The 92,195-nt window shown below is 66.2% G+C and carries 77 protein-coding genes; 34 read left to right on the top strand and 43 right to left on the bottom strand.

All coding sequences use genetic code 11. The features are described from left to right. Window positions 1-8: 8 nt before the first annotated feature. Window positions 9-1,967 (bottom strand): glycoside hydrolase family 2 protein, encoded by a 1,959-nt coding sequence (locus ACM9LZ_RS10110; RefSeq protein WP_416619272.1) that lies wholly within the window; start codon window positions 1,965-1,967, stop codon window positions 9-11. Between the two features lie 327 nt (window positions 1,968-2,294). Here ACM9LZ_RS10110 and ACM9LZ_RS10105 point away from each other — a divergent pair, with 327 nt between their 5' ends. The 4 genes from ACM9LZ_RS10105 to ACM9LZ_RS10090 all read left to right on the top strand — a co-directional run bounded on the left by ACM9LZ_RS10105 (window position 2,295) and on the right by ACM9LZ_RS10090 (window position 9,660). Next, complete coding sequence (locus ACM9LZ_RS10105; RefSeq protein WP_416619271.1) at window positions 2,295-4,007, top strand: arylsulfatase; 1,713 nt, start codon at window positions 2,295-2,297, stop codon at window positions 4,005-4,007. Window positions 4,008-4,111: 104 nt separating this feature from the next. Further along, window positions 4,112-5,029, top strand: coding sequence for a Gfo/Idh/MocA family protein (locus tag ACM9LZ_RS10100; RefSeq protein ID WP_416619270.1), 918 nt, complete (start codon window positions 4,112-4,114; stop codon window positions 5,027-5,029). A gap of 46 nt (window positions 5,030-5,075) precedes the next feature. Further along, window positions 5,076-6,497 carry a sulfatase family protein gene (locus tag ACM9LZ_RS10095; protein WP_416619269.1) on the top strand — a complete coding sequence of 474 codons (1,422 nt, stop codon included), beginning with the start codon at window positions 5,076-5,078 and terminating at the stop codon, window positions 6,495-6,497. 415 nt (window positions 6,498-6,912) lie between these two features. Then, complete coding sequence (locus ACM9LZ_RS10090) at window positions 6,913-9,660, top strand: TonB-dependent receptor (protein WP_416619268.1); 2,748 nt, start codon at window positions 6,913-6,915, stop codon at window positions 9,658-9,660. A 169-nt stretch (window positions 9,661-9,829) separates the two neighbouring features. On the opposite strand, the gene ACM9LZ_RS10085 is transcribed toward ACM9LZ_RS10090, so the two are convergent. The 12 genes from ACM9LZ_RS10085 to folD all read right to left on the bottom strand — a co-directional run bounded on the left by ACM9LZ_RS10085 (window position 9,830) and on the right by folD (window position 25,533). After that, a complete protein-coding gene (locus ACM9LZ_RS10085) occupies window positions 9,830-10,948 on the bottom strand; it encodes a glycoside hydrolase family 43 protein (protein ID WP_416619267.1) in 1,119 nt (372 codons plus the stop codon). 145 nt (window positions 10,949-11,093) lie between these two features. Then, window positions 11,094-12,515 carry a helix-turn-helix domain-containing protein gene (locus ACM9LZ_RS10080; RefSeq protein WP_416619266.1) on the bottom strand — a complete coding sequence of 474 codons (1,422 nt, stop codon included), beginning with the start codon at window positions 12,513-12,515 and terminating at the stop codon, window positions 11,094-11,096. A gap of 151 nt (window positions 12,516-12,666) precedes the next feature. Further along, a complete protein-coding gene (locus ACM9LZ_RS10075; RefSeq protein ID WP_416619265.1) occupies window positions 12,667-14,214 on the bottom strand; it encodes a PepSY-associated TM helix domain-containing protein in 1,548 nt (515 codons plus the stop codon). A gap of 32 nt (window positions 14,215-14,246) precedes the next feature. Continuing rightward, window positions 14,247-16,643: a TonB-dependent siderophore receptor gene (locus ACM9LZ_RS10070; RefSeq protein ID WP_416619264.1), complete on the bottom strand. Its 2,397-nt coding sequence runs from the start codon at window positions 16,641-16,643 to the stop codon at window positions 14,247-14,249. A gap of 194 nt (window positions 16,644-16,837) precedes the next feature. After that, window positions 16,838-17,836: a FecR family protein gene (locus tag ACM9LZ_RS10065; protein ID WP_416619263.1), complete on the bottom strand. Its 999-nt coding sequence runs from the start codon at window positions 17,834-17,836 to the stop codon at window positions 16,838-16,840. A 130-nt stretch (window positions 17,837-17,966) separates the two neighbouring features. Continuing rightward, a complete protein-coding gene (locus ACM9LZ_RS10060) occupies window positions 17,967-18,479 on the bottom strand; it encodes a sigma-70 family RNA polymerase sigma factor (protein ID WP_416619262.1) in 513 nt (170 codons plus the stop codon). A 205-nt stretch (window positions 18,480-18,684) separates the two neighbouring features. Further along, complete coding sequence (gene purU, locus ACM9LZ_RS10055) at window positions 18,685-19,524, bottom strand: formyltetrahydrofolate deformylase (RefSeq protein ID WP_416619261.1); 840 nt, start codon at window positions 19,522-19,524, stop codon at window positions 18,685-18,687. Further along, the gene (locus ACM9LZ_RS10050; RefSeq protein WP_416619260.1) at window positions 19,521-20,105 is read right to left on the bottom strand and encodes a sarcosine oxidase subunit gamma; all 585 of its coding nucleotides are present in this window, start codon (window positions 20,103-20,105) and stop codon (window positions 19,521-19,523) included. The genes purU and ACM9LZ_RS10050 overlap by 4 nt, the downstream gene beginning before the upstream one ends. Beyond that, the gene (locus tag ACM9LZ_RS10045; protein ID WP_416619259.1) at window positions 20,098-23,031 is read right to left on the bottom strand and encodes a sarcosine oxidase subunit alpha family protein; all 2,934 of its coding nucleotides are present in this window, start codon (window positions 23,029-23,031) and stop codon (window positions 20,098-20,100) included. The genes ACM9LZ_RS10050 and ACM9LZ_RS10045 overlap by 8 nt, the downstream gene beginning before the upstream one ends. Then, window positions 23,028-23,312 carry a sarcosine oxidase subunit delta gene (locus ACM9LZ_RS10040; RefSeq protein ID WP_416619258.1) on the bottom strand — a complete coding sequence of 95 codons (285 nt, stop codon included), beginning with the start codon at window positions 23,310-23,312 and terminating at the stop codon, window positions 23,028-23,030. The genes ACM9LZ_RS10045 and ACM9LZ_RS10040 overlap by 4 nt, the downstream gene beginning before the upstream one ends. Before the next feature lie 11 nt (window positions 23,313-23,323). After that, window positions 23,324-24,571: a sarcosine oxidase subunit beta family protein gene (locus tag ACM9LZ_RS10035; protein WP_416619257.1), complete on the bottom strand. Its 1,248-nt coding sequence runs from the start codon at window positions 24,569-24,571 to the stop codon at window positions 23,324-23,326. 62 nt (window positions 24,572-24,633) lie between these two features. Then, a complete protein-coding gene (gene folD, locus ACM9LZ_RS10030) occupies window positions 24,634-25,533 on the bottom strand; it encodes a bifunctional methylenetetrahydrofolate dehydrogenase/methenyltetrahydrofolate cyclohydrolase FolD (RefSeq protein ID WP_416619256.1) in 900 nt (299 codons plus the stop codon). 625 nt (window positions 25,534-26,158) lie between these two features. Here folD and ACM9LZ_RS10025 point away from each other — a divergent pair. Further along, window positions 26,159-26,806 (top strand): TetR/AcrR family transcriptional regulator, encoded by a 648-nt coding sequence (locus ACM9LZ_RS10025; protein ID WP_416619255.1) that lies wholly within the window; start codon window positions 26,159-26,161, stop codon window positions 26,804-26,806. 34 nt (window positions 26,807-26,840) lie between these two features. Here the strand turns inward: ACM9LZ_RS10025 and ACM9LZ_RS10020 are convergent, their stop codons facing one another. From ACM9LZ_RS10020 to ACM9LZ_RS10000, 5 genes are all read right to left on the bottom strand, one after another. Next, window positions 26,841-27,701 (bottom strand): metal-dependent hydrolase, encoded by an 861-nt coding sequence (locus ACM9LZ_RS10020; RefSeq protein ID WP_416619254.1) that lies wholly within the window; start codon window positions 27,699-27,701, stop codon window positions 26,841-26,843. Window positions 27,702-27,797: 96 nt separating this feature from the next. Next, window positions 27,798-28,343 (bottom strand): MarR family winged helix-turn-helix transcriptional regulator, encoded by a 546-nt coding sequence (locus ACM9LZ_RS10015; RefSeq protein ID WP_416619253.1) that lies wholly within the window; start codon window positions 28,341-28,343, stop codon window positions 27,798-27,800. Between the two features lie 45 nt (window positions 28,344-28,388). Continuing rightward, window positions 28,389-29,375: an NADP-dependent oxidoreductase gene (locus tag ACM9LZ_RS10010; protein WP_416619252.1), complete on the bottom strand. Its 987-nt coding sequence runs from the start codon at window positions 29,373-29,375 to the stop codon at window positions 28,389-28,391. Between the two features lie 13 nt (window positions 29,376-29,388). After that, a complete protein-coding gene (locus ACM9LZ_RS10005; protein WP_416619251.1) occupies window positions 29,389-30,255 on the bottom strand; it encodes an acyl-CoA thioesterase in 867 nt (288 codons plus the stop codon). Then, window positions 30,252-31,217: an SDR family NAD(P)-dependent oxidoreductase gene (locus ACM9LZ_RS10000; RefSeq protein WP_416619250.1), complete on the bottom strand. Its 966-nt coding sequence runs from the start codon at window positions 31,215-31,217 to the stop codon at window positions 30,252-30,254. The genes ACM9LZ_RS10005 and ACM9LZ_RS10000 overlap by 4 nt, the downstream gene beginning before the upstream one ends. Window positions 31,218-31,417: 200 nt before the next feature. On the opposite strand from ACM9LZ_RS10000, the gene ACM9LZ_RS09995 reads away from it, so the two are divergent. Beyond that, window positions 31,418-32,389 carry an alpha/beta fold hydrolase gene (locus ACM9LZ_RS09995; RefSeq protein ID WP_416619249.1) on the top strand — a complete coding sequence of 324 codons (972 nt, stop codon included), beginning with the start codon at window positions 31,418-31,420 and terminating at the stop codon, window positions 32,387-32,389. Between the two features lie 3 nt (window positions 32,390-32,392). Here ACM9LZ_RS09995 and ACM9LZ_RS09990 read toward each other — a convergent pair whose 3' ends face one another. Continuing rightward, a complete protein-coding gene (locus ACM9LZ_RS09990) occupies window positions 32,393-32,956 on the bottom strand; it encodes a nuclear transport factor 2 family protein (protein ID WP_416619248.1) in 564 nt (187 codons plus the stop codon). A gap of 83 nt (window positions 32,957-33,039) precedes the next feature. Beyond that, a complete protein-coding gene (locus ACM9LZ_RS09985; protein ID WP_416619247.1) occupies window positions 33,040-34,023 on the bottom strand; it encodes a GlxA family transcriptional regulator in 984 nt (327 codons plus the stop codon). Window positions 34,024-34,149: 126 nt separating this feature from the next. On the opposite strand from ACM9LZ_RS09985, the gene ACM9LZ_RS09980 reads away from it, so the two are divergent. Together ACM9LZ_RS09980 and ACM9LZ_RS09975 are read left to right on the top strand one after the other, a co-directional pair. Further along, window positions 34,150-35,121, top strand: coding sequence for a phytanoyl-CoA dioxygenase family protein (locus ACM9LZ_RS09980; protein WP_416619246.1), 972 nt, complete (start codon window positions 34,150-34,152; stop codon window positions 35,119-35,121). A 2-nt stretch (window positions 35,122-35,123) separates the two neighbouring features. Then, entirely contained in the window at window positions 35,124-35,942 is an 819-nt protein-coding gene (locus tag ACM9LZ_RS09975; RefSeq protein ID WP_416619245.1) for an SDR family NAD(P)-dependent oxidoreductase, read from the top strand. Window positions 35,943-36,040: 98 nt separating this feature from the next. Here the strand turns inward: ACM9LZ_RS09975 and ACM9LZ_RS09970 are convergent, their stop codons facing one another. Together ACM9LZ_RS09970 and ACM9LZ_RS09965 are read right to left on the bottom strand one after the other, a co-directional pair. After that, window positions 36,041-37,612 (bottom strand): AMP-binding protein, encoded by a 1,572-nt coding sequence (locus ACM9LZ_RS09970; protein ID WP_416619244.1) that lies wholly within the window; start codon window positions 37,610-37,612, stop codon window positions 36,041-36,043. A gap of 5 nt (window positions 37,613-37,617) precedes the next feature. After that, entirely contained in the window at window positions 37,618-37,938 is a 321-nt protein-coding gene (locus tag ACM9LZ_RS09965; RefSeq protein WP_416619243.1) for a 2Fe-2S iron-sulfur cluster-binding protein, read from the bottom strand. A 239-nt stretch (window positions 37,939-38,177) separates the two neighbouring features. Between ACM9LZ_RS09965 and ACM9LZ_RS09960 the strand changes: the two genes are divergently transcribed. After that, window positions 38,178-39,395 carry a cytochrome P450 gene (locus ACM9LZ_RS09960; protein WP_416619242.1) on the top strand — a complete coding sequence of 406 codons (1,218 nt, stop codon included), beginning with the start codon at window positions 38,178-38,180 and terminating at the stop codon, window positions 39,393-39,395. 53 nt (window positions 39,396-39,448) lie between these two features. On the opposite strand, the gene ACM9LZ_RS09955 is transcribed toward ACM9LZ_RS09960, so the two are convergent. Beyond that, window positions 39,449-40,252, bottom strand: a complete 804-nt coding sequence (locus ACM9LZ_RS09955; RefSeq protein WP_416619241.1) for an enoyl-CoA hydratase/isomerase family protein — start codon at window positions 40,250-40,252, stop codon at window positions 39,449-39,451. A 189-nt stretch (window positions 40,253-40,441) separates the two neighbouring features. Between ACM9LZ_RS09955 and ACM9LZ_RS09950 the strand changes: the two genes are divergently transcribed. Both ACM9LZ_RS09950 and ACM9LZ_RS09945 read left to right on the top strand, forming a co-directional pair. Continuing rightward, window positions 40,442-41,353, top strand: a complete 912-nt coding sequence (locus ACM9LZ_RS09950; protein WP_416619240.1) for a crotonase/enoyl-CoA hydratase family protein — start codon at window positions 40,442-40,444, stop codon at window positions 41,351-41,353. A 49-nt stretch (window positions 41,354-41,402) separates the two neighbouring features. Beyond that, window positions 41,403-42,644 carry an MFS transporter gene (locus tag ACM9LZ_RS09945; RefSeq protein ID WP_416619239.1) on the top strand — a complete coding sequence of 414 codons (1,242 nt, stop codon included), beginning with the start codon at window positions 41,403-41,405 and terminating at the stop codon, window positions 42,642-42,644. A 44-nt stretch (window positions 42,645-42,688) separates the two neighbouring features. Here the strand turns inward: ACM9LZ_RS09945 and ACM9LZ_RS09940 are convergent, their stop codons facing one another. Next, entirely contained in the window at window positions 42,689-43,642 is a 954-nt protein-coding gene (locus ACM9LZ_RS09940) for a TauD/TfdA dioxygenase family protein (protein WP_416619238.1), read from the bottom strand. 108 nt (window positions 43,643-43,750) lie between these two features. Between ACM9LZ_RS09940 and ACM9LZ_RS09935 the strand changes: the two genes are divergently transcribed. The 3 genes from ACM9LZ_RS09935 (at window position 43,751) to ACM9LZ_RS09925 (ending at window position 47,020) form a co-directional block, all read left to right on the top strand. After that, window positions 43,751-44,677 carry a LysR family transcriptional regulator gene (locus tag ACM9LZ_RS09935; protein WP_416619237.1) on the top strand — a complete coding sequence of 309 codons (927 nt, stop codon included), beginning with the start codon at window positions 43,751-43,753 and terminating at the stop codon, window positions 44,675-44,677. A 181-nt stretch (window positions 44,678-44,858) separates the two neighbouring features. Beyond that, window positions 44,859-46,577: an N-acyl-D-amino-acid deacylase family protein gene (locus ACM9LZ_RS09930; RefSeq protein ID WP_416619236.1), complete on the top strand. Its 1,719-nt coding sequence runs from the start codon at window positions 44,859-44,861 to the stop codon at window positions 46,575-46,577. Between the two features lie 17 nt (window positions 46,578-46,594). Then, complete coding sequence (locus ACM9LZ_RS09925; protein WP_416619235.1) at window positions 46,595-47,020, top strand: carboxymuconolactone decarboxylase family protein; 426 nt, start codon at window positions 46,595-46,597, stop codon at window positions 47,018-47,020. A gap of 150 nt (window positions 47,021-47,170) precedes the next feature. Here ACM9LZ_RS09925 and ACM9LZ_RS09920 read toward each other — a convergent pair whose 3' ends face one another. Genes ACM9LZ_RS09920 through ACM9LZ_RS09905 form a run of 4 tightly spaced genes read right to left on the bottom strand, consistent with a single transcriptional unit; the run spans window position 47,171 to window position 50,167 of the window. Then, window positions 47,171-47,914, bottom strand: a complete 744-nt coding sequence (locus ACM9LZ_RS09920) for a 2-oxo acid dehydrogenase subunit E2 (RefSeq protein WP_416619234.1) — start codon at window positions 47,912-47,914, stop codon at window positions 47,171-47,173. A 7-nt stretch (window positions 47,915-47,921) separates the two neighbouring features. After that, window positions 47,922-48,152, bottom strand: a complete 231-nt coding sequence (locus ACM9LZ_RS09915) for a biotin/lipoyl-containing protein (protein ID WP_416619233.1) — start codon at window positions 48,150-48,152, stop codon at window positions 47,922-47,924. A 27-nt stretch (window positions 48,153-48,179) separates the two neighbouring features. After that, a complete protein-coding gene (locus ACM9LZ_RS09910) occupies window positions 48,180-49,184 on the bottom strand; it encodes an alpha-ketoacid dehydrogenase subunit beta (RefSeq protein ID WP_416619232.1) in 1,005 nt (334 codons plus the stop codon). After that, on the bottom strand, window positions 49,184-50,167 hold the full coding sequence (locus ACM9LZ_RS09905; protein ID WP_416619231.1) for a thiamine pyrophosphate-dependent dehydrogenase E1 component subunit alpha: 984 nt from the start codon (window positions 50,165-50,167) through the stop codon (window positions 49,184-49,186). Before ACM9LZ_RS09905 ends, ACM9LZ_RS09910 begins: the two co-directional genes overlap by 1 nt. Before the next feature lie 234 nt (window positions 50,168-50,401). Between ACM9LZ_RS09905 and ACM9LZ_RS09900 the strand changes: the two genes are divergently transcribed. Beyond that, on the top strand, window positions 50,402-51,964 hold the full coding sequence (locus ACM9LZ_RS09900; protein WP_416619230.1) for a class I adenylate-forming enzyme family protein: 1,563 nt from the start codon (window positions 50,402-50,404) through the stop codon (window positions 51,962-51,964). After that, window positions 51,961-52,647 carry an SDR family NAD(P)-dependent oxidoreductase gene (locus tag ACM9LZ_RS09895; RefSeq protein ID WP_416619229.1) on the top strand — a complete coding sequence of 229 codons (687 nt, stop codon included), beginning with the start codon at window positions 51,961-51,963 and terminating at the stop codon, window positions 52,645-52,647. Before ACM9LZ_RS09900 ends, ACM9LZ_RS09895 begins: the two co-directional genes overlap by 4 nt. A gap of 9 nt (window positions 52,648-52,656) precedes the next feature. Here ACM9LZ_RS09895 and ACM9LZ_RS09890 read toward each other — a convergent pair whose 3' ends face one another. Beyond that, window positions 52,657-53,838 (bottom strand): acetyl-CoA C-acyltransferase, encoded by a 1,182-nt coding sequence (locus ACM9LZ_RS09890; protein WP_416619228.1) that lies wholly within the window; start codon window positions 53,836-53,838, stop codon window positions 52,657-52,659. 172 nt (window positions 53,839-54,010) lie between these two features. Between ACM9LZ_RS09890 and ACM9LZ_RS09885 the strand changes: the two genes are divergently transcribed. From ACM9LZ_RS09885 to ACM9LZ_RS09865, 5 genes are all read left to right on the top strand, one after another. Beyond that, on the top strand, window positions 54,011-54,781 hold the full coding sequence (locus tag ACM9LZ_RS09885) for an enoyl-CoA hydratase/isomerase family protein (RefSeq protein WP_416619227.1): 771 nt from the start codon (window positions 54,011-54,013) through the stop codon (window positions 54,779-54,781). A gap of 3 nt (window positions 54,782-54,784) precedes the next feature. After that, entirely contained in the window at window positions 54,785-55,144 is a 360-nt protein-coding gene (locus ACM9LZ_RS09880) for a Zn-ribbon domain-containing OB-fold protein (protein WP_416619226.1), read from the top strand. Continuing rightward, entirely contained in the window at window positions 55,141-56,301 is a 1,161-nt protein-coding gene (locus tag ACM9LZ_RS09875; protein WP_416619225.1) for an acetyl-CoA acetyltransferase, read from the top strand. Before ACM9LZ_RS09880 ends, ACM9LZ_RS09875 begins: the two co-directional genes overlap by 4 nt. 113 nt (window positions 56,302-56,414) lie before the next feature. Then, window positions 56,415-57,563, top strand: coding sequence for a Gfo/Idh/MocA family protein (locus tag ACM9LZ_RS09870; protein WP_416619224.1), 1,149 nt, complete (start codon window positions 56,415-56,417; stop codon window positions 57,561-57,563). Between the two features lie 164 nt (window positions 57,564-57,727). Then, complete coding sequence (locus tag ACM9LZ_RS09865) at window positions 57,728-58,960, top strand: amidohydrolase family protein (protein WP_416619223.1); 1,233 nt, start codon at window positions 57,728-57,730, stop codon at window positions 58,958-58,960. An 85-nt stretch (window positions 58,961-59,045) separates the two neighbouring features. On the opposite strand, the gene ACM9LZ_RS09860 is transcribed toward ACM9LZ_RS09865, so the two are convergent. After that, window positions 59,046-59,864: an IclR family transcriptional regulator gene (locus tag ACM9LZ_RS09860; protein ID WP_416619222.1), complete on the bottom strand. Its 819-nt coding sequence runs from the start codon at window positions 59,862-59,864 to the stop codon at window positions 59,046-59,048. A gap of 279 nt (window positions 59,865-60,143) precedes the next feature. On the opposite strand from ACM9LZ_RS09860, the gene ACM9LZ_RS09855 reads away from it, so the two are divergent. The 4 genes from ACM9LZ_RS09855 to ACM9LZ_RS09840 all read left to right on the top strand — a co-directional run bounded on the left by ACM9LZ_RS09855 (window position 60,144) and on the right by ACM9LZ_RS09840 (window position 64,378). Next, complete coding sequence (locus ACM9LZ_RS09855) at window positions 60,144-61,016, top strand: IclR family transcriptional regulator (RefSeq protein WP_416619221.1); 873 nt, start codon at window positions 60,144-60,146, stop codon at window positions 61,014-61,016. A gap of 89 nt (window positions 61,017-61,105) precedes the next feature. Continuing rightward, entirely contained in the window at window positions 61,106-61,942 is an 837-nt protein-coding gene (locus tag ACM9LZ_RS09850; protein ID WP_416619220.1) for an alcohol dehydrogenase catalytic domain-containing protein, read from the top strand. Window positions 61,943-62,045: 103 nt separating this feature from the next. Then, window positions 62,046-63,233, top strand: coding sequence for an acyl-CoA dehydrogenase family protein (locus ACM9LZ_RS09845; protein ID WP_416619219.1), 1,188 nt, complete (start codon window positions 62,046-62,048; stop codon window positions 63,231-63,233). An 11-nt stretch (window positions 63,234-63,244) separates the two neighbouring features. After that, a complete protein-coding gene (locus ACM9LZ_RS09840; protein ID WP_416619218.1) occupies window positions 63,245-64,378 on the top strand; it encodes an acyl-CoA dehydrogenase family protein in 1,134 nt (377 codons plus the stop codon). Window positions 64,379-64,503: 125 nt separating this feature from the next. Here ACM9LZ_RS09840 and ACM9LZ_RS09835 read toward each other — a convergent pair whose 3' ends face one another. The 3 genes from ACM9LZ_RS09835 to ACM9LZ_RS09825 are packed head-to-tail and all read right to left on the bottom strand — an operon-like array spanning window position 64,504 to window position 68,392. After that, window positions 64,504-65,493, bottom strand: a complete 990-nt coding sequence (locus tag ACM9LZ_RS09835) for a 3-hydroxyacyl-CoA dehydrogenase NAD-binding domain-containing protein (protein ID WP_416619217.1) — start codon at window positions 65,491-65,493, stop codon at window positions 64,504-64,506. After that, window positions 65,450-66,259: an enoyl-CoA hydratase/isomerase family protein gene (locus ACM9LZ_RS09830; RefSeq protein WP_416619216.1), complete on the bottom strand. Its 810-nt coding sequence runs from the start codon at window positions 66,257-66,259 to the stop codon at window positions 65,450-65,452. Before ACM9LZ_RS09830 ends, ACM9LZ_RS09835 begins: the two co-directional genes overlap by 44 nt. 21 nt (window positions 66,260-66,280) lie before the next feature. Next, a complete protein-coding gene (locus tag ACM9LZ_RS09825) occupies window positions 66,281-68,392 on the bottom strand; it encodes a 3-hydroxyacyl-CoA dehydrogenase NAD-binding domain-containing protein (RefSeq protein ID WP_416619215.1) in 2,112 nt (703 codons plus the stop codon). A gap of 247 nt (window positions 68,393-68,639) precedes the next feature. Here ACM9LZ_RS09825 and ACM9LZ_RS09820 point away from each other — a divergent pair, with 247 nt between their 5' ends. The 7 genes from ACM9LZ_RS09820 to ACM9LZ_RS09790 all read left to right on the top strand — a co-directional run bounded on the left by ACM9LZ_RS09820 (window position 68,640) and on the right by ACM9LZ_RS09790 (window position 79,041). Next, entirely contained in the window at window positions 68,640-69,785 is a 1,146-nt protein-coding gene (locus tag ACM9LZ_RS09820; RefSeq protein WP_416619214.1) for an acyl-CoA dehydrogenase family protein, read from the top strand. Between the two features lie 115 nt (window positions 69,786-69,900). Continuing rightward, a complete protein-coding gene (locus ACM9LZ_RS09815; RefSeq protein WP_416619213.1) occupies window positions 69,901-71,226 on the top strand; it encodes an aromatic ring-hydroxylating oxygenase subunit alpha in 1,326 nt (441 codons plus the stop codon). Further along, on the top strand, window positions 71,226-72,872 hold the full coding sequence (locus tag ACM9LZ_RS09810) for an FAD-binding protein (RefSeq protein ID WP_416619212.1): 1,647 nt from the start codon (window positions 71,226-71,228) through the stop codon (window positions 72,870-72,872). Before ACM9LZ_RS09815 ends, ACM9LZ_RS09810 begins: the two co-directional genes overlap by 1 nt. A gap of 164 nt (window positions 72,873-73,036) precedes the next feature. Next, window positions 73,037-74,206 (top strand): bifunctional 2-methylcitrate synthase/citrate synthase, encoded by a 1,170-nt coding sequence (gene prpC, locus ACM9LZ_RS09805; protein WP_416619211.1) that lies wholly within the window; start codon window positions 73,037-73,039, stop codon window positions 74,204-74,206. Window positions 74,207-74,215: 9 nt separating this feature from the next. Further along, window positions 74,216-76,852, top strand: a complete 2,637-nt coding sequence (gene acnD / locus ACM9LZ_RS09800; RefSeq protein WP_416619210.1) for a Fe/S-dependent 2-methylisocitrate dehydratase AcnD — start codon at window positions 74,216-74,218, stop codon at window positions 76,850-76,852. Next, complete coding sequence (gene prpF / locus ACM9LZ_RS09795) at window positions 76,852-78,051, top strand: 2-methylaconitate cis-trans isomerase PrpF (protein WP_416619209.1); 1,200 nt, start codon at window positions 76,852-76,854, stop codon at window positions 78,049-78,051. The genes acnD and prpF overlap by 1 nt, the downstream gene beginning before the upstream one ends. Before the next feature lie 129 nt (window positions 78,052-78,180). Then, entirely contained in the window at window positions 78,181-79,041 is an 861-nt protein-coding gene (locus ACM9LZ_RS09790) for an isocitrate lyase/PEP mutase family protein (protein ID WP_416619208.1), read from the top strand. A gap of 43 nt (window positions 79,042-79,084) precedes the next feature. Here the strand turns inward: ACM9LZ_RS09790 and metE are convergent, their stop codons facing one another. Further along, a complete protein-coding gene (gene metE, locus ACM9LZ_RS09785; RefSeq protein ID WP_416619207.1) occupies window positions 79,085-81,379 on the bottom strand; it encodes a 5-methyltetrahydropteroyltriglutamate--homocysteine S-methyltransferase in 2,295 nt (764 codons plus the stop codon). 137 nt (window positions 81,380-81,516) lie between these two features. Between metE and ACM9LZ_RS09780 the strand changes: the two genes are divergently transcribed. Continuing rightward, entirely contained in the window at window positions 81,517-82,434 is a 918-nt protein-coding gene (locus ACM9LZ_RS09780; protein ID WP_416619206.1) for a LysR family transcriptional regulator, read from the top strand. A 20-nt stretch (window positions 82,435-82,454) separates the two neighbouring features. On the opposite strand, the gene ACM9LZ_RS09775 is transcribed toward ACM9LZ_RS09780, so the two are convergent. Next, window positions 82,455-82,865, bottom strand: a complete 411-nt coding sequence (locus ACM9LZ_RS09775; protein ID WP_416619205.1) for an acyl-CoA thioesterase — start codon at window positions 82,863-82,865, stop codon at window positions 82,455-82,457. Between the two features lie 135 nt (window positions 82,866-83,000). Between ACM9LZ_RS09775 and ACM9LZ_RS09770 the strand changes: the two genes are divergently transcribed. Continuing rightward, window positions 83,001-84,422, top strand: coding sequence for a short-chain fatty acyl-CoA regulator family protein (locus ACM9LZ_RS09770; RefSeq protein WP_416619204.1), 1,422 nt, complete (start codon window positions 83,001-83,003; stop codon window positions 84,420-84,422). 36 nt (window positions 84,423-84,458) lie between these two features. Here ACM9LZ_RS09770 and ACM9LZ_RS09765 read toward each other — a convergent pair whose 3' ends face one another. The 8 genes from ACM9LZ_RS09765 to ACM9LZ_RS09730 form a co-directional block, all read right to left on the bottom strand. Beyond that, complete coding sequence (locus ACM9LZ_RS09765; RefSeq protein ID WP_416619203.1) at window positions 84,459-85,562, bottom strand: alpha-hydroxy acid oxidase; 1,104 nt, start codon at window positions 85,560-85,562, stop codon at window positions 84,459-84,461. A 52-nt stretch (window positions 85,563-85,614) separates the two neighbouring features. After that, window positions 85,615-85,770 carry a hypothetical protein gene (locus ACM9LZ_RS09760; RefSeq protein ID WP_416619202.1) on the bottom strand — a complete coding sequence of 52 codons (156 nt, stop codon included), beginning with the start codon at window positions 85,768-85,770 and terminating at the stop codon, window positions 85,615-85,617. A gap of 150 nt (window positions 85,771-85,920) precedes the next feature. Continuing rightward, window positions 85,921-86,247 (bottom strand): hypothetical protein, encoded by a 327-nt coding sequence (locus tag ACM9LZ_RS09755; protein ID WP_416619201.1) that lies wholly within the window; start codon window positions 86,245-86,247, stop codon window positions 85,921-85,923. A gap of 26 nt (window positions 86,248-86,273) precedes the next feature. Further along, complete coding sequence (locus tag ACM9LZ_RS09750; RefSeq protein WP_416619200.1) at window positions 86,274-87,866, bottom strand: sigma-54-dependent transcriptional regulator; 1,593 nt, start codon at window positions 87,864-87,866, stop codon at window positions 86,274-86,276. 391 nt (window positions 87,867-88,257) lie between these two features. Beyond that, window positions 88,258-88,701 (bottom strand): hypothetical protein, encoded by a 444-nt coding sequence (locus ACM9LZ_RS09745; protein WP_416619199.1) that lies wholly within the window; start codon window positions 88,699-88,701, stop codon window positions 88,258-88,260. A gap of 130 nt (window positions 88,702-88,831) precedes the next feature. After that, window positions 88,832-89,596, bottom strand: coding sequence for a type I methionyl aminopeptidase (gene map, locus ACM9LZ_RS09740; RefSeq protein WP_416619198.1), 765 nt, complete (start codon window positions 89,594-89,596; stop codon window positions 88,832-88,834). Then, entirely contained in the window at window positions 89,593-89,805 is a 213-nt protein-coding gene (locus tag ACM9LZ_RS09735; RefSeq protein WP_416619197.1) for a ParD-like family protein, read from the bottom strand. The genes map and ACM9LZ_RS09735 overlap by 4 nt, the downstream gene beginning before the upstream one ends. 102 nt (window positions 89,806-89,907) lie before the next feature. After that, the gene (locus tag ACM9LZ_RS09730; RefSeq protein ID WP_416619196.1) at window positions 89,908-92,091 is read right to left on the bottom strand and encodes a TonB-dependent siderophore receptor; all 2,184 of its coding nucleotides are present in this window, start codon (window positions 92,089-92,091) and stop codon (window positions 89,908-89,910) included. Window positions 92,092-92,195 lie beyond the last annotated feature (104 nt).

Genomic DNA, 92,195 nt, shown 5'->3' with positions numbered 1-92,195 from the left:
CCCGGCTGTCAGCGCGGGGTATAAAGCGGGTCCGCCATGGACTTCAGCGTGGCGGGGGTCAGTTTTTCCACCGCCCGGTCATAGGTCAACAGGCCGTTCAACTCGCTTTCGACGTCCGTGGTCTGGGTATAGACCGCGGCGGCCAGGCCCTCCTTGCGATATTGCCGCACGATCTCGTCGAATTTGGTGCGATAGCGCGCTTCGTAGTCTGTCTGGTCCTTGGCGATCTGATAGATGCGCAGGTCGCGGTCGGGGAACCAGAGATGGCCCCGCTTGGCCAGCCCGACGCCGCCATATTCGCCGATCACCCGCACCCGGCCACCGCTGGCCTCGGGCACCAGCGGCACTTCCTCGTAAGTGTGGATGTCGTACACCTGCGATACATCGCCCGCCGTGTCCAGCCAGCCGCTGGTGGCATTGATGATGCGGCTGGGGTCCATATTATGGACCAGGGTGGCAACGGTGCGGGCATCATACTGGCCCCAGCCTTCGTTGTTGGTGACCCACATGACGATCGACGGGAAGGCGCGCAGGGCGCCAACGATGTTCGCGGCTTCCAACTGGTATTGCGCCATGGCCTGCGAGGTGAAGACCGCCTCGCGGTCGCTTTCCCGCCGCACGGCCTGATCCGCGAAGCCGCCCGAAGGCAGGTCCTGCCAGATCAGCATGCCCAGCCGGTCGGCATCATAATAATAGCGGGCCGGTTCAACCTTGATATGCTTGCGCAGCATGTTGAAGCCGGCCTTCTTCAGGAAGACCATGTCGCTTCTGGCGGCCTCCTCCGAAGGCGGGGTCAGCAGGCCGTCCGGCCACCAGCCCTGATCCAGGACGCCATTGTGGAACAGGGGCTTGTTGTTCAGCAACAGGGCGGGATGGCCCGTGGACGGGTCCTTCCCGACCGATATCTTGCGCATCCCGAAATAGCTTTCGACCCTGTCGCCCGCCCCGGCGGCCGGCGTCAGGGCGGCATAGGTCGCCGCTTCCCGGGCTGAATGCGAGGGCAATTGCCGTTCGGGCCGCTCGGCCCCCGCTGTCGGGTTGGGTACCTGCACCAGCTCGGCGGTGAGGTCGTAGAGGAAGGGATTGTCGGGCGACCAGAGCCTGGCATCCGGGATGGCCAGTTCCGCCCTGCGGTTGCCCCGGATCAGGGTGGAGGCCACGGTTTTGCCGCCGCTGCGCACGGTCAGGCGGACGGCGTCGATAGGCCTGGCCGGACCGCTCAATGCCACATCAACGGCCACGATGCCGCGGTCGATATCGGGGGTGGCGCGCACCTCGGTGATGTGCAGGTCGGGAACCGGTTCCAGCCAGACGGTCTGCCAGATGCCGCTGACGGCCGTGTACCAGATGCCCCGCGGGTCCAGCACCTGCTTGCCGCGTGGCTGGTCTCCGGCCGAGGTGGGGTCGGCGACCAGGACGGACAGGCTGTTCGCCCCGTCACGCAGATAGGGGGTCACGTCGAAGCTGAACGGATTGGACCCGCCGCGATGGCTGCCGACCAGCCTGTCATTGACCCAGACCGTGGCCTCGAAATCCACGGCCCCGAAATGCAGCAATGTCCGCTTGCCGGACCAGTCGGCCGGCACCGTGAAGTCGCGCCGGTACCACAGCCTGTCGTCGGGCAGCAATTTGCGCGCAACGCCCGACAGTTTCGATTCCACGGCGAAGGGCACAAGGATACGGCCATCCATCCGGTCGGGCTGCGGCGCGCTGGCCTTGGTGATGGCGTAATCCCACATGCCGTTCAGGTTCTGCCACTGTTCGCGGGCCATCTGGGGGCGGGGATAGCTGCGCCAGGCGTTTTCCGCCGTCACCTCCCGGCCCCATCTGGTCATGATCGGCCCCACATAGGCACCGTCGCTGGCTACCGCCGTGCCGGGCTTTGCCGTGGCGGGCTGGGCCGATACCGGGGCCGTCGCCAGATGGAAGAGTGCCGCGGCACCCGCCAAGAGCAGAATTTTCCGCACTGCCTGTCCTTTCCTGTCCCTGTAAGCGACCTTCTGCCGCTTTGTGTGAATATAAATACGATATATTGAAGGGTGCTGTGCTTCAACGCCTTTCCACCTCCAGCCTTTCCGACCGGGCGCGGTTGCCCGGTAAAACGGCTAAAGCCAGGGGCGGCATTGCCCGGCGGAGGAGCCGGCTTCCCTTTTCTTTCCTGTTGCGGAAACGATCCGACCAAATATTATTGATATTATCAATATTGCCAGAAGGCCGACCTATGCTACGGTGGGGCGGCAAAGGCCGGTCACAGGCCATGACGGGGAAAACCCAGGGGGAGGAGAACGGGTCCGGTGAAAGCGCATCGCATTGCCCGGTTGCTGGCGGGTGTCAGTTGCATGGTTGTCGCCTTTGCGACGGGGATGGGCACGGCAATGGCCGCCGACGCAATGGCCGCCGACACGCCGGCCGCATCCCGCCCGAACGTCGTGGTCATCCTGCTGGATGATGTCGGCTTTTCCGATGTCGGCGCCTTCGGCGGGGAGATCCCGACACCGCGCATCGATGCGCTGGCCAGGAACGGCCTGGCCTTCACCCAGTTCTATAACAGCGCACGCTGCAGCCCGTCGCGGGCATCGCTGCTGACCGGCACCTATCCGCATCAGGCGGGGCTTGGCCATCTTGAAGGGGTGGACGTGCCCGGCGCGCAGGGGCTGCGCAGCCGGTTGACCGACCGTGTCGTCACGCTGGCGGAAGTGCTGAAACCCGCCGGCTATTTTACGGCGATGGCCGGCAAATGGCATGTCGGCATGTCGCGCGGGGTCGGGCCGTGGCAGCGTGGCTTCGACCGGTCGCTGGCCACGCCGTTCGGGGAGCTTTATTATCCGGAGCAGTCGCAGCCCATCGCGCAATGGGTCTATATCGACGGGCGCAGGGTGCCCGCCAACGCCCCCGAGGTGGGGGAGGGCGACTGGTATTCCTCCGACATGTATGTCGATTGGCAGGCCCGTTTCATCACCCAGGCCCAGGCGGAGGGAAAGCCCTTCTTCCTTTACATGCCCTTCACGGCCGCGCATTTCCCGCTGATGGCGCCGGCGGCCGATGTGGTCAAGTTCAAGGGCCGGTACCGGGAAGGCTGGGATGCCCTGCGCCGCGCCCGTTTTGAGCGGCAGAAGACGCTGGGCATCATTCCCGCCAACGCCGAACTGCCGCCACCATTGCCGAACAGCTATGATTGGGACAGGCTGACCGATGCGGACAAGGAGCGGTTCGATACGATCATGGCCGTCTATGCTGCTGTGATCGCCCGCGTCGACCACGCCATCGGCACGCTGGTGGACCGGCTTGAACAGGCCGGCGAACTGGACAATACCCTGATCCTTTTCATGTGCGACAATGGCGGCAATGCGGAGAGCGGGCCCGATGGCCGCCTGTCCGGCAAGGGTAAGCCCGGCGGACCGGACAGCGTGGTCTGGGCCGGCATGAACTGGGCCACCTTGCAGAACACGCCCTTCCAGTATTTCAAGCATTTCACGGAAGAGGGCGGGATCGCCACGCCGCTGATCGCCCATTGGCCGGATGGGATCGACCCCGCGCTCCGTGGCACCCTGGTCGATGCGCCGGGTCATCTGATCGATGTGATGCCGACCGTGGTGGAGATCAGCGGCGCCACCTATCCCGCCCGCCATAATGGTCACGCGATCCTTCCGATGCAGGGCCGTTCCATGCTTCCCGCATTCCATGGCGAGGCGCTGGCGCGTGACAAGCCCCTCTTCTGGGAGCATGAGGGCAATCGCGCCGTCCGGGACGGCAAATGGAAGCTGGTGGCCCGCTTCGAGCAACCCTGGCAATTGTTCGACATGTCGACCGACCGGGCGGAAATGCACGACCTGTCGGCAAGCCGGCCGGACCTTGTCCGTGCGATGGCCCGGCAATGGGACGACTGGGCCGCGCAAAGCTTTGTCGATCCGTGGCGCCCTGAATATGACCGTCATCTGAAGGGGCGCAAACGCCAGAACTGGGGCGGCGCCGACAGGATCGACCGGCCCTATGCGGTGATCGAATAGCGGCCGGCCTGCTGGCGGCACCGGCCCCGCCGGGTCGCGCGTTGAAGATAGCCCCGGTTCTGGGGTAGATGCTGATATATCTTATAATAGAGGTTCCGGACCAGATGATCAGACTTGGACTTGTCGGGATCGGCAAAATCGCACGGGACCAGCACGTGCCGGCCCTGGCAAACAGTGGCGATTTCGACCTGGCCGCCACGGCCAGCCGCCATGGCCGGGTGGAAGGTGTGGAGAGCCACAGCACGGTTGCGGCAATGCTGGCGGCGCGTCCCGATATCCGGGCCGTATCGCTCTGCACCCCGCCCGCCGGGCGGTTTGAGCAGGCGCTGGACGTGATCCGGGCCGGCAGGGACCTGATGCTGGAGAAGCCGCCGGCCGCCACCGTGTCGGAGGTGGAGGCGCTGGCGCAGGAGGCGCGCCGGCAGGGGACGGTGCTGTTCACCACCTGGCATTCCCGCGAGGCGGCGGAGATCGATGCGGCGCGTGACTGGCTTGCCGGACGGCGGATCGACGCCGTACGCATCCGCTGGATGGAGAATATCCGCCAGTGGCATCCCGGCCAGGACTGGATATTGGCGGCCGGTGGTTTCGGCGTGTTCGATCCCGGGATCAATGCGCTGTCCATCGCCACCCGCATCCTGCCGTCGCCGCTGACCGTCCTGGATGCGGTGCTGGAGGTGCCGTCGAACCGCGCCAGCCCCATCGCGGCCCAGATCCGTTTCCGGACCGGCGACGCCACCGGTGATGCCCGGCTGGATTTCCTGCAGACCGGGCAGCAGACCTGGGATATCGAGGTGGATACCGATGCGGGCATGCTGCGCCTGGGTATGGGCGGCAGCGTCCTGGAATTGCCCGGCGAGATACCGATAAGCGGCGAGAACCAGGAATATCCGCGTCTCTACAGCCGCTTTGCCGAACTGGTGCGCAGCCGGCAGAGCGATGTCGACCTGCGCCCGCTCCAGTTCGTGGCCGATGCCTTCATGATCGCCGACCGGCGGATCGTCCAGCCTTTCGAGTTCTGACAAGGCGGTTCCGGCAAACCGCCCAACCAAGTCGCGGAGACTGATAATGTCCAATCTTTCTCGCCGTAAGCTGCTGCTGGCCTCGGCGGCCCTTTCCCTGACCCTTGCGGCCCCCTTCGCGGGCCGGGCCGCGGTGGCGGCAGAGCCGCCCGCCCGTCCCAACATCGTCGTCTTCCTGGCCGATGATATCAGCTATAATGACGTCTCGATCAGCGGTGACCGCAATGTGCGCACGCCGGCGCTGGACCGGCTGGCGTCGCAGGGCATGACGTTCGACCGGGCCTTCGTGGCTTCCCCGACCTGCGCGCCGAGCCGTGCCGCATTGTTGACCGGCATGATGCCCGCCCGCAACGGGGCGGAGGCGAACCATGACCGGACCAGCGCCGTGGTCCGCAAGCTTCCCTCCTTCCTGCAGGAGCAGGGCTATCAGGTCGTCGCCTTCGGCAAGGTCGCGCATTACCAGCATACGGGTACCTATGGGTTCGACTACTACGCCAACGATACGTTCCACGACCATAAGGGCATTGCCGCCGCGGCCGAATGGCTGAAGGCGCGCAAGGACAAGCGGCCGCTGGCACTGTTCGTCGGCAGCAACTGGCCGCATGTGCCCTGGCCCCGCACCACCGAGGGTTACGCACCCGACGCCATCACGCTGCCGCCCAAGACGGTGGACACGCCGGAAACGCGCGAGGCGCGGGCCCGGTTCTATGCCGCCGTGACGCGCATGGACCAGGACCTGGCCACCACGATGGATGCGGTGGACAGCATTCTGGGACCGGAAACCTTCGTCCTTTATTCGGCGGATCACGGGACGCAATGGCCGTTCGGGAAGTGGAACCTGTATGATACGGGCACGCGCGTGCCGATGGTCGTGCGCTGGAACGGCCGGGTGCAGGCGGGAACCCGGACGAATGCCATGGTCAGTTGGGTCGATATCCTGCCCACGCTGGTGCAACTGGCCGGCGGCAGGCAGCCCGAGGGGATCGACGGGGTTTCGTTCTCCAGCCTGTTCGGTGTCGGCAGCGGGCCGGCGGGCCGGCCGGAGATTTACACGACCCACAATAATGACGGTCGCATCAACACCTATCCCATGCGCAGCATCCGCACGGAACGCTGGAAATACATCCAGAACCTGCTGCCCGACACGCTGCACACCACCCATATCGACCTGAAGGTGGCGCGCACGGATTCCGGCGTCTATTTCCCGTCCTGGCGGGAAGCGGCGGAGCGGGACCCGGCGGCCAAGGCGATCGTTGATGCCTATTACAAGCGCCCGGCGGAGGAATTGTACGACCTTCAGGCCGATCCGGACGAGCAGGTGAACCTGGCCGCGGACCCACGCCACGCCAAGCAGTTGAAAGAACTGCGCACCAGGCTTGATCGCTGGCGCAAGGCGCAGGGCGATACCGGCCGTATTCCGGTCCAGCCCCGCGTCGAGCGGGGCCCGATGCAAGGCGAGGATGATTGAACCGTCCGGCCCTGATCCCGGCGGGCAGTGATGAAAGCCGGGATCAGGGCATTCACCGCTCTGGCCCCTGGGGTCGGTACCCCGAGCCGGCCCCGCAAGGGGCGCCGATACAAACGCCCCGCGGTTCATTGCCTCTGATGGGGGGCATCGGGTCCTCATCGGGAAGGGCGGAGGAATGCCAGGGTGACCCGCGTGTCGGGGGCGGAAACGGCGATGCGCCTGTTCCGCTTTCCCCAAGACAAACCGGGGCCCATCAACGCAATGCGAAGGGGGCATTGCTGTCCAGCGTGCTTACGCTTCAAATTATCATATTGGACCTATTTATATGATTGATGAGCGTACAGGCATTTGTTAGTTCGGCAGTGTGTGAGAAAGGGGCTTCCGGGGAAGGGGGCCTGTGACAAGGGAGACGAAGATGCGCCTTGGATATCTGGTCACGGTCTCGGCCGTTGCATTGTGCGCGGCGATGCCCGTGGGTGCGCAGGAGACGAGGGGGACGACCAGCGCCGCGGAGGCCGATCCCGACGCGGAAGCCTCGCAGGGGACAGTGTTCCAGGAAGTGGTTGTGACCGGCATCCGGCGCAGTCTGGAAAGCGCGCAGTCGATCAAGCAGAATTCCGATCAGATCGTGGATTCCATCGTTGCTGAGGATATCGGCAAGCTGCCGGACATCACGGCGGCGGAATCGGCATCCCGTATCACCGGCCTGCAGGTCGAGCGGGCCCAGGGCGAGGCGTCCGGCGTGCGCATCCGCGGTCTGCCGGATTTCACCACGACCTTCAATGGCCGTGACATCTTCATCGCTGATGGCCGGACGATGAACCTGCAGATCTTTCCGTCGGGCAGCATCTCCCGCCTTGATGTCTATAAATCCTCCACGGCCGAACTGGTCGAGCCCGGTATCGCCGGCCTGGTCGATGTGCGCTCCCGCAAGCCGCTCGATTTCAAGCGCGACCGCGTGTTCGGCGGCATTGCCGGCGTGCGGCTGCACCAGTCGCGGGAAACGGATGTTGAAGGGAACCTGCTGATCAGCAAGCGCTGGAACACGGGCATCGGGGAGATCGGTTTTCTGGTGAACGGCTCCTATGCGTCGGCCAGCTATGTCGATTCAACCCGTGCCAATGCCCAGACCATCGCCCGCCGCGTGATCGCCGGTACGTCCGAACCGATCCGCCATCCCGATTTCGTCAATGTGAATTATGCCGTTGCCAGCCGGGAACGGCCGTCGGCCAATTTCGCCCTGCAATGGCGCCCCCATAGCGACCTTGAGGTCTATGTGGACGGCATCTATCAGGGGTTCCGCAACAGGGGCCAGGGCCGGAACCTGCAGGTCACGGTCGGGCCGGCCGCGCAATTGTCGAATATCGAGTTCTTTCCGGGCACCAACCTGGTCAAGAGCATGGATGCCACGGGCGGCGCCTTTCCAACGGGCACGCAGAACGTGGTCAAGACCGACACCAACACCTATCAGGGTGGCGGCGGCTTCAAATGGAAGCATGACGACCTGAAGCTTTCCGGTGACGTCGCCTATACCAAATCGACCTACACGATCCTGACCACGGGCTTCAATTTCACGCTGCAAGGCGCCCCGCTGAAACAGTTCGACTTCGATACGGACAAGGGTGCGGGCGGCGGCACCGTGTTGCTGTCCAATTTCGACATGACGGCGCCGGCCAATTACCGCATGGTCGGCCTGGCGGAGACGGGGTCGCGTTCCGGCCGCAAGGGCATGCAGGCCCGGCTGGATGGTGAATACCAGATTTATAGCCCGTTTCTGGATACTTTGCAGGCTGGTATCCGCTTCAGCGACCATGATGCCTTTGCCTACAACTACAACCAGAACAATATCGCGCAGCCCGGCTCGCTCTACTCGATCCTGCCCCTTCAGTTCGAACAGGCGAAGGCCGGTTTCCGCAATGACAAGGCCGATTCCCTGAAGACCTTCCTGGTGCCCACGCGCGCCTCGCTCGTGGACCAGATGGACTATCTGCGCGGCCTTGCGCGCCTGCCGACGCCGGGCTTCGCCGATCCCACCTATCTCAGCAACGAGAAGGATTATGCCGGTTACATCCAGGCGCGATATTCCTTCGATGCGGGTTTCCCCGTCGATGGTGTCGTCGGTGTGCGCGCTGTGCGCACGGAAGACCGGATCAACGGCTTTGCGCGGGAAACGATACTCAATCCCGCGGGCGGCCAGACCGTGGTGACGACCCCGATTTCGCGCAAGAACGGCTATACCGACATCCTGCCCAATATCAGCGCGCGGCTGCGTCCGTTCGATGATTTTCAGGTCCGCACGGCCTTCACCAAGACGCGCACGCGGCCCAGCTTCGGCAATCTCAACCCGACGCTGACCATCGGTCTGCCGCCGACCATCTGTATCGAGGATCCGGCCCTGCCGGAGAACGGCCCGGACAATCCAGGCTGCGTGCGCACGGCGTCGGGCGGCAATGCCGATCTCGACCCCATCACCTCGTCCAACTACGACATGTCCTTCGAATATTATCCGTCGCGATCGACGTCGGTGACCTTCGGGCTGTTCCGGCGCGACGTGAAGGGCTTCATCTCCACCTACACCGTGGAGGTGGACGACGCCCAGTTCCGTCGCCTGCGCATCACGCGGCCGGACAATGGCGGCAAGGGCCGGATGCAGGGGATCGAAACCGGCTTCACGACATTGTTCGATGCCGACTGGATACCCGGCTGGCTGCATAATTTCGGAACGCAGGCCAACTACACCTATATCGACCATTCGTCCGAACTGCCGGCGGAACTGGCGCAGTTCCTGCCCGGTCAGCAGAAGATCGCCGGCGTTTCCAACCACACCTACAACCTCGTCGGCTTCTACGAGACCAAGGTGCTTTCGGTTCGCGTCGCCTACAATCACCGTTCAAACTTCATCGTGAACTATCAGCGGCTGAACGATCCCGGCATTGGCGGCCTGGGGCCGGTGCTGCCATTGATCGAGGATGGGCGCGGAACGCTGGATCTGGCGACGACCGTGACGCCGACAGAAAATGTCTCCTTCTCCTTCAATGTGTCCAACATCCTGGGAACGGCGGCCAAGAACCATCGCCAGTTCAATGAACAGGGCGATGCCTATCGTTTCCAGACGCGCTTCCTTGAAACCGTGTACCGGGCGGGGATGCGCTTCAATTTCTGATGCGGCGGACCACGGGCCCCGGCAATGACGGGGCCCGTGGGAGTGCCCACCAACCTGCCCCACCAACCTGCGATATGTCCTCCTTACCGCGGGCTTTCATTTCATGGCTGCCCCGATCGGGGATGTGGGCCGCGGGGAAACCCCGCGGCCCTTGCCGTTCCGGATTGGGTTATCTGCTGCCCGACGGTACGGGCAGGGGGGTACCGGCGCCCACCGGCTCACCGAACCGGGGCCAGCCCTCCTCGGTCCAGTCGAAGCGCTGCATGTGGGGGGCGCGCTTGGGCGTGCATTTCATTCCGGGGCCGGGATTGGCGTGGTAGATGATCCAGTGCTCCTTGCCGTCCGGCGACATGAAGAAGCCGTTATGGCCCGTGGCATAGACACCGTTGGCGCTGCGGAACACGGGTTGTGCGGACTTGGTCCAGGCCGCGGGGTCCAGCGGGTCGGCACCCGGCGCTGCGTGCAGCAACCCCAGCGCGTAATCATCCGACCAGCAGGCGCTGGCGGAATAGACGATGAACAGGTCGCCCTTGGGTCCCAGCAGGAATTCCGGTCCCTCAACGATCTGTCGGCCGCCCTTCTGTTCCCAGGGCTGGTCGGCCTGGGTCAGGATGCTTTCCTTGCCCTTCAGCGTCCAGGGGTTCTCCATCTCCGCGATGGCCAGCCCGCTGGTCGGTCCCACATAGGGGGAATAGACGAAATACCGTTTGCCGCCATGATCGAAGACGGAGCCGTCGATCCCCGGAAGGGCGGTATTGATGCGGCCGCGATCCACCCAGTTCCCTTTCATCGGGTCCGGACCGGTATTCTCAAGAACGAAGACAGCCCGGTGGGCGTCATCCTTGTGACCGCTGGCGGTGGCAGAGTAATAAAGATACCATTTCCCGTCCAGCCGGTGCAGTTCCGGCGCCCAGATGGAATGGGCGTTGGGGCCTTTCTTTGGCGGAGTCCAGATCACGGCCTTTTCTGCCTTGGCAAGATTGGCGATATTGTCTGTCCGCCACAGGGCGATTTCCTTGCCAAGTGTGTGCATATAATAATAGACGCCATCCACCTGGGTGATCCAGGGGTCCGGTCCGGACGGCAGCAGGGGGTTCGTGAAACGGGCGCTGTCGCTGGCCGTTTCCGTTTGCGCGCCGGCGGATGGCGCCGTCAGGCATAGTCCTGCGGTCAGCAGCGGCACCGCCATCAGCAGGGCCAGGGACCGGCGGCCGCCGCGCCCTGTGGCCGCAACCTTCCCGTCAAGCCAGGGACCCGTCGCGGATTTTTCCAACTGTCGTGTAAGCACGTCGCTTCTTCTCCTTCTTGGACGATCGTTTTATCATATTAATGATATCGAAAGCCGCAAGGATTAGTTTGATCCGGCCGTGCCTGTTTCCCCCGGCGGAGCGACCCCTCCGGCGATGTTCAGGGGCCGCGTACCGCCGGTCGCGTCATGTGACGCTGTAGGGCACAACCCGTCTTTCGTGCGCATCCACGCGCAGGGCGCGGCCAATGGGCGGAAAGGCCCGGTGACGGCAGTCCTCGCGGTCGCAGACCTTGCAGTTCGATCCGATGGGAACGGCCGCGTCGGCATCACGCAGGTCCAGGCCGGCGGAATAGACGAGCTGGTCGGCATAGGCGATTTCACAGCCCAGGCCCACTGCTGCCTCACGCGGGCGGGAAAGATAGGAGTTGCCGCGGCTGACCACCGTGCGCGCGATGCACAGATAAGTCGCCCCGTCGGGCATCCGCGCCTGCTGCACCAGGATGCGGCCGGGCTGGGCGAAGGCCTGATGCACGTTCCACAAGGGGCAGGCCCCGCCGAAGCGGGCGAACTGGAACCGTGTGGCGCTGGAACGCTTGGCAATGTTGCCGGCCATGTCCACCTTCACGAAATAGAAGGGCACGCCCGGCATGCCCGGCCGCTGCATGGTGGACAGGCGGTGGCATACCTGTTCGAAGCTGACATTGAAATGGGCCGACAGGCGGTCGATGTCGTGCCGCATGCGCTGCGCTTCCGTCAGGAACCGCTTGTAGGGCAGGATCAGGGCGCCCGCGAAATAGTTGGCCAGGCCGACACGCAGGATCGACCGTGCCTCGATGCTGGACAGTCCCGCCTCGGCCACCAGCCGTTCGATCTCCACCCCATAATCCAGCAGCGCGATCTGGTGGGCAGCGAAGAAGGTCCGGCTTTCGCGCGGTGTGCCTTCGGACACCAGCAATTCCTTGTCGTCCGGATCATATCGCCACAGCACGTCATGGCGGGCCAGCATGGTCGACACCCGGATCGTCACGCCGTGCCGGTCGGCCAGGTGCTGGGCCAGATGCTCCAGCAGCCGGTCCTTGGAGAAGTGCCCCCCTTCGAACAGATCCTCGGCGGCATGGTCCAGCGTTTCGAAATGGTTGCGCTGCTGCTGCACGAAGTCGCGCACCTCGTCATAGGGAAAGGCGGCGGGTCCCGCCACATTGTCTCCGCCGCCGACCTTGTCGACCAGCGCCTTGTATTCCTCGTCCAGCCCCTGATAGGCGCGATAGAGCTTCAGCAGCGATCCCATGATGGCCGGCGCGGCGCGCACGGCATCACGGATGCCCGCGAACGTGACGGAGGCATCCCCGAACAGCGGGTCGCCAAGGACCTCGCGCAGTTCGGAGGCCAGGCGCGTGTCGCTGTCATCGGCGAAATGGCTGGGTTCGACCTGGAAATAGGTGGACAGCCGGATCACGGCCGCCGCAGACAGCGGCCGCTGGTTGTTTTCGATCTGGTTCAGATAGGACGTGGACAGCCCGACCTCGGTCGCCAACTGCGCCTGGCTGATGCCCCGCGTCTCCCGAAGGCGGCGGATACGTTCGCCGGCATAGATTTTTACCGTCATGCTCGTCCCCTGCGGCGCCGGCCAATGCGGGCCGGGCGCCTGTCACCTGCTCCCCGTCAGATAGCATATTTTTCATTTCCATGTGTCGGGGTGTCGTCGGCGGGACAAAACGCTCCGGTGATGAGGTGCTTGAAAGGCCCGCCGGCCCCCGTCAGGGGCCGGGTACGGCTGCCGTCCCGCGGCCCCGTTTCCGTGTCCCCCTGGCGATGGCGGCCTGCCGTGCCGCGCTTGCGAAGGCCGCTGCGAAGGCAAGCATGGAAAGGTCGAAGGCAGCGAAGACCCGGTCGCCGGTCAGCAGGCTGGGCAGCAGGCCGCGTGACGTGGTCAGGGCGTTTACCAGGGGCACCAGCGCCAGCAGCAGGGCGCAGGCCGACAAACCCTCCACCCAGGCGCGCCTGGGGGGGCGGGCGAGGGTCCAGGCCGCCAGGACGGCCCATGCCAAGAACAGGCAATGGATTTCCCATTCCGCCCGGCCGGCCATCGCCGGCGGCAACAGCCGGTTGGCCAGGAAATAGACGGCCAGGCCGGCGGGGGCGCCGGCCATCACCGCGATGTTCAGCCGTTCGACCAGGCGGAAGCCGGCCGGTGGCTGTGCCGGGTCGGGCAGGCGCCCGCGTCGCTTCACGGTCCACAGGACCAGGCCCGTGGCGATCATCGCCGTACCCGCAACCCCGGACAGGAAGTAGAGCCAGCGCAGCAGGGGATCGGCGAAGCGGGCGGCGTGCAGGTCCGTCATCACCCCATGGGTGGCAAGGCCCGGTCCTGCCGCCGGTGGCCTGTGCAGGGGCCGGCCATCGACCGCGTCCAGCAGCAGCGCGCCGTAGCGGTCGCCAAGGCGTTCCACGCGCGGAATGACCGCTGCCACGGCGGCCGCGTCGCCGGGATGATGGATGGTGATGCGATAGGGCAGGGGGTCACCCGACGCCGCCCCGGACCGCCGGATCAGGTCGGGCAGGGGCAGCAGGGGGGCAGCCTCGCCCATCGGGGCCGGCGGCGGCGGCGGGCGCAGGGCGGCGCGGAAGGCGGCGGGATCGGGAAAATTGGCGGCCACGGCCCAGGGCATCAGCGTGAACAGCAGGGTGACCAGACCGGTATAGGTGATCATCACATGGAAGGGCAGGGCCAGCACGGCCGTCAGATTATGGGCATCCAGCCACGAGCGCTGGCCCCTGCCCGGCCGCAGGGTGAAGAAATCGACCAGGATTTTCTTATGGGTGATCACCCCGGTGACCAGCGCCACCAGCATCGCCACCGACGCGATGCAGACCAGATAGCGGGCCAGCCACCAGGGCATGTAATGCAGATTGTAATGGAAGCTGTAGGGGAAGCCGCCGCCGCGAGTGTCGCGCACCATGATCCGGTCCCCGCTGGCGGGATCGAAGGCCGTTTCCCCCGATCCCGCCGCCGGCGGGGCCGCGCCCTGCCAGGCGGCCAGGACCGGTTCCCCACCGCGCGGGGGCGGCAGGGTGATGGTCCAGGCCGTGGCGCCGGGCGCGGTCTCGGCCAGATACGACATGATTTTATCCAGGGCGGTGTCGGTCACCGCCCCCCGGCCCAGTTCGGGCCGCATCCAGGCCGATATCTCCTGGGTGAAGAAGGCCACGGTCCCGAACAGGAAGATGATGAACATCAGCCAGCCGAACAACAGCCCGGCCCAGGTATGCAGCAGGGCCTGCGACTGTCGCAAACGGCTTTCCATGCGGGCGGTTTCCCCTTGACCAATGACCGGGATCAGAAATCGGCCGTGACGGATACCAGGACGGTGCGCGGCGGACCGACCGTCAGCCCCTCGCGCGCGGCCGACTGCCAGTAATCCTTGTCCAGCACATTTTCCAGCGTGGCCCGCAGGGTCAGCGGCGTGCCGCCGGCATCCACGGCATAGCGCAGCCCCAGGTCCCACCGGGTCCAGTCCGGCAGACGCTGTGTATTGCCCACATCCACGAATTGCGGGCTGGTGTAGGTCACGCGGCTGGTCAGGGTCAGCGCCTCCAGGAAAGGCACGTCCCATTCGCCGGCAAGGTTGAACTGGCGCTTGGGCACGGCGGGCGCAGTCCTGCCGTCATTGACGCCGCCCTGCGTGCGGGTCAGCTTGCCCCGGGTGAAGGCCGCACCGCCCAGCAGGCGCACATCCTCGCCCAGCGCGCCATAAAGGCTGAGTTCCAGGCCACGGTTGCGCTGGTTGCCATCCACGTCGAAGCGCAGGCTGACGGGATCGACATAGGAGCTGGGCCGGTCGATCTGGAACAGGCTGACCGTTCCGCCGAAATCACCGAAATCATACTTGGCGCCGACCTCGTATTGTTTGGTGATGAAGGGAGCGAACACCTCGCCGGCATTGACGGCCGCCGTCGGTGCCGTTGGCCCCTGGCTCAACCCCTCGATATAATTGCCATAGAGCGACAGGCGCTCCAACGGCTTCACCACCAGCGCCACGGCCGGGGTGTTGGCCGATTTGTCGTAATGGGAGGTGCGGGCCCCCGTGACGGCATCGAAATTGGCCGTTTCGACCTTTTGATGACGCAGGCCCAGCGTCAGTTGCACATTCTCCCCCGCCGTGGCGATGGTATCGGCCACGGCCAGGCTGGTGATGTCGGCCGTGCCCACCTTGGGGATATGGGTGATGGCGGCCAGGGCCGGCAGCGGATTGCCGGCCGGATTGTACAGGTTGGAGAAGATGGTCGTGCCGCGCACCCGCGCCTGGCCCGACTTCTGGTCCAGCCGGCTGGCGCTGATCACGGGGCTGTGGACCAGCGATCCCGTCGTGAAGCGCCCCCGCAGCCCCGCTTCCGCGGTTGTCGTGTTGATATATTCATCCAGACGCGCCGGCACCGCCCCGATGGAGCCGGCGGCATCCAGCAGCAGCCAGCTTGTCTGGATGCTCTCGAAATCATATTCCCGCGCCCCGGCCGCCGCGAAAAGCGTCAGGTCCGGGGTGATGTCGAACTCCCCCCGCACGGCGCCCGACCGTTCATCGGTCTTCCAATAGGTCCAGTCGGGAAAGAAATTGCCGTCGGCGTCGGGGGCCTTCGGGATGGCCACGCCGGCGGCGGGCGGGAACAGCAGGCCACTGCGCGCATGGGTCAGGCGATACTGGTAGTTCAGATCCGCTTCCAGCCGGAACCGTTCCGCCTGATAATCCAGGCCCAGCGTCGCGGCCTTCAATTCCTCGCTGCTGCGCGCGGGTGCCGTGTCGCCATCGCGGTAAAGCGCATTCAGGCGCACGCCGACCTGTTCGGCCTCGCCGAAGCGCCGGCCGAGGTCGGCGTGCAGGCCCCATTGGCTGTCGCTGATATGGGAGGCGGTCAGGCGGGTAATGGGCACCGATCCGGCCCGCTTGGGCACGAGGTTCACCGACCCGCCCACCGAGCCGGACGGCGCCATGCCGTTCAGCAGCGCGTTGGGGCCACGCAGCACCTCCACCCGTTCCACACCGATCATGGTGCTGGAATTGCGGGGGGAGATGCCATAGAGCCCGTTGAACGCGACATCATAGTTGAACAGGGTGAAGCCGCGGACATTGAACTCGTCCCGGCCCGACCCGCGGGAATAGGTGTTGCGGATCGACGGGTCGCCGGCCAGCACGTCGCCCAGGTTCTGGGCCTGCTGGTTGTCGATATACTGCGCCGTGTAGTGCGTGACGTTGAAGGGCGTGTCCATGATGTCGCGGCTGCCCAGCAGCCCGACCTTGCCGCCGCGCGCCACCTCTCCCCCGGCATATTCGACGGGCAGGCTGCCGATCTCCCCCTGTCGCGGCACGGCGAAGCCGTGAAGCGCATCGCCTTCCACACGCAACGGGCCCATCAGGATGGCGCCATCCGCCGTCTGCGGGGCGCGGTCGATGGTCGCCACCGTGCCTTCCATCCGGAAGGTGAAGCCCGTGCCGGCCAGAAGCCGGCCCAGCGCTGTGGCTGCCGGCAAGGCACCCTGCACCGCATTGCCCTGAACACCCTGGATGGCGGCGCCGTCGGCGGCCACCTGATAGCCCGATTGCGTCGCGAAAAGCAGCAGGGCGTCGGCCAGGGGCTGGGCCTGGATATCGAACCGGCTTTCAGCGGCCGCCTGTGCCTGTGCCGGCAGGGTGGTCAGTATCGGCCCCATGGCCGCCGTCGCCATCCAGAATGCCGTCATCGCCGACCGGCGCGCCCGTTGTCCCGAATTCCTTTGCCCGATACGCACGGTTCCGTCTCCACTCGTTGAGCTTGCCTGGAATGCTAATGCGTCGCAATCCTAAGGTCTGCCAACTCAACGATGGAGCGGAAGCTTTTTACAAAAAAAGTCGATAGCGAGCAGAGGTTCTAAAAAATCATCATCATATCAATAAATTACGATGCAGAGACAACCAGCAGCCAGGGTGTGACGCGCCGGACCTTGCCGCCCAGCGGGCCGGTTATGGTCTCCACGGCCCGGACGGGGTCGCGGACATCATAGGAACCGGTGACGATCCGCCCACCCAGTTCCGGGTCGGTCAGCACGATGGCGCCCGGATAATAGCGGCGCAGGTCGGCGATGACTTCCGACAGGGGCTGTGCCACCGCGACCAGCCGTTGCGCCGACCAGGCACCGACATTGGCCGGGGCGCCCGTACCCCTGACGGCTGGTCCGGCCCAGGGCAGCCGGGCCCATTGGCCTGCGGCCAATGTCGTGGAAACGGCTTCGCCACCCGTGTCACCATCGCGATCGACCTGTACGCTGCCATGCCGGACGGCGACATCCGCGCCACCCGTGCCCAGCCGGACGTTGAAGCCGGTGCCCAGCACCGTGACATGGGCGGCCCCGGCGGTCACGGTGAAGGGCCGGTCCGGGTTCCGTGAAACCTCGAAGAACGCCTCCCCGGCCATCAGGTCGACGGTGCGTCTGTCGCCGGCATACCGCACCCGCACGGCGCTGCCGGGTGCCAGGCGGATGCGGCTGCCATCCTCCAGCGCCAGAACCTGCTGCTCGGCCGTGCCCGTGACATGGTCGGCCCGCAGGCGCAGGACGGCCTGTGGTGTCATTGCCACGACGAGAAGTGCCGCGGCTGCGACAGCGGCCAGTCCCAGGCGCCGCCGGCGCCGGGGTGATATGGCATCGCGCGGCGCAGAAGGGGGGGCGGTGCGGGGGGGCAGGAACGCAACCGACTTGCCCTGTGCCAGAAGCCCCATGACCCTTTCCGCCTGCTGCCAGGCGGCGGCATGGGCGGGATCGGACGCCAGCCAGTGCCGGAATGCCCGCCGCAAAGCATCGTCTTCCGGCTCCTCCGTCATGCGGACATGCCATTGGATGGCGTCCCGCAGGGTCCCGTCCTGGTCTCGCCCGGTCCCGTCATCCGGAGAAGAAGTCATGCGCCCTCCCGCCCGCCGCTTTCAGGGGAATGTCTCCATTCCCGCGGGCCTCTGTGGAGAAAACGATCCAGCAGACGGATTTTCCAAAACATATCCCGCATCAGCCGCCTGTCGCACGCCAGATGGAAAATCATGACTTGCGGGCCAGCCTTTGGGCACAATGCGCCACACCGTCAAGCACGAGCTTGTTGGCCAGGGCGACGGATATGCCCATGCGCTCCGCCACCTCGCGCAGTTTCAGGCCGTCGAACTTGTACAGCATGACGGCCCGGCGCGTGCGGTCGGGCAATTCATCCAGGCTTTCCAGTACCAGCCGCAATTCGGCCCGCGCGCCGGCTTCCGCCTCCGGCGACGGGTTCGCGGCGGCCACGCTGTCGGCCAGCATGCCGATATCGGCAGTCCCCTTCGATATCTCCCGCTGCCGGGCGCGATAACCATCCAGGGCCAGGTTGCGGACGATGCGGTAGAAGTAACGCAGCGGCTCCTGCAGGGGACGGTGGCGCTCCACCTCGTCGATCCGCACCCACGCATCCTGCACGACATCTTCCGCCCGCGCCCGGTCACGCACGATGCCGTTGGCATAGTCCACCAGCGCCTCGCGATGTGCCTTGTAGAGCGATGCGGATTTGATATCGGGCGGCACGGACGGTCACAGGCTCCCTCTCCGGACCTGCTTTGCCGTCGAGGGGGCAGGCATGACCAGGCGATGCGACAGATTATTATTATCGTTTCTATGGCAAACCCTGCCCCCTCGCAATGCCTGTCTTGCGAGGGGGCAGGGTTGCCTTGCGGGGGGGCAGTCCCCCCCACTGTCAGCGCTGTGCGGCCATCCGGAGCGTGACGGGTGGTCAGAGCACGACGGTCTTGCTGGCGTTGGCGAAGATCCGGTGCTCGGCATGCCAGCGCACCGCGCGGCTCAACACCGATGCCTCGATCTCCCGGCCGATGGCTACCATCTCGTCGGCGGTGACGGAATGGCTGACACGCCGGACATCCTGTTCGATGATCGGCCCCTCATCCAGGTCTGCCGTCACGAAATGGGCTGTGGCACCGATGATCTTGACGCCGCGCGCATGGGCCTGGTGATAGGGCTTGGCGCCCTTGAAGCTGGGCAGGAAGCTGTGATGGATATTGATGCAGCGACCCTCCAGGCTGGTGGAGAACTCGTCCGACAGGATTTGCATGTAACGGGCCAGCACCGTCAGTTCGGCACCGCTTTCCTCGATGATCGACAGGAACCGGGCTTCCTGCGCTGCCTTGCCGTCGGCCATGGGCAGATGGTGATAGGGCAGGCCGTGCCATTCCACCAGCTTGCGCATGGTCTCATGGTTGGACACGACCCCCACGATCTCGATGGGAAGCTGTCCGATCTCGGTCTTGTGGATCAGGTCGACCAGGCAATGGCCGAATTTGGAAACGGCGATCAGCACCTTCTGCTTGCGGGCCAGATCCTTCAGGTCGCAATCCAGCGACAGGTCGGCCGCGGCCGGGGCGATCAGCGCGGCCAGCCTGTCGGGGCCGATGGGGCTGGTCAGTTCCATCCGGCTGAAGAAATGGCCCGTATCGGGATCGCCATAGACCTCCGCCGCGCGGATGTCGCAGCCATGGGCGGTCAGCAGCGGGGCGACTGTCGCGATGATGCCGGGACGATCGGGGGAACGAAAACGCAGGACAAGATTGCGGGTCACGGGAAAACTCCGGCTCGGGGCTGGACACGGGCGAACAGGCGCCCGGCATAGGGGGCCATCGTCTGGTCGACGATGATCCGGAAACGGGGCATATGCGGCCCGTCGGACAGGCGTGCGATGAACATGCCGGCATCACCCAGCAGCGACCGGGCTACCGCATCGACGGGAAAGCTGTCGGGCCACAAGTCCAGGGGGCAATGGGCGGCCAGTGCCGCCCGCGCGGCGGTGCCGGCGAGGCAGAACGAAGCGCGGGCATGCGTCAGGTCCACCGCCAGCAGGTCGCCGGCCGTCTGGCCACCGATCCGCGCCACCCAGGCGGCAACCGCCACCTCCGGTCCTGTCACCAGCCATTCACCGGGTGCCAGCCAGGCGACGCTCAGTCCCTGGTCCGCCACCAGCCGGCCGGAAGGTGGCGGGACCATGCCCGTCACCGCCTGAAAGCGCGCGTCGGCATCCTTGCCGACGATACGCAGCTTGGCGACGCCCAGATCCGTTTCCAGGCGGAAGGACAGGTCCGGGCGGACGGTTTCCAAGGCCTCCGGCGCGGTGCGGCGCAGCGTGATTGCGGGTTGCTCAGCCATGCGTGCGCTCTCCTGCGGGATCGAAGAAACGGGGATCGGCGATGCGGGCCGTGCGCCACTGGCCAAGATCCCAGACGCGCACCGTATCACCCATCCGGTCACGCCCGCGTTCCACCAGCCCCATGGCGATGGGCCGGTCCAGCGTGGGCGAATGGATGCTGGATGTGACCCAGCCCTGGGTGCCGGTTGCCGCTGTCGCCCCGGCCGGCAGGACATGGGCGCCCACGGCCAGCGGGCCACCGTCATCGGCCACTTCCAGCCCGACAAGCTGGCGCCGGTCGGTCCGCAATGCATCGGGCCGCAGGGTCGACCGGCGGCCGACGAAATCGTCCCTCTTCTTGGCGATGACGGGGCCGAAACCGATATCCTGGGGATAGGTCGTGCCGTCGGTATCCGAACCGACATGCAGGAACCCCTTCTCGATGCGCATCGCCATCAGCGCTTCGACCCCGAAGGCGGTGATGCCATGGGGCTTTCCGGCCTGCATCAGCGCATCCCACAGGCCCGCCCCATAGCCCCAGGGCACGGCGATCTCATAGGACAGCTCGCCGGAGAAGCTGACCCGCTGCACGCGGGCCGGCACGCCGCCTACGGTGCCCGCGCGATAGTGCATGTGCGGGAAAGCCTCGGCGGACAGATCGATATCGGTGCCGACCGCCTGGAACACCGCACGCGCCTGTGGTCCGGCAACGTTCATCACGGCCCAGGCGGTGGTGACATTCTCCACCGCCACGCGCAGGTGCGGCCATTCACATTGAAGCCATTCTTGGAAAATGTCGGTGATGGCGGCCGCGTGGCCGCTGGTCGTGCCGACCAGATAATGTTCCTCCCCGATGCGGGCAAAGACGCCATCATCGTACACGATGCCATGTTCGTTCAGCATCAGGCCGTAGCGCCCCTGGCCCACCGTCAGCGACCGGACATTGTTCACATACATGCGGGTCAGGAACGCGGCGGCGTCTGGCCCCTTCACCTCGATCTTGCCCAGGGTGGAGGCATCGAACAGCCCGACCGACCGCCGCACCGCGCCGACTTCGCGCGCAATCGCCTGTTCCTCCGTTTCGCCGTCGCGCGGGATGAAGGCTGGACGCAGCCAGGCGCCGTAATTCTCCATCCGGGCGCCAAGTGCCACCTGCGCCGCGTGCGACGGGGTTACAAGGAAGGGGGACAGGTCGTCGCCCACGGCGCGGCCGGCGAAGGCGCCGATCGTCACCGGGTCGAAGGGCGGCCGGAACTTCGTCGTGCCAATGGCCTGTGGCGGGCGGTCCAGCAGGCCGGACAGCACCTGGATGCCCGCCACGTTGGAGGTCTTGCCCTGGTCGGAGGCCATGCCGAGCGTGGTGTAGCGCTTCAGGTGCTCCACCGAGCGGAAATTCTCCCGGCTGGCAAGCTGCACGTCGGCGACGGTCACGTCGTTCTGGAAATCCAGCCAGGCCGTCTGCGCGCTGATATCGCCGTCGGCAAAGCGGCGGGTGGGGCCGACCGCGGGGGCGGCTGGCACCGCCACGGGTTCGCCCCGGACCGTCGCCCGGGCCGCGGCGATGGCGGCGGCCAGGTCCCGGATGCCGGCGGCGGCACCGACGCTGACCGCATCCTGTACGGCGTCCTTGGGCAGAAAGGCCTGCTGCCGCGCGTCATAGGCCAGCGTGCCACCGGACTGCGAATGCAGATGGACGGCCGGGTTCCAGCCATCGGATGTCAGGATGGCATCGCAGGCGATGTGGCGCCGGTCCCTCCCGGTCAGGCTCGTCACCTCCAGCCCGCGAACCGTGCGGCCGCCCTTGGCCGCGACGGGGGCCGAACCGGCGATCACCTCGATGCCGCGTCGGGCGGCCTCGGCGGTGACGGTGCCCGGTGCCGTCCGGCTGTCGACGATGGCTGCGATGTCGCATCCCGCGTCATGCAGCGCGAACGCGGCCTCGTAGGCGCCGTCATTGTTGGTACACAGGACGGCGGTGCGGCCGGGCAGCGCGCCATAGCGCACGGCATAGGTTTGTGCCGCCGATGCCAGCATGACGCCCGGCAGGTCGTTGCCCGAAAAGGGGACCGGCCGTTCAAAGGCACCCGTCGCCAGAATGACCTTGCCACAGCGCACCTTCCACAGACGCTGGCGCGGGCCGGTGCGCTCGGCTGGCGGCAGATGGTCGTTCACCCGTTCGCACAGGGCGACCAGCCCGTGATCATAGAAGCCGAAGGCCATGGCCCGGTTCAGCAGCCGGATGTTCGGCGCGGCGCGCAGCCGGGCCAGCGCCGCATCGCGCCATTCCAGCGGAGGCAGCCCCTCCACCGTGCCGGTTGCCGACAGCAGGCCGCCGCCGAACTCGGCATCCGCCTCCACCAGCATGACACGCCGGTTGCCGGGCTGGGCCGTCGCCGCCAGGGCCGCGGCCAGCCCGGCCGCGCCGGAGCCGATCACCAGCGTATCGACATGGGCGAAGCAATGCTCGTACCGGTCCGGATCGGGCAGGGCGGGGGCCGTGCCCAGGCCGGCCGCCTTGCGGATCGAGGGTTCGAACAGGCTCCAGCCGGGCCAGAAGAAGGTCTTGTAATAGAACGCGGCGGGGATGAAGCGCTTGAACAGCGCATTGACCGCCATCAGGTCGAACTCGACGCTGGGCCTGGCATTGACGGGCGTCGCCGTCAGCCCCTCGTAAAGCTCCACCTGCGTGGCCTTCACGTTGGGGACGGTGGCTGCCCCCTGTTCAAGCTGGACGATGCCATTCGGCTCCTCCAGTCCCGCCGCGATCAGGCCGCGGGGGCGGTGATACTTGAAGCTGCGGCCGATGATGGAAACGCCGTTGGCCAGCAGGGCCGAGGCCAGCGTATCGCCTTCATAGCCCTGGTAGGACCGGCCCGCCCACCGGAAGGTGACGGGCCGCCGCTGGTCGACGGTGGTTCCGGGTCTTGTGCTGCGCCAGCCGCTCATGCCGCAGTTCCTTCCGGCAACGCTTCGCCCATCGGATAGACGGCGGTGATGCGATGTGTGACCGTGTCGCGGGCCAGGTTGAACCAGCGCCCGCAGCCTGCGCTGTGCAGCCACCGTTCCCGGTGTTCGCCCTTGGGGTTGGTGCGATAGAACAGGTAGTCGGCCCAGGCCTCGTCGGTGACGGCGTCATGCGGTCCCGGCCGGGTGATGTGCCCTTCGCCGCCGCAGCGGAACTCCGTTTCCGCACGGGGACCGCAATATGGACAGGTGATGAGAAGCATGTTGATCCCCCCTAATGCGCGATGCCGGAGGCCGCGGCCTCGTCGATCAGCGCACCGGTCTTGAAACGGTCCAGGCCGAAGGCGGTGGCCAGCGGGTGTGGTGTGCCCGTCGCCATGACATGCGCCAGGCACCAGCCGCCGGCCGGGATCGCCTTGAACCCGCCCGTGCCCCAGCCGCAATTGACATAGAAGCCGTCCAGGCCGGTGGCGCCGATGATGGGTGTGCTGTCATGGACGACATCGACGATGCCGGCCCACTGGCGCAGGAAGCGCATGCGGGAGAAGGCCGGGAACAGTTCGACCACGCCGGCCGCGGCCCGTTCCATCCAGGGCAGGTTGCCGCGCTGGGCATAGGACAGATAAAGGTCCAGTCCCGCGCCGATGACCAGTTCGCCCTTGTCGGACTGGCTGAGATAGGTACCCGTCGCCGGAGACAGGATCACCGTGTCAAGGCAGGGTTTGACCGGTTCGGAAACGAAGGCTTGCAGCGCATAGGAACTGATCGGCAGCCGCACGCCGGCCTTGGCCGCCACCACGCTGGAATGGCCCGCCACCGCCATGCCGACCGTGTCGCTCAGCATCGTGCCGCGGCTGGTTTCCACCCCGCGCACCTGGCCGTTCTCGATCAGGAAGCCCTGTACGTCGCAATTCTGGATGATGTCGACACCCAGGGCGGAGGCGGCACGGGCATAGCCCCAGGCCACCGCATCATGCCGGGCTGACCCGCCGCGCGGCTGGTTCAGGCCGCCCAGGATGGGAAAGTGCGGGTTTTCATTCAGCCCTGGGATGTTGGACCGGACCGAAGCGGCATCATGCAGTTCCGCATCGATTCCATTCAGCCGCATGGCATTGGCGGAGCGGCGCAGCATCTCCATCCCATGCCGGTCATGGCCCAGCATCCACATGCCCCGCTGGGAGAACATGATATTGTAGTTCAGGTCCCGCGACAGGCCCTCATAGAGCTTCAGCGAAAATTCAAAGAATGTGGCGGTCTGCGGATAGAAATAGTTGGACCGGATGATGGTCGTGTTGCGGCCGGTATTGCCCCCGCCGATCCAGCCCCGCTCCAGCAGGGCGACATTGGTGATGCCGTGATTCTTGGCAAGATAGTAGGCGGTCGCGAGACCATGCCCGCCCCCGCCGATGACGATCGCGTCATAGCGCGGCTTGGGCGTGGCATCCCGCCAGGCCGGCTGCCAGCCGCGCTGGCCGTTCAATCCTTCACGCAGCAGCGAGAGTGCGGAATATCTTCTGGTCAAGCTCAGGTCCTCCGACCCTTATTATACAGCGCTGTACTGTATCGTTCAATAAAGGCTGACGATCAAGCCCGCTGGAATTGTGGTATATCGGGTGCAGCATGCGATTGCTGATGGGCCAAGGCGCGCTCTGCCGATGCAATGGTGTTTTCAAGCAGCATCGTCACCGTCATCGGGCCGACACCGCCCGGCACGGGGGTGATGCGCGACGCCTTGGCCGAGACCCCGTTGAAATCGACATCGCCGGTGATGCAGCCGTCGGCCAGCCGGTTGATGCCGACATCGATGACGACGGCACCGGTCTTCACCATCTGCCCAATGATCAGGTTGGGCACGCCGGCCGCCACCACCAATATGTCCGCCAGGATGGTGAACTGGGCCAGGTCGCGCGTCTTGGCATGGCAGATCGCCACCGTGGCACCACGCGCCATCAGCATCAGGGCCATGGGCTTGCCGACAATGTTGCTGGCCCCCACGACCACGACATTCTGTCCTTCGATGGGGATGTTTTCGCTTTCCAGCAGCTTGACCACACCATAGGGCGTGCAGGGGGAAAAGATCGTGTTTCCCGTCACCAGTCCGCCGACATTATAGAGATGGAAGCCGTCCACATCCTTCTGGACCGAAATGGCTTCCAGCACCTGATCAAGCCGGATATGCGCGGGCAGGGGAAGCTGGACCAGGATACCGTCGATCCCCGGATCGGCATTGAGATTGGCGATGGTTTCCAGCAGGTCGGCATTGCCGATGCTTTCCGGAAAGCGCAGGCAGGCCGACCGGATGCCCACCGCTTCGCAGGCGCGGATCTTGTTGCGGACATAGACGGCGGATGCCGGGTCGTTGCCGACAAGGATGACGGCAAGGCCCGGTGGCGCGCCACGCCGTTCGGCAACCGCCTGCCCGCGCCTCAGCAGGTTCGGGCGCAGCCCTTCGGCGAGGCGCCGGCCGTCGATGACCTTGACCATGGAACAACCTTTCACAAGGAGGGCGCCGGCGCCCGGCATGTCGCACCTGCAACGCCCGCCGGGACCGGCGGGTATTTTGGATCAGGCGTGTTATGATGGCTTTATAGTACAGTGATGTATTGTACGTCAATTCGGAAACAGCGGCCTGTGGAGACAAGGCGGGCGTGCCGACCGCGTGCAGGGGAGGGCGGTGCTATGCCCCTGGCGCGCCATTGTGAATCCTGAGCGCGAGCCGACAATCGGCTTTGTCGGATAATATTCTGATAAACAATAGAAATTTTAGAATCCGGCCCTGCTGTGGCCAGCGACGGTGCCAGGTGTGGGTTTGCATGCCGGCCAAGGCAGCCGGCACTGGCGGGGCATGGCTGGTGCAGCCAGTCGCCCTCCAAAAAAGACAGTACTGTCTTGATTATGATTGTCGGTCTGCCGGCTGGCGGGCCCCCGGCGGGGCGTACGAAATGTGCCCGAACGTGCGATGGAGGGTATGACATGGCCGACCCCGATCCCGGTGATCGCCTCCGCCAGCCCGCTGTTCCCGTTGAACCCGGCGCGGTATACAGGTATGTACTGACGGGTCGGCCGGCCTGACCGGCGGGCCGGCTGGTGCCCACTGATCCCGGACTTGATGATGTCGAGTGACCTTCCCGAAACGGACCCGACCGATGCGTCGCTGAAGAAGCGGCCGCGCAAGGCCCCGACCGGGCCGCGACTGGGGCGCGAGGATTGGGTGCTGGCCGCCAAGAAGACATTGGTGGCGCGGGGGATCGATTCCGTGAAGGTCGACCGCCTGGCCAAGGAGATCGGGGTCACCCGCGGCAGCTTCTACTGGCATTTCAAAAGCCGTGGCGAACTGCTTCAGGCGCTGCTGACCTATTGGCGCGACACGAACACCACCGCGATCAGGACGGCGGTGGAAAGCAATCGCGGCAATGGCGATGCGCAGTTCAAGGCGCTGATCCGCACCTGGGTGGAGGAGAAGGATTTCTCCCCCAGCTTCGACAATGCCGTGCGTGACTGGGCCCGCCATTCCAAGACCGCCGCGACCCTGTTGCGCCGGGTGGATGAGGAACGGATTGCCCTGCTGGGCGACATCTTCCGCAACCTGGGCTATGAGGAGGCCGAATGCGCCGTCCGGGCGCGGGTGCTCTATTTCCACCAGGTGGGCTATTACGCCCTGGCCATCAAGGAAACCCGGGCCGAGCGGATGGCTTCGATGCCGCTTTATTACAAGATATTGACCGGTATCACCCCGCCGGCCGACAGCGCCGCCTGACGGCTTGCCGGGCCCTTGTCTTGTTGCGGGGCGGTCAGCCGGCCCGGCGGGCGGTCCATTCACCGCCCTTGTCGAACCTGGCCAGATACTCGAACAGGCCCTTGGGCACGGGCTTGCGCCCGGGATCGTACCAGGGCAGGAAATTGGCCAGCAGCGGTTTCAGGAAGACGCGGCGGTTGAATTTCCGGAACGCCTTGATGTCCTGTTCCAGCCTGGCCTGCTCGGCCGGATTCATGCCGGCGCGATCGATCTCCAGCATATAGGCGGACGCCTTGGCGGAAAACCGCCGCAGATGCCACATGGCATAGACGAAACCGTAGATGCGGTAGAAATAGCCGTTCACGATGCGGCCCCACAGGCCGCGCGCGAAGGCCTTCCTGAACACCTGGAAGCAGACTTCGCGATGTTCGAATTCCTCCGCCATATGCCATTTCCAAAGGCGGATGGCGGCGTTGTCCAGGCCGCCGATCATCTCCTCGGAATGGTCGAACCACAGGCCACCGGCAACGGCCCCCAGGGATTCGAACCCGTCGGCATAGGCGAGGCGGAATTTCAGTGACCGGGTCCGGGTAAAGCGCTCCAGATCGGCCGCCAGTTCCGCTTCGAATTCTGCAAGACGCGGATAGCCGGCATCGATCAGCACCTTGTTGAACTGCCGGTGCTGCCGGAAATGCTGGGATTCCTGGCCGATGAAGGCCTGGATGTCGGCGTGCAGGGCCTCGTCATCGGCCGGCAGCAATGGCTTGACCTCCTGCAACAGCTTGATCAGCCAGGGCTCCACCGGCGTCGGGATGATCGACGTTGCGTTGCGGTCCTGGCAAAAGGCGATGTTGGGTGCCCAGTGTGGCTTGATGTCGGAAAAGTCGATCCTGGGAAACCGTACCGGCATGGACATGCCACCCTCCCTGTTCATATTGCTTGGGGATAAGGATACCGCCGGCTTGCGGTCTGCCAATTCGCAACAGCTTAAGCATTTAAGTAGTTCTGTTGCTCAGGCCGTGAGGAAGTCCCGTTCCATCGCGACATGCACGGTCCGCAGCAGGGTTTCAAGATCGGTACTGTCCGTCGCCGTCAGGTCGCGACAGGCGCGGGCGAAGGAGCAGGTGCGGGCGATGCGCTCCATGGCGGACAATGTCAGTTCCCGGCCTTTCCCGGTCACCCGCAGATGCACCGTCCGGTGGTCGTCCGGTGCCGGCACCCGCTCCACCAGCCCCGATTTGGACAGTTTCGCCACGCGGACGGAAATGGCGGCCGCCGTCACGAACAGCATGCGGGCGAGGTCCGTGGGCCTGGGCGACCGGTCCTCCTCGATCAGCAGCGCCGCCAGCACGAAGATGTCCGACCCGCTGACCCCGTATCCGGCGGCGATATCATCGATATCCCGCCAGACGATCTGCGCGATGGCCAGCGCGTGCCACATCGGTCCGAAATAGCCCGTGTCGATGCCGGGTATGGCGTCGCGGAAATAATGCCTGCCGCGCTCCAGCGGGTCGGTGACGAAGGTCCTGTCGGTGGAACGGGTGCTGTCGTTCGTCATGCTGCACCTCCCATGGATGCTGGTGGATGGTCCGCTCTGGAATGGTCAGGCAGGACGCAAGCCGGCCCCCCGTCGTTCACCCTCCCGCCCATCCTTGTCCCTATCCATCCGGACCAGGATCTTGCCCCGGGCATGCCCCGTCTCGCTCAGCATGTGCGCGGCGGCTGCTTCCTCCAGCGCGAAGACGCGGTCGACGGGAACCCGCAGCCGCCCGGCCGCCATCAGATGCGCCAGATGTGCCAGGCGCGCGCCATCGGGTGCGACGGCGGCGGTGGTCATCCGAACCCCGTGGCGGGTGGCGGCATCCGGTTCCGGCGGGGTGGGGTCCAGCGTGACCAGCATGCCGCCGGGCCGGAGCACCGGGAACGACCGGTGCCGGACGGCGCCACCGACCCCGTCCAGCACAAGGTCGACATCCCGCAGCCCGTCGGCAAAGTCACTGGCCCGGTAATCGATCACCCGATCCGCGCCCAGGCCCGCCACCCGGTCCCGGTTGGTGGCCGAACAGGTGGCGATCACCTGCGCGCCGGCGATCTTTGCCAGTTGTACGGCCAGGCTGCCCACCCCACCGGCGGCGGCGTGGATAAGCACCGCCTGTCCGGCCTGCAAGGCCCCCAGGTCGAACAGGGCGGTCCATGCCGTCAGACCGGCCAGGGGCAGGCCGGCCGCGTCCATCGGGGATATGGCATCGGGCAGGGGGGCCAGGGCGTGGGCCTTGACCGCGACCAGTTCCGCCCAGGCCCCGCCCTGTTGCACGGGAACCATGCCCGCAACATGCATGCCGGATGTGAAACCCGCCGCCAGCGGCCCGGCCGCCACCACCGTGCCGGCAATATCGGCGCCGGGCGTGAACGGGAAGGCCTGTGGCACCCATTCACGGAACCAGCCGGCCCTGAACTTCCAGTCGGCGGGATTGACCGAACTGAAGGCCTGCCGCACCAGCACCTCGTCCGCGCCCGGACAGGGGGCGGGCGCTTCTTCCAGCCGAAGCCGGTCCGGCCCGCCATGGGCATGGTAACGGATGGCGCGCATGGTTTTCCCCCGTTCAGGTCATGGACCGGAAAAGCGCTTCCTGGCTGGTGCTGGCCACCAGCCGGCCCTGCCGGTCGTAAAGCAGCCCGCGTGCCAGTCCGCGGCCGTCGCCGCCGGACGGCGTATCGCAGTGATAGAGCAGCCACTCGTCCGCCCGTGCCGGCCGATGAAACCACATCGCATGGTCCAGACTGTTGATGGTCAGTTCCTGGCGATTGGTGGACAGGCGCCCCGGCCCCACGGCGATGCCGGCCAGCCAGTAATCGGCCAGGAAGGCCAGCAATGCGGCCTGGTCACGGTCATCGCTGCCGGCGGCGCTGGGCATGCGCACCCAGAAGGCCCGGGACCTGTCACCGGACGGTGCGAAGAAATAGGTTTCCGGCGCCACCAGCCGCAGTTCGAGCGGGAAGGGTGCCGTATAACTGGCCACGGTTTCCGGCGGCAGCCGATGGGCATGCGCGGCGACATAGGCGTCGAGTGAAACCAGCGTCTCCGGGGCCGGCAGGCCGGCGGGCGGGGGCTGCTGGTGGGCTTCGCCCTCTTCGGGGTCGTGGAAGGAACAATGCAGATGGAAAATGATCCGGCCGTCCTGGCTGGCCCGGACGGCCCGTGCCGCGAAACGCCGCCCGTCGCGCAGCCTTTCCACGGCATAGTCGATGGGGCGGCCCGCATCGCCCGCCCGCAGGAAATAGCCGTGCAGGGAATGGGGCATCCATGCCGGCGCTGTGCGGGCGGCGGCTGTCAGCCCCTGGGCCAGCACCTGTCCGCCGAACAGCGCGCCCGCCGGATTGGCCTGGGCGTGCCGGCTGCGGAACAGGTCGGCACCGGCCTGTTGCAGGTCCAGCAGCCGGGCCGCGCTTATGGGTGCCGGCCGGGTCACGCCGGGCTCAGGCGGCGCTGTGCCTCGATCACCGTGTCCATTTCCTCCAGCCCGCTGCGCGGAACGGCATAGTGGCTGCGATCATCGATCTGCGCCAGATGTGCGGCCACCTCCTCCACGGTGGGGGCCACGGTGCCGGGGTGATACCAGCCCTCCGTCAGGCCGACGAAGATGCGGGAGTATTTGCCGCCCAGCACGGAATACATGTTCTGCGAACTGTCGCAGGCCCGGCTAGCCATGTAGCAGGCCATGGAAGCCACGAAATCCGGCTGCATGCCCTGGATATAGTGGCGGGAGCGCTGGCCGGCGGCGGCCAGGAAATCGGCGTCGGGCCGCACGTCACCCGGCTTGCCGCCCAGGCGCCCGCCGATCGCGTTGGGGAACAGGCAGTTCACCGCGATGCCCGCCGGCGCCTCCTGCGCGATTACGTTCATCAGCCCGATCATGGCCGTCTTGGCCGATCCGTAATTGGCGCGGATGGGATTGCCGAAGATGCCGGACTGTGAACCGACCAGCACGATGCGGCCATATCCCTGTTCCACCATATGGCGATAGGCGGGCTGGGTGACGAAGAAGGCGCCCTTCACATGGACATCATGGACGGCGTCGATATCGGCCTCGGTCAATTCGCCGAAGCGGGCGTTGCGCTGGTTGCCGGCATTGGGGATGACGATGTCGATCCGGCCGAAATGGCCGATGGCGGCGTCGATGATGGCGGCCCCGCCGGCTTCGGTGGCGACGCTGTCGTAATTGGCCACGGCCTTGCCGCCGCCTGCCCGGATCTCTGCCACCACGGCGTCGGCGAAGGTCGCGGAAGATCCTTCGCCCGTTGTGCTGCCACCCAGGTCGTTGACGACCACGGCGGCACCCCGGCGGGCCAGTTCCAGGCAGAAGGCACGGCCCAGCCCGCCTCCACCGCCGGTGACGACTGCGACCTGCCCGTTGAAATCGATATGACCCATCACCTGATCCCGCCATTTCGCGTCTTTTGGATGAGGGGCAGCGTAGCGCCGGTGCCGGCCGGCGCCAGACAGCAAATCGGCGGGCCGGCGCATTCTTCAGGTCCATGATGAATCGCCCCCGCTCCGGCCGCCGGTCTTTGCATTCCGCCTGCCGGCGGGGACAAGGGATGGATCAGGGCAAATGGCAAGGGAGAGAAGCGATGCTGCGCAAGACCATGCATGTGGCGACGCAACCCGGTGGTGGCCGGACGATCGCGTTGACCATCCACGCGCCGGAAGACCCGGCGCGGTTCAGCGGGCGGGTGATCTATGCCTCTCCCGGTGGCGGGTATGGCCGCGGTTACTATGACATGGCGTTTGACGGCCATGCGGGATACAGCCAGGCTGCCCACCATGTGGCCGCCGGCCATATCCTGGTCGCCTATGATCACCCGGGCGTCGGCGACAGCGACACGGCCGGCCTGTCCAGCCTGAGCATCGAGGATATTGCCGCCGCCAACCATGCGGCCCTGGACCGGGTGCGCCGGGGGCTGGCAATGGGGGGCCTGCTGGATGCCTATCCGCCGCTGCCCGATGCGCTGCATGTCGGCATCGGGCAATCCATGGGCGGCGGGGTCACCATCATCATGCAGGCCCGCCATCGCAGCTTCGATGCCATTGCGGTGCTGGGCTATTCGGCCATCCACACCGTGTTGCCGCAGCCCACGGCGGCACAGGCCGAAACGGCCAAGGCGCAGTACCGTTTCAGCCGGGATGACGACCCTGCGGGCCTGTCGGTGGCGCGCAGCGCGGCCGGCGTCGCCGATTTCGTCTATCCCTTCCATTGGGAGGATGTGCCGGCCGATATCCTGAAGACGGATATGGAAGGTGGCTATCCCATCCGCCGCACGGCCCCGCCCTTCGGCAGCCTGACCATTCCCAACTGTGTCGTGGCCATGATGGGGCCCGGCTTTGTCGCGGCGGAGGCGGCTGCCATCGACGTGCCGGTCTTCCTGGGGTTTGGGGAACGCGACACCAGCGCCGATTTCCGGGCGGAGCCGTCGGCTTTCATCACCGCGGGCGACATCACGCTGGTGATCGTGCCGACCATGGCCCATATGCACAATTTCGCATCCACGCGCGCCCGGCTGTGGGACCGGCTCAGCCATTGGGTCATGGGGGTGGGGCGATGATCCTCACCCCGGCTGCACCTGCCCCGCGGTCAGCGGCCGGGCATAGGAGATATCCTGTCCGTCGCGCCGGCAGGGGCCGGTGGAGGACAGGGCGGCGGCCCATTCCGGGGGCAAGGCGGTTTCATTGAAGGTTCCGACCTTCTCGTTCACGCAGACGCGGTGCGCGATGGCCCAGCGGCCGTCGCGCCGTTCGAACCGGTCGACATAGCGGCCGAAACACAGGCTGGGCGGCCCTTCCCGGTTCTCTCCCCAGAAGATGTAGTAGGTTTCGCCGTGGGCGGTGTCGCCATCCAGGTCGATGGTGTGATTGGTGATGATGTGCTGGTGGCGGTTCTGGAACTGTCCGTGCCAGCCGATGGCCCAGTCGACGAAGGCACCGGCGACGCCTTCGGCCACGCCATGCTGGTCGATGGCGTCGGCATGATAGGCCGACAGCATCAGGTCGCGGTCGAACCGGTCGACGCCGCGCGTATAGCGATGCAGGCAGTCCAGGATTTCCTGCCGGTCCTTCATCCGGCGGATGAAAGACAGCGTGTCGGCGTCGATGATGGCGGTCGTATCGTGCATTGGTCTTTGCCTCCCTTGTCGCCTTCAGGCTCGGCTCCGGATGGCGTGCCGGCAAGCGGCCGTACCGGACTTGCCGGCAGGCTTCACGGATGCGATATCGGTCCTGGCCCCGTGGCCCGGCGCCGCCAGGCCGTCGGGCTCATCCCGCTATGGGATCGGAAGACCAGCCGGAAAGATCGCGGGTCGCGATATCCCACCATGGCGGCGATCTGGTCGATGGTCCGGCCCGTGCGGCCCAGCAGCCGCTGTGCAGCCCGGATGCGCAGATGCTGCACGTAATCCTTTGGCCCCATGCCTGTTTCACGGGTGAAGCGGCGGATCAGGGTCTGATGGCTGGTGGACAGCGACCGGGCCAGGTCGGCGATCCGGATGTCCTGCGCGAAATGCATTTCCAGCCAGACCTGGGCGTTGGCCACCATCGGGTCGCCGGACAGCCTGTCCTCCACCACGCGGTCGACGCCTGTGACGGCGGCCAGCCATCGCCCGGCTTCCGCGCTGAACACGCGCTCGATCAGCCGCACCATCAATGCCGGCTCGGCCGCCGGTCCGGCACCCAGGATCAGGCCGCCTTCCTCCACCACGCCGCGCCGCGGATCGACGGGCAGGCGGGGAAAGCGTTCCCGGCACAGGGGCGTCAGGGGACGCGACAGCGGTATCGCCATGCCATCCACCAGCCCGGCCGCCGCCAGCAGGAACAGTGCCGATCCACTGGCTGATATCAGCGTGCCTTCCGCCTTGCGGGCACGCAGCCAATGGCCCAGCGGCTCGCATGCCGCCAGCCTCTCGTCCAGGGCCGTCGCGGAACCCACGCGGAAATTGGCGATATGGATCAGGCCATAGGGCCGCGTTCCGCCCCAGGCCCCGTCGCAGGGCAGCCGTCTTCCATCGGCCAGTCGCACCGGCTGCCCATCCTCCGTCAGGAGATGGAGGCGCGCCTCCAACTTCAGCCCCTCGCTGGGTGCGAACAACTGTTCCACCTGCGCCCGCACCACGACGAAGGCGTCCAGGCAGGCGCCCAGGCTGGCCAGGAACGATCCCGGCGGGGCGATCACGGCAATATCGGCCATCGGTTCCTGTCCTGTGAATTATAGCCATGTATATTGTTAAATATGGCCATAGTGGTGGCTTGCCAACGCTTTCATCATGACCCCTTGAACCGGGAACAACCCGGACAGACCAGGGAAGAAGCGGCGATGAACATGCAGGCACGGCCCCCCATGCCGGAAATGGGTGAACTGAACGTGTCCAATCATCTGCTGGGCGACCCGGCGGGCCTTGCGGCGGCGTGGGAGCGCGACGGTTACTGGTTCTTCCGCGACGTGCTGGACAAGGCGGTGATCGCCGATATCCGCCGCGTCTATATCGATTATCTGGTCGATATGGGGGTTGCCGATCCGGCCGACCCGCAGCATCGCTATAATGGTGCCGATTATTCGGCCCTGCCGATCAATTCCAACCTGACGCGCCTGAATGAACAGAAGGTCCATCGCCTGCTGCACGGCGCGCCGACCATCAACAGCTTCTTCCAGACATTGTTCGGCTGCGATCCGTTCTGGGTTCCCTTCACGGTCCACCGCACCAATCCCCCGGTGCAGGATGTCACCCGCCCGCGCTTCGATTTCATCCATGCCGACGGGTCATACAATGACGGGCTGGAATTCCTGATCTGCTGGGTGCCGATCGGTGAGATCGATGCCGATGTCGGCGGCCTGGCCGTGGTGGAAGGGCTGCACCGGCAGCCCAGCCTGCACCGGCGCGACGGCACCCGCATCCTGCCCATCGAGGCCGCGGACGTGCCGGCAGAGGCCTGGCGGCGGACGGATTACCGGCCGGGGGATGTGCTGCTGATGGATTTGCACACGCCCCATAGCGGCCTGTCCAACATCTCCCGCGATCAGTTCCGGCTTTCCATGGATACCCGCGTCATGCCGTCGAACGGCCGGCTGCCGCTTGCCGGCACCATCCTGTCCGTGGATGCCGGCATGGTGGCCGTGGCGGATGCGGCGGGCCGGCATGTGCTGCACATCGATGAAAACAGCTTCGTTCGGGGACATCGCGGTGACCGGCTGGTCCCGGCGGACATTCCGGCCCGGTACAACCCGGGTGACGCCGTCATCGTGGCCCATGCGGAAGGGCGGGTGGTCAACATGCGCCCGCAGCACTGACCATGCCGGAACCGATCCTGACCGGCCGCCGGCTGCCGGGCAAGGCCGCCATCGTCACCGGTGCCGGCGCCGCGGGAGAAGAGGTGGGCATCGGCCGCGCCATCGCCCTGGTGCTGGCCGGTGAAGGCGCGCGTGTCGCCTGCATCGACCTGGACGGAGACCGTGCCGCCACCACCGCCGGAATGATCCGGCGGCGCGGCGGGCAGGCGCTGGCCATCACCGCCGACATGGGCAGGCGCGCCGACTGTGCCGATGCGGTGGCGCAGGCCGTGGCCTGGCTGGGGCGGCTGGACATCCTGGTCAACAATGTGGGCATCTCACCGCCTACCAGCCTGTCGGGGCTGGACGAGGCGCAATGGTCCGCCATCATGGCGGTCAATCTGGACAGCGCCTTGTGGATGAGCCAGCAATCCGTGCCGCACATGGTGGCGGGTGGTGGCGGGGCCATCGTCAATATCTCCTCCATCGCCGGGCTGCGGGCGCACGGGTCGCTGGCCTATGGCACGTCAAAGGCAGCGATGGTGCAGCTGGCGCGGGAAATCGCCGTGGCCCATGGCCGCGATGGCATCCGGGCCAATGCCGTGGCACCCGGACATGTGATGACCCCGCATATCGCCCACCGCATGCCACCCGGCATGCGCGAGGACAGGCGCAGGGTCGGCCCGCTGGGGATCGAGGGGGACGCCTGGGATGTGGCCATGGCCACCTGCTTCCTGGCCAGCGACGAGGCCCGGTTCATCACGGGCGTCCTGTTGCCTGTGGATGGCGGCGTGACGGAAATCGGCCCCTTGCCGGCCCACGGGCTGATCTTGCGCGGCTGACGACGGGCGCCAGGGTAACGGGTGCCAGGGTAACGGGTGCCAGGGCAGGGATGACGGCTGGTGGGGGCGCAGACGTGACGTCTGTCCCCCTACCGTTTCTATCCCTTCAACAAGTCGCGCAGGGTGAACTTCACCACCTTGCCCGTGCTGTTCATGGGCAGCGCGTCGATGAAGGTGACACCGCGCGGCACCTTGTAATTGGCCAGGTTCGCCTTGCCCCAGGCGATCACTTCGGCCTCCGTCAGGGTGGAACCGGGGCTGCGCACGATGAAGGCGTGCCCCACCTCCCCCAGCCGCGCATCGGGCACGCCGATCACGGCACAGGCCCGCAGTCCGGGCAGGGCACCCATCTGGCGCTCGATCTCCGCCGGATAGACGTTGAAGCCACCGACGATATACATGTCCTTCAGCCGGTCGGTGATGCGCAGATAGCCATCGGCATCCAGCACACCGACATCGCCGCTGTGCAGCCAGCCATCGCCATCCAGGGCCGAATGGGTGGCCTGGTCATTGTCCAGGTAATGCAGCAGCAGCTTGTCGTCGCGGATCAGCACCTCGCCCGCCTGCCCCGGCGGCAGGGGCTGGCCATCCGGGCCGGCGATGCGGATCTCCGTGCCCGGGATGGGGCGGCCCACGGTCTGAACCACCCGTTCGATCGGGTCGTCGGGCAGGGTCTGGGTGGCGGACCCGCAGCATTCCGTCATGCCATAGCCGGTGGACAGGATCTGTATCGGCGTCTCGTCGCGCAGGCGCCGCATCAGTTGGATCGGAATGGTCGTCGCCCCTGTCGACAGGAAGCGCAGGCAGCCGATATCCCAGGCTGCCTTGTCCGGATGGTCCAGCAGTTCCTGCCAGACGGTTGGCGGTGCTGGCATCACGGTGATGCGGTTGCCGGCGATCAGGTCCAGGATGGCCGTCCCATCATAGGCGTCGGGCCAATGGATGGTGGCCCCCGACATCAGGCCGGCCACCCATCCCGCCTTGTAGGAGGCGTTGTGGGAGAAGGGGCCGAACACGCAATAGCGGTCATCCGGCCCCATGCCGGAAATGCCGCACCAGGCGCGCCCGCCGCCCAGCGACCGTTTATGGTCGAACACGGCCCCTTTGGGCAGGCCCGTGGTGCCCGACGTGAACATGATGTCCGCCAGATCGTCGGGACCGACATCGGCGGACCGGGCCGACAGCCGGTCGTCCCCGACGCCCGTGCCCGCCGACAGGAAGGGTTCCCACCCCTGTTCAAGACCGCGCAGGGCGCCGGTGCCCGGCCGCAGCACGATGATGCGGCGCAGATCGGGCATTGTCTCGCCGCGCAGCATGTCGGGATAGTGACGGCCCAGGAAGTCACCGATGCTGAACAGGTGGGTGATGCGGGCCCGGCGGATGATGTCCGCCACTTCCCCCCCGCGCAGGCGCGTGTTCAGCGGCACCAGTACGCCGCCGATGCGCTGGGCGCCCGCGGCCGCCGCGACCCATTCCCACATGTTGGGCGCCCAGACACCGACCCGGTCGCCCTTGGCCAGCCCGTCGGCCAGCAGGGCGCGGGCCACGCGGTCGGCCATGGCATCCAGCGACCGGAAGCCGATGGCACCGTCCTGGGCGCTGCTCAGCGCGGGCTTGTCCCCGAAACGGCGGGCGGCATCCCTCAACAGGGCGGGAATGGTGGTGGTCATGGGGATCAGTGCTGGCTGGCGGGGATACGGATGACCAGACCGTCAAGCGCGGCGCTGACCTTGATCTGGCAGGACAGGCGGGAGGTCTCCGCCGGGTCGACGGTATAGGTCAGCATCTCCTGTTCCTCGGCACCGGGGGTCCCGGCGGCGGCGGCCCAGGCCGGGTCGACATAGACATGGCAGGTGGCGCAGGCGCAGGCGCCGCCGCAATCGGCCTCGATCCCCGGCACGCCGTTCTGCACGGCAACCTTCATCACGGACTGGCCCTCTTCCGCCTCCATCACGTGGGACTGGCCGTCGGGGTCGATGAAGGTGATCGTGGGCATGGTCGTGCTCTTCCCTGTTTGCCGGGGGCCGGAACGCCGGCCTTTCTCGTGACGCCTTTATGCCCCGCGGATGTGCCACTGTCGCCGGGGTCGGGTGATCTTATCAAGCATACGATCCTTGGTGCCGGCGGCCGGCCCGGCTTTGGACGGGCGGCAGGATCGGCCCCTAATCTTTCCCCATATCCCCGCCCGATGGCCAACCGCGCGCCCGATGCGCGCGACAGCAGGAGTTCCGTCCGATGCCCGCCTATGCCATGAACATGACCGTCCCGGACCATGTCCCGGCCGATCTCGTCCATGATTACGACGTCTACGCCCCGGGTCCGGCCGGGTCCGACTTCTTCGCGGAACTGTACGCGCTGAAGCAGAAAGCCCCGCCCATCTTCTGGACCCGCCATAACGAGGGCCACTGGTACGTCAATGATGCCCGGTTGGCCGCGCGCGTTCTGAAGGACAGCGACAATTTCTCCTCCCGCGCCCTGGTGGTGCCGCGATCGAATAACCCGACGGGGGAGGGGTTCACGCCCATCCATCTGGACCCGCCCGAACATACCAAGTACCGCCACCACCTGTCGGTGGCCCTGTCGCGCAAGGGTGTGGCGCAACTGGCGCCGGGCGTGCGCGCGCTGGCCATCGACCTGATCGAGGGGCTGAAGGACAAGGGCGGGTGCGAGTTCATGGCCGATTTCGCCTTCCAGCTTCCCATCATCGTCTTCCTGCGCCTGGTCGACTTGCCGGAAAGCCATCGGCTCACCCTGCTGGAGGAAGTGGCCAAGATCATCCGGCCGGGCAGCAACAAGGCCGACATCATCCGTGGCCTGGCCGCCTATCTGGCGCCGATCATCAGGGAACGCCGCGCCAATCCGGGCGACGACCTGATCAGCTGGCTGTCGTTGCAGGAGGTGGATGGCGAGCGGATGCGCGAGGAGAAGTTGCATTCCATGTGTACGCTGCTGCTGATCGGGGGGCTGGATTCGGTGGCCAACACGCTGGGCTTCTTCGCCCGCTTCCTGGCGGAAAATCCCGATCACCGGCGCCAGATCATCGAGAATCCGGCCATCATCAGCGCCGCCGTGGAGGAATTGCTGCGCCGCTTCCCCACGGTCACGGCCGGCACGGGGCGCATGTGCCTGCATGACCAGCAGGTCGGGCCGGCCCTGGTCAAGGCGGGAGAGATCGTCATCTCTCCGCCGGCCATGATGAACCTGGACGATGAGACCTATCCCGATCCGCTGAAGGTCGATTTCACGCGGCGCATCGCCAGCGTCGGCACCTTTGGCCAGGGGCCGCACCGCTGTGTCGGGGCCAATCTGGCCCGGTCGGAATTAACGATCTTCCTGGAGGAATGGCTGAAGCGCATTCCCGATTTCCGTCTGGCCGACGACCGGCTGACCTTCCAGGCCGGCGTCAACATCTCCTACACCTCCCTGCCGCTGGTCTGGGACAAGGCGGCCTGACGCAAGACGGCGGACCGGTTGGGGGTGCTGCCCCCGCCGGACCGCCGGCCGGTTCAGCGGTTGGTGAAGCGCGGCCGCCGCTTCTCCATGAAGGCGCGGCGCTTTTCGGCCGTGTCTTCCGTCGTCTGGCTGATGAAGATGGCGCGGCTTTCCATCTCGATGGCGGCCTCCAGGCTGGGTGCCGTCTCGTTCAGCCACAGCGACTGCTTGGTCAGCGCCGTGCCGATGGGGCTGTTGACCAGCATGGCGTCGGCCATGGCCAGCGCTTCATCCATCAATGTCTCGTCCGGCACGGATTTCAGGATCAGGCCGATGGATGCCGCCTCCTCCGCCTGCACCGCACGGCCCGTCAGCAGCAGTTCGGCGGCCCGTGCCGCCCCCACCCGCCGGGGCAGCAGATAGGACAGGCCGAGTTCATGCCCGCTGCCGGCATTGTGGAAGGCGTTGACGAACCGCGCCGACCGGGCGGCGATGGTGATGTCGGCCGCCAGCGCCAGTGGATATCCGGCCCCCGCCGTGACCCCGTTGACGGCGGCGATGACCGGCTGTGGCAGGGATCGGATCAGCGGCGTGATCGACCCCAGCCGGGCCATGACGGCCCGTGCCCATTGCGCCTTGCCCAGTCCGGGCGGCACCCAGCCGGGCTCCCCCGCCGCCCGCAGGTCGTGCCCGGCACAGAACCCCCGGCCGGCCCCCGTTAGGATGACCACGCGCACGGCCGGGTCGTGGCGCAGGTCGGTGAACAGACGGGCCAGTTCATCATACATGGCATAGGTCAGCGCGTTCAGCGCGTCGGGGCGGTTCAGGGTCAGGCGGCAGATGCCGGGTGCCGGCTCGTCGCGCAGGATGTCGGTCATGGCTTCCTCCATCGGTATTCCGGTCCTGCTCTATGCCCGGCCGGCGGTGCGGGCCAGACCGATGGCCCCGCCCCGGCCCTTCCATCAGGTCTGTGATGGAAGGGGCGGGGCCGGCCATGGCCGTCGCCCCTTTCCAGGCCGGCCCCTATCATGCGGCCGGCAAACCAACGACCCAGGGGGAGGCAAGGGATGGACCATCCCGGCAAATGGCTGAAATCCACGGCCTGCATCCGTTTCGAGGTGGCGGACGGCGTGGCCGTGCTGACCCTGAACCGGCCGGACAAGCGCAATGCCCTGTCCGCCGCCATGCTGCGGGAGGTCCACGACGCGCTGCTGGAGGCCGATGACCGCACGGACGTGAACGCCATCCTGCTGCAGGGGGAGGGGCGGGATTTCTGTGCCGGTTATGACCTGGGCGACAGCTATGGCGGTGCTGCCGCTGCCGCGGCCGGTTACGACCCCGCGCTCTACCGGACGCGCAGCGCCACGCTGGACGACGATATCTGGCACCTGGAGCGGCAGCAGGACATGACGCTGCTGATGCTGGACCTGCACAAGCCGATCATCGCCAAGCTGCAGGGCAATTGCCTGGCCGGCGGCACCGATCTGGCTTTTTCCGCCGATATCGTGGTGGCGGCCGACGATGCGCGCATCGGCTTTCCCGCGGCCCGCGCCAACGGGACCCCGCCCACCAATCTCTGGCTCTACCATTGCGGCCCGCAATGGGCCAAGCGCATGCTGTTCACGGGTGATACGATCAGCGGCCTGGACGCCGCGCGCATCGGTCTGGTGCTGGAAGCCTATCCGGCGGCGGAGATCGATGCCGAGGCGCTGGACCTTGCCCGCCGCATCGCGCATGTGGATGCGGAAATCCTTTCCACCCACAAGCGGGTCGTGAATATGCAGATGGAACTGGCTGGTGCCCGTCTGTCGCAACGTTATGCCGCGGAGCTGGACGCCCGTTCGCACCTGTCCCAGGGGCCGCGCCGCAGCCGCTTCCGTCAGGACATGGCCGGTGCGGGCCTGAAGGAGGCGCTGCGCAACCGCGACGCACCCTTTGGCGACGGCCGTATCCGCTTGCGCGCCCGGCGGCCCGCATGATGCCGCCCCATCCCCTGTGTGACCGATCTTCCCTTCCGGAGAATTTAAGATGTCATTCCTGACGCGCGAGGCCCGTGACGAATGGCGGGCCCACTGGCCGGTGGTGGCGGGGACCGGCATCGGCATGGCCAGTTGCTATGCCGTCTTTTCCTTCGTGGGCAGCCTGTTCGTGCAGCCGTTGCAGGACGAATTCGGCTGGACGCGCGGGCAGCAGGCGCTGTCGCACAATGCCAATCTTGTGGCCGCCTTCCTGGCCCCGTTCATCGGTGCTTATGTCGACAAGGTCGGGGTGCGCAAGGTCCTGCTGCCGGCCATCCTGCTGGTTGTGCTCTGCTATGTGGCGCTGGCCAACCTGACCCCGTCGCTGGTCCATTACTATGTTGCGATGAGCGCGCTGGTCCTGATCGGCATCGCCACGACGGGCCTGTCCTTTACCCGCGCCGTGACAAGCTGGTTTGACAAGTCGCGGGGGCTGGCGCTGGCCGTGTCGCGCATGGGGCTGACCCTTTCCGGCGCGCTGATGCCCGTCCTGCTTTACATCGCCATCGAGCGATACGGGTCGCGCGGCGGGTTCTATCTGCTGGCCGGCGTCGCCCTGTTCATCAGCTTTCCCGTCACCTGGGCGCTGGTCCGCGATCGCCGGCCGGAACCGGCCGCCGTTGCGGCGCGGTCCGGCGCGGTGGCCGGCTGGCGGCTGTGGCCCCGGTTGCTGCGCAACCGCCGCATCCTGCTGCTGTGCATCGCCGCCGGGTTCACCTATGGCCCGGCGGTGGGGCTGCTGTCGCAGTTGCAGCCGCTGCTGGTGTCCAAGGCGCTGGACCCCAAGGTGGCGGCGGGGCTGGTCAGCCTGCTGGCTGTCTCCACCTTCGCGGGCACAGCCATCACGGGGCTGCTGATCGATCGGGTCTGGGCGCCGGTCCTGGGGTTCCTTTTCACGATCGGGCCCGTGGCGGGCTGTGGCCTGCTTTACCTGCTGGACGCGCCGGGGCTGACGGTGGCCGCGGCCTGCATCGTGCTGATCGGGCTGGCCCAGGGGGCGGAGATCGACCTGGCCGGCTTCATCATCGCCCGTTATTTCGGGATGCAGGCCTTTGCCGCCATCTATGGCCTGACGGTGCTGGCCATCGGCACCTGTGCCGCCTTCGGGGCCATCCTCGTCGGGCTGGTCCATGACTGGTACGGCAGCTACGACATCGCGCTGCTGGCGGCCGGGGTCTGTTTCCTGATCGCGGCGCTGACCTATCCGCTGCTGGGCCGTTATCCCGACAAGCCGGGCATCGACCTCGGATGATGGGGCAGGGGGGCGGCACATGGGGGTGCCGCCCCCGGCTGGCATCAGTCGACCAGCCGCTTCACCTTGCGTTCCCGGTCCAGGGCCGGGTCCAGGTAGCGGCCGACCTTGTAGTCGCCCATGATCGTCGTGCGCATGGCGCGGCGGCGGCAATGCAGCGGCACGCCCCGCGCGGAATGGATGACGCGCCAATTGTCCCAGACCAGCATGTCGTCCTTGCCCCAGGAATGGTAGTAGGCGAACCGGTCCTCGACCAGGTGTCCCGCCAGTTCCGTCAGCAGCGCATCGCTTTCCGCCCTGTCCATGCCCAGGATGTAGCGGGCATGCATGGGGGACAGCTTCAGCACCTTGCGGCCCGTCTCCTGCTGCGTGATGACCAGCGGATGCACCACGGGGGGGAAGTCGTACATCTTGCCCAATGGGGGTGGTGTGTCCTTGTAGACCCTGATATCCGGCGGAAAGCCGAACTGGCCCGACACGAAATCGGGGTTGAACGCATAGACTACCTCCAGCCCCTCGATCCGGGCCTTCATGGCGTCGGGCAGCCTCTCATAGGCGGCGATGGCATCGATGAAGCCCGTCTCCCCCATTTCCGCCGCCGGGTCGGTCATGCGCAGCACCGCACCCCGCACGATGGTGGGCATGAAGCTCTGGTCCCAGTGCCAGCCCAGCCAGCCGGCCCGTGTGATCCCGTCCACCACATAATGCCGGTTGAACCGCGCCTTCGTGTCGTCCGGGTCATAGGCCAGGACCATCAGATAGGGGTTGTCGGGGCTGTTCATGTCGGCCGTCGCCGCCGGCTCCATCTCCCCGAAGATGCGCGACACGCGCATATGGATATCGTCGCTGGTTCCCGCACCCCGGAACAGCAGCAGACCGGATTGGATCCAGGCATCCCGGATGGCGCCTGCCGCCGCCGGATCAAGGTCGCGCGTCAGGTCGGCGCCCAGCACTTCCAGGCCCAGATTGTCGGACAGCGCGCGGGTTTGAATGCCCATGATGCTTCCTCCTCCCGATGATTTTCTGTGGATGGAGAAGCGATAGCACCTGCTGGACTTTTGAATAATCAGCGATATTTTGAAGCTATAATTTCTGAATATCGAAGAATGATGCCATCCCTTGCCGAACTTCAGGTGTTCGTCGCCATCGTCGAAGCCGGCTCCCTGGCGCGGGCGGCGGCCCAGTTGCGCCTGTCGCCGTCCATGGTCACCACGCATCTGGCCCGACTGGAACAGGGGCTGGGCACGCGGCTGTTGAAGCGCAGCACCCGGCGGCTGGACCTGACAGACACGGGCCGCATCTTCCTGGATCATGCGCGCGGCATCCTGGATGCGGTGGGCCGGGCGCAGGATGCGGTGCGGCGCGGCGATGGCCGGCCATCGGGCCGGGTGTGCATCGATGCGCCGGCCGGGGTGGGCGGCACCCTGGTCGTTCCGCTGCTGCCGGCCTGCCGGGCGCAATATCCCGACATCGTCATCGATCTGGCGCTGGGCGACCGGGGGACCCTTTATCGCGCCGACGGGGCGGATATCCTGGTGCGCGTCGGGGCACCTCCGGCCGATGCGCACCAGGATATCCGCCCCGTCACGCTGGGGATGGCGCGGTACATCATGGTGGCGGCCCCGGCCTATCTGGCCCGGCATGGCACACCCGTCGGGTTGCCCGACCTGCTGGACCATGACGGCATCCTCTATGCCAGCCGGGAAACGCCGGATGGCCGCCGCTGGCGGTTCCAGGGGGAGGGGGAGGCCCTGTGGCTGCGGCCCCGTCCGGCCCTGACCTTCAATGACGGGGCGGCCATGATCGCAGCCTGCGCGGCCGGGGCCGGCATCGCCCAGACGCTGGACATCCTGGCAGCGGCGGCCCTGGCCGATGGTAGTCTGGTCCGCCTGCTGCCCGGCCTTTGCTCTCTGACGGTGCCCGTGGTCATGACCTGTCCCGGGGGGCGGGCCGGGGATGCGGCCGTGCGGGCGGTGGCGGGTTTCCTGGCCGATCATGTCACGTCGGTCTGGCCAGATATCGCATCCTTGTAGAATGCGCGCCGACAGGTCTGTTGCGGCGTCGTGCAGGGTGTTGGCGGGCGGTGCAGCCGCTATGATGGGCTCCGGAACGGTCATGGCCGGGGTCCCGTTGGCGGGCCCGGCGCCACAGAAAACCGCCGCCATCCCGCCGGCATCGCCGGCCGGCCCGACAGGCGGCAAGGGAGGATTTGTGATGAGCCAGCATTATGATCTGCTGATCCGTGGCGGCACCGTCGTGGATGGAACGGGTGGCCCGGCCTTCACCGGCGACGTCGCCATCAAGGGCGACCGCATTGCCGCCGTGGGCGTGGTGGACGGCACCGCCGACCAGGTGATCGACGCTGCCGGCATGGTCGTCACGCCGGGCTTTGTCGATGTCCACACCCATTATGACGGGCAGGTGACGTGGGAAAGCCGGCTGGCCCCGTCGTCCGACCATGGGGTGACGACCGTCATCATGGGCAATTGCGGTGTCGGCTTCGCGCCCGTGCATGCCGGAGACCAGCAGATGGCCATCAAGCTGATGGAGGGGGTGGAGGACATTCCCGAAGTGGTGATGGCCGAGGGCGTGCCCTGGAACTGGGAAACCTTCCCCGACTATCTGGACGCGCTGTCGGTGCGCCGGACCGATATCGATTTCGCGGCCCAACTGCCGCACAGCCCCCTGCGCGTCTATGTCATGGGCAAGCGCGGCGCCGATCTGGAGCCGCCGACCGGCCAGGACCTGGCCGAAATGCGCCGCCTGACGGCCGATGCGGTCAGGGCCGGCGCGCTGGGTGTCTCCACCTCCCGTCAGTTGGCCCACCGGTTCCGCGACGGCCGCCCGGCCCCCTCCACCCAGACGGAGGTAGAGGAACTGAAGGCCCTGGCCGCCGGGTTGAAGGATGCCGGCGCCGGCGTGTTCCAGTTGATCCCCAACACCAACAATTCATCGGACGCGGAATTCGCCATCATCCGCGAACTGGCTGAATATTCCGGCCGGCCCGTGAATTTCAGCCTGCTGACGGGGGACCAGATTGCCGGCGGCTGGCGTGGCTATCTGGATGGCGTCACCAAGGCGGCGGCCGACAGTCTGCCCATCCACGGGCAATATTATCCGCGGCCCATCGGCATGCTGTTCGGGCTGGACCTGTCCTATCATCCGTTCTCGCTGAACCCGTCCTACAAGGAGATCGAGAACCTGCCCCTAGCCGAGAAGCTGGCGGTGATGCGCGACCCGGCCTTCCGCGCCCGCCTGCTGGCGGAGGAGCCGCAGGACCCCAACCCGTTCTTCCTGTGGGTCGTGCAGCAAACCCACCTGCTGTTCCCGCTGGGCGACCCGCCGAACTACAACCCCTCGCCCGATGACAGCATCAAGGCGCGGGCGGAAAGGCTGGGCGTGGGCGAACGGGAATTGATGTATGACGAGTTGCTGCGCCAGAACGGCCGCGCCATTCTTTACTGCCCCATGGGCAATACGGAAAACGGGCGCATGGATGCGGCGGCCGACCTGTTCGGGCTGCCGGGGACGGTCCTGGGGCTGGGCGATGGTGGGGCGCATTATGGCATGATCTGCGATGCGGCCTTCCCGACCTTCGTCCTGACCGAATATGTCCGTGACCAGAAGCGTCTGACCGTGGAAAAAGCCGTCAGCATGCTGGCGCGGGAAACCGCGTCCACGGTGGGGTTGCTGGATCGCGGCGTGCTGAAGCCGGGCTACAAAGCCGACCTGAACGTGATCGACATGGAGCGCTTGGCACTTTATGCCCCCCGCGTGAAGCGCGACCTGCCGGCGGATGGCCGCCGCCTCAGCCAGAAGGCCGACGGGTACGAGGCAACGATCGTATCGGGCCAGGTCACCTACCGTAACGGCCGTGCCACAGGCGCCCTGCCGGGGCGTCTGGTTCGTGGTGCGAAACCGGCGGCAGCGTGAACAGGGAGGAAGGCAGCATGAGCCTGGATGAGAAGTCGGAACGCGGCCTTGCCGTCATCGGCGGCATGATGGGGCCGAAATTCAGCGACGCGCTGCGCGCCGCCGCCACCTCGGGCAAGTTCGGATCGGCCATCTCCCGGATGGCCGTGAACTATGCCTTCGCCGATGCCTGGGGCCGGGATGGGCTGGAGAAGAAGCAGCGCAGTCTCGTGGTGATCGGCATCCTGATCGCCCAGCGCCAGACGGCTGAGTTGAAAAACCATGTCAAGATCGGCGTGGCCAATGGCCTGACCGTGCAGGAACTGGAAGAGGTGCTGATCCAGTCCGTGCCCTATGTCGGCTTTCCCTGCATCGCGTCAGCCACGACGGCCGTGATCGAGGCCTTGCGGGAAATCGGGCTGGACCCGGACGTGAAGACGGCGGAGGAACGGGGCCTGTTATAGCCCCCCGCATCCAGCCCTGACGTGGCCACAAAAGACAAAGGGCCGGCGCGGATGATCCGCACCGGCCCTTCGCCCGTCTGTATGCCGGATACCGGGGTCGAGAGATCTCGACCCCGGTATCCGCGCCGACTGGCACACGTATGGCAGGGGTCAGTCAAACAGCGCCGGGTCGGCCAGCCTTTCCGCCACGTGCCGGACGAAGCGGGCCGCATCGGCGCCATTGATGACCCGGTGGTCATAGGATAGCGACAGGGGCAGCATCTGCCGCCAGACGATCCCGCCATCGGGTCCCGGTGTGGCGACGGGCCGGGCGCGGGTGACGCCCAGGATGGCCACTTCCGGCGCGTTGACGATGGGCGTGAAGCCCGTGCCGCCGATATGACCCAGCGAGGTCAGCGTCATGCAGCCGCCTGACATGTCGGCCATGGGCAGGCCCCTGGTCCGGGCACGTTCGGACAGGGTGGCGAGTTCCGCCGCGATGTCCGTCACGCTTCTGGTATCGCAATCGCGGATGACGGGTACCAGCAGCCCGCCGGGTGTGTCCACGGCCACACCGATATGGACATAATCCTTCAGGACCAGCGTGTCCCGGTTGCCATCCAGCGAGGCGTTGAACTGCGGATAGGCGCGCAGGGCCGACGCCATGGCCTTCACCAGCAGCGGCACGGGGGTCAGCCTTGCCCCGCCCCCGGCATTGTGGGCCGTCCGGCGTGCCTCCATATCCGTCACATCCGCATCGTCCTGATGCGTGACATGGGGTATGGCGACCCAGTTGCGGCCGAGGAAGGCCCCGACCAGCTTCTGGATCTTGGACAGTTTGCGTGTCTGCACGGGGCCGAAGGCGGCGAAATCCGCTTGCGGCCAGGGTGCCAGACCATCGAGAAGGTCGGTCATCTCCGCCTCACTCGATCACGGCCAGCAGCGCGCCCACCTCATAGGTTTCGCCCACCTCCGCCTTGATGCGCAGGGTGCCGGTGGCGGGGCTCTCCACCTCCTGGGTGGATTTCTCGCTTTCCAGCTCGTAGAGCGGCTGGCCCTCGGTCACGGCCGCCCCATCGGCCACCAGCCAGCCGGTCAGCACGCCTTCATTCATGGAAAAGCCGATCTTCGGCATCAGGACGTCGAAAGCCATCAGGTCACCTGTTCAGTTATATTGGTTTCATGCCGTCAGCAGGTCCCGGACCGCCGTGACGATATCGGCGGCCTGCGGGGCGAAGGCGGTTTCAAGCGGTTTGGAGAAGGGGACCGGGCAGAAAGCGCCGCCCAGCCGCTTTACGGGCGCATGCAACTGCCGGAACAGTCTTTCATGCAGCACGGCACTGACCTCCGCGCCCACGCCGAAGGGCGTCACGGCCTCATGCACGATCAGCGCGCGGCCCGTGCGGGCGACCGAGGCCAGGACCGTTTCCTGATCCCAGGGTGCCACGGACCGCAGGTCGATCAGTTCGGCGCTGATCCCGGCCTCGGCCAGCTTGGGCAATGCCGACTTCGCCTCGTTCACCATGCGGGCATAGGCGATGATGGTGACGTCGCTGCCGGTGGCCAGCACATTAGCCTTGCCCAGCGGCACGCGGAAATCCTTCTCCGCCGCCTCGTCCGGGGACCAGTAGGTGGGCAGGTTCTCGATGAACAGCACGGGGTCGGGATCATCGATGGCGCTGCGCATCAGGCCATAGGCGTCCTTCGGGCTGGACGGGGCCACCACCTTGATGCCGGCCGTGTGCGCGAACCAGGCCTCCAGATAGTCGCAATGCTGTCCGCCCGTGCCGAAGCCCGTGCCCGTCATGGTGCGGATGACGATGGGCACGTGCGTCTGCCCGCCCGACATGAAGCGCAGCTTGGCGGCATGGTTGACGATCATGTCCATCGCCACGGTGGTGAAGTTCATCAGCATGATCTCCGCCACCGGCTTGAACCCGACCAGCGAGGCGCCGATGGCGGCCCCGATGATGGCCTGTTCGGAGATGGGAGTTGACCGCACCCGATGTTCACCGAACCGGGTGGAAAGCCCGCGCGTCGCGCCGACAACGCCGCCTTCCTCCGGGTCGGCCACATCCTCGCCCAGGACCAGCACGCTGTCATCGCTTTCCATGGCGTCGGCCAGCGCGCGGTTGATGGCCTGCAGGATGTTTTCCTTGGGCGTCTTCTTGGTCGCGGCGCTCATCACACGGCTCCTTGCGCGAACACGTCGCGGGACAGTTCCTCCACACCCGGCCAGTCGCTGGCCAGGGCGTATTCGATGGCGTCGTCCAGGGCGGTCTCGATCTCCGCCTCCATCGCGGCCAACTCGGCCTCGGTCGCCACACCGGTTTCGATCAGCAATGCCCGGAAGCGCGGCACGGGGTCGGCGTCGATGGCGGCCTGCTTGCGTGCCTTGTCCATGTAGGCGTCTGCATCGCCCAGCACGTGGCCATGGAAGCGGTAGGTCATGGCTTCGATCAGGGTGGGCCCGCCGCCGGCCCGCGCGCGGTTGATAGCTTCCTTCGCGGCGGCATACATGGCGAACGGGTCGTTGCCGTCCACCCGCACGCCCGGCATGGAATAGCCATGCGCCCGGTCGGCGATCTGCCGGGCCGAGGTCGCCTTTTCATAGGATGTGTGTTCGCCCCATTCGTTGTTCTGGCAGACGAAGATGACGGGCAGCTTCCAGACCGACGCCATGTTCAGGCTTTCGTGGAAAGCGCCGATATTCGAGGCGCCATCGCCGAAATAGGCCACCGTCACCCGCCCGTCGCCGCGCAGTTGCGATCCCCAGGCCAGACCGTTGGCGATGGGCATGGAGGAACCGACGATGCCCGTCGTTACCATCACGCCCGATTTCGGGTGGGTGATGTGCATCGGCCCGCCCTTGCCCTTGCAGGTGCCGGTGATGCGGCCGGCCAGTTCCGCCCACAGGTCGCGCAGCGGCACGCCCTTGGCCAGCATGTCATGGGTGCCGCGATAGATGGTGCAGATATAGTCATCATCGGTCAGGTTGACCGAGACGGCGCTGGGGATCACCTCCTGGCCGCGCGGCGAATAATAGGGCATCACCACGCGACCCGCATGGATCACCTTGCGCGACCGCTCGTCATTGGCCTTGATCAAGGCCATCCGGCGGTAGATGTCGCGTTGTGTCGCGGCATCGGGTACTGCCTTGTCCGTCATATCCACCCCGATCCTTGGGCATTGGGTCCGCCTGATTGCCGGCGGCGCGATGGCTTCTGCTGTCGCATGTTTGCTGTCCGGACGCATCCGTCCATGTCGCATCGGTGGCAGGATATCGAGGTTGTGAAGGGTTGGCCTCCGACCGACGCTATTGCTCGACCTTTGGCGGGCGCTGCCGGACAAGCGGTTCCGGGGGGTTGGCCCCCGCCTGTCCCGGCTTTCGTGAGAACAGTGATGATCCGGTCCCTGGGCGATCTTGTCCGCCGCAATGCCCGTTTCTTTCCCGATGACATCGTCACGGTCCATGCCGGGCGGCGGACCAGCAACCGCGCCCTGCTGGAACGGTCGGAGCGGTTGGGGGCGGCGCTGCTGGCCAGCGGGTGCCAGCGGCAGGACCGTGTCTCCATCCTGGCCATGAACAGCGACACCTATCTGGAGGTGATGGCCGGCTGCTGGCTGTCCGGTCTGGTGCTGGCGACCGTGAATTTCCGGCTGGCGGCACCGGAATTCGAGCATATCCTGACCGATACGCGCCCGCAGGTCCTGATCTTCGAAGCGACCTATGGTCCCGCCATCGACAGCATCCGCGCCCGGCTGGACATCGGGCTTTATGTCTGCCTGGACAGCGATGCCTTCGACTGGGCCATCCCCTATCACGCCCTGATGGACCGCGGGGCCGGCAGCCTGCCGGACCAGCAGGTGCAGCCCGGCGAACTGGCGACGTTGATCTATACCAGTGGCACGACGGGCCGGCCAAAGGGTGTCATGCGCTCCCACCTGGCGGAACTGACGCTGGGGGAGCAGATGGCCATGATGTTCGATTTCCGCACCGGCGGCCGGTCGCTGGTGGTGATGCCGCTGTTCCATGCGGGGGCCCAATCCTCCAGCTATGCCCAGCTTTGGCGCAGCGGCACGCTGTTCATCGAACGCGCCTTCGATCCCGCCCGCGCGCTGGAGATCGTGGCAGCGGAGCGCATCACCAACCTGCATTTCGTGCCGCAGATGCTGCAAGCCGTGCTGGACGCTGCGGAGGGGCGCGAGGTCGATACCGGCAGCGTGGAGACCATCGCCTATGCCGCCGCGCCCATGTCGCCGGCCCTGCTGCGCCGTGCCCTGGCCCGCTTCGGCCCCGTCTTCGTGAATGGCTGGGGCATGAGCGAGGGGAATGGCACCTGCCTGCCCAAGCACAAGCATGCCCTGACAGGGCCGGATGCCCGTTTGCTGGCCTCCATCGGCCAGCCCAATGCCAAGGCGGCGATCCGCATCGTGGCCGATGATGGCAGCGACTGCCCGCCGGGTGTGCCGGGGGAGCTCTGGCTGCGCAGCGCATCAGTGATGACGGGTTACTGGAACAACAGCGTGGCCACGATCGAGGCTTTGCGCAACGGCTGGCTGCGCACGGGCGATGTCGGTTACGCCGATCCGGCCGGCAACATCTTTCTGGTGGACCGCAAGAAGGACATGATCATTTCCGGCGGGGAGAATATCTACAGCCAGGAGGTGGAGCGGGCGCTGGCCGAGCATCCCGACGTGGCGTCGGTCGCCGTCATCGGCGTGCCGGACGATCGCTGGGGCGAGACGGTGATGGCCGTCATCGTGCCCCGGGCGGGGACCCGGCCCACCGCGGAGGAGATCATTGCGCACAGCCAGCGCCTGCTGGCCGGTTACAAGAAGCCGCGGCATGTGCGCTTCGTCGACGCCCTGCCGCTGCTGCCCAGCGGCAAGATCGACAAGATCAGCCTGCGCCGCGCATTTGCCGGCGGGACCGGCATCATCCAGGGGGAAAGCGGATCATGAGTGGACGTTCGATCATCGTCACCGGCGGCTTCGGCGTGCTGGGCCGCGCCGTTGCCGCCGCCTTTACGGCGTCGGGCGACCGTGTGGCGCGGGTGGATTTCGCAGCCACGGCGCCGGATGCCGCCGGTGCGGGCGGTCTGGATATCGGTGGCGTGGACCTGACCGACGGTGCCGCCGCCGCCAGGGTGGCGGCAGAGGTGACAGCGGCCTTCGGCGGCATCGATGTGTTGGTCAATGTGGCCGGCGGTTTTGCCTGGCAGACGCTGGCCGATGGTGACGTTGCCGGCTGGCAGCGGCTTTACGCCATGAATGCCGTCACCTGCGCCACCATGAGCAAGGCGGCCCTGCCGGCCCTGAAGGCGGCGGGGAGTGGGCGGATCGTCAATATCGGATCGGCCGCGTCGCTGACGGCCGGGGCCGGCATGGGGGCCTATGCCGCCGCCAAGTCGGCCGTTCACCGGCTGACGGAAAGCCTGTCGGCCGAACTGGCGGGGACGGGGGTGAATGTCAATGCCGTGCTGCCCAGCATCATCGACACCCCGGCCAACCGCGCCGACATTCCGGATGCCGATTTCACCACATGGGTGACGGCGGACGCCATCGCACAGGTGATCGCTTTCCTGGCGTCCCCTCAGGCCCGCTGCATCAGCGGCGCGCTGATCCCCGTGACGCGCGGCGGGTAAAGGGGGGCATCAGCCCCCGATCTCCAGCAAGGCGGCGGCCCCCATGCCGCCGCCGATGCACATGGTCACCACGGCGCGCTTCGCCCCCAGCCGCCGGCCGGCCAGCAGCGCGTGCCCCACCATGCGCGACCCCGACATGCCGAACGGATGGCCGATGGAAATCGCCCCCCCATCGACATTCAGGCGCGACATGGGGATGCCCAGCTGGTCGCGGCAATAGAGGACCTGCACGGCAAAGGCCTCGTTCAATTCCCACAGGTCGATATCATCGACGGTCAGTCGGTGCTTGCGCAGCAGCTTCGGCACGGCCAGCGCGGGGCCGATCCCCATTTCCTCCGGCGCGCAGCCCACCACGTCGAACCCGACCAGCCGGCCCAGGATGGGCAGGCCGCGCTGCGCCGCCTCATCCGCCGCCATCACCACGCAGACCGACGAACCGTCGGAAAGCTGGCTGGCATTGCCGGCCGTGGTCGTGCCGCCTTCAGCGACGGGCTTCAGCCTGGCCAGCGCATCGATGCTGGTGCCGGGGCGGTTGCCCTCGTCGCGGGAAAGCGTCACCTCCTCCTGCCCGGTCACGGCGCCCGCCTTGTCGGTGACGTTGCGGATGGTGGTGACGGGCACGATCTCCGCGTCGAAATGGCCGGCGCGCTGGGCTTCGTCGGTGCGGCGCTGGCTTTCCACGGCATATGCATCCTGTGCCTCCCGGCTGATGCCGTAACGGGTGGCGACCAGGTCAGCCGTGCGGATCATGGGCCAGTAGAGCGCCGGCACATGGGAGGCCAGCCAATCATCCTGCGTCCGGAATTTGTTGCGATGCGGATCGACCAGGGAGACGGTTTCCACCCCGCCGGCAACGTAAATCCCGCCTTCGCCGGCCCGGATGCGCTGGGCGGCAAAGGCGATGCTCTGCAGCCCCGATGAACATTTGCGGTCCAGCGTGACGCCGGCCACGCTTTGCGGCAGCCCGGCGCGCAAGGCGGCCTGACGGGCGATGTTGGACCCGACGGCGCCTTCCGCCCGCGCCGTGCCCAGCAGCACATCCTCCACCTCTGCCGGATCGATGCCGGCGCGGCGCACCGCGGCTTCGATGACATGGCCTGCCATGCTGGCCCCGTGAATATTGTTCAGCGATCCGCGATGGGCCTTGCCGATGCCGGTGCGGGCGGTGGCGACGATGGCGGCTTCGTTCATCTGTCGGCTTCCATGAGAAGGGTTTTCCGACCCCACAGGTACGGGAAGTGCCGGCCGCAGCGCCACGGGGCAGGCGGAAATCATCACGTCTGCGATGTCGTGCCCGGCACCTTGCCCCGCGCGCCCGAATGGCCGAAACCCGCGGGGGAGAATAGTCTTCGGGAGCCTATCCATGACCATCGACGTTGAACGCCGCGACGGCATCGCCATCGTCACCCTGAACCGCCCCGAAACCAAGAACGCCATTACGCATGAGATGCGCCGCCAGCTTTGGGAAGCGTTCGACGAGATCGCCCTGGACCCTGCCGTCCGCGCCGTCGTGCTGACCGGCGCCGGGGGGGATTTCTGTTCCGGCATGGATGTCGGGAATATGGGGGTAGGGGGCATCAACGGGTCGCTGGACCGGATGCACACGCTGCACCGCATCGCCCGGTCGATCTATCACCTGAAAAAGCCGACCATCGCCGCCATTCCGGGTGTGTGCGTCGGGGTGGCCTGGGCCTATGCGCTGTGCTGCGACATCGTTCTGGTGTCGGAGCGGGCGAAGTTCGCGCAGATTTTCCGCAATATCGGCCTGTCGCCCGACGGCGGTTCCGTCTGGCTGCTGCGCCAGCATGTCGGCGCCATGCGGGCCAAGGAAATCGCCTATTCCGGCCGCATGGTCCGCGCCGACGAGGCGGTGCAACTGGGCCTGGCGCTGGAGAAGGTGGACGGGGACAGGCTGATGGAGCGCGCCCTGGAACTGGCGCACAGCCTGGCGTCGGGACCCACGGTGGCGCTGGGCCTGGCCAAGCGGCAGTTCGACCTGGCGGCCAGCAGCAGCTTCGATCAGTTCCTGGACATGGAATATACCATGCAACCCATCGCCAGCCGCACCGACGACCATCACGAGGGACTTGCCGCCTTCAAGGAAAAGCGGCCGCCCGCCTTCAAGGGGGCCTGAACGATGATCCAGCCCGAGGCGGAATGGCGTGCCTTCCTGGCGCAGGGACGGTTCATGATCCAGCGCAGCGCGTCGACGGGGGCCTTCGTCTTCCATCCCCGCATCGCCGCCCCCGGCACTGGCGCGGAAGACCTGGAATGGGTGGAGGCGGCGGGGACGGGAACCGTGCATGCCACCACCGCCATCCAGCGCCGGGACCCGGCCGAGAATTACAATGTTGCGCTGATCGATCTGGATGAAGGCCCGCGGCTGATGAGCCGGGTGATCGACATCGCCCCGGAAGCGGTCGCCATCGGCGCCCGCGTGCGTGCCCGCATCATCCAGGAGGAAGGCCAGCCGCTGCTGGTCTTTGTGCCCGCATGAATTATCGTCACGGATTTCCCCGCGGTGCCGCATCCATCGCGGGGGCGGCGACCTTCGGCATCGGCCGCTGCCCGGGTGTCGCCGCCGTCGACATGGCGGCCAGGGCCTCTCTGCTGGCGCTGGCCGATGCCGGGCTGAGCCTGGCCGATGTCGATGCGCTGTACACCTCCGCCCCCTTCGAGGCGCTGGGGGGGATGGAACTGGCCGAGTATCTGGGCATCACGCCCAAGGTCACCGATTGCAACCGCACGGGCGGTTCGGCGTTCGAGGTCTATGTGCAGCAGGCGGCCCTGGCGCTGGCAGCGGGCCTGATCGACTGTGCCCTGATCGCCTATGGCGCCAACCCGGCCAGCAACCCGCCCAAGACGGTGGGCATGACGCGGTCATCGCCCTGGGAGGCGCCGTACCAGCCCCTGGCCCCCATCTCGTCCTATGCGCTGGCGACCAGCCGCCACATGCACCTTTATGGCACGACGCGCGAGCAATTGGCGGCGGTGGCCGTGGCGGCGCGCGCCTGGGCGCAGCGGAACCCGGAGGCGGCGGTGCGCGACCCGCTGACAATCGATCAGGTATTGTCGGCGCGCATGGTCTCCACCCCCCTGACGGTGCGTGATTGCTGCCTGTTCAATGACGGGGCGGCGGCCATCGTCATGGTGCGGGCCGACCGGGCCCGCGATCTGCGCCGGCCGCCGGTCGCGGTGCTGGGGGCGGCCCATGCCGTCACCCACCGGGAGATTTCCGGCATGCCGGACCTGACCCGCACGGGGGCCGCCATTTCCGGCGCGCAGGCCTTCGCCCAGGCCGGGGTGACGGCGGCCGATATCCGGCTGGCCATGCTGTACGATGCCTTCACCATCACCCCCATCCTGTTCCTGGAGGATCTGGGCTTCTGCGCCAGGGGGGAGGGCGGGCCGTTCGTCGCGGATGGGGCCATCGCACCGGGCGGGCGGCTGGCCGTCAACACCAATGGCGGCGGCCTTTCCTGCGTGCATCCCGGCATGTACGGGCTGTTCCTGCTGGTGGAGGCCGTGCGGCAATTGCGGGGCGAGGCCGGGGACCGGCAGGTGCCGGACCTGGACCTGGCCGTCGCCCATGGCAATGGCGGCGTGCTGTCCAGCCAGGCCACCGTGGTGCTGGGCGGGCAAGCCACCCTATAGCCGGGGTCGGCCTTTCATCGCGCATGTGATGGATGGCGGCGGGAAGGCCAGCAGCGTCGGCAGGCGCCATTATAAATGGCCCGGAAATCTCGGACAGTTGGGAAGGGCCGGTCATGACGGAGAAGGTTCTGAAGGTCGGGATCATCAGCGCCAACTGGAGCCTGAAGGTCCACGGGCCCGCCTGGCGGCGCACGCCGGGGGTGGAGGTGGCGGCCATCTGCACGGCGCGCCCGCACACCGCCGAAGCCGCGGCCAAGGCCTTTTCCATCCCCAAGGCCTATTGGAACTATGAGGAGATGTGTGCCGATCCCGACCTCGATATCATTGATGTCGGCACCCGTCCCTCCTTCCGCTTTCCGATGGTCATGGCGGCGCTTGGCCATGGCAAGCATGTCTATGACGCGCTGCCCTTTGCCACCAGCGTGGCCGATGCCGTGGCCATGCGCGACCTGCAGCGTGCGAAGGGTGTCGTCGGCGTCGTCGATGCGCAATTCCGCTGGAGTCCCGCCGCACAGCAGATGAAGGCCATGGTCGATACCGGCTTCATCGGCCGGCCGCTGGGCTTCAATGTGCAGCTTTTCCTGCCCCTGTTCGAGGAGAACGGGAAGCCCTATTGCTACAGTGCCTATTCCGGGGCGACGGACCCCTATTACTGGCTGGCCGACAAGGCCAGCGGCGGGTCCGGCTGGCGCAATTTCGCCACGCATGCCCTGCTTTACCTGACCCATCTGCTGGGCGGGGTGGAGGAGGTGACGGGCATGCTGACGACGGGCGTGCCGGAATGGTTCCTGCCCAATGGCGATGTACTCCGTCCCGACACCCATGATCTGGGATCGGCCACCCTGCGTCTGGCCAATGGCGCCATCGGCAGCCTGCAGACCGGCTGGTGCGTGCCCGACACGGAGGGCTGGCGGGTGGAGGTGTGGGGCGACCGGGGTCGGCTTCTGCTGACCGACAGCAGCTTTGGCAATGGCCTGTCGGCGCAACTCCATGCCGGTGATGCAAGGCCCGTCCCCTATGGCGAGCGCGCCTGCCGGCCGGTGACGATCGAGGAGCGGTTCCACCGCGTGCCGGGCTGCACGGCGACGGGGCCGCGGCCGCTCATCGCCATGGACTGGATGTTCGCCGACATGGTGCAGGCCATCCGCACGGGCGGGGAGGGCTCACCGAGCTTCACCGAGGCGGCGGCCGTCCAAAAGGTCGTGGAAGCGGTGGAGCGGGCATCGGCGGAACGCTGCTGGCTGCGGCCGCACGACCTGTGACCCCTGTATCGGCGGCAGCACCCATCAGATGGGTGATCACTGGGCCCCCCGTCCATGCCGCCCCCTGTCAGGGCGGTTCCGCTCTGCTAAATTTCGATCAGCAAGGGAATCGACAGAATATTTGTTGCGTATCAGAGCCTTGCAAGCATGCAGGAAGGAAAGCCATGACCAGCCAGGCCGCAGTCAAGCCGGGCGCGGCAGCCCCGCGCTATCAAGGTCCCATCTTCGACGCCGATACCCATTACTGGGAGACGGAGGAGGCGTGGAGCGCCTATCTTTCCGACAGCGCCAAGAAGAATTACGGAATCAGCTTCAAGACCGGCGACGATGGCCAGTACGCCATGTATGTGGGCGCCCGCAAGGTCGAGATCAGTGCCGACCACCTGCATGAGGATGGCCGGGTGCCGGCGCCCGGCAAGCTGCACGAATGGCTGCGCGCCATGAAGGAGGGCAAGGCCGATATCGACCTGCATGTCCAGAAGACGGCCGACATGATGGAGCCGGGGGCGCGCCTGGCCCGCATGGACGAGTGGGATGTGCGCGGCGCCATCATGTTCATCGGCAACATGATCACGGCCATTTCCTATCTGGATCAGCCGGCGGCGGCGCATGAGGTGCTGGGCGCCTATAATCACTGGATGCTGGATCACTGGAAGTTCAATTACAAGGACAGGATCTTCACGGCGCCCATCATCACCCTGGCCGATCTGGACAAGGCGTGCGAGCAGGTGCGCTGGTGCATCGCGAACGGTGCCCGTGTGATCCTGATGCCGATGGGACCCTATGGCGGCAAGGCTCCGGCGCATCCCGACCATGACCGGTTCTGGGCCATCGTGAACGAGGCGAAGCTGCGCGTGGTGTTCCACGTGTCGGAAGCCATCTACATGAAGGACCACATGGCCGTCTGGGGCGAGCCGGTGCAGCAGTCCCGCATCAAGCAGACGGCCTTCGTCTGGATGCACGGCTATTCGGAACGGCCGGTGGTGGAGACGCTGTCCAGCTTCATCTTCTGGAACTTCTTCGAGCGCTTCCCCAATGTGAAGCTGCTGTCGGCGGAAAACGGCGCCGAATGGGTGCCGGCCATGCTGACCAAGATGGACAAGTGCCGCGGCATGGCCAAGAACGGCTATTGGCCCGGTGGCCAGTTGAAGGATCGGCCCAGCCGTATCTTCGCCCGCAATGTCGCGGTCGTGGCCTATCCGGAGGACAATATAAAGGCCATCATCGATCAGGTCGGCAATGCCGACTGGATCCTGATGGGCTCCGACTACCCCCATGCCGAGGGCGTGGAAAAGCCGCGCGACTTCGCCGATGAGGCCTGCAAGGGGATCAGCGACAGCGATACCCGCAAGATCATGTATGAAAACGGCATGCGCTTCATGGGCCTGACGCCCTGACGGTCCGGCCGGTTCCTCCCGGCTCGCCTGGGCGGCACCTGTCCGTTCCCCCAAAGGGAGCGGATGGGTGCCGCCTTTTTTCTTTCTATGGTTCGGCCGGGTCGCCGGGGGGCAGGCCGGAGGCCAGCCGGCCATAATGCCGGATGCTGGCCAGCAACGGTTCAAACCCCGCGCGCAGCCGGTTCAGCGGGGCGGCCACGATCAGGGCGCCGATGACGCAGTCGGATGCATCGAAGACGGGCACGGCGATGGCGGCCGTGTCTTTCAGCATCTCCCCGAAGCTGGCGCAATAGCCCAGCCGCCGGATGGCATCCAGGCTTTCCGTCAGCCTGTCCGGTGTCGTCCGTGTGGAGGGCGTGAGGGCACGGAAATGACCGCGCGTGATATAATCATGCTGCTGGTCGGGGGCGGCATAGGCCAGCAGCACGCGCCCCGCCGCACTGGCATAGAGCGGCGCGCGGATGCCGGCTCGCATGGCGTAATGCACGGGCTGGGCGCTGTTCACCGCATCGGTGAAGATGGCCTGGCCGATATCCCAGTCGGCGATGGCAAAGCCCACGGACTCGCCCGTGGCCTCCGCCAGTTCCTTCACGTAATGGCGCACGATGTCCGGCTGCGACCATGCCATGATGATGTTGCCGGCCAGCCGGTAGGCACAGGGCCCCAGCCGGTAGACATTATCCTCGCAGATCAGGAACCCGTCCGCCGCCAGCGCCCGCAGGCTGGCCAGGAACGTGCTTTTCGGCACGCCCATGGCCTGGCTCAGTTCCGAGAGCGTCATGCCGGACCGGCGGCGGGCCAGGCAGTCGAACAGGCGCAGCACGCGGGTCATGGCCCGCGGGCCGGAACCGGCGACCCCGCGTCCGTTTTCTTCCTGTTCAAGCAATTGTCCGAGGCGTTTCATAAGGTTTCCGCGCGGGCGGGCAGAGCGTTTCGGCATGAGGGCGGCAGGCGGGTCCGGCGGGGGACCGCCTTCGGTGCCCGGAGTAGTTGCCGAATAGTGCCGACAGAGACAGCCCCCCGGCACCTTCCCTGTTCGTAAGGCCGCCGATATCATGAATGTGATGGATGGCGTTCGGATAATCGAACAGGGTTCGGAAAAACTTGTGCATCAGATGGGCGATGGGATACCGTTTTCTCAAGGCCGCATACAGAAGTGGCCATGTTGAGGAAGGAAGACGCCATGAGCAATAAAGACGGCCGAACGATCAAGTCTGCCTATCGTGTTCTGGAAATCCTCGAATATTTCGACAGAAAGAACCGCACGGCGACCGTCATGGACTTGTCGCGTGCTTTATCCTACCCGCAGTCCAGCACCTCTGAGCTGCTGCGGTGCCTGACCAAGCTGGGTTATCTTCATTACGACCGCTTCAAGCGAACCTATAGCCCGACGGCGCGCGTGGCGCTGCTGGGGGCGTGGGTGGACCCGGCGCTGTTCCGGGGCGGGGCCGTGGTGACCGTGCTGGACCGGGTGGCGGAGGCGCTGGGCGAAACCGTGGTCCTGTCCACGGCCACATCCTATGTCGTCCAGCATCTGCATGTGATCGACGGGCTGCACGAGCATGCCGTTGTCGAGCATGCCGGCAACACGGATTGCCTGTTGCACAGCCCGCAGGGGCGGCTGCTTCTGTCCACCTACAAGGATACGCATGTGCGGTCCGCCCTGCACCGCCTGAACGCGGAGGAACAGGACCCCGCCCGTCGCGTGAAGGTGGCCGAGCATATGGAGGAACTGGCCCGGCTGCGTGATTGCGGCTGGATCGCCACGCCCGACCATGGTGATGGCACGGGATCGGTGGCGGTTCTGCTGCCCCCACGCTGCGGTACGGACCGGCTGGTGCTGAGCGTCCTGGCCCCGACCGACATCATCTGTGCCCGCACCGAGGAAATCGTCGAGATCGTGCAGGAGCAGCGCAAGGGGGTGCTGCCCATGCCCCGCCCAAAGCCCGCCGCCCGCGCTGATGCCCAGCAACAACAGGCCAATGGCCGCCAGGTGCCGGTCTGGCCGACGGGCTATACCCGCCGGGTCATCCCGCGCACGGCCAACGCTTCGTGATAACCGGCCTGCGCGCCGTTCTGGACGGGCCGGGGATGCATCCCCGGCCCGTTTCCTTTCAACTGCCCGCACAACCCGGACCGGGGCAGGTGCTGGTCGCGATGCGGCTGGCCCCGGTCAACCCCGCCGACCTGTTGCTGATCGCCGGGCGCTATGCCTTCGCCCCGACCTATCCGGCCGTGCCGGGGGCGGAGGGGGTGGGCGAGGTGCTGGCGGTTGGCGCCGGTGTCACCGACCTGGTGCCCGGCATGCGCGTCCTGCCCCTGACCCGCGGGAACTGGACCAGCCACCGGTTGCTGCCCGCCGCCGATCTGGTGCCGGTGCCGGCCGGTCTGGCCGATGCGCAGGCGGCCCTGCTGCGCATCAACCCCGCCACGGCCTGGCGGCTGTTGCACATGGTGCCGCTGCGGGCCGGTGACCCTGTCCTGCTGAATGCGCCTGGGTCCGGCGTGGCGGGGCTGGTCCGGCATTTCGCGGCCGGCCTGGGGGTGCCGGTCATCGATATCGGCCGGGCCGGAAGCGGTCATACCTTTTGCGACGGGCCCGATCTGGCGGCCCGTCTGGCAGCGCGCTGTGCGGTCCTGGCCCTGGACTGCGTGGCGGGGGAGGCGACGGGCCGGCTGGCGGCCTGTCTGGCGCCGGGGGGAACGCTGCTGGTCTATGGCCACCTGTCGGGCCAGCCGTGCCAGGTGCCATCCACCCTGCTGACGGGGCGCGGCCTGTCCATCCGGGGTTTCAGCCTGCGCCCCGCCGAGGCGGCCGATCCCGATATCAGGGGCTTTTACCGCATGCTGGCAGCCCGCCTGGACGGCATGCCGCTGATCGCCCCTGTGCGCGGGGTCTGGCCGCTGTCGGCATTGGGCGAAGCCGTGACCGCAGCGCGCGGGCCCGGTGCGGGCCGTGTGCTGCTGGACCTTGCCGCCTGACAATATCGGCCATGTGAAGGCTGGGCCCCTTCGGCCCGGCATGCGTTGACCCGCCCTGGCGCTGCGGCACATTCCTGGCGGAACGCAGACCGGGATGATGAGCATGAACCTGGATTTCACCGACGCCGACCGTGCCTTCCGCCAGCAGGTGCGCGATTTCCTGGCCGATGCGCTGCCGGCCGACCTGCGCCGCAAGATGGTGGAGCGCCGGCACCTGGGCAAGGACGACATCGTCCGCTGGCAACGTATCCTGAATGCACGCGGCTGGGCCGCACCGAACTGGCCGGTGGAATGGGGCGGGCAGGCCTGGACACCCACGCAGCGCTATATCTTCCAGGAGGAGATGGCCCTGGCCCATGCGCCCGAGGGCTCGCCCTTCAATGTCAACATGATCGGCCCTGTCATCGCCCGCTTCGGGACAGACGCCCAGAAGCGCCGCTTCCTGCCCCGCATCGCCAATATCGATGATTGGTGGTGCCAGGGCTTCTCCGAACCGGGTGCCGGGTCGGACCTGGCGGCGCTGAAGACGGCGGCCCTGCGCGACGGCGACGATTATGTCCTGAACGGCCAGAAGATCTGGACCACCCAGGCCCAGCATGCCGACTGGATGTTCGCCTTGGTCCGCACCGACAGCGGCGGCCGCAAGCAGCAGGGCATCACGTTCCTGCTGCTGGACATGCGCACGCCGGGCATCACCATCCGCCCCATCCCGTCCATTGACGGCATCGCCGACCTCAACGAGGTGTTCTTCGATGATGTCCGCGTGCCCGTCGCCAACCGCATCGGTGAGGAGGGGCATGGCTGGGATTATGCCAAGCACCTGCTGGGGCATGAGCGCAGCGGCATCGCCCGCATCGGCCTGTCGAAGGAACGGCTGTCGCAGCTTCGTCATCTGGAGGCGGACCTGCATGCCCGCGGCATCCTGTCGGATGCGGAGCGGCAACGGCTGCGCCGGCGTCTGGCAGAGGTGGAGGTCGACCTGCGTGCGCTGGAACTGACGCAACTGCGAGTGGTCGCCGCCGACAGCCATGGCGGTGGGGCGGGCAGCGCCGCCTCCATCCTGAAGGTCCGCGGAACGGAGCTGCAGCAGCGCATGACAGAACTGGCCCTTGAACTGGCCGGCCCGGCGGGATTGCCGGTGCCTGACCACGGCCACCATGGCGACCAGGGACCGTATGGCTGGCTGGAAGCGGCGGCCCCCTTTTACTTCACCATGCGCAAGGTCTCGATCTTCGGCGGTTCCAACGAGATCCAGAAGAACATCATCGCCAAGACCGTTCTTGGCCTTTGAGGAAGAAAGCCATGGATTTCGATCTGAATGACGAGCAGCGGCTGCTGTCGGAAAGCGTCGGCCGCCTCATGGCCGACCGCTATGATTTCCACGCCCGCGAAAAGGCCATGAAGCAGCCGGAGGGGTTCAGCCGCGACCATTGGGCCGCCATGGCGGAAATGGGTCTGCTGGGCCTGCCCTTCGCCGAGGCGGATGGCGGTTTCGGCTGCGGGCCTGTCGAAATCATGCTGGTGATGGAGGCGTTGGGCAAGGGGCTGGCGCTGGAGCCGTACCTTGCCACCATTGTGCTGGCGGGCGGCGTACTGCGCCGGGCGGGTGACGCCGGCCAGCGGGCCGCGCGGGTGCCTTCCATCATTGCGGGTGAGCATGTCATGGCCCTGGCGCATCAGGAATGGCCCGGCCCGCGCCACACCAGCCACCGGCTGGCCACGCGGGCCGTGCCGGTGGACGGCGGCTGGCGGCTGGACGGGGCGAAGGTCGCGGTGATCGCCGGCCACGCGGCGGATGAACTGGTGGTCAGCGCCACCACGCCGGACGGGGTGGGGCTGTTCCTGGTCAATGCCGGCACGGACGGTGTCAGCCGGACGCCCCGCACCGGCTATGACGGCGTGCGGCTGGCCGACATCGGTTTGACGGGTGTGCGCGTGCCCGCAGCCGCCCTGCTGGGCACGGCGGACGGGGGTGCCACCATCCTGGACGCGGTGTTCGAGGAGGCCAACGCGGCCCTGGCGGCGGAAGCGGTCGGCATCATGGCTGATATCCTGGAGACCACGGCGGAATATCTGCGCACCCGCACGCAGTTCGGCGTGGCCATCGGCAGCTTCCAGGCGCTGCAGCACCGCGCCGTGGACATGCTGATGCAGGTGGAACTGTCGCGCTCCATGGCCATGGTGGCGGCGTTGTCGCTCGACCGGCCGGCGGATGAACGCCGGCTGCATATCGCGGCCGTGAAGGCCAAGATCGGGCAGGCGGGGCGGTTCGTGGGCCAGCAGGCCGTGCAGATGCACGGCGCCATCGGCCTGACCACGGAATACAAGGTGGGCCATGGCTTCAAACGCCTGACGGCCATCGACGCCCTGTTCGGTGACAGCGATCATCATATGGACATTCTGGCCGCGGCCGGTGGCTTGCCCGCCATCGCCTGATATCGGGGGCGAGAAATCTTGACCCCGATATCCGCGCCGGCTGGCGCGGATGATACGGTTCCGAAATGAAAAGACCGTCCGGCATCACACCGGGCGGTCTTTTCATTTCGGAACCGGATTGAGGGTTATTCCGCCAGCGCCTGCAACAGCCGCAGGACCATGGCGTCCTGTTGCCGGGCAATGTCGGCGACGGGCCTGTGGCCGTTCGCCTCCGCTACCTGCGCCGTCAGTTTCGCCTGCAGGTCCGGGTCAGCCAGGTCCGGGTCGGCCATGGTCCGCCAGCGGTTCATGATGCCGGGTGCAAAATGGCGCAGGAACCCTTCCATGCCGGCATCGCCGCCGCCGGTATGGAAGGTCGTGAACTGGCCCTGCACGGCCCATTTCAGCGCAGGGCCGAACCGGATGGCCCGGTCCACGTCGGCCACGGTCGCATAGCCGCCGGCCACCAGCGACACGGCCTCCCGGAACATGGCGCTGGTCAGCCGGTTGGCGATATGCCCGACGATTTCCCGGTCCAGCCGCACGGGCTCCTTGCCCATGGCGACATAGAATGATGTCGCGGTGTCAATGGCGGCAGGATCGGTCTGCTCCCCTCCGCCCAGTTCCACCAGCGGCATCAGGTGGACGGGGTTGAACGGGTGGCCCAGCACGCAGCGCTGTGGATGCCGGCAATCCCGCTGCAGCAGGCTGACGGGCAGGCCCGACGTGCTGCTGGCGATGATCACATCGGCCGGCAGGACGTCGCCCAACTGCGCATAGAGGGCGGCCTTCACCTCCGGCCGTTCCGGCGCATTCTCCTGCACGAAATCGGCACCTTCCAGCGCCATGGTGAGGCTGGTGTGGAAGGTCAGCCGGTCCGGACTGGCGCCCGCGGCCAGCCCCAGGCTTTCCAGCGCCGGCCAGGCTGCCGCCACCTGGGCGCGCAGCCGCGCCTCCGTGCCGGGAGAGGGGTCCTGGACCGAGACGTCATAGCCCCGGCCCAGGAAGGCTGCGACCCACCCCCCGCCGATCAGGCCGGCACCGACCACGCCGACCCGCCGGATACTTTCCAGCCCCCGGTAGCGGCCCGCCTCAGAAGCCCTGGAATTCGGGCTTGCGCTTTTCGGCGAAGGCATTGACGGCCTCCTTATAGTCCTGGGTCAGCATGGTCAGGGATTCATAGGCGATGGACAGTTCCAGGATCTGGTTCAACTGCGCCTTCAACTGCTTGTTGACGGCCGCCTTGGACCAGCGGACGGCCCAGATGGGATTGGAGGCGATCTCCGTCGCGATCTTGTGCGCCTCGGCCAGCACATCCTCCTTGGGGAAGGAATAGTTCACCAGCCCCATGCCCTCGGCCTCCTTGCCGCGCAGCAGCTTGCCGCGCATCAGGAATTCCTTGGCACGCTGCGGCCCGACCAGCAGTGGCCAGACCACGGCCCCGCCATCACCGGCCACCAGACCCACCTTCACATGCGTATCGCCCAGGCGGGCATCGTCGGCCACGACGCTCATGTCGCAGAACAGGGCGATGGTCATCCCCAGGCCAATGGCATCGCCATTGACGGCGGCGATCACGGGCTGGGGCGTCAGCAGCATGTGCTCGAAGATGCGCAACGTGTTCTGCGGCACGCGCAGGGCGTATTTCAGGCCATATTCCGTGCCGGCGCGGGCCGCCATCTTCTTGATGTCGCCCCCGGCGGAAAAGGCGCGGCCCGCCCCTGTGAAGACGATGGCCTTGATGCTTTCATCCTGGGCCAGGTCGACCCAGATATATTCAAGTTCCTTGTGGTTTTCCGGCCCGACGGCGTTCAGCTTGTCCGGATCGTTCATGGTGACGGTGGCGACGCCGTTGGCGTCGATCTCAACCTTCAGGAACTGGTACTTGCTGTAATCGACCATGCTTGTCTCCATTATCCGCGCTTATGGGTTTCCGGCGCGGCTTTTCTGCCATTCTGCGAAGGTTGAGCCCTGGTCGGCCAGCGTGCGCAGCAAGGCGGCCGGTTCCAGGGAAGGATCGTCGGTATCGGCGCGGAAGGCGTCAAGCCGCGCCACGATGGTGGCAAGCCCGACCTCGTCGGCATGGAACAGCGGCCCGCCGCGCCAGCGGGGCCAGCCATAGCCGTTGACATAGACGACATCGACATCCGACGGGCGCAGGGCGATCCCTTCCTCGACCACCCGCGCCGCCTCGTTGATCAGGGGATACAACAGGCGCTCGGTGATCTCCTCGCGCCCGATCTCCCGCCGTGTGATGCCCAGGCGGGCGGATGTGTCGAGAATGAGCGTCTCCACATCCGGGTTGGGCAGGGGGGTGCGGCTGCCGGGTTCGTAGCGGTAGTAACCCTGGCCCGTCTTCTGCCCGAACCATCCGCGCTCGCAGATACCATCGGCGATGGGGAAGGGCGTGCCGCGCCGCTTGCGGATGGACCAGCCGACATCCAGTCCCGACATGTCGTTGATCTCCAGCGGCCCCATGGGAAAGCCGAAGGCCTTCAGCGCGCCATCGATATCCGGCGGCAACGCCCCCTGCTGGAGCAGCCGCTCGGCAGCGGCGGAACGCTTGGCGATGATGCGGTTGCCGATGAAGCCGTCGCAATTGCCGGACAGGACCGGCACCTTGCCGATACGCTTGCCCACGGCCATGGCGGTGGCGATGGCGTGGTGCCCGGTCTTCGCGGCCCGCACCACTTCCAGCAGTTTCATGACATTGGCCGGCGCAAAGAAATGCAGGCCCAGGAAATCCTCCGGCCGCGTCAGGACCGACGCGATCTCGTCCACATCCAGGGCGGATGTGTTGGATGACAGGACCGTGCCGGGCCGGGTGATGGCGTCCAGTTCGCGGAAGATGGTCTTCTTCAGGTCCATATCCTCGAACACGGCTTCCACCACCAGATCGGCGTCGGCCGCCGCCTTGCGGTCCGTGGCGCCGGACAGCAGCGCCATCCGGGCATCCATGCGCGCCTGGGCCAGCGATCCGCGCTTGACGGAACCGGCATAATTGGCGCGGATACGGTCCATGCCGCGGTCCAGCGCGTCCTGTGTCGCATCGATCAGCAGGACGGGAATGCCGGCCGCCACGAAACTCATGGCGATGCCGCCGCCCATGGTGCCGGCACCGATCACGGCCACCTTATCCACCGGGCGCGGGGTGATGCCGGCCGGCATGCCGGGGATTCTGGCGGCTTCCCGCTCCGCGAAGAACTGGTGGCGCAGGGCGCGCGACTGGCTGCCGGCGATCAGGTCGGCGATGGCGGCGGCATCCGCTGCCAGTGCCTGGTCGATGGGCAGGGTGAAGGACCGGCGGACCGATGCGATGTTGGCGGCGGGTGCCACCTGGCCCCTGGTTCTCCGGGCCCAGTTTTCGGCCGCCGCGTCGAATGCCGACGGGTCGGCGCGGGTGGCGGCCAGTTTTTCTTCCCGATCGCGCACGGGCACGGCGGGAATCGCCTCATCGATGACGCGGCGGGCGAAATCGAGGCCGGCCTGAACCACATCACCCTCGGCCACATGGTCGATGATGCCCAGGGCCAGTGCCTCCCCGGCGGAGACGGGCTTGCCCGACAGGCAGAATTCCAGCGCCTTTTCCGGGCCGATCAGGCGGGGCAGGCGCTGGGTGCCGCCGGCCGCGGCCAGCAGGCCCAGATTGATCTCCGGCAGCCCGACCTTGGCCGATGGCACGGCCACGCGGAAGGCACAGCCCAGCGCCACTTCCAGCCCGCCGCCCAATGCCGTGCCGTGGATGGCGGCGATGACGGGCCGGGCGGAGGTTTCCAGGGCGGCGATAACGGCCTGGAGCACCGGTTCGCGCTTGGGCTTGCCGAATTCCGTGATATCGGCGCCGGCAAAGAAGGTGCGGCCGGCGCAGGCCAGCACGATGACCCGGACCCGGGCGTCCGCATTCAGCGCGGCCAGCGCCTGCACCAGCCCGTCCCGGACGGCAAAGCCCAGGGCATTGACGGGGGCGTTGTCGGAGATGATCACGCCGATATCGCCGTCGACGCGGGTGGTGATGACTTGGTTCATGTCTGTCATGGCGTGTCCGGCCACTCTCAAAGGCTTGGGATCGGGACGGGCGCATACCATCGCCCACAGCTTCACCAGCCGTCCGGGGCGCCTGACTGTCAAGAAAGGCGGGGGCCCCGGCGGGAACCCATCGCGGATGTGAAGGCTTGGCGTCGGCCGCCGACAGCGCTCGCCGTCCGGGTTCACCTTGCCTTATGCAGAATCCCGACCTGTCACCGCAGCTTTGGCGGTGAACCCTTTGCATGGGACGACGAGAATGCATTTCAACCTGACCGAGGAACAGACGCTTTTCCGGGATTCGGTCGCGGCCTTCGCCCGGCGCCACCTGGCCGACGGGGCCCTGGCCCGTGCCCATGCCGACGATTACCCCTGGGACGTCGCCCGCGCGATGGCCGAACAGGGCCTGCTCGGCATCACGATCGAGGAGGAGAAGGGCGGCGTCGGAGGGTCCCTGATGGATGCCGTGCTGGCCATCGAACAGGTGGCGGCCGTGTGCCCCCGGTCGGCGGATGTCATCCAGGCCGGCAATTTCGGCGCCATCCGCACCTTTGCCGGCTTCGCCTCTCCCCAGCAGCAGGTGGAATATCTTCAGCCGCTGCTGAAGGGCGACGGGCTGATCGCCGTCGCCATGACGGAGCCCAATGCCGGTTCCGCCGTTACGGAACTGACCACGACGGCGGTGCCTGATGGCGACGGGTTCCGCATCACGGGGCAGAAGATATTCACCACCCACGGCCTGCACGCCACCGTCTTCCTGGTCTATGTCCGCTATGGACCGGGCACGGGCAATATCGGATCGGTGCTGATCGAGCGCGGGCAGGAGGGCTTCACCTTCGGCAAGCCCGTCCGCTTTCTGTCGGGAGAGGAATGGAACCCGCTGTTCTTCGACAATGTCTATGTGCCGAAGGAAAAGGTCCTGCTGGGGCCGGGTGGGTTCAAGAAGCAGATCGCCGGCTTCAATGTGGAGCGCATCGGCAATACGGCCCGCAGCCTGGCCCTGGGCCGCTACGCCTACAACGCGGCCATCGAACATGCCCGGACCCGCAAGCAGTTCGGCCGGCACTTGTGCGAATTCCAGGGCCTGCAATGGAAATTCGCGGAAATGAAGGTGAAGCTGGATGCGGCGCAACTGCTGCTCTACCGTGCTGCGACCAACGCCGATGCGGGTTTCCCGTCGGCGGAGGAGACGGCGATTGCCAAGGTGGCCTGCAACCGCGCAGGATTTGATTGCGCCAACGAGGCGATGCAGATCATGGGCGGATCAGGATTCGGCGAAGACGCGCTGATCGAATATTGCCTGCGTCGCACGCGCGGCTGGATGATCGCGGGCGGCACCATTGAAATCCTGCTGAACCGCATCGCGGAGAATGTCTTCGACCGGCGGTTCGCGCAGGGTGGGTAATGGTGCCGGCTTTTCCGGACATGACATGAAATCAGCGGTGTCGCAGAAAAAATCCATGTAGAACGGGCCGGGCCGCTACCGGGATGATTCGGGCGTAACAGGGAGGAACATGCAGATGAGTGGCGATGCACAGCGCACGGTCGATGGCGAGCCGGTGCGTCCGGATTTCGTGCCGGCCGCGGCCTATATCTCCCGCGACTATGTCATCCTGGAAAAGCAGCTTCTTTGGCCGAAGGTCTGGCAGATGGCCTGCCGGGAGGAGGAGATCGCCGAACCCGGCCATTACGTCACCTACGATATCGCCGATGAGTCCATCACCGTCGTGCGGCAGCAATCGGGCGCCATCGCCGCCTTTTACAATGTCTGTTCTCACCGCGGCCGCCGCCTGACGGAAGGCTGCGGCAAGATGGGGCGCTTCCATTGCCGCTATCACGGCTGGAAATGGTCGCTGGAGGGCCAGCCCGTCGATGTCGTGGACCGGCAGGATTGGGGCGATTGCCTGAAGGACGAGGATATCGCGCTGGTGCCGGTCAAGGTCGGCACCTGGGGCGGCTGGGTCTTCATCAACATGAACCCCGACGCCGAACCGCTGGAAGAGTTCCTGGAACCCGCCAAATCCATGCTGGATGCGTTCGAGTTCGACAAGATGCGCTATGTCTGGCGCAAAAGCGTCGTCATGCCCTGCAACTGGAAAGTGGCGCTGGAGGCCTTCAACGAAGGCTATCACGTGCAGACGACGCACCGGCAACTGCTACCCTATTTCGATGACATGACCTACAGCGCCGCCAAGGGCAGGCATGGCATGTTCGGCTATGCGCCGACCGCCCTGTTCGGGCTGCCCAGCCCGCGCCTGGAAGGGGTGAAGGGCGATCTCCGCAAGGGTCTGTACCAGTTCAACCAGGAAATCTGGGACACGCTGAAGGCCACGACAACCGAAGAGATGCTGGCGGCGGGCAAACGCCTGATGGAATTGCCGGAGGACAGCGACGTTTACGCGGTCTATGGCGCTTTCGCCCAGTTCCATCGGGAGGAGGCGGCGAAGAACGGCCGGCCCTATCCCGATATTCCCATCGAAACGCTGATGGCCGCCGGTACGGATTGGCACATCTTCCCCAACCTGGTCTTCCTGCACCAGCCGACCAACGTGCTGTTCTACCGGGCCCGTCCCAATGGCGACGATCCCGATAGCTGCATTTTCGAGATCAACGTCATGGAACGGTTCGCCGAGGGGGCGGAGCCGGGCGTTGAGGTCGAGCATGGTGCCGACTGGGCCAAGGTCGATTGGGGCCTGATCCTGGAACAGGATTTCGCCAATATGGGCGAGGTGCAGAAGGGCATGAAGTCGCGCGCGTTCAAGGGCGCCCGCACCAGCCCGGTCCAGGAACGGGCCATCAGCAATTTCCACGCGACGCTGCACCATTATCTGGCGGACAAGAACTGATGACGAACCAGGCCTGGGACGAAAGCACGGATTTCATCATCATCGGGTCCGGCGGCGGGTCGATGGCGGCCGGTCTGTACCTGAAAACCATCGGCAAGCAGCCGCTGATCCTGGAGAAGACCGACAAGATCGGCGGGTCGACGGCCATGTCGGGCGGGGTTTTGTGGGTGCCCAACAACCCCTTGCAGGCCCGTCACGGCATCAAGGACAGCGAGGAGGCGGCCCGCACCTACCTTTACCGCGTCGTCGGCGATGATGCCGGTCCCGGATCGACCCCGGCCCGCAAGGACGCCTTCCTGAAGGCGGGGCCGGAGATGGTGCGCTTTCTGGAGGCGCAGGGGATGGCGTTCATCCGCGCCCATGGCTGGTCGGACTATTACGACGACCTGGAGGGCGGCTGTCCGGAAAGCCGGTCGCTGGCTGCCCCCATGCTGCATGCCAGGGAGATGGGGCCGCTGTTCGACAGGCTGCGGCTGGGACCCATGGTCATGCCGCTGCCCGTCGACCAGACCCGCAACATCACCCTGGCCACCCGGACGCCGCGTGGCATGTGGGAAGGTGTGAAACTGCTGTGGCGTCTGCGGCAGGCGCAGAAGACGGGCAAGCCCATGCTGTCCTATGGCGGGTCCCTGCAGGGCCGCATGCTGATGCTGGCCGATGCCAAGGGCGTGCCCATCCGCACCGATACCGGCGTGGTGGAACTGGTGGAGACGGCCGGAAGGGTCACCGGTGTCGTTACCCGTGGTCCCGACGGTGTCACGCGCCGCATCCAGGCGCGCGACGGGGTGCTGATCAATGCCGGTGGCTTCTCCCATAATCAGCGCATGCGTGACCAATACGGGCCCAAGCCGGCGTCTACCGGCTGGACCAATGCCAATCCCGGCGACACGGGCGAGATGATCGAGATCGCCCAGGCCCATGGTGCCGCCCTGGACCTGATGGATCAGGCCTGGTGGGTGCCGGGCACGCTGCCGCCATCGGGTGAGGTCTACATGCACGTGACCGACCTGTCGAAGCCGCACGTCATCGTCGTCGGCCAGAACGGCCGGCGCATCATGAATGAAAGCCAGTCCTACATGGCGAACGGCCAGGCGCTGTACAGGGCCGGCGTGCCGGCCTGGGTGATCATGGACAGCCGCCATCGCCAGCGCTATGCCTGGGGCACCCAGCCGCCGGGCAAGACCCCGGCCGACTGGGAGACCAGCGGATACATGCTAAAGGCCGACAGCCTGCGCGAACTGGCGGTGAAGACCGGGCTGGACCCCGACACACTGACGGAGGAGGTGGCGCGCTTCAATGGCTTCGCCGCCACCGGCCGGGATCTGGACTTCCACCGCGGTGAACGCGCCTATGACAATTGGTTCGGCGATCCCTGGACCAAGCCCAATCCCAACCTGGGCGCCATCGACAAGCCGCCTTTCCTGGCCTTCAAGATGGTGCCGGGCGATGTCGGCACGGCCGGTGGCATCGTCACGGACGAACATGCCCGGGTCCTGCGGGGGGATGGCAGTGCCATCGACGGGCTCTATGCCACGGGCAACAGCACGGCTTCGGTGATGGGACGGGTCTATCCGGGCGCGGGGGCCAGCATCGCCGCTTCCTTCGTGTTCGCCTGGCTGGCCGCGCGGCACGCCTGCGGGGACTGATTGCCCCTTCACAACCTTCACCAATTCGCAGGATCGTCTCGGCAAATCTTCACCATTTCAGCCATTCACCAAGCGGTGTCCTCTCCCGATGATGCGGGCATCGGCGAAGGTTGGGAACAGCCCTCCTGTCGCTGCCATGCATCATACGGACAGGAAACAGCCCCATGAACGCCATAGCGCCCGACGCCGCGGCATCCGTTCCCTTCAAGCCCAAGAAATCCGTGGCCCTGTCCGGCGTCACCGCCGGCAACACCGCGCTTTGCACGGTCGGCAAGTCCGGCAACGATCTGCATTACCGCGGCTATGACATCCTGGAAATCGCCGAACGCTGCGAGTTCGAGGAGGTGGCCCATCTGCTGGTCCATGGCAAGCTGCCGACCGGTGCCGAACTGCGCGCCTACAAGGCCCGGCTGCGCGCCATGCGCGGCCTGCCGACCCATGTGAAGCAGGCCCTGGAATGCCTGCCCGCATCGGCCCATCCCATGGATGTGATGCGCACCGGTGTGTCGGCGCTGGGCTGCGCCCTGCCGGAAAAGGACGATCACAACATTCCCGGTGCGCGCGACATCGCCGACCGGCTGATGGCGTCGCTGGGGTCGATGCTGCTTTACTGGTATCACTGGTCGACCAATGGCAAGCGCATCGAGGTCGATACCGACGATGACAGCATCGGGGCGCATTTCCTGCACCTGCTGCACGGGAAGAAGCCATCGCCCTTGTGGGAACGGGCGATGCATACCTCCCTGATCCTTTATGCCGAGCATGAATTCAACGCCTCCACTTTCACCGGCCGCGTCATCGCCGGCACGGGCTCGGACATGTATTCCGCCATCACGGGGGCCATCGGTGCCCTGCGGGGACCCAAGCATGGCGGCGCCAACGAGGTCGCGTTCGAGATTCAGAAGCGTTACGACAACCCCGACGAGGCGGAAGCCGACATCCGCGCCCGTGTGGAACGCAAGGAGGTCGTGATCGGCTTCGGCCATCCCGTCTACACCGTGTCGGACCCGCGAAACGAGGTGATCAAGCGCACCGCCCTGCAATTGTCGCAGGAGGCCGGATCGACGAAGATGTTCGATATCGCCGCCCGGCTGGAAGCCGTGATGTGGGAAGTGAAGCGCATGTTCCCGAACCTGGACTGGTTCAGCGCCGTCTCCTACCACATGATGGGTGTGCCGACCGCGATGTTCACGCCCCTGTTCGTCATCGCCCGCACCTCGGGCTGGGCCGCGCATATCATCGAACAGCGTATCGACAACAAGATCATCCGGCCCAGCGCCAATTATGTCGGCCCGGAAGACCGCGCCTTCGTCGCCATCGACCAGCGGCAGTGAGGCTACGCCATGAACAACGCCTACCGTAAGCGGCTGCCCGGCACGCCGCACGATTATTTCGACGCGCCCGCCGCCGTCGATGCCATCCGCCCCGGCGCCTGGGCCGGCCTGCCCTATGTATCCCGCGTGCTGGCCGAACAGTTGGTGCGCCGCTGCGACACGGCCCTGCTGCCCGATGCGCTGCGCCAGTTGGTGGAACGGCGGCGCGACCTGGATTTCCCCTGGTATCCGGCCCGTGTCGTCTGCCACGACATATTGGGCCAGACGGCCCTGGTCGATCTGGCCGGGCTGCGTGATGCCATCGCGGATCAGGGCGGTGACCCGGCCAGGGTCAACCCGGTGGTGCCGACACAGTTGATCGTCGATCATTCGCTGGCCGTCGAATATGCGGGTTTCGACCCGCAGGCGTTCGAGAAGAACCGCGCCGTGGAGGATCGCCGCAACGAGGACCGGTTCCATTTCATCGAATGGACCAGACGCGCCTTTGAGAATGTCGATGTGATTCCGGCCGGCAACGGGATCATGCACCAGATCAATCTGGAGAAGATGTCCCCCGTCATCCAGGTGCGTGACGGTGTTGCCTTCCCCGACACCTGCGTCGGCACAGACAGCCATACGCCGCATGTCGATGCGCTCGGCGTCATTGCGATTGGGGTGGGCGGGCTGGAGGCGGAAACGGTGATGCTAGGCCGGGCATCCATGATGCGGTTGCCCGACATTGTCGGGGTGCGCCTGACGGGCAGGCCGTCGCCGGGTATCACCGCCACGGATATCGTGCTGTCCCTGACGGCGTTCCTGCGCACGGAACGGGTGGTCGGCGCCTGGCTGGAATTCTTCGGGGAAGGGGCCGATATCCTGTCCATCGGCGACCGGGCCACCATTTCCAACATGTGCCCCGAATATGGCGCCACCGCCGCGATGTTCCATATCGACCGGCAGACCATCGATTACCTGCGCCTGACGGGGCGCGAGCCGGCGCAGGTGGCCTTGGTCGAAACCTATGCCAGGACGCTGGGCCTGTGGGCCGATGATCTGAAGACGGCCGCGTATGAGCGGGTGCTGTCTTTCGATCTGTCCGGTGTGGTGCGCACCATGGCCGGGCCCTCCAACCCGCACAGGCAGCTTCCGACCAGTGCCCTGGCCGAGCGGGGGATCGCCGTCGGCCTGGACCAGGCGCGTGACCAGGAAAGCGCCGGGCTGCTGCCCGACGGGGCCGTGATCATCGCCGCCATCACCAGTTGCACCAACACCTCCAACCCGCGCAACGTCGTGGCTGCCGGCCTGCTGGCGAAGAAGGCCAATGCGCTGGGGCTGGTCCGCAAGCCCTGGGTGAAAAGTTCCTTCGCGCCGGGGTCGAAGGTGGCGCGGCTGTATCTGGAAGAGGCGGGGCTGCTGGCGGAACTGGAAAAGCTGGGCTTCGGCATCGTCGCCTATGCCTGCACCACCTGCAACGGCATGTCCGGCGCCCTGGACCCCGCCATCCAGCGGGAGATTATCGAGCGCGACCTTTATGCGGCCGCTGTGCTGTCGGGCAACCGCAATTTCGACGGCCGCATCCATCCCTATGCCAAACAGGCCTTCCTGGCTTCCCCGCCGCTGGTCGTGGCCTATGCCATCGCGGGTACCGTGCGGTTCGATATCGAACGGGATGTGCTGGGTACCGATCCGCAGGGCAATCCCGTCACCCTGAAGGATTTGTGGCCCACCGACGCGGAGATCGATGAGATCGTCGCGGCCAGCGTGAAGCCGGAACAGTTCCGCCGGGTCTATGAACCGATGTTCGGTGCCGGGCGCGGCCGGGCGCGGCCGGTCAGCCCGCTATATGACTGGCGCCCGCAATCCACCTATATCCGCCGCCCGCCTTATTGGGATACCGAGGGGGTGGGGGCGCTGGCGGCCAATCCCCGCACGCTGAAGGACATGCGGCCGCTGGCCATCCTTCCCGATAATATCACGACCGACCACCTGTCGCCGTCCAACGCCATCCTGGCCAATTCGGCGGCAGGCGAGTACCTGACGCGGATGGGCGTGCCGGAGGAGGATTTCAATTCCTATGCCACCCATCGCGGTGACCATCTGACCGCCATGCGTGCCACCTTCGCCAACCCGCAACTGATCAACGAGATGGCTGTGGTCGACGGGGTGGTGCAGAAAGGATCGCTGACCCGGCTGGAACCCGACGGCAAGGTGATGCGGATGTGGGAGGCGATTGAGGCCTATCTGGACCGCCGTCGTCCCCTGATCATCATCGCCGGGGCCGATTACGGCCAGGGGTCCAGTCGCGACTGGGCCGCCAAGGGCGTGCGGCTGGCGGGGGTGGAAGCCATCGTGGCGGAAGGGTTCGAGCGCATCCATCGCACCAACCTGATCGGCATGGGTGTCCTGCCGCTGGAATTCAAACCGGGCACGACGCGCCTGACACTGGCCCTGGACGGCACGGAAACCTATGACGTGGCGGGGGATCGTCACCCCCGTGCCGATCTGACCCTGATCATCCGCCGCCGCAACGGAGAGCGGGTGCAGGTGCCTGTCACCTGCCGCCTGGACACAGAGGAGGAAGTGTCGATCTATGAGGCGGGCGGCGTGCTGCAGCGCTTCGCCCAGGATTTCCTGGCCTTGCAAAATCCGCAGAAGGAAGCGGTCTGATGGCGCCCGCACCGCAAATCCGCATTCCCGCCACCTATATGCGCGGCGGCACCAGCAAAGGTGTTTTCTTCCGTCTGGAAGACCTGCCCGAGACTTGTCGCGTGCCGGGGCTGGCGCGGGACCGGCTGTTCCAGCGGGTCATCGGCAGCCCCGACCCCTATGGCAAGCAGATCGACGGCATGGGGGGCGCCACGTCCAGCACCAGCAAATGCGTGATCCTGTCCAGGAGCAGCAAACCCGGCCATGATGTTGACTATCTCTATGGTCAGGTCGCCATCGACAGCGATTTCGTCGACTGGTCGGGCAATTGCGGCAACCTGTCCACGGCGGCCGGTGCCTTTGCCATCCAGGCCGGGCTGATCGACCCGGCCCTTGTGCCGGAAAACGGCACCTGCACGGTACGCATCTGGCAGGCCAATATCGGCAAGACCATCATCGCCCATGTCCCCGTCACCGGCGGCCAGGTGCAGGAAACCGGGGATTTCGACCTGGATGGCGTGACCTTTCCCGCGGCGGAAATCGTGCTGGAATTCCTGGACCCGGCGGAGGCGGGGGAGGGGAGCGGCGCGATGTTCCCCACCGGCAATCCGGTGGATGTGCTGGAGGTGCCGGACAGTATCGTGCCGGGAGGAAGGCTGCGGGCGACGCTGATCAATGCCGGCATTCCAACCATCTTCGTGAATGCCGCTGAAATCGGTTATCACGGCACGGAACCGCAGGGCGCCATCAATGAGGACCCCGCCGCCCTGGCCCGGCTGGAAACGCTGCGCGCCATCGGTGCGATGCGCATGGGCCTGATTGCGGATATGGACGGGGCTGCCCGGCGCCAGCACACGCCCAAGATCGCCTTCGTGGCCCCCCCCGCCGATTACACCGCCTCCAGCGGCACCCCCGTGAGGGCCGGGGAGATCGATCTGCTGGTCCGTGCCCTGTCCATGGGCAAACTTCACCATGCCATGATGGGCACGGCGTCAGTCGCCATTGCCACGGCCGCATCCATTCCCGGCACGCTGGTCAATCTGGCGGCCGGGGGCGGCACGCGCGATGCCGTGCGCTTCGGTCACCCGTCCGGAACCCTGCGCGTCGGGGCCCAGGCAGCCCTGGTCGATGGCCGGTGGCAGGTCACCAAGGCCGTGATGAGCCGCAGTGCCCGCATCCTGATGGAAGGCTGGGTCCGCGTGCCCGCCGACAGTTTTTAGTTCGTGTTCCTCAAGTGCCGGCGCCGCATCCGCGGCTTGGCTTCACGCCGCACGTGCGGCGCGGCGGCAGTCGCCGCCGGAGAGGTTTTCGGTTCCTCGAAAACCTCTCTCAAGATTTAAGGAAAGCCCATGTCTACCCGCAAACAGCTCAAAGCCCTGGTCGAAGCCCGCCGTGGCGTGATCATGCCCGGCGCGTTCAATGCGCTTTCCGCCAAGGTGGTGGAGGATCTGGGGTTCGAGGCCATCTATGTCACCGGTGCCGGCGTCACCAATATGTGGTTCGGCATGCCGGATCAGGGCTTCATGGGTCTGGCGGAGATCGCCGACCACACGGCCCGCATCCGCGATACCGTGGAGGTGCCGCTGCTGGTGGATGCCGACACGGGTTTCGGCAACGCGCTGAACGTCTATCACACGGTCCGCACGCTGGAACGCGCGGGTGCCGACTGCATCCAGCTCGAAGATCAGGTGGCGCCCAAGCGGTGTGGCCATTTCAACGGCAAGGATGTCATCTCCACCGAGGAGGCGGTGTCCAAGATCAAGGCCGCCGTCGATGCAAGGCGCGATCCCGACCTGCTGATCATGGCCCGCACTGACGCCGCCGCCGTCCATGGGTTCGAGGCCGCGGTGGAGCGCGCGCAGCGGTTCGCGGAGGCCGGGGCCGATATCCTTTTCGTGGAGGCGGTGACCACGGCCGATGAGATACGCGCCCTGCCCCGGCGGCTGGACCGGCCGCAATTGATGAACATGGTGATCGGCGGCAAGACCCCGATCTTCAATGCCACGGAACTGGCCGATCTGGGCTATGGCATCGTGCTCTATGCCAATGCGGCCCTTCAGGGCGCGGTGATGGGCATGCAGAAGGCATTGACGGTTCTGCGCGACGAGAAGGAGGTGAAGGAGACCAGCGGCCTCGTCACCCCCTTCACCGAACGCCAGCGTCTGGTCGGCAAGCCCGCATGGGACGCGCTGGACAAGCGGTATAGCTGATGACCCCGTTCCGGTGACCGTACCCGGTCACCGGGACCTGGGATCAGGGGACGCCGGCGCGCAGGGTCCGGGCGGCGGCAACCATGCTGGCCAGGGCGGGAAGGACCTCCTCCCAGGTGCGTGTCTTCAGGCCGCAATCGGGGTTCACCCATAGCCGGTCGGCGGGAATACGCTCCGCCGCCTTCCGCATCAGCTTCACGATATGCCCTTGCGTCGGGATGTTGGGCGAATGGATGTCATAGACGCCGGGGCCGATCTGGTTGGGATAGGCGAAATCATCGAACGCATCCAGCAGTTCCATGTCCGACCGGGAGGTTTCGATGGTGATCACATCGGCATCCATGTCGGCGATCGACGCGATGATGTCATTGAACTCCGAATAGCACATATGGGTGTGGATCTGGGTTTCATCCGCCACACCATTGGCTGCGATCCGGAAGCTTTCCACGGCCCAGCCCAGATAATCGGCCCATTGCGCCCGGCGCAGGGGCAGCCCTTCGCGCAGGGCCGCCTCATCGATCTGGATGATGCGGATACCGGCCCTCTCCAGGTCCAGAACCTCCTCCCGGATGGCCAGCGCCAGTTGCAGGCAGGAGGCGGACCGCGGCTGGTCATCGCGCACGAAGGACCAGTTCAGGATGGTCACCGGACCGGTCAGCATGCCCTTCATGGGCTTGTCCGTCAGGGATGCGGCGTAGGTGATCCAGTCCACCGTCATGGGTTTCGGCCGGCTGATGTCACCGAACAGGATCGGAGGCTTCACACAGCGCGAGCCATATGATTGTACCCAGCCGCCCTGGCTGAAGGCATAGCCTTCCAACTGTTCACCGAAATATTCCACCATGTCGTTGCGCTCGGCTTCGCCATGCACCAGCACATCCAGGCCCAGGGCTTCCTGCTCGCGCACGGCACGGCCGATTTCCGCCTGCATGGCAAGCAGGTAGGCAGCCTCGTCGATGCCGCCGGCCTTGAACTGGCTGCGGGCCAGCCGGATTTCCCGCGTCTGGGGGAAGGAACCGATGGTGGTGGTGGGAAAGCGGGGCAGGTCCAGGCGCGCCGCCTGCAAGGCTGCGCGCGCCGCAAACGGGCTGCGGCGATGGCCCGATCCGGCATCGATATGGGCCAGGGCCGCCTGTACGGCCGGGTTGTTGACGCGGCGGCTGTTGCGGCGGGCGTCGATGGCGGCGCGGTTGGCGGCCAGTTCGTCGGCCACGGCGGCGCGCCCCTGCGCCAGGGCCTGGGCCAGCACGTTGATTTCCGCCAGTTTCTGGATGGCGAAGGCCAGCCACGACCTGATTTCGGGGTCCAGCTTGCGCTCTCCCTCCAGATCCACCGGCACGTGCAGCAGGGAACAGGAAGGGGCGATCCACAGCCGCTCGCCCAGCCGCGCCGCAACCGGCTCCAGCCAGTCCAGCACGGCCTCCAGGTCGGTCTTCCAGATGTTGCGGCCATTGACGACGCCCAGCGAGATCACACAACCGGCCGGTGCCGTGCGGATCAGCGCATCCACCTCGTCCCTGGCATTGATGGCATCCAGGTGGATGCCATGGACGGGCAGGGCCGTGACAAGGTCCAGATTCTCCCGCAACGGGCCGAAATAAGTGGCCAGCAGCAGCTTTACCCCGCTGTCCTTCAGCGTCTCATAGGTCCGTGTGAAGGCATCGCGCCATTCCGGCGCCAGTTCGGTGACCAGGATCGGCTCATCCACCTGCACCCATTCCACGCCCCGGGCGGCGAGGGTCGCCAGCAGTTCGGCATAAGCCGGCAACAGACGGGGCAGCAGGTCCAGCCGGTCGCACCCGTCCTTGGCCTTGCCGATGGCCAGATAGGTCACGGGGCCGATGATCACCGGCTTGGCCCGCACACCTTGCGCCTGCGCCTCGGCAAGCTGTTCCAGCAGGCGGGAGGGGTCGGGCTCGAAGCGGGTATCGGTATCGAATTCCGGAACGATGTAATGATAGTTGGTGTCGAACCATTTCGTCATCTCGCCGGCCGTGACACCGCCGCAGCAGCCGCCCTCCCCGCCGGTGGCCTGCGAGCGGCCCCGCGCCACGCGGAAGTAATTGTCCAGCGGATGGCCGTGGAAATCCCGCACACGTGCCGGCAGGTTACCCAGCGTGAAGCTCATGTCCAGCACCTGGTCATAGAAGGCGAAGTCGCCGACCGGCACAAGATCCAGGGCCTGCTGCTCTCCCCAATGGCGGGCGCGCAGTTCGCTGCCCGTCCGCAGCAGGTCCTCGCGGGGACAGAGCCCCTTCCAATAGGCTTCCAGCGCAAATTTCAGTTCGCGGCGGGCACCGATGCGGGGAAAGCCGAGATTGTGGGTTGTCGTTGCCATGGTCCTTGCCTTGGGGTCGTGAACGGGGGTCGTGAACGGGCGTTGAGGAAACGACTGGGACCTTAAGAGGCATGTTCCATGAAGAAAAATGGTATGATTTCATTTATCAATGAGGCTGGCTCATACATGAGGTCGGCATGGCGATCCTGGAACGCATCCATCTGTCCATCATCCGCGAGGTGGACCGGCACGGGTCGCTGACGGCGGCGGCCGGCCGGCTGAACCTGACGCAGTCGGCCCTGAGCCATTCGATCCGCAAGCTGGAGGAACAGATCGGGGTGGCCGTGTGGCACCGGGAGGGGCGCAGCCTGCGGCCCACACAGGCCGGGGAGTGGCTGCTGGCCGTGGCCAACCGTCTGCTGCCCCAACTGACCCATGCGGAGGAACGGCTGCGCCAGTTCGCCAAGGGGGAACGGGGAAACATGCGGATCGGCATGGAATGCCATCCCTGCTACCAGTGGCTTCTGAAGATCGTTGCGCCCTATCTGGATGCCTGGCCGCGGGTGGATGTGGATGTCCGGCAAAAGGTCCAGTTCGGCGGCATCGGCGCGCTGTTCGGCTACGATATCGACCTGCTTGTGACCCCGGACCCGCTGTTCAAGCCGGGTTTGCGGTTCGAACCGGTCTTCGATTACGAGCAGGTGCTGGTGGTGGGGCCGGAACACCGGTTGCGGCATGCGGACCATGTGGAGGCGCAGCAGGTGGCCGACGAGGTGCTGATCACCTATCCGGTGCCAACCGATCGGCTGGACATCTATACCCGGTTCCTGACGCCGTCCGGTGTCCGTCCCCGCCAGCACAAGGAGATCGAAACGACCGACATCATGCTGCTGATGGTCGCGCATGGGCGCGGCGTGGCGGCGTTGCCGCGTTGGATGGTGGCCGAGTTGGGCCCCAGGTTCGGGGTTCATCCCGTGCGTCTTGGCCCGGATGGTGTCGCCAAGCAGATTTTCCTCGGCTATCGGGAGGCGGATGCCGGGATCGACTATCTGCGCGCCTTTGTCGACCTGGCATTGAGCCATCGAGACGCCGTGACCGGTATGCAAATGGCGTGACCCGGTCACGTTCTGTATGATTACATTGCCGAATGATCGTGCCGCGGCCGCTCGGCATCATCGATGGCCAGCATCTGGAAATAGCCGCTCAGCACCAGCGCGCGTGGTCCGCCCGCCGGTGGCTGCATCATGCCATCCACCAGGATGGTCATCATGGTGCCGCGCATATGGACAAGGCGGGCCATCAGTTCCAGCCGGTGGCCGATGGGCACCGGCCGATGGAAGCGGACTTCATCCGCCGCCATCATCATCACGCGACCGTTGGTGTGGCGCCCGGCGGCGACCTGGGCGGCCCAGCCCATCAGCCGAAGGGCGTCGCCACCGGACAGCAGGTCATCCCGCCCGTCCGTGCCGCCGGCCAGGACGGTTTCCATCAGCAGGGTACCGGCTTGTGCCGGCTGCTTTTCCGTCATCGTCCCGATTACCGGCATGCCATCCCTCCAATCCACTTGCCATTCACGACGGCATTCTCAATATTTGCAAATAATCGGCCGTAGAATGGCTGAATTAGTGAATGTTTGTGCAGGGTTCCCTGCAAACATGTGAACGTTGTGAATGGTAAGATCATGCGCAAGCAGTTTGTCGGGGTCCGGCTGCGCCGGTTGCGGGAGGAAAAGGGGCTCAGTCAGGCTGCGCTGGCCCGTGCCTTGGCGCTTTCGCCCAGCTACCTGAACCAGTTGGAGCAGAACCTGCGGCCATTGACAGTGCCCGTCCTGCTGAAGATCAACGCGGTCTTCGGCGTCGATGTGCAGCTTTTCTCCGAGGACGAGGAGGCCCGGCTGGTCGCCGACATGCGGGAGGCGCTGACCGAGGCTGGGGTGGCTGACGGCGTGGCGCTGGCCGAACTGAAGGAACTGGCATCCAGCATGCCTTCCGTCGGCCGGGCGCTGCTGTCCCTGCATCGTCGTTACCGGGAGGCATCGGGACGCCTGGAACAGGTGTCCGCCCGGCTGGGGGAGGAATGGCAGGCGACGCCGAAACCGCTGATGCCGTTCGAGGAGGTGCGGGATTTCTTCTATGCCCGTCATAACCATGTCGAACCGCTGGACCTGGCGGCGTCGACACTGCACCGTGGGTCCAACCTGATCATCGGCAACATGGCGCCCGGTCTGATGGCGCATCTTTCCCGGCGGCATGATGTCCGGGTCGTGGTTGCGGAGAGTGGCACGGAGGGCGGCCGGACTTCCCGCCGCTATGACCGGGCCAGCCGGACGCTTCATCTTTCCGCCGACCTCACGGCGGGACAGCGGGCCTTCCACATGGCCACGCAGGTGGCGTTCCTGGAACAGGGGGAAGAATTGGACCGGCTGACCGCCCAGGCCGACTTCTCGGGTGAGGAGGCGCGGCGGCTGGCCCGCATCGGGCTTGCAAACTATTTCGCCGGTGCCGTCATCCTTCCCTATCAGCCGTTCCTGGCCGCCGCGGAGAGCCTGCGTTACGATATCGAGCGGCTGGAACGGCAGTTCGGTGTGGGATTCGAGACCGTCTGCCACCGGCTTTCCACCCTGCAAAAGCCCGATGCCCGGGGTGTGCCCTTTTTCTTCGTCCGGGTGGACCGGGCGGGCAACATCTCCAAACGCCAATCGGCCACGGATTTTCATTTCTCGCGCGTCGGCGGCTCCTGTCCGCTGTGGAACGTGTATGAGGCGTTCGCCCAGCCGGGCCGCATCCTGACCCAGCGGGCACTGATGCCGGATGGGCGGCAATATCTGTGGGTGGCACGCACGGTCAGCCACGGCGCGGGCGGCTATGGTGAACCGGCAAAGCAGTTCGCCATCGGTCTGGGCTGCGATATCCGCCACGCGGGGCGACTGGTCTATACGAAGGGCATGGACTTGTCCGACCCGGATGCGGCCACCCCCATCGGCGCCGGATGCAAGGTCTGCGAGCGGACGGATTGCGCCCAGCGCGCCTTCCCGGCCATCGGCCGTCACCTCGCCGTGGACGAAGCGGTGGCACGGTTCGCCCCCTATCGGGCGGAAGGCTGAAGACAGCGGGCTTTAAAGACCTGCCCGCAAGGTTCTCTATGCCTTTCCGGCCAGGACGGACCGGTCGATCCCCGCAATGTCGCGGCACCCCGTCAGCGCCATGGCCAGTTCAAGCTCGGCCCGCAGGATGCGGATGACATGGGCGACACCGGGGGCGCCCGCCGCGGCCAGGGCGAAGATATAGGGCCGCCCGATCAGCACGGCCCGCGCGCCAAGCGCCAGGGCGCGCAGCACATCGGCGCCCCGGCGGATGCCGCCATCCATCAGGACCGGGACGGCGTGGCCGGCCGCGGCCGCCACGGCGGGCAGCAGGTCGATGCTGGCCGGCATGCCATCCAGCGCACGGCCGCCATGATTGGAAACGATCACCCCGTCCATCCCGGCATCCACGGCGCGTCGCGCGTCATCGGGGTCCGTGATCCCTTTCAGCAGGATGGGCAGCCGTGTCAGCCCGCGCAGCCAGGCCAGATCGGCCCAGGTCGGGGCCTGTTCCAGCAGGGGCGTGCCGAACAGAAGGGCGTCCGGCGGGCCGGGTGGCGGCGGCCGCAGGCCCCGCAGGTTCACCGGGCCGATGCCGGGTGGCAGCACAAAGCCCGCGCGCTGTTCACGGTTGCGCAGGCCGTTGACGGGCGCATCGACCGTCACCACCAGTGCGCGGTATCCCGCCGCTTCCGCCTGATGGATCAGGCCGGCCGTGAATTCGCGGTCGGGCTGGATATAGAGCTGGAACCAGAGCGGCGCCTGCGCCTGCGCGGCGATGTCCTCCAGCCGGGTGCTGGCCTGTGTGCTGACCACCACGGCGGTGTCCAGCGCGCCGGCCGCCAGTACCGTGGCCAGTTCGCCATCCGGGTTCAGCATCCGCTGGAAGGCCACGGGCGCCAGCAGGATGGGGGCGGGCAACACCGTGCCGAACAGCGTGGTTTGGGTGCCGCCGCCGCACAGGTCACGCAGCACGCGCGATCGCAGGGGGAGGCGGGCGAAGGCGGCCACATTCTCCCGCAGGGTCCATTCATCGCCGGCCCCGCCCGCGAAATAGGCCCAGGCCGCTGCTGTCATGCGTTCATGCGCCAGTGGCTCGTAGTCGGCCAGGCACGTGACATGCGGCGGGATTCTGGTCAGCGGGGGCAGGGGATCGGTCATCTTTCCGGCCGTTCACGCGGCAGAACGCGGGGCGGGTACGGCCGGTCGAATATCAGGCCGTGATATCAACGATCTGCCCGCGTCCCCCGCTGGGGGCCGCCCTGGTACCCTGGGTCTCGCCCTCCAACAGGGCGGTGACGGCCTGCTGGGCCTGATCGGAACTCTGCTTCACCTGTTCGGTCTGGAACTGGCCGCGGGCCTGCAGCATGTTTGTCGCCGAGGCGTATGCGGCTGAACTGTCAATCATCGTGGCACCGGCCATCGTTGGTTCCCGTCTGATGGGGGATTATAGCCCAGTGCGACCCGAAACCAAACCCCCTTGCGGGGGGTTCTGCCCCTGCCGCTTCGCCGGTCCCCATCACCCCAGCGTGCTCATGATCGAAAAACAAAGTGCATCGCCCTGCGCGTGAATGGTCTTCAGCGCGTCCTTGGGCAGCGGGATTTTCTTGTCGCGGCAATAGGCGACGATCAGGCGGGCAAGCTGGTAGCTTTCCACCTCCAGCTCTCCCCGTGCGCCGGGCTGGCCCGTCACGTCGCTCTGGATCCGGATGGAAGGTGGCGGCCCCTCGACGACCTGGACGCGGGTGATGCGCCGCGTGGGATCGAAGCCTTCCAGCGGCACCGTCTGGAACACCAGCTTCAGTTCGTCGTTGGAGAAGATGATATGCCGGATCTCTGTGATCATGGCGTGTCTTTCTTTTTTCGGGCCTGTCAGCCGGCGCGCTTCTTCTGTCGGCGACGATAGATGGTGCAGGGGTTGATTTCCAGCAGAGCCGCAGCCCGCGTGATGTTGCCATGACATAGCCGGATCGCCTGCTCGATCGCCTCCTCCTCCACCATCCAGAGGGGGCGGATGCGGCCTTCATCCTCTGCCCAGCCGGCCTCGCCACGGCCAGGCGGCGGCCCTGTCGGGGAGGGGGGGGCGGCGCCCAGTCCGGGGATGGGCACGCCCGGAATGCCCAGCCCCCCGAACGGGCCCGAGGGCGGGGCGGCCAGATGCGGAAAAGCCTGCCCCATCTGGCTGGCCAGCGGGCCCGCCACCGCGGCCCAGCGCGGGTCCTGCAGGATGGGCGGCACGATCATGGTCGGCTTGTTCAGAGGTGGGGGGAACATGAAGGGCTTGATCTCCTCCCCATCGTTCAGCACCACCACGTTGCGCACGACATTCAACAATTGCCGCACATTGCCGGGCCAGTTGTAGGTGCGCAGAATCTCCTCCGCATCCCGGCTGAATCCCTTGAACTCCTTACGCTCCTCCCGCCCGAACTTGGTCAGGAAATGCCGCGCGATCAACAGGATGTCGTCCCCCCGCTCCCGCAGGGGCGGCAGTTCGATGGAGATGACCTGCAGGCGGTAGAACAAATCCTCCCGGAAACGGCCCGCCTGCACCTCGGCATAGGGGTCGCGGTTGGTGGCGCAGACGATGCGCACATCCACCGGCTCCAGCTTTTCGCTGCCCACCTTCTTGACCATGCCTGTCTGCAGGAACCGCAGCAGCTTGGCCTGCAGGGAAAGGTCCATCTCCCCGATCTCGTCCAGGAACAGGGTGCCGCCATCGGCCTGCAGCGCCGCACCGGCATGGTCGGTGCTTGCCCCCGTGAAGGCGCCCCGGACATGGCCGAAGATTTCCGATTCCATCAGATCCTTCGGAATCGCCGCGCAGTTGATGGCGATGAAGGGCCGGTCGCCGCGGGGGCTGCGGCGGTGGATGGCTTCCGCACAGACCTCCTTTCCCGTGCCGCTTTCCCCGGTGATGAACACCGTGGCCTTGGAAGGGGCCGCGGCTTCGATCAGGCGGTAGGCGGCCTTCATGGGCGGGGACGCGCCGATGAAGCCATAGAACTGGTCCGGGTCCGCCGCTTCCGGCGATGCGGCAACGGGCTTTCCGGTACGGCGTGGGGCGGCCGCGGGGGCGGGAGCATGGGCGGGACCCGGCGCCGACAGCACCGTGGAAACGGCACCGCGCAGCCGTTCCGTGCCCACGGGCAGCAACAGCACGTCGGCGGCCCCGGCCCGCATCGCATCGACGGCCACCTGCACCGACCCTAGCGCCGTCAGCACGATGGTGCGCGGCAGGCGTCCGTCCTGCCCCAATGCACGCAGCAGGTCGGTTCCCGGCATGTCGGGAATTTGAAGGTTGGTCAGCAGCAGGTCGATGGCCTGGTCGGCGATGGCGCTGCGGGCGCCCCGCGCGCTGTCCACGACGGAAATCCGGTATCCGTCGCGCTTCAGCGCGTTGACATAGGCCAGCGACAGCGACGGGGCCGGTTCCAGGATCAGGATATGGGGCGGTTGGTCAGGCATGGCGCCAGTATGGGCCGCGTCATTGCCTTCTGCAACAGGCCGATGCGTATTGCAGAAGAAATTTGCATGATGCAATGGTTCGCCGGGCCGGCTCGCCGGACATGCGGGAAGGTATTTCAGCTTTTCCGCCGATTTCCGGACGGAAACCATAGATATGGGGGGTGGCCCGGCGATTGCTTCTATTTCTCGTGATCCTCCCCACCGGCCCTGTGCCGGATATCGTTGACGCCGCGGGCACTGTCCATTGCCGGACCCTGTTCCCGCCGACGTTCCGGTTCACCGCGGCCGGGCCCACTTTTCGGTTCAGGGCGAAATGCGGGAACTCCGGCATGGCTGCCGCGCCCCGGCGGCCATGCCGGCTTCTTTTCTTCCCCCGTTCCTGCGCGCCGGGTCAGCCTTCCTCGATCTCCTCGGCATAGGGGAAATGGGCGTCGCCGCGCCCGTCACTGCCGAAACGCCAGACCTTGGGCTCGTCCAGCACCAGACGGCCGCTGGCAAGCTCGTCCATGATGGCGATGGACAGGTTGGCCCGCAGCCGGTCGGCCCAGGGGGTCATGGCGGCGGACCCTTGCTGAAGATAGGCCGGCGAATAAAGTGTATGGGCAATGCCCTCCGCATGGGACAGCAGGAAGCCGACGATATGGCGCGCGCAGTCGGCCGGTTCCAGTACGGGTTCTATCCCGGTCGCCGCTGCCGCCAGCACCGGATAGGCCAGATGTCCCCGTTCATCCAGCGCCGGGTCGCGGCCCAGCGCATCGGCGACGCGCGAAAGGTAGGCGGCACGGTGGGCCGGCAGTTCACGCAGGGCAATATCCAGAATCTGTCTGTGATGCATCGGGCTGGCTGTGCTGGTTGCGGGATATGCACGCCACAAGCCTGAACGATTGCGCCGCCCACGGCAACAAGATCAATGTAATCAATCGTATGTCCCTGCAGCCGGCCGGCACGCCCGCCCCGGGTGTGCCTTACCGGGGTGCCTCGTCCGGGCGTAGGGTCAGCACAGACACGCCGGATGCCGTCACCGCCACGGTATGCTCGAACTGGGCGGACAGCGACCCGTCCCGTGTGACCACCGTCCAGCCGTCATCCTCGGTCCTCACATGCCGCCGGCCCTGGTTGATCATCGGCTCGATGGTGAAGACCATGCCTTCGCGCAGTGCCAGGCCGGTGCCTGGTTTCCCGAAATGCAGGACCTGTGGTTCTTCGTGCATCTCCCGGCCGATGCCGTGGCCGCAATATTCCCTTACCACGGAATAGCCGTTCCGTTTGGCATGCCGCTCGATGGCCCAGCCGACATCCCCCAGCCGCGCCCCGGGCCTGACCGCCCTGATCCCCATCCACAGGGCCTCGTAGCTGGTCTGGACCAGCCGGCGGGTGGCGGGCGGCACGTCACCGACAAGATATGTCTTGCTGGAATCCGCGATATACCCGTCCTTTTCCAGCGTGATGTCGAAATTGACGATGTCCCCGTCCCGCAGCACATCGGACGGCGACGGCACGCCGTGGCACACCACATCATTGATCGAGGCGTTCAGCACGAAGCCATAGCCGTACTGTCCCTTGCTGGCGGGCCGGGCCTGAAGGTCGCGGACGATGAAATGCTCGACCATATCGTTGATTTCCATGGTCGAACGACCAGCCAGCGGCGTCCGGTCCAGCAGCGCGAAGACAGAGGCGAGCAGCCGGCCCGACTGCCCCAGCAACGCCAGTTCCCAGGGCTGCTTCGTCATGCCTCGCCCACCGCCAGCAACGGCGCCGAAACGCCCGCCGCACCCAGTTCCCGCGCCATGATCTCATTGAAGCCAAGCGTGGGATTGGTCTCGCACAGCATGCCCACCTTGATCCAGAAGGCCGCCTGCGCATTGATCGACCGGCACGAAACCTTGCTGGCCCGGCGTAGCTGGTCGTGCAGTTCATCATCGATATTCACGATGCCCATGGAATGTCTCGCTTATGGTTCATATACGAAACATATATGATTTGTACCGTGATGCCAAGGCGGGATTCCCCCTGGTCTGCGGTGTCCAGGGGGAGGGCGGCTTCAGAACCGTGTCCGCATCGACAGGGTGACGTTCCGGGGGTCGCCGAAGGTGTTGTAGGTGTTGGGCCCGCCGACGCGGGCGTAGTAGACCTTGTCGAACAGGTTGTTGACCGACAGGGACAGCGAGGTGTTCACCGTCACGGCATATCCGCCGTGAAGGCTGACCACGGCATAGGGTTCCTGCTCGCGCACATCCTTGACCCCGCCGCCCAGCAGCGTGCTTTGCGCCTGTACGCCGATCGCGGCCCAGCCGCGGTTCCAGCCCGGTGCCGCTGGCGTATATTTGGCGAACAGCTTCAGGCTGTGCTTGGGCTCCCAGGTGTCGAAGGCTTGGCCGACCAGCGCGGCGTTGGAGTTCTCCACATGCCGGGTGCGGATCAGGGAATAGCCGATGGACAGGTCCACGCCCGGATAGGGGCGGCCGGTGATCTCCGCATCCAGCCCTTCCACCTCAACCTCGCCCAGTTCCAGGAAAAAGCCGGGATGGTCGGGATCGGCGAAGGACCGGTTGACGTCGCGTGTATTATAGATGGCAAGCGAGGCCAGCAGCCCTTCACTAAAGAACGCCCCCTTGACGCCGCCCTCGACTTGCTTGCCGACGCGCGGGTTCAGCGGGGAACCGCCGCTGGCGTTCCATTTCATGGCTGTCTGCGGAATGAAGATATCCGAATAGCTGCCATAGAGCGTGATGTTGGGGCGCAGATAATAGACCAGCCCGCCATAGGGCGTGACCTCGCCGGAGGCATGGGCGCCGCGCGTGAAATCCGTGGGGCTGGGATGCGGTGCGATGTTCCGGCTTTTGGAGGTGAAATCGCTGATCCTGGCCCCGGCCACGGCGATCAGCCCGTCGATCAGTTCGAACCGGCCCTGACCATAAAAGCCGCTCTGGTCGACCCGCGTCTGGTTGCCGTTATTGAAGACGAAATCCGGGCGGGGCACATTGGCCGCATCCTCCAGCGGGATGCCGCTGCCGGCCGGGGTGCCGGTATAGGGCACATTGTTCACGCCGGCGCTGGCCACATCATAGAGTTCCCAGCTATAGCCCATGGTCAGCGTGTGTTTGCGCCCGAACAGATTCAGCGGACCCGACGCATAGAGGTCCAGGCCCGTGCGCTCGGTCGTGCCGTCATTGGTGCGGCGGTTATAGCTGGAAAAGCGGTTGGTCACCGGGTTCAGGCCGATGCCGGGTGTGGGGTACCCGTCGGTGAATATCTTGTTCTGTTCCCGATAGGTCAGCTTGGACCGGACAACCCAGTCATTGGCGAAGACGTGCCGCACATCGCCTGAATATTCGATGGTTTCATAAACGTTCAGGTTCCAGTCCGGATATTGGTTGGTGGACCGGGGAACGTCGATGAACTGGTTGTGCAGCGGATGGCCGGCCAGGAGGTAATTGGCCAGGCCCATGCTCATGGCCTCGCCCCGATCATCCTGATAGGTGATCATGGCAGAGGCCGTGGTGCGCTCCGTCACGTCGTAATCCAGCACGCCATAGGCGACGACTTTTTCCTCGTGCGAGCGGTCGGTAAAGAATTCGCGGTTGAGGTAGGAGCCGGTGACGCGCGCCCGCAGCCGGCCATCGGCCGTCAGGGGCCCGCCGATATCCATTTCCGCCCGGTAATTGTTCCAGGTGCCGATCGAGGCGCCGAAACTGGCTGCCGCCTTGTCCAGCCCGCGCTTGCGCACGAAATTGGCCGTGCCGCCGGGCTGTCCGGACCCTTTGAAAATGCCGGCCGGGCCCCGCAGCACTTCGATCTGTTCATAGACGATCAGGTCGAAATCCTGGGCCTGCCCACTATTGTAGGCGGGAATGCCGTCATAGGAGACGTCAAGAAGATACCCGCGTGAGCGGATCTGTCCGATCAGCCCGTCCCAGGTGGTGACATGCACCCCCGGCACTTGCGCAAGGGCGTCGACCATCGTCACCAGATTCTGGTCCTGGATGCGCTGCTGCGTGATGACGCTGATGGAATTGGGCACTTCCAGCACCGACACCGGTTCCTTCCCGCCGATGGTGACCAACCGTGCAGCATAGCTCTGCTTGGTCGCCTCCACCACGATGGGGTTGATCGGCGCGTCACCATCCTGTGCCCAGGCGGCCGGCGCCAGACAGGTGGTGACCAGCAGGGCACAAGTCATGGACGCCCTGTTGAAACGGGCGGGGTTCGGAAGGTGCTGGGACATGAGGGCTGCCGTTCTTTGTTGGCTTTATGATGCGCCGCACAACATATGTAACGTTATAACATTTATCAACAGGGTTCCGCGCCGATGCGGAAACCCATACCCGG

It is taken from the genome of Niveispirillum fermenti, assembly GCF_048066175.1.
Taxonomy (GTDB): domain Bacteria; phylum Pseudomonadota; class Alphaproteobacteria; order Azospirillales; family Azospirillaceae; genus Niveispirillum; species Niveispirillum fermenti.
This window is presented reverse-complemented; position numbering and strand designations above follow the sequence as displayed.

Coding starts and splice junctions, on each gene's coding strand:
- acnD (WP_416619210.1), top strand. CDS start 74,216: ATGAACAACGCCTACCGTAAGCGGCTGCCCGGCACGCCGCACGATTAT.
- ACM9LZ_RS09880 (WP_416619226.1), top strand. CDS start 54,785: ATGATCCAGCCCGAGGCGGAATGGCGTGCCTTCCTGGCGCAGGGACGG.
- metE (WP_416619207.1), bottom strand. CDS start 81,379: ATGGCAACGACAACCCACAATCTCGGCTTTCCCCGCATCGGTGCCCGC.
- ACM9LZ_RS10010 (WP_416619252.1), bottom strand. CDS start 29,375: ATGCGCGCCATCCGTTACCATGCCCATGGCGGGCCGGACCGGCTTCGG.
- prpC (WP_416619211.1), top strand. CDS start 73,037: ATGAACGCCATAGCGCCCGACGCCGCGGCATCCGTTCCCTTCAAGCCC.
- ACM9LZ_RS09845 (WP_416619219.1), top strand. CDS start 62,046: ATGAACCTGGATTTCACCGACGCCGACCGTGCCTTCCGCCAGCAGGTG.
- ACM9LZ_RS10050 (WP_416619260.1), bottom strand. CDS start 20,105: ATGGCTGAGCAACCCGCAATCACGCTGCGCCGCACCGCGCCGGAGGCC.
- ACM9LZ_RS10000 (WP_416619250.1), bottom strand. CDS start 31,217: ATGGGTCATATCGATTTCAACGGGCAGGTCGCAGTCGTCACCGGCGGT.
- ACM9LZ_RS09755 (WP_416619201.1), bottom strand. CDS start 86,247: ATGATCACAGAGATCCGGCATATCATCTTCTCCAACGACGAACTGAAG.
- ACM9LZ_RS09905 (WP_416619231.1), bottom strand. CDS start 50,167: ATGACGGACAAGGCAGTACCCGATGCCGCGACACAACGCGACATCTAC.
- ACM9LZ_RS09885 (WP_416619227.1), top strand. CDS start 54,011: ATGACCATCGACGTTGAACGCCGCGACGGCATCGCCATCGTCACCCTG.
- ACM9LZ_RS09890 (WP_416619228.1), bottom strand. CDS start 53,838: ATGAACGAAGCCGCCATCGTCGCCACCGCCCGCACCGGCATCGGCAAG.
- ACM9LZ_RS09895 (WP_416619229.1), top strand. CDS start 51,961: ATGAGTGGACGTTCGATCATCGTCACCGGCGGCTTCGGCGTGCTGGGC.
- ACM9LZ_RS09830 (WP_416619216.1), bottom strand. CDS start 66,259: ATGGTCGATTACAGCAAGTACCAGTTCCTGAAGGTTGAGATCGACGCC.
- ACM9LZ_RS09765 (WP_416619203.1), bottom strand. CDS start 85,562: ATGACCGATCCCCTGCCCCCGCTGACCAGAATCCCGCCGCATGTCACG.
- ACM9LZ_RS09790 (WP_416619208.1), top strand. CDS start 78,181: ATGTCTACCCGCAAACAGCTCAAAGCCCTGGTCGAAGCCCGCCGTGGC.
- ACM9LZ_RS10045 (WP_416619259.1), bottom strand. CDS start 23,031: ATGAGCGGCTGGCGCAGCACAAGACCCGGAACCACCGTCGACCAGCGG.
- ACM9LZ_RS09945 (WP_416619239.1), top strand. CDS start 41,403: ATGTCATTCCTGACGCGCGAGGCCCGTGACGAATGGCGGGCCCACTGG.
- ACM9LZ_RS09910 (WP_416619232.1), bottom strand. CDS start 49,184: ATGAGCGCCGCGACCAAGAAGACGCCCAAGGAAAACATCCTGCAGGCC.
- ACM9LZ_RS09950 (WP_416619240.1), top strand. CDS start 40,442: ATGGACCATCCCGGCAAATGGCTGAAATCCACGGCCTGCATCCGTTTC.
- ACM9LZ_RS10065 (WP_416619263.1), bottom strand. CDS start 17,836: ATGACTTCTTCTCCGGATGACGGGACCGGGCGAGACCAGGACGGGACC.
- ACM9LZ_RS09980 (WP_416619246.1), top strand. CDS start 34,150: ATGAACATGCAGGCACGGCCCCCCATGCCGGAAATGGGTGAACTGAAC.
- ACM9LZ_RS09815 (WP_416619213.1), top strand. CDS start 69,901: ATGAGTGGCGATGCACAGCGCACGGTCGATGGCGAGCCGGTGCGTCCG.
- ACM9LZ_RS09915 (WP_416619233.1), bottom strand. CDS start 48,152: ATGGCTTTCGACGTCCTGATGCCGAAGATCGGCTTTTCCATGAATGAA.
- ACM9LZ_RS09750 (WP_416619200.1), bottom strand. CDS start 87,866: ATGCCTGACCAACCGCCCCATATCCTGATCCTGGAACCGGCCCCGTCG.
- ACM9LZ_RS09735 (WP_416619197.1), bottom strand. CDS start 89,805: ATGGGCATCGTGAATATCGATGATGAACTGCACGACCAGCTACGCCGG.
- ACM9LZ_RS09780 (WP_416619206.1), top strand. CDS start 81,517: ATGGCGATCCTGGAACGCATCCATCTGTCCATCATCCGCGAGGTGGAC.
- map (WP_416619198.1), bottom strand. CDS start 89,596: ATGACGAAGCAGCCCTGGGAACTGGCGTTGCTGGGGCAGTCGGGCCGG.
- ACM9LZ_RS09840 (WP_416619218.1), top strand. CDS start 63,245: ATGGATTTCGATCTGAATGACGAGCAGCGGCTGCTGTCGGAAAGCGTC.
- ACM9LZ_RS10040 (WP_416619258.1), bottom strand. CDS start 23,312: ATGCTTCTCATCACCTGTCCATATTGCGGTCCCCGTGCGGAAACGGAG.
- ACM9LZ_RS09985 (WP_416619247.1), bottom strand. CDS start 34,023: ATGGCCGATATTGCCGTGATCGCCCCGCCGGGATCGTTCCTGGCCAGC.
- ACM9LZ_RS10025 (WP_416619255.1), top strand. CDS start 26,159: ATGATGTCGAGTGACCTTCCCGAAACGGACCCGACCGATGCGTCGCTG.
- ACM9LZ_RS09775 (WP_416619205.1), bottom strand. CDS start 82,865: ATGCCGGTAATCGGGACGATGACGGAAAAGCAGCCGGCACAAGCCGGT.
- ACM9LZ_RS09855 (WP_416619221.1), top strand. CDS start 60,144: ATGAGCAATAAAGACGGCCGAACGATCAAGTCTGCCTATCGTGTTCTG.
- ACM9LZ_RS09990 (WP_416619248.1), bottom strand. CDS start 32,956: ATGCACGATACGACCGCCATCATCGACGCCGACACGCTGTCTTTCATC.
- ACM9LZ_RS09920 (WP_416619234.1), bottom strand. CDS start 47,914: ATGACCGACCTTCTCGATGGTCTGGCACCCTGGCCGCAAGCGGATTTC.
- folD (WP_416619256.1), bottom strand. CDS start 25,533: ATGGTCAAGGTCATCGACGGCCGGCGCCTCGCCGAAGGGCTGCGCCCG.
- ACM9LZ_RS09940 (WP_416619238.1), bottom strand. CDS start 43,642: ATGGGCATTCAAACCCGCGCGCTGTCCGACAATCTGGGCCTGGAAGTG.
- prpF (WP_416619209.1), top strand. CDS start 76,852: ATGGCGCCCGCACCGCAAATCCGCATTCCCGCCACCTATATGCGCGGC.
- ACM9LZ_RS09975 (WP_416619245.1), top strand. CDS start 35,124: ATGCCGGAACCGATCCTGACCGGCCGCCGGCTGCCGGGCAAGGCCGCC.
- ACM9LZ_RS09995 (WP_416619249.1), top strand. CDS start 31,418: ATGCTGCGCAAGACCATGCATGTGGCGACGCAACCCGGTGGTGGCCGG.
- ACM9LZ_RS10020 (WP_416619254.1), bottom strand. CDS start 27,701: ATGTCCATGCCGGTACGGTTTCCCAGGATCGACTTTTCCGACATCAAG.
- ACM9LZ_RS09935 (WP_416619237.1), top strand. CDS start 43,751: ATGATGCCATCCCTTGCCGAACTTCAGGTGTTCGTCGCCATCGTCGAA.
- ACM9LZ_RS09770 (WP_416619204.1), top strand. CDS start 83,001: ATGCGCAAGCAGTTTGTCGGGGTCCGGCTGCGCCGGTTGCGGGAGGAA.
- ACM9LZ_RS09870 (WP_416619224.1), top strand. CDS start 56,415: ATGACGGAGAAGGTTCTGAAGGTCGGGATCATCAGCGCCAACTGGAGC.
- ACM9LZ_RS09960 (WP_416619242.1), top strand. CDS start 38,178: ATGCCCGCCTATGCCATGAACATGACCGTCCCGGACCATGTCCCGGCC.
- ACM9LZ_RS10095 (WP_416619269.1), top strand. CDS start 5,076: ATGTCCAATCTTTCTCGCCGTAAGCTGCTGCTGGCCTCGGCGGCCCTT.
- ACM9LZ_RS09965 (WP_416619243.1), bottom strand. CDS start 37,938: ATGCCCACGATCACCTTCATCGACCCCGACGGCCAGTCCCACGTGATG.
- ACM9LZ_RS09860 (WP_416619222.1), bottom strand. CDS start 59,864: ATGAAACGCCTCGGACAATTGCTTGAACAGGAAGAAAACGGACGCGGG.
- ACM9LZ_RS09760 (WP_416619202.1), bottom strand. CDS start 85,770: ATGCTGCAGGCCCGCGGCCAGTTCCAGACCGAACAGGTGAAGCAGAGT.
- ACM9LZ_RS09825 (WP_416619215.1), bottom strand. CDS start 68,392: ATGACAGACATGAACCAAGTCATCACCACCCGCGTCGACGGCGATATC.
- ACM9LZ_RS10080 (WP_416619266.1), bottom strand. CDS start 12,515: ATGACGGTAAAAATCTATGCCGGCGAACGTATCCGCCGCCTTCGGGAG.
- ACM9LZ_RS09955 (WP_416619241.1), bottom strand. CDS start 40,252: ATGACCGACATCCTGCGCGACGAGCCGGCACCCGGCATCTGCCGCCTG.
- ACM9LZ_RS09930 (WP_416619236.1), top strand. CDS start 44,859: ATGAGCCAGCATTATGATCTGCTGATCCGTGGCGGCACCGTCGTGGAT.
- ACM9LZ_RS09925 (WP_416619235.1), top strand. CDS start 46,595: ATGAGCCTGGATGAGAAGTCGGAACGCGGCCTTGCCGTCATCGGCGGC.
- ACM9LZ_RS09810 (WP_416619212.1), top strand. CDS start 71,226: ATGACGAACCAGGCCTGGGACGAAAGCACGGATTTCATCATCATCGGG.
- ACM9LZ_RS09875 (WP_416619225.1), top strand. CDS start 55,141: ATGAATTATCGTCACGGATTTCCCCGCGGTGCCGCATCCATCGCGGGG.
- ACM9LZ_RS10075 (WP_416619265.1), bottom strand. CDS start 14,214: ATGGAAAGCCGTTTGCGACAGTCGCAGGCCCTGCTGCATACCTGGGCC.
- ACM9LZ_RS09865 (WP_416619223.1), top strand. CDS start 57,728: ATGACCAGCCAGGCCGCAGTCAAGCCGGGCGCGGCAGCCCCGCGCTAT.
- ACM9LZ_RS09970 (WP_416619244.1), bottom strand. CDS start 37,612: ATGACCACCACCATTCCCGCCCTGTTGAGGGATGCCGCCCGCCGTTTC.
- ACM9LZ_RS10100 (WP_416619270.1), top strand. CDS start 4,112: ATGATCAGACTTGGACTTGTCGGGATCGGCAAAATCGCACGGGACCAG.
- ACM9LZ_RS09745 (WP_416619199.1), bottom strand. CDS start 88,701: ATGCATCACAGACAGATTCTGGATATTGCCCTGCGTGAACTGCCGGCC.
- ACM9LZ_RS09820 (WP_416619214.1), top strand. CDS start 68,640: ATGCATTTCAACCTGACCGAGGAACAGACGCTTTTCCGGGATTCGGTC.
- ACM9LZ_RS09835 (WP_416619217.1), bottom strand. CDS start 65,493: ATGCCTTCGCCGAAAAGCGCAAGCCCGAATTCCAGGGCTTCTGAGGCG.
- ACM9LZ_RS09900 (WP_416619230.1), top strand. CDS start 50,402: ATGATCCGGTCCCTGGGCGATCTTGTCCGCCGCAATGCCCGTTTCTTT.
- ACM9LZ_RS10070 (WP_416619264.1), bottom strand. CDS start 16,643: ATGACGGCATTCTGGATGGCGACGGCGGCCATGGGGCCGATACTGACC.
- ACM9LZ_RS09730 (WP_416619196.1), bottom strand. CDS start 92,091: ATGTCCCAGCACCTTCCGAACCCCGCCCGTTTCAACAGGGCGTCCATG.
- ACM9LZ_RS10015 (WP_416619253.1), bottom strand. CDS start 28,343: ATGACGAACGACAGCACCCGTTCCACCGACAGGACCTTCGTCACCGAC.
- ACM9LZ_RS10090 (WP_416619268.1), top strand. CDS start 6,913: ATGCGCCTTGGATATCTGGTCACGGTCTCGGCCGTTGCATTGTGCGCG.